Genomic DNA, 112,108 nt, shown 5'->3' on the forward strand with positions numbered 1-112,108 from the left:
GAGCGCCGCCACGATGCCGCCGCCCACGCCGCTCTTGGCCGGGATGCCGACGCGATAGACCCAGCGGCCTGCCGAATCGTACATGCCGGAGCTGGTCATGACCGAGAGCGTGCGCGCGACGGCGTAGGACGAAACGACCTGCTCGCCGGTCAGCGGATTGCGGCCCTTGTGCGAGAGGGTTGCGGCCATGACCGAGAGGTCGCGCGCCGACACGCGCAGAGCGCACTGGCGAAAGTAGACGTCGAGAACCTCGTCGACGTCGCCCAGCAGAACGCCGTGATTGCGCAGGAGATAGGCGATGGCGCGGTTGCGATCGCCCGTCGCCCGCTCCGACTGGAAAGTCGCCTCGTCCACGTCGAGGCGACGTCCGGCGAAGCGGCTGAGCGCGTCGTGCAGCCGCGCGAAGGCGCCATCGCCCTCGTTTTCGCAGATCAGGCTGGTGCAGGCGATCGCGCCGGCATTGACCATCGGGTTAAAGGGCCGGTTGTCGGATCGAAGCCGGATGGAGTTGAACGCGTCGCCGCTCGGCTCGACGCCCACGACGGTTTCGACGCGATCGGGGCCGACCGTCTCGAGGGCGAGGGCAAAGACGAAAGCCTTGGAGATCGACTGGATGGTGAACTCGACGTTGCTGTCGCCGATTTCGTAGACGAAGCCGTCGACCGTGGTGACGGCAATGCCGAAGTCCGAGGGATTCGCGAGGGCCAGTTCGGGAATGTAGGAGGCGACTTCGCCGCTATCGTCTTTCGAGAAGTCGGAATGGCAACGCGCAAGGAAGCGCGCGAGGGGAAGCTCGACGGAGGACATCTGGGCTTAATCCATTCTATTCACGGAGACTGAGGCGGTTCAGTGTCAGTCCTGACGGAGCGGAGCAAGCATCATGCCGTGACGAGGGCAGCGATGCTCGCCTACTTCGCCTCGATGATCTCGCGCACCCGGGTTGCCAGAGCGTCCATGGTGAACGGCTTGGTAATGATGGTCATACGTGCATCGAGCGAGCCGGCCGCGAGCGCCGCGTTTTCGGCGTAGCCTGTCATGAACAGCACCTTGAGGTCGGGACGGAGTGAGCGGGCTGCATCCGCGACCTGCCGACCGTTGAGGCCGGGCAGGCCGACATCCGTGACCAGCAGGTCGATACGCTGCGGCGACTGCACGATCTCCAGCCCCTGAGGGCCGTCGACCGCCTCGATGGCGCGATAGCCGAGATCGGACAGCACCTCGACGACCAGGTTGCGGACCACCGGCTCGTCCTCGATCACCAGGACGGTCTCGCCGGTTTCGGCCGGAGCGGCCCGGCTCACGTCCGCCTCGGACTCGTCGTCAGCTTCGCCGTGGAAGCGCGGCAGGCACAGGTGCACCGTCGTGCCGCGGCCGGGCTCGCTTTCGATTTCGGCATAGCCTTCGGATTGACGCGCAAATCCATAGATCATGGACAGGCCGAGGCCGGTGCCCTGGCCCATCGGCTTGGTCGTGAAGAAGGGCTCGAACGCGCGGGCTTTCGTATCGGGATCCATGCCTGTGCCGCTATCGCTGACCGAGATGCAGACATAGTCACCGATCGACCTGTCGGCATGTGCGGCGGCCGTCGTTTCATCGACCTCCCTGTTGCGGGTCCTGATGGTGAGCTGTCCGCCTTCGGGCATGGCGTCGCGCGCATTGATGGCGAGGTTCAGGATCGCGGATTCGAGCTGATTGGAGTCGCAGCGCGTCAACCACAGTCCGCCGGCCAGCCGCAAATCGAGTTCGATCCTCTCGCCCAGCGTCCGCCGCAGCAGCTCTTCCATCGAGCTGATCAGCGGATTGACATGCACGGGGCGGGGATCGAGCGGCTGTCGGCGCGAGAAGGCCAGCAGTCGATGGGTGAGGGCGGCGGCTCGATTGGCCGAGGTCATGGCGCCGGTGATGAAACGGTCGAGGTCGCCCAGCCGGCCCTGGCCGATACGTCGCTGGACCAGGTCGAGGCTGCCGGTGATGCCCTGCAGCAGATTGTTGAAATCGTGCGCGATACCGCCGGTGAGCTGGCCGATCGCCTCCATCTTCTGGGCCTGCCGCAACGCATCTTCCGTCGCGCGCAGTTCGGCCGTGCGAGCTTCGACCCTCGCCTCGAGCGTGGCGTTGAGGGCGCGCAGGGCCGCCTCGGCCTCGCCGCGTTCGATCACCTGTCGGGTCCGCTCGGCCACTTCTTCCATGAAGGCGACCTCGTCGGCCTGCCAGTGCCGGACCGGCCGGTCGTTCAGGTAGACGATCGTGCGCAGGCGGCCGGCGCGCACGAAAGGCACCACCAGGATGGCGCGCGTGTCCACCGCCCGGGCGGTGGCGCGCGTCTCAGCCTCGTCGCTCAGCGGATCGGTCTGCAGATCGCCCACCACGACGGTCTCGCCGGCACTCAGTTTCTTCACGATCTTGATGCCGAAGGCGCGGGCGGGGACGCGGCCGAGAAGCGGCTGGGCGCGCCCGTCCGTCCAGCATACCGAATAGTCGAACACGTCCTCGACCGGGTCGAGATGGCCGTAGCCAACGCGGCTGACTCCGAAGAACTTGCCCATCAGCGCACAGGCTTCGTTCAACGCCTTGTCCGTATCGTTTCCGCGCAGCGCGTCGCTGAGGCCGAGCATGAAGGCGTGACGCGCTTCGGCGAGCTTGCGCGCGCTGATGTCGATGGCGGTGCCGACGGCGCGGTAGCACTTGCCGTTCACGTCGAACAGGCCCTTGCCCTTGGCGGCGATCCAGCGGACCAGCCCGTCGTCGTGACCGATCGTCCGGTATTGCACGTCGTAGGTCGCCCGGATGGCGGGATCGAGGGCCGCACCGAACGCCCGGGTGGTGGCGTCCCGGTCTTCGGAATGGAGGCCACTGTAGAAGTCGTCGAGCGTGCAGACGGCGTCGGGCGCGAAGCCGAACATGGCCTTGGTGCGGGGCGACCAGGTCAGTGTGTTGGTGACGAAGTCGACGTCCCAGATGCCGATCTCCGCCGCCTCGGTCGTCAGCCGGAGCGATTCCTCGCTCAACAGGGACTGGCGCTCGGCGTCCTTGTGGGCCGTGATGTCGTGACCGCCGACGAAAATGCCGTAGACCTCGCCGGCCTCGTCGCGCATCGGCTCATAGAGGAAGTCGATGAAGCGCGTGCTGTCATCGGCGGCGAGGCGAACGGCCATGGCGCGGGCAATGAAACGCTCGCCCGTTCGGTAAACGCCGTCGAGCAGCTCGTAGAAGCCCTGGCCTTCCAGTTCCGGAAGAGCCTCGCGCACGCTGCGGCCGATGAAGTCGCGCTGGCCGGCGATGGCGACATAGGCTTCGTTCACGTACTCGTAGACGTGGTCGGGGCCGCTCAGGACGGCGATGAAGCCCGGAGCTTTCTGGAACATGCGGCGCTGGCGCTCGATTTCGGCCAGGAGCCGCTGCTCGGTCAGCACCTTCTGCGTGGTTTCGCTGCAGACGACCAGCACGCCGCCGACGCCGCACGGGGCATTGGCGTCGTCGATCGGGCTGTAGCTATAGGTCCAGTAGACGTCCTCGCGACGGCCATCGCGCGTGATCGGGACCAGGTGGTTCTCGTTCCAGGTGGCGCCGCGGCCCGCCATCACCTGCTCGATCTGCGGACCGATGATGGGCCAGATCTCCTGCCATACGGCGCGGCCCGGCTGACCGAGCGAGGACGGATGGCGTTCCGGGCCAATCGAGCGCCGATAGGCGTCGTTGTAGAAGCAGATGAGGTCCTGACCCCACCAGATGTACATCGGGTGGCCGCAGTTCAGCAGCAGCCGGACGGCGGTCCGTAGCGACTGCGGCCATCCGGAGGGGTCTCCGAGCGGTGTGGCCTTCCAGTCATGGGCCCGCATGAGCGCGCCCATCTCGCCGCCCCCGGCAAGAAAGCTCGTGTCGCGCTCGGCTGCAGTCATGGCCGGACAGTATCGATTCGCCCCCGGCCTGCAAGCGCGACGCTGACCGGTCGTCCCGTCAGATCACCCGCTGGGTGCGGGCGAAGGCCATGTAGAGGTCATGGGCCCGCGCGGCGATTGGGCCGGGCTGCAGGTCACGATCCTCGTAACGGCTGACCGGTTGCACCTTGCCGGCATTGCCGGTGGTGAACATCTCGTCCGCTTCTTCCAACTCGGCCGGACGGATCGTGCGCTCCTCGACCGTGATGCCCGCCGAGCGCAGGAGCTTGATCGTGCGGTAGCGCGTGATGCCGGCCAGGAAGCTGCCGTTTGGCACCGGCGTCGCGACCACGCCATTGCGGGCGATGAAGAGGTTGGAGCTACAGGTCTCCGCCACATTTCCAAGCGGATCGAGCACGACGCCGTTGTTGAAGCCGCGCTTTAGCATCTCGGCGACACCGCGAGAGGAATTGGGGTAGAGGCAGCTCGCCTTGGCATCGGTCGGCGCGGTCTCGGGCGCGGGCCTGCGAATGCTGCGGCAAAGGCCGAGCGTCAGCGGCGTGCCCGCACGCATCGGCGCGACGTAGGTGCAGAGCAGGAATTGCGCGGAGTCCGGATCGACCGAGATGGGGCCAGCGCCGCCCTTGCCGGCCCAGAACATGGGGCGGACATAGAGTTCGGCCTTGGGGCCGAAGCGGCGCACGCTTTCGTGCATCAGCTTCAGGATCTCTTCCGGCGTCTGGGTCGGGTTCAGGCCTATCGCGCGGGCCGAGCGCACCACCCGTTCCGCATGGAGGTCGAGGTCGGGGCCGCACCCCTCGAAGGCGCGGCCGCCATCGAATACCATGGAGCCCAGCCAGAAGGCATGGTCGCGCGGCCCCAGGATTGCAGGGTTGCCCTCGTGCCAGGTGCCGTTCCAGTAGGTGAGCGTGTCCATTTTATCCTCGTCGTCCCTCGAAGCGCGCGGACATAGCAGACGATGAGCGGTGCGGCCATCCTCGCCTTGGGCGCGGCGTTCTGCTTCGCACTGGCACTGATTCTGACGCAGTTCGGTTTGCGGACGATGCCCTCCTGGCGGTCGCCGCTCTATTCGATCGGCGGTGCGCTGGTCGTGGCCTGGATGGCCGCGATCGTGTTCGTGGACTGGAGCACCTTCAATCTCGACGCGGCGCTGATCTTCGCCGGTGTCGGCTGCATCTTCCCTGTCGTGGTGTCGATCCTGTCGGTGCGCTCGAACGAACGGCTCGGACCGGCGGTGGCTGGAGCCGTGGGCAATGTGACGCCGATCTTCGCGGTGCTCGGGGCGGTGCTGTTCCTTGGTGAGCATCTTGGCCTCCTGCAACTGGCCGGCCTGGCGATGGTGGTGGGCGGCGTGGCATTGCTGGCGCTGCGCGGTGGTACCGGCGGCCGCCACTGGTCGGTCTGGGTGCTTGGCCTGCCGCTGGCGGCGGCGCTGGTGCGTGGCGCCATTCAGCCTGCGATCAAGACGGGGCTTGCTATGTGGCCCGAGCCTCTGGCGGCTGCAGCCATCGGCTATGCGCTTTCGACGGTCGTGATTTTCTCTTTGGTCGGGCGTCGCGCCTTGAGGGAAGGGCCGGCGATCCGCAGCGGGGTGCTATGGTTCCTGGCCGTCGGCTTCGCCAATGGCAGCGCCACCTTTCTCCTCTATGCCGCGCTCGGGTTGGGGTCGATCACCGTCGTCGCGCCGCTGGTCGCGCTCTTTCCGCTCATGGGCGTCGTGATGAGCTGGATCTTTCTGCGCGGTGAGAGGCTTCATGCCGTGGGACTGCTCGGCATCATTGTGAGCGTGGCGGGCGTGATTATTCTGCTCGTCGGCGCAACCTGAGCGTGGCGGAAAAGCGGCCGAAAGAGCGCGCTAATTCCTCAGGTGAGAGGGCCACGTTGGGCGGTCCCAATGCGTATCTCTGTATGACGCGGCGTTGCTGCCGCGCAGAACGGAGGCAGACAATGATGAAGCGTATCGCTCTCACCGCACTCGCCGCCGCCGCCACTTTCACGACGGCGGCGCTCGCACCCGCGGTCTTCACACCGGCAGCCGCCCAGTCCTTCGGCGTCTGGATCGGGACACCCCAGCCGCAGCGTTACTATGCGCCGCCACCGCCGCGCTATTACGCGCCGCCGGTTCAGCGGGTCTGGGCGCCGGGCTATTGGACCTGGCATCACGGTCGCCAGGTCTGGGTCGATGGCCGCTGGATAAACCAGCGCCCGGCGCCGGGTTGGACTCCGGGTTGGGGCTAAGACCTGGGTCGCTGGGACGAAGCTGAAGAGACGGGGCGCTTGGGCGCCCCGTTTTTTCTTTGCTATCGTGCCCACGGCTGCCGCTCCTGCAAGGCCGACCGTGATCGATCCACGCGGGGCGAGCGATGGTTGTGCAGCGAGCAGGAAGCGGTTGCCGCCGGCTGGCGGCGTACTAAGGTCTGATGAGGAATGTCGCCGGAGCGCGACGACCCCGGAGGAAACACATATGACGGCGCCGCTCACCATTCGACTGCATCCCGCCGACAACGTCGTCGTGGCGCGCATGGACGTCCTGCCCGGCACGGCGATCGAGGGAGACGTCGCGGCGGCCACGAGCGTGCCGCCCGGTCACAAAATTCTCACGAGGGCGGTGAAGGCGGGCGAGCCGCTGCGCAAGTACAATCAGATCATCGGGTTCGCGACCGAGGACCTCCCGCCCGGAACGCACATCCATACGCATAACTGCGTGATGGGCGACTTCGAGCGCGACTACGCGTTTTGCGCCGACTCCCACCCGACGGAGTTCATCGTCCCGCCCGCCACCTTCCAGGGGTATCGTCGCGCCGACGGTCGCGCTGCAACGCGCAACTACATCGGCATCGTGACGACGGTGAATTGCTCGGCCGCGACCAGCCGCATGATCGCGTCGAAGCTCGAGCCGTTGTTGGCGGAGTTCCCGAACATCGACGGTGTCGTGCCCCTGACGCATGGCGGTGGTTGCGGCATGGCCGCGTCGGGTCTCGAGATGGACGTGCTGCGCCGCACACTCGCGGGCTATACGAAGCATCCCAACATGGCAGCGGTCGTGGTGCTCGGGCTGGGCTGCGAGACCAATCAGATTTCCGGTCTGATGAATGCGGAGGGCCTCAAGGAAGGGCCGAAGCTCATTCCCATGGCGATCCAGGACGAAGGCGGCGTCTCCAAGACCGTGATGCGCGCCGTCGGGTTTCTGAAGGAGATCCTGCCCGAAGCCAACGACGTGAAGCGCGAGGCCATTCCAGCCAGCGAGCTGATTCTGGCGCTGCAGTGCGGCGGCTCGGACGGCTATTCCGGCATCTCGGCAAATCCGGCGCTCGGGGCGGCGGTCGATCTGCTGGTGCGCAACGGCGGGACGGCGGTGCTTTCTGAAACTCCGGAAATCTATGGCGCGGAACATCTGCTGACCCGGCGTGCGGTCAGCCAGGAAGTGGGCGAGAAGATCGTCGAGCGTATCCGCTGGTGGGAAGAGCATTGCGCCCGCACGGGCGGCGAGATGAACAACAATCCCTCGCCCGGCAACAAAGCTGGCGGCCTCACGACCATTCTCGAGAAATCCCTGGGCGCCGTGGCGAAGGGCGGCACCACCAATCTGGTCGACGTATATAAGTATGCGGAGCCGATCACCGCGAAGGGGTTCGTCTACATGGACTCGCCCGGCTACGATCCGGTGTCCGCGACGGGCCAGGTCGCAGGTGGCGCCAATGTTCTGTGTTTCACGACCGGGCGCGGCAGCGTGTTCGGCTGCAAGCCGACACCTTCACTCAAGCTTGCAACGAATACCGCCCTCTATCGGCGCATGACTGACGACATGGACATCAATTGCGGAACGATCGTCGACGGTGAGGAGACGATTCAGGAAAACGGACGCCGCATCTTCGACCTTATTCTTGCCACGGCCTCGGGCCAGAAAACCAAGTCTGAAGTGCTGGGTATCGGAGACGACGAGTTCGAGCCGTGGAAAATTGGCGCTACAATGTAAACGATCGCCGGGAGCCATTTTGAGGTGGCGGCGTTACGTTCTTCATATGCGACCCTACGACTCCGAACTTGGCCCTGCTTTGACGGCCCCGCTACCAGCGGCCCCGGATCGTCTCGTGAGCTTCACCCCAAATTCCAGGTTGTCGAAGGCGGTAGCAGCGAGCGCTCCGCCAGCGCGCATTTGTTTGCTCGTTCAACTGCCCAGGAGAGAGACATGGCTACAGGCACCGTCAAGTGGTTCAACGCCACGAAGGGTTTCGGATTCATCCAGCCGAATGACGGCGGCAAGGACGTGTTCGTCCATATCAGCGCGGTCGAGCGCTCAGGATTGAACGGCCTCAACGAAGGCCAGAAGATCGACTACGAGATTGCCACCGAGCGCGGCCGCTCGGCGGCGGTCAACCTCAAGGCGGTCGACTGATCGCATGAGAATCGTTCCCCTCGTCGAACGTCCCGATCTGGCCGAACAGGTTTCGGTCTGGGGCTTCGACGAGTGGGGACATCTCAACCCCCAAGAGACGCTCGACCAGCGCCGGGCTCGGATTCGCGGCAAAATGAACCTGGACCGGGTGCCGATCGCTTTCGTCGCCCTGGATGACGATGATGGTATCGTCGGCACCGCTTCCCTGATCTTCGACGACCTCGAAGGCGATCCGCGCAATCCCTGGCTCGCAAGCGTCTACGTTCCCGTCGAGCGCCGCCGCCGCGGCATCGCGTCAGCATTGGTCGGCGCGGTCGAGGAGGCGGCCCGGCGCATCGGATACGAGCGCCTCTACCTTTTCACGACTTCGGCCGCCTCCCTCTATGAGGCTCTGGGCTGGCGGGCGCTTGAGGAGCGAGACTATCGCGGCGAACATATCCAGGTCATGGAGAAGTCGCTGTGAGGGAGTCCGCATGCCAGCCGATCTGCACTATCTGTCGCTCGACGAGGTCGCGCGGCGCCTGAAGGCCCGCAAACTGTCCTCGGTCGAGTTGACCGGCGCGATGCTCCGGCGGATCGGGGAGGTCGATTCCACGCTCGGAAGCTACGCGACCGTGACCGCCGACCGTGCCTTGGCCGATGCTGCGCGCCTCGATGCGGAGACAGAAGCCGGCACATCGCGTGGGCCACTGCATGGCGTGCCCATCGCGGTGAAGGATCTCTGCAACACCGAGGGCGTACCGACCGCGGCCGGCATGGCGATCCATCGCGGCAACGTGCCGTCGCGCGATGCGACCGTGGTTGCGCGCCTGAAGCAGGCGGGGGCGGTTATCCTTGGCAAGCTGCAGATGACCGAAGGTGCCTATGGCGCGCATCACCCGAGCATCCCCGCGCCGCTCAACCCCTGGAACGCAGCCTATTGGACAGGCTCCTCTTCGTCGGGCTCCGGCGCCGCCACCGCGGCCGGTCTCTGCTTTGCCTCGCTCGGGTCGGACACCGGCGGATCGATCCGCTTTCCCTCGACGATGAACGGGCTGTCGGGGCTGAAGCCAACCTGGGGACGCGTGAGCCGTGCCGGCGTCTTTCCGCTCGCCGAGTCGCTCGACCATGTCGGCCCGATGGCCCGCAGTGCCCTTGATGCCGCGATCGTCCTCGGCGTGATCGCGGGCGCCGATCCCGAGGACCCGACCGCGGTCGGCCTGCCCGTGCCCGACTATGCCGCGTCGATCGATCAGGGCGTGCGTGGCAGACGCATCGGCCTGGCCACCAACATGCCGGGTCTCGACGAAGACGCACGTCGCGCGCTCGACGGCGCCGTCGGGGCGCTGACGAAGGCGGGAGCGGCGATCGTCGAGGTGAAACTGCCCGATGGCTTCGACCAGGGCGCGCGCGACTGGGTCCCGCTGTGCGGCGTCGAGGCGGCCGTGGCGCACGACGCCACCTATCCGTCGCGGGCCTCCGAGTACGGTCCCGTCCTGGCCGGACTGCTCGATCACGGCCGTCGTCTCTCGGCAATGGAACTCGCCAGGATGCAGTTGCGCCGTGCGGCCCTCACCGGGGAGCTGAACGGGCTTCTGGCATCGGTCGACCTGCTTCTGATGCCGGTAATGGGCAGGGCCGTCTGGTCGACCGAGGCGCTGCTGGCGGCGGGTCGCGATCCTGAAGTCGTCGCAGAACGACTGCGTTACACGGCGCCCTTCGATCTCAGCGGTCACCCGACATTGACCCTTCCCGGCGGCATGACCGCTGACGGCGTACCGGTGGGCTTCCAGATCGTGGGAAAGGCCTTCGAAGAAGGCCTCATCCTCGCGGCGGGACACGCCTATCAGCGGGAGACCGATTGGCATTCGAGGCGACCCCCGCGTGAGGGGCGCGGCATGAGGCCATCGCATATGGCCTAGAAGGGCCGAAGTAGTTGGCGCATCCAAGAAGGTGAAAGGTCCCGCACTCCGTTCCAGGGCGGGGGGTACCCCGCCCGCGATGAGACTTTTGTTGGGAATTGCGCCGTGCGCTGATCAAACAACGGTGCCATCCCGAACGGAGTGAGGGACCTCTGCCTCATATGCGATAACCCTGGGCGCGGCGGGAGGGCGCGTGGACGCTGATTCTCCTTTCATTTATAGTGCTTCTTCCGCTCCTCCCAGGATGTCCCACGCCGCGCAATGACAAGCCTCTTCGCGAAAAATCTGCGGCTGCGTCCCAGCATCCTGACTTTGTTCGTCCTGCTGACGGTGCCGGTCTTCTTCGCGATCGTTGCGGTGAACTACGTCTCGAATGAGAAGATCGCGCGCGACAACGCCGGCGAGCTCATCGGGCGCTTCAGTACCGAGGCCATCGAAAACATCCAGCATCTCTTCGACCCGATCAAGTCGCTGGTGCGAAGTGCCGCCGCGCTCGGCTCCGAGCAGCCGGAATTCTTCGAAGAGAATCGCTCGGTGAAATATCTCTTCAGCATCTTGCAGCACAGCGATCGCATCATCAGCATGTATGTCGGCCTGAGCGACGGGGCTTTCCGTCAGGCCCGGCAGATCGATCCGGCCGTCGAGATCCAGGGCAAGCTGCCGCCGGTCGGGACTCGCTGGGCCGACCGATGGATCACGCCGCGAAGTGGGTCTGCACCCCTCGATCACTACCTGTTCCTCGACAAGGACCGCCGGGAACTGGGAAGCTCCGAGCAGACAACCTCGTACGATCCGCGTGCGCGCCTGTGGTATCGCACCGCGCAGCAGACCGGCGAGCTCTCGGTCAGCGATGTCGACGTCTTCGCGACGCTGGGGCTGGTCGGCTTCACGGTTGGCGCGCCTTTCTACGCGGACGGCGTGCTGCGCGGCGTCGCCGCGGCCGACATTACGCTCGATGGGATGTCCAACTATCTCGCCGAGCGCAAGATCAGCCCGGGCACCCAGTCCTACATCCTCGATCATCAGGGCCGGGTCATCGCCAATTCCGAACGGACCAAGACCTATACGAGCCAGAACGGCAAGGTCGAGCTGCAACACATTACGTCGCTCGGAGACGACCTGCCGGCGATCGCGTTCAGCTTCCGGCCGCGCGACAACGAGCATACGTTCTCCTTCGTGCATCACGGAGAGCACTACATCGCGAGCCTCACGACGCTGCCGTCCGATTTCGGCAAGAAGTGGCAGCTCTTCGTCATTACGCCGCTCGCGGACTTCACCAGTGCGTTTGACGAGCAGAACAAGCGGCTGGCCCTGTTCGGGGTGATCGCGATCCTGCTCCAGATCTGCATCATCTATTTCCTCTCCAGCGTCGTCTCGACCCCGCTGGAGCGGCTCGCGCTCAAGGTGACGAAGATCCAGGATCTCGAGGGCGACAATCTCCCGCCGCTGAAGTCGCCGATCCGCGAGGTGGCGGTCCTCGCGCGCGCCATCGACACGCTCGACTCCGCGGTGAAGTCGTTTGCGGCCTTCGTGCCCGTGGGGCTCGTGCGCCAGCTCCTCGACTCGGATCAGAAGCTGGTACTGGGCGGCCACAGCCGATTCCTGACGATCTTCTTCTCCGACCTCGAAGCCTTCTCCACCATGTCGGAGGAAGTGCCCTCGCAGGAGTTGCTGGCGCGCGTGTCGGCCTATCTCGGCGTCGTGACCCACGCGGTCAACATGGAGCACGGCACGATCGACAAGTTCATCGGCGACGGTGTCATGGCCTTCTGGGGTGCCCCGGCGCTACTCGAGGACCATGCGCAGCGGTCCTGCTTCGCGGCACTGCGCATTCGCGAGGGCATGAAGGAGCTGAACGCGGGCTGGGAGGCGGCCGGCAAGAAGCCGCTGAACGTCCGCATCGGCATCCATAGCGACGCCGTGCTGGTGGGTAATATCGGATCCAAGGAGCGCATGAGCTATACCGTCATGGGCGACGGCGTGAACATCGCGGCGCGCCTCGAAGGCATCAACAAGGAGTATGGCACGCGAATCTGCGTCAGCCACGCCGTCTTCAAGGAGGCCGGCGAGCGTCTCTGCGTGCGTCCGGTCGACGATGTCACCGTGAAGGGCCGCCGCTCGAAAGTGCCGATCTACGAACTGGTCGGCGCCTACGGGATCGGTCCGGAGTTCGAGCCGGACGAGGCGACGGTCCGCCTGTGCAAGCTTACGCGCGCCGCCTACACCGCGCTGGTCGCCGAGGACTACGCGCTGGCGCTGGCTCGCTATCAGGAAATCGTGGCGGAGTATCCCGAGGATCCCGTTGCCAGCACGATGGCGAAGCGGTTGGCGACGATCGATCCCTCGCGTCTCGTGCCGCTGCAGATATCGCGCTGACCGATGTTCGACGTCCGTAAGTCCTCTCCGGCGGTCGCAGCGCTGCGGCCGAGCGAGTACACGGCGGCACTGGTGCAGGCGCTTCGCGCGGAACCCAGTCGCGTGCTCGGTGGCCGGGCGCTCGAACTCGGATGCGGCAGCGGCGTCGTCCTCGCCGTGCTGGGCAGCCTCGGCGCCGCTTCACTCTGCGGGATTGATGTCGAGCACGATGCCATTGCCACTGGCCAGGCTCTCCTGCAGGACCTCGGGCATGATGCGGAAATTCACCGCGGCGACATGTGGCAGCCGGTAGCGGGACGGCGTTTCGACCTCATCGTCGCCAACCTGCCCCATTTCCCGATGGATCATTTCGAGGTGTCCGGTCGACTGTCGACCTGGAGTTCGGGAGGGATAGACGGCCGCGAACTGCTCGATCCCTTCCTCGAGGGCCTGTCGGATCATCTCGCGGTCAATGGCCGAGCTCTCATCACCCACAACGCCTTCGTCGACGTCGGGCGCTCGCGCCAGATTCTCGAACGGTACGGTCTCGCGATGCATATCGTGAAGACGGTGCTGGTCCACATCGCCAACGAGAAGATAGACCTGATGACACCTTCGATTCTGCGAGCGGAGGAGGGTCGTTCCATCCATCGCTACGGGCCGCACGCTTTCGCCGATATGCATATCGTGGAAATCGCCACGGCCGGGACGCGAGGCTGACATGGCACTGCGTCGCGTTCTGTTTGTCGTGCTCGTGTGGTTCGTCGCGTGTGCTGGACTGCCGGCGCGCGCCGAGACCCCGGATGCGGCACTGAAAAAGCTGATCGATGGGGCACGAGCCGCCGCCGCGGTACCGGGCGCCTGCGAGCAGCCCGGCCTCGACAGATTGGTGCGCATCTTCTGTGACACCAAGATCCGCGTCGGCGTGCGCGAATACTATCCGCTGTTCGGCACGCGCGAGGGCCAGGTCCGCTCGGGCTACGACGTCGATGTGGCGCGCGAGATTGCCAGGCATCTCGGCGTCGAACCGGCGTTTACGCGCGTCAATGCCGCGAGCCGCATCCCCCTGCTCGCTGACGACAAGATCGATCTCACCATCGCGACCATGGGACACAATACCCAGCGCGACGGCCAGGTACGCTTCATTCGTCCGCACTATTACCAGTCCGAGACGATCATCGTCGGGCCGAAGGGGCTCACGATCAAGGACTGGCCCGATATTGCCAGCCGCACGATCTGCGTCACGATCGGCAACAACTCCAACGCCCAGATCGTTTCGCACAATGCCCGCCTGATGCTGTTCGACGAGGCGGGCGTGCTCCCCGACAGATTGCGCGACGAGACCTGCGTTCTGGCGGCCCAGGACGACAGCTTCTTCGACTACTATTTCACGGAGCCGGCATTTGCGAACGCCTATGACAGGAAGTTCGGCTTCGCCCAGCTTCCCTGGGGCATGGCCGTCGCCCTGACCGGCAGCGACCGGCTCGCCCGCGCGCTCGACCTGATGAGCCAGATTTTCCATCGCGACGGAACTTTCCTCGAGGTGGCGAAGCAGAATCGCATCAGCCTTGGCTTTCTCGAACTCCAGCGCGCGGTCTGGAACCGGCCCGACTGCAACACCGATACCGGAAGCACCAGCCCGGCCTGCATCCTCCCGGCGTTGAGCGCGGCGCTGGAGCCCACGCCTTTCGCCGGCCAGGTGGCCGCCTTCGAAACTTGGCTGGAGGCGCACACCGGCATCAGCGTGCAGTTTCCGATGTTCAAGACCATGCCCGCCTGGCAGCTCTTCAAGGCGGGAATCGTGAATTCCCTGATCCTCGTGGCCGGTGCGCTCGTGGCGACCCTGCTGTTCGCCTTGGCGCTGGGCGCCCTGCAGAGTTCGCAGTGGTTCCTGCTGCGCTGGCCTGCGCGCGCGCTCACCATCGTCCTTCAATCCTCGCCGGTCGTGCTGACGCTCGTCATTTCCGCGGCCGTGGCGCTGGCGCTGTTTCCCTATTCCTCGGCAGTCGCGATCGGTGCGGCCATCGTGGCGCTGGGGCTGATGAACGGGGCCAACGCAGGGCAGGCCATCGGCGAGGCGATGCACTCGCTGCGGACCGAGCGGGGAGGGCCCCCCGCGCCCACCGTCGACCTGTTCGGTCGCGCGGTCAGCCGCTCGGCGACCCAGATCGTGTCCTTTCTCGTCAACGCCGCCAAGGGCACGCCGATTGCGAGCTTCATCGGCGCGCCCGAGCTGCTGAGCGCGCTGACCGACATCACCTCGTTCGCCAGCGGCCGGGCCAGCACCTATTCGCTGCTGCTCGTCTTCTATGTCTGCGTGGTGATGGTGGTGGTCTGGCTGTGTGACAAACTGCGAGTCTGGCTCGAACGCCGGCAGATGGTGACGGCATGAGCAAGATCTCTCCCGACTTCGTCCCGCAACTGCTGGCCGGCATGGTCGTCAACTTCGAGATCGCCGCCATTGCGCTGCTGATCGGTCTCGCCGTCGGCGGCCTGCTGACATTGGCGAAGCTGGCGGGCGGCGCGCGTGGGGCCATCGCCACGACGCTGATCGGCCTGATGCGCGCGGCACCGACCTTCGTGGTCATGTTCTTCCTGCTGAACATCATCCCCTCGGACGCGACCCTGTTCGGCGTCCACGTGGCGCCGTCGGGCATCATGACGGTTGCGCTGTCGCTGGTGCCTTATGCCGCGGCCTATGTGGCCGACAATGGCGGCGAGGCCTTGCGGCAGCTGCGCGACGGCTCGCCGCTCGGCGCGCTGCTGTTCCTGCCCAACGTGACGCGTGCCTTCTTCGTGCTGGTCATGTCCTCGAGCGCCGGTGCCGCGATCGGTGTGCCCGAAGGAATCGCCGTTATCCTGCGCGAGGCCGAGCTGATGCCGACGCTCGGTGACAAGATGGTCCTGTTCGCCATCGGCATCCTCTGTTTCGGCATCACCCTGCAAGCCGGATTTGCGCTGATGCGCCTCCTGCAACGCCATCTCGGCCGCGTCGCGTTGCGCGCCCGGGAGGGATAGTCTCCACATCGAAGCGTGGGGAGGAAGATGACAGCCAGCGTGCGCTACGACTCCGTGTTCCGGCCAGATCTCTTCGCCGGCAGGACGATTATCGTCACCGGTGGCGGCTCCGGCATCGGCCGCTGTACCGCCCACGAGCTGAAATCGCTCGGTGCGCGGGTCGCTCTCATCGGCCGCACGATGGAGAAGCTGGAACGGGTGAAGGAGGAGTTGGGCGATCCCGACACCTACATCCATTCGGCCGACCTCCGCCGGGAAGACGAGGTCAAGGCGGCAATCGACGGCGTGATGTCGTGGAGCGGCCGGATCGACGGGCTGGTGAACAATGCCGGCGGCCAGTTTCCCGCGCCCCTGAAGGACATCTCGCTGAATGGCTGGAACGCGGTGATCGCCAACAACATGACCGCCACCTTCCTCGTTTCAAAGGCGGTCTATCTCGCCTCGATGGAAGCGCAGGGCGGCGTCATCGTGAATGTCGGCGCCGACTTCGAGCTGGGCAATCCCGGCATGGCCCATAATGGCGCGGCGCGCGCTGGCCAGACCAACTTCACCTACAGCGCCTCGATCGAATGGGCGCATTCGGGCGTCCGCGTTAACTCCGTCATCCCGGGATTCATCGCGTCGTCTGGCTTCGATCGCTATCCCGAGCGCGCGCACGAGGCGTTGCGTTCGGTGAAGGACCGTATTCCCGCCAAGCGCCATGGCACGGAGTCGGAGATCGCAGGTGCGATCGTCTATCTGCTGAGCGATGCGGCGGCGTATGTCACCGGCGCCACGCTGCGGGTCGACGGCGGATTGCACAACTATGGCAAGTCGACCTTCTACCAGGTGCCAGATCACGGGAATTCGAAGCCCTTCAACGGTTTTCCGCTCTACCGGCCGCCGAAGGTCCTGGAGTAGGGTAGCTTTCCAAATCAACCGTGGAGGAGAGAACGATGCGTTTCGCCCGAGTGATGTGCGGCCTCGTTGCCGTAGCCGGAGTCGCCGCCTTTTCGCTTTCCGTCCAGGCGCAGAGCCCGACCGCAAAGGCGTCGCTGAAGGACGCGGCGGGTAAGGATGTCGGCATCGTCCAGCTTGTCCAGACTCCCCACGGCGTTCTGCTGAAGATGTCGCTCAAGGGCGTTGCACCGGGCGAGCATGCCTTCCACGTCCACGCGGTCGGCAAGTGCGAGGCCCCCTTCACCAGCGCCGGCGGTCATTTCAATCCGGCCTCCAAGAAGCATGGCATGGAAGCGGCCGAAGGCTCGCATGCCGGCGACATGCCCAACCTGTACATCCCGGCCAATGGCGAACTGAGGATCGACGTCGCCAATTCCATGATCTCGCTGGTCAAGGGACAGCCCAATTCGGTGTTCGATGCCGACGGTTCGGCGATCATCATTCATGCCGGCGTCGACGACTACAAGACCGACCCAACGGGCAATGCCGGCGACCGCATCGTCTGCGGTGTCATCACGGAGTGACCTGAAGGCTTCGTCCGCGGTGGTGGGCGAGGGCGCGTATTTCTAGCTGGAGCTGATTGAATGGACCTGTCCCGTTTTCCGCGTCGCATCTACACCCACGCGCCCACACCCATCGAACACCTGCCGCACTTCACCAAGGCCCTCGCCGCCAGCTGCCCGGGCGGCGTCGGTCCGGATGTCTGGATCAAGCGCGACGACCTGCTGGGCCTCTTCCCCGGCGGCAACAAGACGCGCAAGCTCGAGTTCCTGGCGGGCGAGGCGCTGGCTCAGGGATGCGACACGCTCGTCACCTGCGGCGCGCCGCAATCCAACCATTGCCGCATCACCCTCTCAGCCGCGGTCAAGGAAGGGATGAAGTGCCGCTTCGTGATCGAGGAGCGCGTCCCCGGCAGCTACAAGAAAGAGGCCGGCGGCAACAACTTCATGTTCGAGCTGATGGGCGTCGAGGCGATCACGGTCGTGCCCGGCGGCACCAACATGGGTGAGGCCATGTCGAAGGTGGCGCAGGAAGTGGCCTCGCTCGGGCGCAAGGCCTATGTGATCCCGGGCGGCGGTTCCAACGCCATCGGCGGCCTGGGCTATGTGGCCTGCGTGCAGGAGATGCAGGTCCAGTGGCTCGACATGGGCCTGGCGCTCGATGCCGTGGTGGTGGGCTCGGGCAGCTCGGGCACCCATGGCGGCATGGTCGCGGGTTTTCTCGGCAACAATATCAAGATCCCGCTGATCGGCGTCGGCGTCAGCCGCGATCCCGCCGATCAGGAGCCGCTCGTTCTGAAGGAAGCGCAGGCCGTTTGCGACCTGCTCGGGCTCGGCATCAAGGTGCCGCCCTCGGCGGTGAAGAGCTTCGGCGGCTTCTGGCAGCCGAAGTACTCGGTGCCGAACAAGAAGATGGTCGAGGCGGTGCAGATGCTGGCGCGCACCGAGGGCATTCTGCTCGACCCGGTCTATACCGGAAAGATCATGGCCGGCCTGATCGGGCTCGCCCGCCAGGGTCACTTCAAGCCGGGTGCCAAGGTTCTGTTCATCCATACCGGCGGCCTGCCGTCGCTGCACGTCTACGAGGACGTGGTGCTGGGCCGCACCGAGCTTGCGGACTGATGCCATGACGGCCTGCCTGGCTCTCGCGACCGACCTCGCACGGAGGGCGGTCCGGGCCGGGCGGCAATGGCGCAAGCGCTCGCCTACTCAACTCTTTCTGATGAGCGCGCCGCGCGTGGAACGTTTCGTTCGCGTGTGCGCCGCAAAACGATGAGCCCGTTTCATTGACCATGAAGCGGACGGCGGCCAATTTCAGGGCATGATCGTTCTTCGCTCTCGCCGCCCTTTGTGTCGACGCTGACGCGCGACACCGTCTGATCTCCGCAACGTTCATCGAACCCAACGCCCCGCTTCCGCGGCGGCGCATGGAGAAGTCATGCTCAAGCGACGTCACCTGATGGCAGGCCTTGCCGCCACAACCCTTGCCGCCCCTGTCGTTGCACGCGCGCAGGGGGCCTATCCCAACCGATCCTTGAAGATCGTCGTGCCATGGCCCCCGGGCGGTGGCGTCGACGCCTTCGCCCGCGTGCTCCAGGCGCCGCTCAGCGCCCAGCTCGGGCAGACGGTGATCATCGATAATATCGGCGGGAGCGCCGGGCGCGTCGGCACGCTGAGCGCTTCGCGCGCTCAGCCGGACGGCTACACGATCCTGCTCGTGAACGATACGTTTGCAGCGACCGAGGCGCTGCCCGTCGCGGGAACGCCGGCGCTGTATCCGGCTTTCCAGCCGGTGACGCTGGCGATCTCGGGGCCGCAGGGACTGTTCACCCACCCGCGCTCGGGCTTCGCCACGGCGCAGGCGTTTGCCGCGGCGGCCAAAGCCAATCCTGGCAAGCTCAACGTCGGCGTGCCCGGCCTGGGCAGCAGCCAGCATCTGACGAGCGAACTGCTGCTGCGCGCGGCGGGCGATCTTCGCGTGACGCACGTGCCCTATCGCGGCGGCGGACCCCTGCTGCAGGATCTGATCTCGGGCAACATCGACGCCGGTGTCGTCACCTTCGCGGCGGGTGCCCCGCAGGCGCGCGGCGGGCAGCTCGTGGCGCTGGCCATCACCAGCGAACAGCGCTCGAAGGTGTTCACCGATGTGCCCACGGCCGCCGAGACGATTTCGCCGGGTTTCGTGCAGGCGACCTGGCAGGGGCTGCTGGCGCCCAAGGGAACGCCTGCTGCTGCGACCGAGCGCTTCCATGCCGCCGTGCTGGCCGTTCTCCAGGACAAGGCCGTGATCGCGCGGCTCGCCGATCTCGGCTTCGATCCCGTAGGGGCCGACGGGAAGGCCTTCGGCCAGCTGTTCGACCGTACGGTCGACACCTTCGCGGGCATCGCCAAGGAAAGAAACATCGCGTCCGGCGACTAGGACCGCCTGAACCTTTCCGGTCCGCTGATCGCGCCGTCTGTTTCCTTCGTATAGGAAGCAGCCGGCCCCAAGCCGGGAAAGGACTGGGCTGGATGAATACCGCGTCGCTGATGGAGAAGCGCGCCGCACAGGTAAGCTTTGCCGTAGCAGGGGTCGTGCCGGTCGTTGCGGGCTTGTGGGGCGTGTTTCAGCCGGCTGCGGGAACGGTTGGTTCGCAACTGAACCATGGCCGCTATCTCTCGGGGCTGCTCCTGGCCATCGGGCTCGCCTTCTGGGCAGCGATTCCCGACATCGAGCGCCATGCGGCGCGCATACGTCTCCTGACTGGAGTGGTTGTCATCGGCGGTTGTTGCCGCTTCCTGGGCGTGATGCTGGGCGATCCGCTGTCGCCGTCGGTGGCCGGCGCGCTGGCGATGGAACTGGCTGTCACGCCCTTGCTATGCTTCTGGCAGTCTCGCCTTGTGATACGCAGTTGAAGACGGCGAGGGCAGGCCACACATCCCGGGCTTCCCCGATGCAACCGCAGCGAAGTGGTTCCGTTTCAAAGAGATGAAACGTGCCGCCAAGATCCTGGGCTGGACGGCCGGCATATTCATCGGTCTCGTCCTGGTGGCCGCCGGCACGATCTATTTCGTCGCGACGTCGGATTATCTGCGCGGCCAGCTCGAGGGGTGGGCCAGCGATCTTACCGGACGCAAGACACAAATCGCCAAGATCGCCGTCGAGTGGGGATGGACCTCGAACGTGAAACTCGAAGGCATCGAGGTCGCCAACGCGAAATGGGGCAAGGCGCCCTACATGCTCAAGGTTGACCAGGTCGACTTCGACATCCGGCTGTGGCCGCTGCTCGGCGGCAATCTCGTCATGCCCCGTCTCGTGCTGCGTAAGCCTGAGGTTCAGGTCGAGACGGGCGACAAAGAGCAGCTGAACTGGAGCATGGACGAGACGCCGGTCGTCACGGGGGCGGCCAAAGCGCTCGAACCCGACAGCCGCTTCGACGCGCCGGTGATCGGCAGGCTGGAGATCAGCGAAGGCAAGCTGGGCTACCGCGACCCCAAGCGGAAGCTGGAACTCGATGGCACGGTCTCGACAGCGACCGGCAAGGCGGAGGACGCGGCCGAGCTCTCGCTGAAAGGCAAGCTCGAGGGCCAGCCGTTGGAGATGCGTTTTGTCGGCGGCTCGGTGCTGACGCTGCGCGATACGGATCAGCCCTATCCGCTCGACCTCGATGTGTCCTTCGGAGGGACCAAGCTCAAGATGAAGGGGACTGTGCAGGATCCCTTCAAGTGGACGGGTGCCAATGTCGACCTCACGCTCTCCGGTCCCAACCTCTCCGACATCTATCCGCTTCTCGGCATTCCGGGACCGCCGACGCCGCCTTACACCATCACGGGCAAACTCGAACGGGAGACCGGCCTCTGGAAGTTCGTTCAATCCAAATGGCGAGTGGGAGAAAGCGATCTGACGGGCGAAGTCACGATCGACGAGCGGCGAAAGCCTGCGTTTCTGACGGCCAAGCTCGTGTCTCAGAAGCTCGTCTTCGAGGACCTGGCGCCCCTCGTAGGCGCGACGCCCGCGCGTAAGACCAATGTGTCCGCCAAGCAGGCCCAGACACAGGCTCAGCTCGAAGCGTCTGGTGATCTCTTCCCTAACGTACCGCTGCAGGTCGAGAAGTTGCGCGCGATGAACATGGATGTGGCGCTGGATGCCAAGCGGGTCATCGCGCCGCCCTGGTTGCCGGTCCAGGCGCTGGCCTTCCGCGTCCTGATCCAGGACGGAAACGCTACGGTCAAACCGCTCACGCTGTCGGTGCTGGGCGGCGGGACGATCGCGGGCGAGATGGGCATCGATGCGCGCACGGACGATCCGAAGGTGAAAGCCAGCCTCAGGGCGACCGACATCGAACTCAAGAACTTCTTCCGCCAGTCACGCTACTTCGACGCCACGCAAGGCAAGATCCAGGGAAGGGTGGCGCTTGCCGGCAGCGGCCGTTCGCTCGCGCAGGTCATGGGCACGGCCAACGGGCACATGGCGTTTGCGCTCGGGGGCGGCTCGGTGAGCAGCCTGATGGTGAGTCTGGCGGGTTTGCAGATCTTCGATGCGCTGGTGCTCTATGTCGCCGGCGACAACCGCATTCCCATCAAATGCGCCGTGAGCCGTCTCAACTTCCAGCAGGGTACCGTCACGTTCGACCGGACCCTACTGGATACCCAGAAGTCCGTCCTGCACGTGAAGGGTCAGCTCTCCCTCAAGAGCCAGGCTCTCAAGGCCGAAATCGATTCGGATCCGAAGAGCTTCGATCTGCTCGACCTCCACGGTGCGGTGATGATCGAAGGCAAGCTGCGCACGCCGCAGGTTTCGCTGGGTCGCGTGATCCCGATCCCGACCCCCGTTTTTGGAAATGCCAAGGACGTGCCGTGCGCGGGTCTCACCCAGGAGGTTCTTTCCGCCCCCTGAGCGCCTGCCTCCTGCGCGGGAATGAGCGCTTGCCGCGAGAGCGTCGAGCGCCCATTTAGGGAAGGTATTCGGCGACGTCTGCGTCGGCGCCTCCCTATTCCGAAGCATCGGACGATGCCTCGAAGCGCAAGACGAGGTTGCGACATGACCATTGAACGAAAAGCCGAACCCCCGCGTACGCCCCAGGTCATCCTGACTCCTGACGAAGAGGTCACTCTCCGGCGCGTCGCGTTTGGCCAGTCCGACGTGCGCGCGATGCGCGCCCAGGATCTGACACGCTTGCGCAATCTGCGCCTGATCCAGGACGGCAAGGATGGGCCCTGCCTCACAGTGAGCGGCCGTCAGCGCTTCGATGAATTGCCCAAAGCAATGCTGATGGACAAGGGCCCCAAGGACCTGATGTCGGCGATGGCCAAGGTCTTCAAGACGAACTGAGGCGACCCCCAGAATGCGAAAGGCCCCGTCCCTTTGCAGGAACGGGGCCATATCGCGTTGCCGCTCCAGCCGCACGCCCCAGTACATCCGTGGTGGCGCGCAGGAAGGAGGGCGGTCGCCGTTACCGGCGACCCGTGATCAGGATGCGGCCTTGAGATTCTCCGCTGCCATCTTGCCGCTCTTGCGATCGGCGACCAGTTCGAACTCCAGCTTCTGGCCCTCGCTCAGCATGCTCATACCGGCGCGCTCTACCGCGCTGATATGCACGAAGGCGTCGGTGCCGCCATTGTCCGGCTGAATGAAGCCGAAGCCCTTCTGGATATTGAACCACTTCACGGTTCCCGTAGTCGTTGTCATGGGAGACCCCTTTTCTATTTTGGATATGCGAGTCCGTGCACTCATCCCGCGTTTGAACATGCGGAAGCGCGCTGGAGCCCGTCGAAATTGCACTGGCTTTCGGGATCAAGTGTCGTGGAGCGGGCCGCTGAACAATGCCGGCGGGCGCGGACCAAATCAGATGTCCGTGTATCGACGAGCTTCATATGGTCCCTTGTTCCGACACTATCAAGGCCCAAATACAGCTGGTCCTTGCATCCTGGCGAAGGACGGAGGTGTTCATGGAGCCTCGCTCTATCCTCGATCCCATCGATGCCGAGTTGCGCGCGGCGGCCGGCTCATTCGCGCACCCTTCTGCGGCACAAAGCCTACTGCAGCTCGTAACCTCGTTCGGTCCCTTCATCGCGGGTTGCGCGGCCATGTACGTCGCGTGCGGCATTTCTCCGTGGCTCGTGCTGGCCGTCGCCATACCGACCGGTGCGTTCATGGTGCGCGTGTTCATCGTTCAACACGATTGCGGGCATGGCTCGTTCTTCAGGTCGCGTCGCGCCAACACGATCGTCGGCCGGCTCTGCAGCCTGTGCACCTTCACGCCTTTCGCGAACTGGCGCCGCCAGCATGCACAGCATCATGCCGAATGGAACAATCTCGATCGCGGCGATCGCGGCAGTGATATCTATTCCTCGTGCCTCACCGTGCGCGCCTATCTCGCGTTGTCGCCGCGCCAGAGGTTTGTCCACCGGCTCGTCCGTCATCCGTTGATCGCCAACTTCCTGCTGCCGCCTCTGGTGTTCGTGCTGCTCTACCGCCTGCCGTTCGACACGCCGCGCGCGTGGGTGCGGGAGCGCCGATCGGTCCTTCTCACCAATACGAGCCTCGTGGCCTTGTTCGCGACGCTCGTTCTGCTGCTGGGCTGGCGCGATGTGTTGCTGGTGCATTTGTCGATCATGGTCGTCGCGTCGATCCTCGGCGTCTGGCTGTTCACCTTGCAGCATCGCTTTCCCGGGGCGCAGTGGAGCGGTCGCGGCGCCTGGCGCTATGTCGATGCCGCGATGGACGGTTCGTCGTGGTTCGATCTGCCGCTCGTCCTGCGCTGGTTCACCGGCAATATCGGCTTTCATCACGTTCATCATTTAAACCAGCGCATTCCGAACTACCGGCTGCCGCAGGCTCACGAAGCGGCCCAGACAGTGCGCGCCGTTTCGCCCCTCAGCCTGCGTGCGGGCCTCGCCGCGCCGCGGCTCACGCTGTGGGATGAAACATCCAGCCGCCTCGTCCGCTTCTGCGACGTGGCGCGACTGGAGACGCCCGCCTGAACTTGCTCTAGCGTGGGGTTCTCACAGAGGAGCCCCCGTCGATGTCTGTTCCCCACGGCCCGCTTCAGGGCGTCAAGGTCGTCTCCTGCTCCACCGCGCAGGCAGGCACCGTCCCCTGGATGCTGATGGCCGACCTCGGCGCCGACGTGATCAAGATCGAATCGCCCCAGGGCGGCGACCCGTCGCGCCGCATGACCGTGCTGCCGGACATGGGCAGCACCTTCTTCGAGACCAACAATCGTGGCGTGAAGAGCGTGACGCTGAACCTCAAGAGCGAGGAGGGGCGCGAGATCCTGCGCAAGCTCGTCGCGAAGGCTGACATCTTCGGCCAGAACTTCCGCCCCGGCGCGGCCGAAAAGAACGGCTTCGGCTGGGAGGAGTTGCGCAAGGTCAATCCGAAGCTCGTCTATGTCTCGATTTCGGGCTACGGGCCCGACGGACCGCATGCCGACCTGCCGGGCACGGATTCGATGGCGCAGGCACTGGGCGGCATCGCCGAGGCCTTTTCCATGCCGGGCCAGAAGATGCGGACCGGTGTCGTGTCCGTGGCGGACGAGACCTGCGCCATCCTGGCGTTCGGCGGCGCGCTGGCAGCCCTCACGCATGCGCGCACCACCGGAGTCGGCCAGAAGATCGACCTGTCGCTGCTGGGCGGGCAGATCCGGCTGATGGGCTGGACGCTCCAGACGGCGATGTGGCGCGATCGCAATCCGGTCACCGGGCAGGCCCGCATCACCGGCACGCGCGAGCGGCCGGGCATCAGCGCGAGCTTCGATGATCGCGACGGCAAGCCGCTGGTCTTCCAGCTGGTCGGCCCCGAGAACTGGAAGGACGCGATGTCGTCGCTGGGCTTCTACGACCGTCTGGTGGAGGCGGGCTTCGCCGATCTCGGCATCATCATCGACAACGATGCCAAGCGTGCAGAGCTCCTCGCCACGCTCGACGGCCTGTTCGCGACCGGCACGCGGGACGACTGGGTGGGGCGGCTGCGCGGCGCGGACATGGTCTCGGCACCGATCAACACGTTGCTCGAAGCGTCGACCGATCCCGACGTCGTTGCCAACGGCTACGTGACCGAGGTCGACTATCCCAAGCTCGGCAGGAAACTGAAGGTCCATGGCACGCCCTGGAAGTTCTCCGAGACGCCGGCCAGACCCGGGATCGCACCTGAGCTGGGCGAACATAACGACGCGGTGCTGGGTGAATTGGGCTACGGGCCGGCCGAGCTGGCCGACCTGCGCACGCGCAAGATCATCTGACACGAGAGGAGGCTCGCCATGTCCCGTCCACCCTTGCCGCCCTTCACCGAGCAGGCAGCGACCGAAAAGGTTCGCCTTGCCGAGGATGGCTGGAACGGCCGCGATCCCGGCAAGGTCGCGCTGGCCTGCACGCCGGACAGTCAGTGGCGCAATCGCGCGGAGTTCCTTCAAGGCCGCGAAGCCATAGAAGCCTTCCTCGCGCGCAAGTGGGCGCGCGAACTCGACTATCGCCTCATCAAGGAGCTCTGGACCTTCGCCGGCAATCGTATCGCCGTGCGCTTCGCCTACGAGTTCCACGACGACAGCGGCACCTGGTTCCGGGCCTATGGGAACGAGAACTGGGAGTTCGATGCCGATGGGTTGATGCGGCGCCGCATCGCCAGCATCAACGAGCATCCAATCGCCGACGCGGACCGCAAGTTCCATTGGCCGCTCGGTCGCCGGCCCGACGATCACCCGGGGCTCAGCGCGCTCGGCTTCTGACCGAATCCTGCCGATGCTGCGGCCGCGAAGAGCAGCCCGGCCGCAATCGCACGACTCCTGAAATGTGTCGCAGCAGGTGGCCTCGGCGCTTTTCTCCCGATGACGCCGCGAGCGTGTTCCTCTAGGCTTCACTCAACGCAGGGTAAAAGCCCGCGACTGAAAAGCGTCTGGAGGAAACAGCATGGTTCGTTCGATCACGCGTCGTCGTGCATTGCAGGGCGTTGCCCTGGGTGGCCTTGCCGCCCCGATGCTCAACACCGTCACCGCCTATGCGCAGAGCGGCGCCTTCAACTGGCAGCGCTTCAAGGGCCAGACGGTCGAGGTGCTGATGGAGACCGGCCCGCGTGCCGATCTCATGAAGAAGTATCAGAAGGAATTTCTCGACCAGACGGGCATCAAGCTCGGCATCGAGGTCATTCCCGAGCAGCAGGCCCGCCAGAAAGTGGCGATCGAGCTGAACTCGGGCAAGCCCAGCTTCGACCTCTTCAATTTCGCCTTCCACGTCCAGAAGCGCCAGTTCGAGAAGGCCGGCTGGCTGCTCGAGATCACGGACTGGCTGAAGGATCCGCAGATGATGCCGGCCGAATACGAGCTGGGCGACGTTTCCAAGCTCGGCATGAGCTTCGCGACCACCTCGGACGGCAAGGTCAACGCGCTGCCGATCCTCTGCGACTACTTCATGGTCTATTACAACAAGGAGCTGTTCGCGAAGAAGGGCGTGGCCTTCCCCAAGACGCTCGACGAGATGATGGCCGCCGCCGCCGCGCTCAACGACCCGTCGGCCGGCGTCTCGGGCTTCGTGGGTCGTGGCGTCCGCAACGCCAACGTCGTGCTGTGGACGCAGCTTCTGTCGGGCTGGGGCCAGGAGACGGTGACGGGCAAGCCCCTGCGCCTCATCACCGACACGCCCGACGCCATCGCCTCGGCGGAATACTACAAGAAGCTGCTCTCTTCCTATGGGCCGGCCGGAATCGCGGGCTTCAACTGGAACGAGGCGCAGGGCCTTTTCATGCAGGGCAAGGCTGCGATGTGGATCGACGCCACGGGCTTCGCTGCACCGGTCGAAGACAAGACCAAGAGCCGCGTCGTCGGCAAGGTGGGCTACGGTGTGCCGCCGAGCGGGCCCAAGGGGCATGGTTCAGTGACGTTCGGCACCGGCATGGCGATTCCGAAGAATGCCGCCCACAAGGAAGCGGCCTATTACACGATGCTGTGGATGACGGGCCCGAAGATGGCCGGCCGCATGCTGCAGGTCGGTGGCGGCATCCCGTTCCGGACGGCGCCGTTGAAGGATCCTGCCGTCCTGTCGACGCTCACGGTCCCGCGCGAATGGGCGGACTGCGCGGCCGGCTGTGCACCGATCAGCATGCCGGGCCTGCCGGTGATCGTGCCGGTGACCGAGTTCCGCGACGTCATCGGCACCGCGCTGACCAACCTGCTGGGCGGCGCCGACCCGGCGACCGAGATGAAGCGCGCCACCGCCGAGTTCAAGCCGGTCCTCGACAAGAGCGAGGCGAGCTGACCGGAAGACGCGAGCGGGACGGGCGTAGCGTATGGCGGGCGCAGACGTAACGATAGCGGCAGGCACGCGGGCGGCGGGAGAACGCCGCCTGCGTCCCTACCTGCTGTTCATATGGCCGGCCCTGATCGTCAGTTCCGCGGTGATCATCTTCCCGTGGATCTTCACGATCTGGATGAGCCTCAACGACTGGCACATCGGCAGCAAGCAGGTCTTCGTCGGCCTCGACAATTACGTGGCGCTGGCCACCAACCGGCGCTTCCTCGAATCGATCGGCCACACGATCTACTTCACCATCCTGGCGGTCGCCCTGCCGATGGTGCTGGGCACGATCTCCGCCCTGGTGTTCCACAAGAAGTTCCGCGGGCGCGGCTTCTTCCGCACCCTGTTCATCATGCCGATGATGGCGACCCCGGTGGCGGTGTCGCTGATCTGGACCATGATGTTCCATCCGCAGCTCGGCGTGCTGAACTATTTCCTCAGCCTGGTCGGCCTGCCGCCCTCCGAATGGGTCTACTCGCCGAACACGGTGATCCCGAGCCTGATCCTGGTCGAGATCTGGCTGTGGACGCCGTTCGTCATGATCATCGTGCTGGGCGGCCTCGCCTCGCTGCCGACCGAACCCTACGAGGCGGCGCTGATCGACGGCGCCAGCCAGTGGCAGATGTTCTGGAAGATCACCTATCCCCTGGTGCTGCCGTTCCTGGTCGTCGCGCTGATCATGCGCACCATCGACGCGCTGAAGGTCTTCGAGACGATCTGGGTGATTTCCAACGGCGGGCCGGGCACTTCGTCGGAGGTGCTCAACGTCTACCTCTATGCGCAGGCCTTCGCCTACAACCAGGTCGGCACCGCATCCGCCGTCGTCGTGGTTTTCTTCGCCATCATCGTGGCGCTCTCGCTGGTGCTGCTGTGGGCGCGCCAGAAGGCCAAGTGGAACTGACGATGGCTCTTACTCTCCGCACCCGACGAAAGATCCGCAGGGCCGTCGACAAGGCGGCGCTTGCGGTTTCGGTCGCCGTGCTGCTGGCGCCGTGTCTCTTCGTGTTCTTCTGGATGCTGTCGTTGTCGCTCAAGTACGACATCGACAACACCGCCTGGCCGCCGGTCTTCTGGCCCACCGAACCGACCCTCGAGAACTTCGCCAAGGTGTTCGAGGAAAGCCCGATGTTCCTCTACTTCTGGAACTCGGTACAGGTGACCGGCTCGGCAACCCTGGTCGCGCTGTTGCTGGGCGTGCCGGCGGGGTACGGCATCGCCAAGGCGCGCGCGCACAAGATGGCGGCTGTGCTGCTGCTCAGCCGCATGACGCCGGGCCTGTCCTACCTGATCCCGCTCTTCACCTTGTTCCAGGTGCTGGGCCTGATCGGTACGATCTGGCCGATCGCGCTGACCCACATGGTGATCACCCTGCCGATCGTGGTCTGGATCATGATCGGCTTCTTCGAGACCCAGCCGCACGAGCTCGAGGAGGCGGCCCGCATCGACGGGGCCACGCTGTGGCAGGCCTTCCGATACGTCGCGCTGCCGCTCGCCCGCCCCGGCATCGTGGTCGGCGCGATCCTCGCGTTCATCTCCTCGTGGAACAATTTCATCTTCGGCGCGGTCTTCGCCGGCCGCACGACGCGGACCATGCCAGTCGCTGTCTACAACATGCTGACCTTCGAGAGCTTCGCCTGGGGACCACTCGCGGCCGCCGCCCTCATCGTGATGCTGCCGGTCATCGTGCTCACGATCATCATCCAGAAGGAAATCGTGCAGGGTCTGTCGGCCGGCGGCGTGAAGTAGGGCCGTTCGATCCGTTCTGCAGAAAGAATGCAGGTTCCTGCTTCCAGCCCGCGTCTTTGCCGTCCACAATGCGACCGGGGAAGAGGGACGCTTAGGGGAGTATCGCTGTTGCGGATGCGCCGTCCGGTACTTGCGTCGTTCCTTTGGGTGACTCTGGCCCTTTCGACACCGTCATTTGCGCAAGTTACCGACGCGAAGCGCGCTTCCTATCGCGCGGCCTTCGAGGAGACGCTGCGGCAGCCCGACAATGCTGAAGTCCTGCTGAAATACGCGCAGGCCGCCGCTGCGGCCGAGGATTACGAAGGCGCGATCACCGCCTACGAGCGCTTTCTGGTCCTCGATGCCGACCAGCCGCGGGTGAAGTTCGAGCTGGGCGTCCTCTACTACAAGCTCAAGTCTTACGACGCGGCGCGCACTTATTTCGAGCAGGCCCGCGCTTCGGAGAAGACCAGCAAGGAAGTCGCCGAACGCTCGTCGGAGTTCATCCGCGACATCGACCGGCGCTGGGGCCCGTCGCGCCTCACCGGCGAGTTCGTGGCCGGCATCCGCTATTCCGACAATCCCGCCAGCCTGCCCACCGGCACGCTGCAATCCTTCGGCGCGACCGTCGTGCCCAATCCCACCTTCCAGCGCCAGAGCGACTTCGCTTTCGTCGGCGCGGCCTCGCTCAGCCATCGCTACGATTTCGGGCGGCAGGACAGCGGCACCCTGGAGACGGATTTCTCCTTCTACACGGCCAAGCAGTTCCAGGTGACCAGCGCCGACGTGATGCTGCTCGATCTCGGCGTCGGCCCGCGCATGGAGCTGATCGACGGTCCCCTGAGCGGCGTTCAGCTCAAGCCCTTCGTCAGCGGCCGCTACATCACCGTGGGCAACCTGCCGACCTACTGGGCTTGGGGGGCGGGGCTCGAAGCCTCCGTCCCGGTCGCCGACAAGGTGCGTGCGGGTGTCGTGGTGCTGGGGCAGCGGCGTGACTTCGTCGACAACGCCGCCGTGCCCTTCAACGCCCAGAACTCGGGCAACAACGGGACGGTGGCGGCCAATATCCGCGCCGACCTGACGCCCAGCCTGGAGGCGTCGCTGGGCGGCAACTATACGCGCTACATCGCGATGACCGGTTTCCAGAGCTACGGCGAGGCGGGATTTGGCGGCTCGCTGACATGGCGCTTCGAGGATCCGGCGGGCATCAACGGTCGCAAGTGGACCCTGGCGGGCAACGCCGCGCTGGCCTTCGCGACCTACGACCAGCCCGACCCGTTCGTCCAGCCGGGCACGGTGCGCACCCAGACCGACGTCAATCTGGGGGTGCTGCTGTCGGTGCCGCTGGACGATCGCCTGACCCTCGTGGCCCAGACCACGTATTTCCAACGTGCCGCCTCAATCAACAACTACAGCTTCAATTCGTTCAGCAGCCTCCTGGGCCTCGGCTGGCGATTCTGAGGGAGCGTTACGATGTCCTTGCGGAAATCATGCGCGGTCTTTCTGTCGGTCCTTTTGCCTCTGGCAGTCGGATCGGCGGCCTCGGCCCAGCAGGTGGGCGTCACCTCGGCGGCGAGCGGCGATCCGCGCGGCACGCCGCCCTCGCTGCCCACGCGAACCCTGCGCGTCGGCATCGACGTGTTCGGCAACGAGCGCGTGGTCACGGGAGCGGCCGATCGCGCCCACCTCGTCTTCCTCGATGGTTCGGGCCTGACGGTCGGCGCCAACAGCGAACTCGTGATCGACAAGTTCGTCTTCGATCCCAACCGCAATGTCGGCGAGCTGGCGGTCAACGCAACCAAGGGGGCCTTGCGTTTCGTGGGCGGCGCGATCAGCAAGAAGGGTGAGGTCATCATCCGTACGCCGAGCGCCCACATCGGTGTGCGCGGCGGCATCGTGACCGTCACCGTGGGCGCCGACGGCTCGACCACCGCAACCTTCCTGTTCGGCGACCGGATGACCGTGTCGAACGCCGTGGGCACGCAGCGCGCGGTGCGCTACGGCTCCCAGATTTTCGTGCCGGCCGGGGGCGCCGCGCCGCTCGAACCGGTGATCCTGCCGCCCAATTCGCTGCAGGCCTATCTCGCGCTGTTCGAGCAGACGCAGACGACCGGCAACGTCATCGGCCCGGGCGACAAGGTGCTGATCGAAGCGGCGCTGAAGACGCTCAATGCCCAGACGCTACCCTATGCCGATCCCTCGTCGAAGCTGGCGCCGTGGCTTGCCTACCTGCAACTCGTTGCGACGCAGGCCATCACCATCAACAACGCCTCGCGTCCGGTCGGCGGCACTCCCGGCCAGACCGGCGGTTCTTCGCAGACCGGAGGTGGTGGAACGGGCACCAACCCCGGCTCGGGGAGCGGCGGGTTCAGCATGGGTGGCTCCGGCTCCGGCGGCTCCGGGAACCCTTAGGGACCGCGGCCTCGCACTGCGTCACGTCGATCGCGAACGACGACCCTAGGGCAGGATCGCTTCGCCCTCGATCTCGACCTTGGCGTTGGGATCGATCAAGGCCGATACCTGCACCAGCGTCATCGCCGGGAAGTGGCGGCCGAGCGTGGCGCCCCAGGCGGCGCCGACCGCCGCACCGGCGGCATTGAACTCGGCGATGTCGGTCACGTAGGCGCGCAACGCCACGAGGTGCTCAGGCTGGCCGCCCGCGGCCTTCAGCACGGTGACGAGGTTGGACAGCGCGATGCGCCATTGCGTGCCCGCATCGGCGTCGGCGGGAATGTGGGCCTGCGCCGGCTCACGTCCGATCTGGCCGGCGACGCGTATGCTGCGCGTGCCGGTGGCGACCACGGCATGGGAGAAGCCGCGCGGGCGCGGCCAGCCTTCGGGCAGGATCGGCGTGTAGGCGATGTCGGACATGTCTCGTGTCTCCTCCGGTTTCGGTTGGAGGGCACTGTATCCGCTGCCCTCCTAGCGTCCCACCTTCTTGAACGCGGCGCTCGAAGCGCCGTCGCCGGCGGCCTTGGCGTAACCCTGCCACGTCGTGACGAGTCCGTTCGGCGCCTCGGCGATCGCGAACAGCGGCTGGCCGACGCTGTAGAGCTTCACGCCGTACTTGTTCTCGACCTTGCCGGTGCCGAAGCTCACGAAGGTGACGAGCAGGCGGTCGCCGTCCGGCATCGCCTTGCAGCGCAAGGTCTCGTCGGTCTGGAAGCCTTGCGCCACGAGACGGCAACCTTCGGGGCCGCTGATCGTGAGCGTGTGGGTGACGAAGTTCTGCGTGCCGCCGGCGCCGGGCCCGAGGGCCTGCTCGTAGACATAGGTGCCGTCCCACGGTTGGGCGGCGAGCGCGACCGAGCCTGCGGCAAGACCGAGGCCCACGGCGAGGCCGGCGAATACAGACTTCATTAGCGCACTCCTCCTCTTGAGCCTGAGACAACGAGGCGGTCGCGGAGCGGGTTGCGGCAATCGCCGGGTGACCTCATCGTGACCCGCATGGCAGACCCGAAATTCGATCGTTACCTGCGCGCCGACGCCGCCATCCATGCGCTCGGCCTCGTCCTCGGCGCCGTTGGTGCGGCCGCCATCCTGATCGTGGCCGCGCGCTCGTCGCAGCCGGGACAGGTCGGGCCGATCCTCGTCTATGTCGTGGGGCTGCTGGCGATGCTCGGCTGCTCGGCGGCCTACAATCTCTGCCTCGCCAGTCCGCGGCGCGAATGGCTGCGCAGGCTCGACCATGCCGCGATCTTCGTCATGATCGCCGGCACCTACACGCCGCTCACCCTGCTGAAGCTGCGCGAACCGTGGTCGAGCGGCCTCACCGCGGTGATGTGGACGGCGGCGTCCTTCGGCATCGCCGCGAAGTTCCTGCAGCCGCGGCGCATCGAGCAGATCTCGGTCGTGCTCTATCTCCTGATGGGCTGGATCGGCCTGTTCGCGATCGACGAGCTGCTGGCCTCGGTGGAGCGCGAGAGCCTGATCCTGCTTCTCGCAGGCGGCGTGGTCTATTCGCTGGGCACGATCTTCCATCTGTCGAGCCGCCTGCCGTACCAGCAGGCGCTGTGGCATGCCTCGGTCCTTGTGGCGGCTTCTATCCACTATGCGGCGATCCTGTCGCTGTTGACGCCGTGAAGCGGCACCGGTTTACGTGATCACCATGTCGTCGCGTCTGCTTTTCCGCCTGACCGCCGTCGCCGTCGTCGCCGCGGGCCTCGCCATGGCCGTGGCCGGTGTCTCGATGAGCGTGTGGGCCTGGAACACCGCGGACACCCATATCGCCTTCCGCGTGGGTCTGCCGCTCGCGACGGCGTGGCTCGCCGTCACGCTGGTGCGCCTGGTGCGCGTGCTGCCCGAGGCGTGGAAGGGCGAGGAACAGGTCGCTGCGCGCGATCCGCTGGCGGCGCTCGACGCGGCGCCGAAGAAGGACGCGGACGACAGGCTGAAAAAGGCGTCGCCCGACGCGCTCTCGGTGCGCCAGGTCCGACTGCCGCGCGAACCCGAAATCCGGCGGCGTCCCAGGATCGTGCAGAGGGTCGAGCTGCGCGGGGGCGGAACGCTCCATCGCGTCCAGCCGGTCCGGCCGGCACCGATCGCCCGACGCGCCGCCATCGCCGCGACCGTATTGATCGCCTGCGTCAGCCTGTTCTTCCTGCTGGGTCCGATGGACCTCGAGGATGTGAGCTGGATCGCCTCACTTTTCCGCGCGCTCGAGGAGCTGCCGGGCCTTTTTCAGCCCGTCGAGGCAGTTGGCCTCCTGGCCACGCTCGGCTTCGGCGCGCGCCGCGACCAGCACGGCCTGTAGCGCCGTCCGGTCGGCGGCGGAATCTTTCCTCGCTTCGTTCCGGGCCGCCTGCTGCGAGGGCGGCGCCCCCGGTTTCCCGGTCACGTCGGGCATCGTCGGCATGCGGCTGCCGGTGGTGGCGGGCGGGGCGATGACCGAACGGTCCGAGGTCGCCGGCGGTTCGATCACGCCCCCGGACCGCCCCAGCTCGCGCGAGGTCACGCCCGGCGCCTTGTCGGGCGAGGCGGTCGGCGGGTCGGTCGAGATGTTCTGGCTGCGCGCCAGCTCGCGCACCTGGTCGAGGCAGCCCTCGGCGGCGGCGAGGCCGGGCCAGAGGGCGAGGGCAAAGGCTAGGAGACGGATGTGCATACACCGTCAAACGACGCTTTCGGGGCCCCGGTTGCCCTTGAACTGCAGGGGAAGTGCCCTAACATATAGTGTGCAAAACAGGCCGGGATGAACCCGGTGCTACAGGGATGTCCAAATGACCAAGTTTCGTTGGCTCGCGATCCTCGCGGCTTTGATCATTGCGGTGCCGTCGCTGGCCCCGTCGCCCGCCGATGCGCGGGCGGGCGGTGGTGGTGGCGCGGGCAGCCGCGGCAGCAAGTCCGGCCAGGCGCCGGCCCCGACCCAGACCGCCCCGACCTCCAAGCCGGTCGAGCGCAGCACCACGCCGCAGCAGCAGAGCCCGTCGGCCAATCCGGCCAGCGCGGCCGCTGGCGCCAAGCCGGGTGGCTTCATGTCGCGCAATCCGTTCCTGTCGGGACTGATGGGCGGCATGCTGGGCGCCGGCCTGATCGGCATGATGATGGGCGGCGGTTTCGGCGCCGGCCTCGGCAGCATGGCCGGCATGCTGGGCTTCCTGCTCCAGCTCGGCCTGATCGCCGGCATCGTCTACTTCGGCGTTCGCTGGTGGAAGTCGCGCAACGGCGCCCCGCAGGCGGCCTTTGCCGGAGCAGGCGCCGGCGGCGCCGGTGGCAATCCGCTCTCGCCGCGCCCCGCGCCCGACTCGATGGCCCGGACCGGCCTGATGGGCGGCATGCTGGGCGGCGCGGGCGCTGGCGCCGGTGCGGCGTCGGCATCTGCCGCAACGCAGCAGCTCGCGATCGGTGAAGCCGACTACAACGCCTTCGAGGCGCTGCTGGTGAACGTCCAGGCGGCCTACAGCGCCGGCGACCTCGCCAAGCTGCGCAGCCTCGTGACGCCCGAGATGCTGGGCTACTTCACCGAGGAGCTGGCGGGCAATGCCAGCCGCGGCGTCGAGAACAAGATCGACGCGGTCAAGCTCGAGCAGGGCGACCTGTCCGAAGCCTGGAGCGAAGGCGCGATGGAGTACGCGACGGTGGCCATGCGCTTCAGCATGATCGACGTCACGCGCACCGTCGCCGACGGCCGCATCGTCGAGGGCAACGCCCAGGTGCGCAGCGAAGCGACGGAAGTCTGGACCTTCCTGCGCAGCCGCGGCGGCAACTGGATCCTCTCGGCCATCCAGCAGACCTGATCGGCGCATCGATCTTTTGAAATGCAGAATCGGCCGGCCCCAAAGCCGGCCGATTTTCTTTGTGCGGCCCGCTCTTTGCTCGAATAGCCTGTCGCCAAGCCCGTCGTTGGGGGAAGGGAAGGAAGCACATGACCAGCCTGACACGAAGGGCCGCCCTCGCGGGCGCAGCACTCTTGCCGCTCGCCGCCGCCGCTCCGTCGCGCGCGCAAGGAAAGTTTCCCGACAAGCCGATCCGCCTGATCATTCCGTGGGCCGCCGGCGGTCCGGCCGATGCCGGCTTCCGCATCCTCGCCGAGTCGGCGGCGAAGAAGCTGGGACAGCCCGTCATCGTCGACAACAAGGGCGGCGCGGCCGGCGTGCTGGGCGCGCTGGCGCTGCAGGACGCCAGGCCCGACGGCTACACGATCAGCCAGATGCACATGAGCGTGCTGCGCCAGCCGATGCTGAACGCCTCGCTGAAATACGATCCGATCAGGGACCTGACCTACATTCTGCAGATCACCGGCTTCGTCATGGGCGTGGTCGTGCGCCCCGATGCGCCGTGGAAGACGCTGCCCGAGCTGCTGGCCTATGCGAAAGCCAATCCCGGCAAGCTGAACTGGGGCACGCTGGGCGCCGGCTCCACCCAGCATCTCGCGATGGAGAGCCTCGGCCTGCAGCAGGGCCTCAGCTGGACGCACGCGCCCTATCGCGGCACGTCCGACACGTTGCGCGCGCTGATGGGCGGCGAGATCGACTTCGCCTCGGAGTCCTCGGGCTGGGCGCCGCTGGTGATGTCCGGCAAGCTGCGCCTGCTCGCGGTGTTCACGGCGAACCGCGCCAAGCGCTTCCCCGAGGTGCCGACGGTCAAGGAACTCGGCCTCGAGATCGCCGTCGACAGTCCGGGCGGCCTGATCGGCCCGAAGGGCATGGACCCCGCCGTGGTCAAGATCCTGGCCGACGCCTTCCGCGAAGCCGCGGGCGAGCCCAAGCATCTCGAATTCCTCGACAACATGGACCAGCCGCTTCTGCTGCTCGACGGGCCGGCCTATCAGGCGCAGATGGCGAAGACGATGGAGCAGGAGCGGGAGCTGCTGAGGAAGCTCAATCTGCTGGCGACGTAGCGACGGCCAGCCACACCAATCACCTCACCGTGAGGAGCGGCCGCAAGGCCGCGTCTCGAAGGGTGGGCACGAGCACCGCGCCTGTTGCCGATCCTTCGAGACGCGCGCTTCGCGCGCTCCTCAGGATGAGGTGTGCGGGTAATTCTAAGACCGCAACAGCGCCCCATACCCTTCGACCGGCGTGCGGATGCCCGACAGCCGCAGGCAGTGCCACAGGCTCGCCTGGTTGGCGCTGATCACCGGACGCCCGAGATCTCGTTCGAGCGTTTCGAGAATCCCGACGCAGCGGAAACCCGTGCCGCCGATCAGCACGCCGTCGGCCTCGGGCGGGCAGGCCTTGCGGATCTGCGCGTAGAGCGGCTCGATCTCCTGCTCGAAGCCCATGCCCTGCGGATAGAGATCCTGCGGCGGCACGTCCCGCCACTTGCGGCCGGGATCGAGGCGCAGATGACCCACCGGCGCCAGCCCGTGATCGCCGTAGTAGCGCAGCGCCGCCGCCACCGCGCCGTCGGCGAACCACGGCGGCAGGACGAGGAACGGCCGCTTCACGCCCGAATGACGCAACGCCGCCAGCGTATCGAGCCCGTTGGTCGTGACCCTGGCCTCGTCGCCCGCAATGCCCGATCGCACGACCGAAGACAGCGCCGCGACGGTCGCCTCGTCCCAGCCCTTGCCGCCCATCACGCTGCTCGACGTGTGGGCGAAGACGACGGCCTGCAGCTTCATGGCCGAGAACTGCTTGGCGCCGCGCGCCAGATCGTCGGCGAGATCGACGCCGCTCTTGTCGGCGCGCCACTTCGCCCAGGGTGTCGAGGCCGTCACCCGCGCCGCATGCACCGACACGCCCGGCGGCGCCATCGCCCACCACTCGGCCTCCGGCACCGCTTCGTTGCCGACGATGAACAGCCCGATCCGGGCGCGCCAGCCCCAGTTGTCGCGGTGAGTCATGGATCAGAACCCGTAAAGAACCGTCGGATTGTCGACGAGAATCTTCTGCCGCACGCCTGCGTCCGGCACGCAGCGGAAGAAGGTGCGCAACAGGTCGGCCTCCTGCGGGATCGCCTTCGCATCGTGCCCGACATGCGGCCAGTCGCTGCCCCAGACCAGCCGGTCGGGATTGGCCGCGACCAGCGCCTGCATGAACGGCGCGGTGTCGTCGTAAGCGGCGCCCGGCCCGGCGCCCTGGCGGGTGTTGCGGTCGGCGCCCGAGAGCTTGCACCAGTAGCGGCCGGTCTTCAGCCGCTCGCAGAACCAGCGGAAGCCGGCATAGTCGACGCCCTTGTCGGCCATGGTGCGGCCCATATGGTCGATCACGAAGTCGAACGGCATCTTCTCGAGCGTCGGCGCCAGCTCCATCAGATCGCCGGTCTCGACCCAGAGCTGCACGTGCCAGCCGCGCGCGCCGAGGCGCGGCGCCAGCGCCAGAAGGTCGTCGAGGCTCATGCCGCCCGAGGAGACCGGCTTGCCGTCCTGGCGCAGCAGGTTGATGCGCACGCCCTTGAAGCCCGCCTCGCTCAGCTCGTCGAGCCGGCGCTCGCTCACCTCGGGCTTCAAGAGCGCCACGCCGCGCAGCCGGTCGCGATGGCGCTGCAGCGCGTCGAGCGTCACCTCGTTGTCGCCGCCGGCCGCCAGCGCGTGGACGATCACGCCGCGCGCGATGCCCATCCGGTCCCACAGCGCCAGCAGCGCCTCGACCGGCGTCTCCTGCAGCGGCGCGAACTTGCCGCCATGGACGGCGGGGAAGCGGTCGTAGGGACCGTAGACATGGACGTGGCAGTCGGCGCTGCCGGCGGGGAGGGGAAAGCTTTCCTGGGTCATGCGGCCACTCTAGTGACTTTCCGGACAGGAGAGAATCAAGCGGTCTGGCCGACCGCGACCTCACACTGAGAAGCGGAACGAAAATGAACTCAATCAATTCAAGCACTTACCCGATCCAATCCCCCTTACCCTCATCCTGAGGAGCCGTGCGCAGCACGGCGTCTCGAAGGATGGGAACCCGCACCGCGCCCGTTGCCCATCCTTCGAGACGCGCCGCGGAGTTTACCCCGAGGTACTCGAGGGGCGGCGCTCCTCAGGATGAGGGGGGAGAGGAGAAGCGCGATTCGCTGTTTGAGCCAGGGCCGTCGGGCCAACGGGTAGTGGGAAATCTGATGGCCTACGCTTCATATGGTGTCGCGTCCGGCGCGAAGGGTGCGACATTCATTTCGAATGTTTCGTTTATTTCGATTATTGCGATTATCCCGCCCGCCGAGGCCGCCGCGGCGCCCGCCCGGAGCGACCCCCGCCCGCGAAACCACGAAAGGAACACAGGCCCGCAACCCGCGTTGTCGTCTACGCTTTTCGCCCCTCGATCCGTCCTCATGAACCTGGAGTCAGCCCCTCCCATGAAGCCAACCGCCCTCATCGCCGGCCTCGCCGCCACCCTCGCCGCCGCCGGCTGCTCCCAGTTCGACCAGGCGTTGGCCCCGCCGCCGCCCAGCGCGCTGTCGCAGCCGATCCAGGCCGCCGAGATCGACTGGTCGCGCAAGAGCGGCGCCAACACGGTGAGCGGCATCGCGACCATGACGGCCGGCGGCACCACCCACACCTGCGAGGGCCAGGCCGCCAACCTCGTGCCCGACAGCGCCTATGCCAGCGCGCGCATGAAGGCGATCTTCGGCAACGACATGAGGGGCACGCGCGCCTCGAGCCAGGGCCCGGTGAAGTTCGACCGCGACGACCCGCTCTACGTCTCGACCCTGCGCCGCACCACCTGCGACGCCTCCGGCAGCTTCTCCTTCCCGCGCGTCCCCGACGGCGTCTGGTACGTCACGACCGCCGTGAAGTGGGACGGTCCGGGCGACCGCGCCGAGGGCGGCTCGATGATGAAGCGCGTGGACGTGCGGGGCGGGAAGCTGGTGAAGGTGACGTTGCCTTGAGGTGGGGTAAGGCTGGTACATAGCCAGCTACCGGGTGCGGTATTTACTTTGATGTGCAACCTCTGTTGTCCCTTTATCGAGCATCCCACCGTCGCTTGAGTGAAATCAGACGTTCGTCCAGATTGAGGCGGCTATCAGCATCGCCTATTCGGCTTAGATTTACTTCAATGCCGTACGGCCAGATCGCGGCGTTGTCCGGTAAGACGGCGTCCAATAGAGCGAGCGTTTGTTCGGGGTAGAGATCAACAATGTTGTCCTTAGATTTACGAAGATTGGGCAATATCACGTGACCGCGATCGATCTTCGTGAGAAGCGGCAAAACAATCGCAGCTACCTTGGGAAATCGCGATTCATCTGAGAATGCCAAATCACACAAGCGAGCGGAAATAGCCGGAGATTTCGCTGAAATATGCCGCGGCCATACGTCTTGAAGAAATTCTGGCAGTTGTAGAGCCCAGCGACCTTTGTCATCTTTATCTGTAGACCAACGTTCCAGTTTCCACAGGATGCGCAAGCGAAAGTTGTCGTCGACCTTCAGTAGTAAGCCCCGCATTTCTTGGTTTGAAATCAGCCGCTCGCCGTTAATCTCGCTAGTGCTTCCCCATCCTGCCAAGATGATAGCTGCGAGCACTTCACCGTATCCACGGCGTGATGGAAGAGGCTGTTTTGCGAAAGATAATAAGTCCGGCTTGAGACGCGAATACAGTCGTTGGTTAGGAACTCTTGCACCCCACAGAAATCCAGCCCACGCAGCATCCTGATCGTATTCGTTGTCACCACTGAATACGATGAGAAGCTTCTTCTCCGTCCATGACGGATCAATCGTGTAGAACCAATTCAGATTGTGAAAAAATAAAACAATCGCGTGGCGTCGCATATCGCCGCCAAGGTCTAGCAAGGCCTCTACAACATTCAGCCAAGGCGCGAGGAATCCTCCTGAATGCCTAAGTTCATCCTTTCGGGGGTCGTTGAAGAGAGCCTGAGCCATCTTGCCGACAGGCGCATTGATAGCCTCCATGGTCCAATCTGGTTCGTGGCTTCCTCGTATGATGCCCGATCGACCTTTGATGGGGTGGAGGCGAAGCGAATCGATAAGTGTTCGGAGTACTTCGTCGAAGGCCTTGGGGTATGAAGGTGCGAGAATTTTGCTGGCGCGCACAAGCCAATCGGAGATAGGTGCCGCTAGTAAAGCAACAACTTCTGTTGGATAGCGGACCAGCTGGGAGGCTATTAGGAGGACAAGTCGCGCCTTGTCGTTTTCTCGCGCGGCTGGCCTCAAGAACGTCTGCCATGCCCATTCTGGATAGTCGCCAGCCTTCGCGGCATGTGTAAGTGCAGAGAACGCACGAATCGGACGTTCGGCAGATAGGCCTGCAAAAGGATCTGACTCGATTAAGAAGTCTTTGGTTCTTCCGCTCAACTCCTTGGCTCGCGCTAAAGTTGAGGAAAGCGGCTCCTTTAGCAGGGCGTCATAATCGGTTCTTGTTTCGACGAATCCAGATCTCCCCTCTAAGGATTCGGCAGCCGCATCAGCATACTCTGCATCCCATTTTGGAGCTCTTGAGCGGAGCGCTTCCGTGATGCTGCCTAGGTTAAAGCCAAATTTACACCCGCTCTTCGAGAGCCAGTGAATACGGGTAAGAGTGTCAGATGCTTTTCTTTCCTGAAAGTGATCATTTTCCTCGTCTTCCCAGCGTGCTGGTCCAGACAGCAGTCTTCTTTCAATGGAATCTCGCGCGGCTTCGCTTAGGTCGCTCCATCGACCGGATAAGACAAGTAGGAAGTCGCGTTGATGTCTGGAATCCCAAAATGCGTCGTCACTTATGCTGTCGATGACATCACCAAAATCAGTTGGCGATATCACCTTGGCGTTGCCGGCAGCCCATATTCTCAGTCGCGCAAAGATTGTGTCGTCTGTTGTAGGCCATGAATTAAATTCGTGGCGGGCATTGGCGGCGTCTAAGCTCGCGAGACGAGAGAATAATGAAGTAAACTCTATAACTGCTGCAGACAGACCGTGTGCCTGTCCGTAGCTCTCACCGTGATCGTCAGCCAAAATGGGGCTGATATCTGTTAATCCATATCCGCCGACCTCCGTTTCCAGCGCCAGGGCATGCTCAAGATTCCCGCGTAGGCCAGCGGTCATCGCCGCAACCCAGCCATCTGGGATTGACATCGCTTCGCTTTGATCTGGATACGCGACGTCTTTACTGAAAAGGTCTCGGATGCTCGAACTGGAAGACTCGCTTGGCGGCTTAGGGCCACCCCAATAATTTGGCTCGACTTTAAGGATTGGTCGCCGAAGCTCCACATATTGCCTGAGCATGGCGCCATCCCATCCGTCTTTGGCGATGAGAGCTTTTAGTTCAAACAGTTCTCCTGGAAACGCACCCTTGAAGGAATCCCACGCCTCAAAAAGGAAACGCCATGCGCGCCTAATCTCAGGTGCGGAGACTCGGGTGCTCTTTTCAACTTCCCATCTTATGAGGTCTCGAATATCCGGATGAAGTGGCGCTTGATGAGCAGCCCACCAGATGGCAGCCGGGTTGCTTGAAACCTTCGCGATCCAGATACCAAGTTGATGTAGACGTGGTGCCAACCTTGGGGAATGGGTCGCCCAATGGCCACGTAGCGACGGAAGGTTATTCTCATTTAGCAACGCCCAATCTAGCCTGTTCAGTGCAAAGGCATCCCAAGATCCAGTTGCAATCTCACGTTTGGGGGTATGGTCGTCAGGGTTGATCTTGTTTGGGGGAACATCGGAATCGAGGCCGTACAGATCAAAAGGATCGATATATGGACCACGCTCCAGCATGGAGCCTTGATATCCTGGCTTCGCGAAACGACGAGCGGGGTCAAACACGCATAGCCATTCAGCGCAAGGAGGCTCATCTCCCTCTGAGAATCTTTTTGCTCCCTCATACGTCGAGACTATGTGAGCAACTTGTCCTCGTTCGTGTGGCGCCAGGATGTCTGGCCCGCCCTTCGATAACTCAATAACAGCAGAGTACCAGCGATCTGGGTTTCGGGCTCTCTCAGCCCATGCTGCGAGTGTTTGCCAAAGAGCGCTGTGCCCATCTGCTGAGTCGTAGGCTATTGCTTCGACGCCTTTGTGTCGCCAGCGCGATGCGGCGTCATTCACTCCTCCTGATTGAAAGGCGTATACGTTGTCGAGTTTCCCGGATGCTTTGTTCAAGGCCTCTAAGAGATATTGAACAGGTGGATCGTCCGCCGTATAGCCAACGAATACCACTACGTATCGCTGAATAATCTCTCGAAAGAATGAAGTGGCCCAGCCATCGGAAAGATAGGCGCGTCCAAATTCAGAGCTTGAAAGAACAAATCCATCTTTTTCAGCGCCGTCATAATCCGATTTGGCTCTGCCATGAAGATAAACTATTCCATTGAACTCATTGGGACGTGATGGATCCGGTAATCGAGGCGGCTGCCAAGCCGGAAGGTGGCGGTCGCAGTCGTCAAACAGCCTGTCGAAGTTTGTCGTTACAAGTCGGACTATGCCTTCTTGGGTAGTTGCGAGATCGAGGAGTAGTTTGTGAGCGCTGAGGTCGCGGTCTGCCGATGGCTTGAGTGCGGTGGCTACTGCGGCCTCTATATCCCGAGGTAGAAAATCACGCTCTAGAAGTCCAAAGACGCGATCTGCAGATATTACTCCGGAGAGTCCTATTCGCATGTCGATAGTCTCAGCCTCGCGTATCAACTTGCAAGCGGGGCTGTCTTCTGAAACGCCCAGACTGGCTATCACTTTCTTTGCCAACCCAAAGAAATCGGGCAGGTTTGCGCGTGCTCTTGAGACGCCGGCGCCGCAGAAGAAAATAACGCGTCCCTGATCGCGAGCCAGTAGCAGGTTGTCTGGAATTGATGGACCGTCGGCGATAAATCTCATTAGTGTTCTCCGCCGACTACGATCGCAATAAGCTGTGACGAGGGGTTTATACTGCAAGCACTCAGACTGCTTGGAAGACAGGTTGAGATCGAGTAACAGATACTACTAGGAGAAGTCATTTCTTGGATACTAGGTGTCTAGAGTTGTTCCCAACAAAAGCGTTGCGAGGCCAATGATCTTCCATGAGCGAGGGAGGTGGATGGTGAATCGGGAAATACTCATGACCGGAAACTCGCTCGCGTCTACTTGTCCCCAACTTCACCCACCCGTGATCCCCCACGCCTGATCCATCCGCCCGCGTGCTACAGTACCAACCCCATGCCGCCCCTCTCGCGCCGCACCTGGAGCTGGACCTTCGATCTGCCGCCGTCCGTGCTGTGGCCGGTGCTGGCCGACACCAACCGCTTCAACGAGGCGATGGGCCTGCCGCCCTACCTGCTGGAGGAGACGCCGCAGTCCAACGGCACGGTGCTGCGCCGCGGCCGGGGCAAGGCGGCGGGGTTCACGCTCGAATGGGTGGAGAAGCCCTACGAGTGGGTGCTGGGCCGGCATTTCAACGTCTCGCGGGTCTTCTCCAAGGGGCCGTTCCGCCGCTTCGGGCCGGTGTTCGATCTCGAGCCCGACGGCAAGGGCGGCTCGGTGGTCCGCTACGCGCTCGAATGGGAGCCGCTCACCCTGATGGGCCGCCTGTTCGGCCGGCGGCTGGCCGAGCAGGCCGGCGGCGCCGTGGGCAAGCGCGTCCTGGAGGCCGTGTCCTTCCTCAAGGGCCAACGCGACACGACGTTCGAGCTGCCGCAGCCGGCGCTGCCCGAGGGCGCGTTCGAGCGCGCGGCGGCGATGGCGGCGGAGATCGACCGCAGCCCCTACGGCAACGGGCTCGGCAGCGTGCTGACCGGCACGGTGCTGGGCGGCATGGCGGGCGACCTCGCCCATCTCAAGCCCAAGCGGCTGGCGCGCCAGATCGGCGTGGCGCCGCGCGCCGCCATCGAAGCCTGTCTCGCCTCGGTGCGGGCGGGGCTCTTGACCATGAGCTGGGACCTGCTCTGCACCAACTGCCGCGGGCCCAAGCTCTCGGCCTCGGCCCTGTCGGAACTGCCGCGCGGCGCGCACTGTCCCTCCTGCAACATCGATTACGACCGCGACTTCGAGAAGAACGTCGAACTCACCTTTGCGCCTGCGCCCTCGGTGCGGCCGCTGATGGTGGGCGGCTTCTGCCTCTCGGGCCCCATGGCGACGCCGCATGTCGCGGTCCAGCTGCTGCTGGCGCCGGGCGAGCGGCGGCGCGTTTCGGTCGATCTGCCGCCCGGCCGCTACCGGCTGCGCACGCTGCATCCCGGCGGTACGGTCGACGTCGAGCATGAGGGCGGGGTGTTCCCCGGCCTGCGCGTGACGGCGTCGGGCGTCGAGGCGCTGCCTGCATCAGGCGAGGCGGGAACCATCGCGTTCGTGAACGAGGCGGGCTTCGAGCTGGCGGCGCTGATCGAGGACCGGACCTGGACGCGCGAGGCGCTGACCGTGCCGGAGGTGATCTCGCTGCAGGCCTTCCGCGACCTGTTCGCCGCCGCGACCCTGCGGCCGGGCGACGAGGCGGGGGTGAGCCAGGTGGCGCTGCTCTTCTCCGACCTGCGCGGCTCGACCGCGCTCTACGAGCGGCTGGGCGATGCCGCGGCCTACAACGTCGTGCGCGAGCATTTCGCGCTGCTGGCCGCCATCGTGCGCGACCATGACGGCGCGGTGGTGAAGACCATCGGCGACGCCGTCATGGCCTCGTTCGGCGATCCCGCCCACGCGGTGCGCGCCGCCCTTTCCATGCAGGCCCGCATCGCCGACCAGGATCTGTCGCTGAAGCTCGGCGTCCACATGGGCCCCAGCGTGGTGGTGACCCTGAACGACCGGCTCGACTATTTCGGCTCGACCGTGAACATGGCAGCGCGCCTGCAGGGCCAGAGCGAGGGCGGCGACGTGGTGCTGAGTCGTGCCGTGGCCGACGATCCCGCCGTCCAGACCGTCATCGCCGCCGTCCCGATGCGCGAAGAAGAGGTCGCGCTGAAAGGCTTCGACCGGCCGGTGGGGTTCGTGCGTCTCGGCCCTTCCACCTCCGCGCCCCTACAGACAACCACCTCACCCTTGTAAGTCGGCGTCTGCCGGATCGGCTAGACTAGCCGGCGCGGTGGCGGCGGGTAGACCGACTCACCCCGGGGCGTCGAAGCTCGTTCCTCAGCAAGGTCGCCCGTCCGTCGTTCCAGCGAACCCGAACAGTCGCGTGGGCCGCATCGCGAGCTCGCTTTCGCAAGGAAGGGTTGCCATGGAACACCGTCGCATTGTCGGCATCGACGTGTCGAAGGACCGACTGGATGTGCATGTCCTGCCGTCGCAGGAGGCCTTTGCGGTTTCCCGCGACGCAACAGGCCTCGTCGAGCTGTGCCGCCGCCTGGGCGACACGGTGGACCTCGTGGCGGTCGAAGCCACTGGCGGCTACGAGACCCTCGTCGCCGCGACCCTCTCGGACCACGGCATGCCTGTGGTGATCGTCAATCCGGCACAGGTCCGGGCCTTTGCCCAGGCGCTGGGACAGCGTGCCAAGACCGATCCGATCGACGCGTCGGTCATCGCCCGCTTCGCCGAGGCCACCCGGCCCCAGATCCGGCTGCTGCCCGATGGGGCCGCTCGCCTGCTTTCCGATCTGATGGCGCGCCGGCGCCAGATCGTCGAGATGATTGCGTCCGAACGTCAGCGCCTGTATCGCACCGAGCCGCCGCGCGTGCGCAAGAGCATCGAGCGATTGTTGAAGGCTCTTGAGCGCGAACTCGGCACTATCGACCATGACATCGATGGCGCCGTGCGCGGTTCACCGCTGTGGCGGGAGAAGGAAGACCTGCTGGCATCGGTGCCAGGCATTGGCTCGATCATCGCCAGGACCTTGCTGGCCGAACTGCCCGAGTTGGGGCGGCTCGATCATAAAAAAATTGCAGCGCTTGCCGGCCTGGCTCCCTACACACGCCAGTCCGGTCTCTGGAAGGGCAAGGCCCGCATCGGGGGCGGACGGGCGGTGGTCCGAACGGCCCTCTTCATTGGCGCCCAAGTCGCCAAGCGCTGGAACCCACCCTTGAAAACCTTCTACGAGCGCCTCATCGCCGCCGGTAAGACCAAGATGGTCGCCACCATCGCCGTCGCCCGCAAACTTCTTGTCATCCTCAACGCCATCCTCAGAGACAGGACACCATGGCAAAACGCTTGACCTCAGACACAGTCGCTGAGGAGACCTGCGCAGCAGGGCGTCTCGAAGGGTGGGCACGCGCACCTCGTCCGTTGCCCATCCTTCGAGACGCGGCCTGCGGCCGCTCCTCAGGATGAGGGTGGTGGTGGTGGTGGCTTGAGGCGATGGTGGAGTGAGGCCTCACGTCCCGAAGAACGCCCCCATCACCGCGGCGGCCTCGTCATTCGCCTTCAGCCCCTGCTTCAAAAACCGCGTCAGCGAGAAGAAGCCGTGGATGGTGCCGGGGTAGTTGACGTAGGTCGTCTTCACGCCGGCGTCGATCAGGCGGTTGGCATAGGCGCGGCCCTCGTCGCGCAGCGGGTCGTAACCCGCCGTGAGTACGAAGGCGGGCGGCAGGCCCGTGAAGTCTTTCGCCAGCAGCGGCGACAGGCGCAGGTCGGAGAGGTCGGTGCCGGCGGGCACATAGGCCTTCCAGAACCAGTCCATCAGGCCCTTGCTCAGGAAATAGCCCTCGGCGAAGGATTTGCGCGAGCCGCTCTCCTGGCTGGAATCGGTCGCGGGATAGATCAGCATCTGGAAGGCGGGGCCGGCTTCCCTGGCGTCGCGCATCGCCTGGCACACCACGGCGGCCATCGCGCCGCCCGCCGAATCGCCGCCGACCGCGAGGCGCGCCGGATCGGCGCCCAGCGCCGCGGCATTGTCGCGGACATGGCGGAACGCGGCGATGCCGTCGTCGATCGAGGCGGGGAAGGGATGCTCGGGCGACAGGCGATAGTCGATCGAGATCACCTGGCAGCGGCTCCTGTTGGCCAGCCGGCGGCAGGTCGAATCGTGGGTCTCGATGGTGCCGATCACGAAGCCGCCGCCGTGATAGTAGATCAGCGTCGGCAGGCTGCCGGCCTCGATACCGAGCGGGCGATAGCGGCGGTACTTGATCTCGCCGCCCGGTCCGGCGAAGGCGCCGTCGATGGTTTCCGCGACCTCGGGCGCATCGGCCTCGCTGTCCTCCGACATCTTGTCGACCGCCGGACGGCCGATCGCGTGCGGCAGGGATTCCAGCTTCGGCCGGCCGGCCTTGGTGGCCTCCTCCATCAGGTCGAGCAGGATACGGGCTTCGGCGTCGAGCATTCATGTCCTCCGATTCGTCGGGCGGAGTCTGCGCGGCAGGGCGCGGGGCGACAAGTGGGTGTTGCGGGGGTGATGGGCGGGGGTGATCCGGCGGGGTGCTCCCCGGCGTACAACCGGCATGACATTCACCTTGCCGCATCGCTTCTCCCCGCTCGGCCTGCTCGCGCTGCTGGGCGCCTGCGCCTCGCCACCGGACGCGCCGGTCGCCAGTGCGGCGCCGCCGCTGGTGCTGGAACAGTTCTTCCCCGGCCGCACGGTCGGGCAGGGGGTCTTCACCAACAGCTGGACCGGCTCGCAGCGCCGCTTCGACGTGGTGATCGACGGCGCCTGGGACGGCAAGACGCTGACCCTGGTCGAGGACTTCGCCTATGCCGACGGCGAGAAGGACCGCAAGACCTGGCGGCTGGAGCGCACCGCGCCCGGCACCTACACCGGCATGCGCGAGGACGTGGTCGGCCAGGCGCGGGCCTGGACCGAGGGCAAGGTGGTGCGGCTGGAATATGCGGTGAGCCTCGGCGGCTGGACCGTCGACTTCTCCGACGTGCTGGCCCTCAACCCCGACGGCTCCCTGATCAACAAGGCTACCGTCGGCAAATGGGGCATCCGGGTCGGCCGGGTCGAACTGGAGCTGAGGCGCGCGCCGGGGAGTTGAGTCCGTCTTGAGTTAACCGCACAACCTCATCCTGAGGAGGCCCGAAGGGCCGTCTCGAAGGATGGGCTACATACATTACGCCCGTTGCCCATCCTTCGAGACGGTCGCTGCGCGACCTCCTCAGGATGAGGTCATGGGTGTGGTGCAGTTTAGTGCGCTAAGCCTCTAAAACTCGACGTCCAGCTCCTCGACTTCCTCGGGCTCGGACTTCGCGGCCGCGGTCCATTCCAGCACCGCGGGGAAGCGCAGCATCAGGTCGCGATAGCCGGCCGAGGCCTCGTCGAGCTTCACGTTATAGGTCATGAAGCGGGTGCAGACCGGGGCGTACATGGCGTCGGCCATGGTCGGGGTCTTCCCGAACAGGTAGGGGCCGCCGTATTTCTGCAGGCAGTCGCGCCAGATCGCAGTCACCCGCTCGATGTCGGCCTGGGCGCCGCCCCACACCTTGAAGCTTTCGTGACGGACCTTGAGGTTCATCGGCAGGGCCGAGCGCAGGTTGGTGAAGCCCGAATGCATCTCGCCGCAGACCGCCCGGCAATGGGCGCGGGCTGCCGGATCCTTGGGCAGCAGGCCGGCGTCGGGCTTGGTCTCGTGCAGATATTCGGCAATGGCCAGCGTGTCCCAGACCTTGACCGGACCGTCCTCCAGGGAGGGCACCAGGAAGGAGGGGGATAGCAGCAGAAGCTCGGCGCGCGTGGAGGGATCGTCCCACGGCGCAACCCGCTCCTCGAAATCGAGGCCGGCGATCCGGCAGAGAAGAAAACCTCTCAGTGACCAAGAGGAATAGTTTTTGCTACTGATGGTGAGCGAGGCCTTGGCCATGGACTCCACCCCTCCCGGTTGGTGGGACTGTCTGTATCTTAGGTGCCCGCAAACATGCAAATACCGAGCCGGTCGCCCCTTATGCTTTATGCGATGTATCAGACCGCCGCCGACATGATGCTCCCGGTCCGCCTTTGGGCGACAGCGGCAGGGCAGACCCTTTCCACGGGGGGGAGTCCGACGCCCGACAGTTGGCGGGCGGCCAGCGCGCTGTGCGAGATGACGACGCGGGCCACGCTCAGCCATCGCCGTCCCGCCTTCGGCATCACCGAGGTGCCTTACGGCAACCAGACGGTGGCGGTGCGCGAGGAAGAGGTCTTCGCCACGCCGTTCGGGACCCTGCTGCGCTTCGCCAAGGTGGGCGTCCCGCCGCAGCCCAAGGTCCTGCTGGTCGCGCCTCTTTCAGGGCATTTTGCGACGCTTCTGCGCGATACCGTGCGCGTTCTGTTGCCGGACCATGACGTCCACATCACCGACTGGGCCAATGCCCGCGATGTCGGCATCTGGAACGGCCGCTTCGGCTTCGACGAATATGTCGAGCACCTGATCAAGTTCCTCGAGGTGATGGGCGAAGGCGTCCATGTCATCGCGGTCTGCCAGCCCTGCGTGCAGGCGCTGGCGGCGGTGGCGATCATGGCCGAGGACGACAATCCGGCGCAGCCGCGCAGCATGACCCTGATGGCCGGCCCGATCGACACTCGCATCAGCCCGACCAAGGTCAACGAGCTGGCGATGGGCAAGCCGATCAGCTGGTTCGAGCAGAACCTGATCCATCGCGTGCCGATGCGCTATCCCGGCGCCACAAGGCGGGTCTATCCCGGCTTCATCCAGCTCACCGCCTTCATGAGCATGAACGCCGAGCGCCACATCAAGGCGCAGGTCGAGCTCTACCAGCACCTGTCCAAGGGCGAGACCGAGCAGGCCAACACCATCAAGGCCTTCTACGACGAGTATTTCGCCGTCCTCGACATGGCCGCCGAGTTCTATCTCGAGACCGTCCAGTGGGTGTTCCAGGAGCACCGGCTGCCCAAGGGCGAGCTCGACTGGAAGGGCCGCCGGGTCGATCCCAAGGCGATCCGCCGCACCGCCCTGTTCACCATCGAGGGCGAGCGCGACGATATCTGCGCGCTCGGCCAGACCGTGGCCGCCCACGACCTCTGTTCCAGCCTGCGGCCCTATCGCAAGAAGCACTACATGCAGGCCGGCGTCGGCCATTACGGCGTGTTCAGCGGCCGCCGCTGGGCCACCCAGATCTATCCCCTGGTGCGAAACACGATTTTGGCCAACGAATAAGCGGGTCTTTTGGGGGCCGGAAATCCGCAGTACATTGCGGACATGGCCGATTTTCCGAAGAAGACCCTCGCCGACTGGGAAAAGCTCGCAGCGAAGGAGCTGCGCGACCGCCCGCTCGATGACCTCACCTGGATGACCCCCGAGGGGATTCCGGTGAAGCCGCTCTACACGGCGGCCGATCTCGAGCAGATCGAGACGGTGGGCACGATGCCCGGCTTCCCGCCCTTCACGCGCGGGCCCAAGGCCACGATGTACGCCGGCCGTCCCTGGACGGTCCGCCAGTATGCCGGCTTCTCGACCGCGGAAGAGAGCAACAAGTTCTATCGCGCCAATCTCGCGGCCGGCCAGATGGGCCTGTCGGTGGCCTTCGATCTCGCCACCCATCGCGGCTACGACTCCGATCATCCGAGGGTCGTCGGCGACGTCGGCAAGGCGGGCGTGGCGATCGATTCCGTCGAGGACATGAAGATCCTGTTCGACGGCATCCCGCTCGACAAGATGAGCGTGTCGATGACGATGAACGGGGCCGTGCTGCCGGTGCTGGCCGGCTACATCGTCGCCGCCGAGGAGCAGGGCGTGCCGCAGGACAAGCTCGCGGGCACGATCCAGAACGACATCCTCAAGGAGTTCATGGTCCGGAACACCTATATCTATCCGCCCGGACCCTCGATGCGCATCGTGGCCGACATCATCGAGCACACCGCGCTCTACATGCCCAAGTTCAACTCGATCTCGATCTCCGGCTATCACATGCAGGAGGCGGGCTCGACGCTGGTTCAGGAGCTGGCCTTCACGCTGGCCGACGGCCTCGAATACGTGCGCGCCGCCAAGGCCAAGGGCCTCGACATCGACGCCTTCGCGCCGCGCCTCTCGTTCTTCTTCTGCATCGGCATGAACTTCTTCATGGAAGCCGCCAAGCTGCGCGCCGCGCGCTTCCTGTGGGCCGAGCTGATCAAGCCGTTCGAGCCCAAGAAGGCCGATTCGCTGTCGCTGCGCACGCACTGCCAGACCTCGGGCGTCTCGCTCACCGAGAAGGACCCGTACAACAACGTGATCCGCACCGCCTACGAGGCGATGGCGGCGGTGCTGGGCGGCACGCAGTCGCTGCACACCAACTCGTTCGACGAGGCGATCGCCCTGCCGACGCCGACCTCGGCGCGCATCGCGCGCAACACCCAGCTCATCCTCCAGCACGAGACCGGCGTCACCAAGGTCGTCGATCCGCTGGCCGGCAGCTACTACGTCGAATCGCTGACCGCGAGCCTGGTCGCCGAGGCGCGCAAGCTGATCGAGGAAGTCGAGGCGCTGGGCGGCATGACCAAGGCCGTCGAGGCCGGCATGCCGAAGCTGCGCATCGAGGAGGCCTCGGCGCGGCGCCAGGCCCGCATCGACCGCGGCGAGGAGATCGTGGTCGGCGTGAACAAGTTTCAGCTCAAGGAAGAGTCGGCGATCGACATCCTCGACATCGACAACGACGTCGTGCGCGAGGCCCAGCTGAAGCGCCTGCACACGATCCGCACCACCCGCGACGAGGCCAAGTGCGTCGCCGCGTTGAAGGCGCTGGGCGAGGCCGCCCGCACCGGCACCGGCAACCTGCTCGGCCTCGCGATCGAGGCGACGCGCGCCCGCGCCACGGTGGGCGAGATCTCGTCGGCGCTGGAAGGCGTCTACGGCCGCTACCAGGCGACCATCCGCTCGATCTCCGGCGTCTATGCCGGCGAATGGGAGGGCGATGCCGGTCTCGACCGCATCCGCACCGACATCGCCGCCTTCGCTGAGGAGGAGGGCCGCCGGCCGCGTCTCATGGTCGTGAAGATGGGCCAGGACGGCCACGATCGCGGCGCCAAGGTGATCGCCACGGCCTTCGCCGATCTTGGCTTCGACGTCGATGTCGGCCCGCTGTTCCAGACGCCCGAGGAAGCCGCGCGCGCCGCCATCGAGAACGACGTGCACGTGATCGGCATCTCGAGCCAGGCCGCCGGCCACAAGACGCTGGTGCCGCAGCTCATCGAGGAGCTGGCCAAGCAGAACGCCTCGGAGATCATGGTCGTGGTGGGCGGCGTCATTCCCGCCCAGGACTACGACTTCCTGAAGAAGGCGGGGGTCGCGGCGATCTACGGACCGGGCACCAACATCCCGGCCGCCGCCGCCGAAATCCTCTCGATCCTGCGCCAGCGCGACCAGAAGCGCGCGGCCTGACGTGCACTGCGGCCTGGACGCTGGGTAGCGCGGCAACGATGGCGTCTTGTGCGCTCTTTCGAGGTTTCCGATGAAGGAGCCGAGGAAGGATAAGGACGGCAAACCCGCCGGCGGGATCAATGTTCGCGCCGCCTCGCGGACCATCGACCTGTTCGAGGCCTTCGCGACGATCCGCCGTCCGATGACCGTCTCGGAAATGGCACGGGCCCTCAAGGTGCCCGTGTCGAGCTGCTTTTCGATCATCCGCACGCTCGAGGCGCGGGGCTACCTCTTCAACCTGCCGCCCGGCAACAGTTTCTATCCCACCGCCCGCCTGCGCGACGTCGCGGAGGACATCACCAAGTCCGACCCGGTCCTGTCGGTGGTGGGCGGCGCCGTGCGCCAGCTGTGCGACGAATCGCGAGAGACCGCGATGTTCGGCAAGCTCTGTCGCAACAGGGTCATCCTGCTCGCCGTCGAGGTCACCTCGGCGCCGGCGCGGTACATGCCCCAGGTCGGCGACCTGCGGCCCGTGCATGCGACGGCCATCGGCAAGGCCCTGCTGGGATCGCTGCGCGAAGAGGAGCTGGAGAAGATCCTCTCCCACGTGACCCTGGAAAAGGTCACGAAGCACACGATCACCAATGACAGCCAGCTCAGGAAGGAGCTGGCCGCGAGCCGCCGCCGCGGCTGGTACACGAATGCGGAGGAGACGATCGCCGACATGACGTCCCTGTGCGTGCCGCTGACGATGCGCGGCGAGCACTATGCGCTGGCGATTTCCGGCCCTACCGTGCGCATCAAGACGAACTTCAAGGAAAACCTGGAACGGCTGCAGGCCACCGCCGAGGCGATCAGCAGCAACTAGCGCGTCGGCTTTCGCGAGATGCGCTCATAGGCTTCCACCAGGGCCGTGCGATGTTCCGGCGTATTGTGCCCCAGCGCCTGCATCGCCGCCGAGACTTCGAGCAGATGGTTGATCTGCATGTTGCGTCCCATCCTGAGCAGGCGCTTGGTCATGCGCACGCCGTCGGCCGGATGACGCGCGATGCGCCGGGCCAGCGACATCGTCTCCTCCATCAGGCTCTCCGGCGTGACGACCCGGCTGACCAGCCCGATCTCGAGCGCCCGCGCCGCGTCGATCGTGTCTCCGGTGAAAGCCAGCTCGCAGGCATCGGCGAAGCTCAACGTGCGCGGCAGCAGCCAGGCGCCGCCGTCGCCCGACACCAGGCCCAGGGTGACGAATGTCTGGGCGAACCGCGCGGTCTCGGAGGCGATGCGGATGTCGCACATCATCGCGAGGTCGCAGCCCGCCCCCATGGCCGGACCGTTGACGGCCGCGATCACCGGCACTTCGAGTGCCTCGAACAGCTCGGGCAGTTGCTGGATGCCGCGGCGATAGGCCATGCGCGTGGCCTCGGGGCGCTCGCGGTCGACGAGCGACGTGCCGTCCAGCATCGCCTTGAGATCGCCGCCGGCGGAGAAGGCGGAGCCGTTGCCCGTCAGCACGAGGCACTTCACTTCCCGGTCGCGATCGAGCGCGCGGATCGTGTCGGCCACCTCGTCGATCATTGCGACGTCGGTGAAGGCGTTGCGGCGCTGAGGCCGGTTCAGGCGAACGACGGCGATGCCGCCATCCCGTTCGACCAGGACTGCCGGCTCCATTTCAGATCCTTTCATGACGTGATGAACTGCCAGAGATCCGCAGACGGGCCGGCGGATGCCCGCGCGCCCAGCCGCTCTGCCCAGTAGGCGAGCGGACCGAACTCGGCGCGCCAGGCCTGGATGGCCGACGTGTGGCGGTGGAGGTCGTACTCCCAGGCATAGCCCATGGCACCGTGCACCTGATGAGCGACCGCCGCGCATTCGCCGCCCGCGAGGCAGGCATTGATCCGGGCCGCTGCGATCTCACGCTCCGCTGCGCCGCCGCGCGCGAGGGACTCGTAGGCGGCGTCGAGCAGGATCCGTGCTGCGGCGAGCTTGCTGGCGGCCCCCGCGATCTGGTGCTGGACGGCCTGGAAGGAGGCCAGCGGCTTGCCGAACTGCTTGCGGTTCGTCGTGTAGCCGATGGCCAGTTGGAGCGCCTGCTCGGCTGCTGCGCAGATCTGTACCGACCGCATCAGCGCGCCGCGCAGCAGCAGCGCGTCCGCCGGCACATCCGCCAATAGGGCCACGGGACGGTGACGGTGAAAACGCACCGAGTCGCGCGGCTCGCCCGCGAGATTGCGGCCGGCCTCGATGACGCATCCCTCCAGGCTCACAAGCGCGAGCCCCTGGGACAGAGGCAGTACTGCGTGGCCGACCTGGCCGGCCCAGGGGACACCCGTCGCCACGCCGTCGAGCCGTCCCTCGGCCAGCGCGAGACCGGCGCACCCGGCAGGCGCGACGAGGACCAGCGGACCGGGCGGCACGGCATGCCCGGCTGCAGCCAGCAAAGCACCGGCCACGGCCGTCTCCGGCAGCGGACAGCGCGCCGCCACGGCGGCGCAAGCATGGATCACGGCAAGCTCGTCCGGCAACTCGCCTCCGGTACCCCCGAGCTCGGCAGTCACGGCGGGCAAGGTGAAGCCGTCTCGCTCGAGCGTCGGCCAGAGGCTTGTCCAGGCTTCCGGCGCCGGGACGTCGTTGCCTCTGCCGATCGTCGAAATCGGCGCCAGCGCGCGCAGGGCCGAGGCATGGACGGGACTGTCTTCGATCATCAGCGTAATCCCAGGCCGCGCGCGATGATGCCGCGCAGGATTTCGCGGGCGCCGCCGCGAATGGAATAGGACGGTGCGTGAAGCAGCGTCTGGGCGATCAGCCGGTTCATCGTATCGGCGCTCCCCGGATCGGGCGCACTCTCGAGTCCGTCGAGAAGCACCTCCCCGACATCCTGTTCGAGCCGCGACCCCAGTTCCTTCACCAGCGCCGCTTCGAGGTTGGGCAGCTTGCCGTCGTTCAGCATCGCGGCGACGGAAACCGAGAGGGCGCGCAGACCGAGCAGTCGCGCCGTCAGCAGGCCGAGCTTCTCGGCCGGCAAGGTGTGCGCCGTCTTCGTGAGATGTCGCAGCAGGATGAAGGACGACATGAAACGCTCGGGTCCGCTGCGCTCGAAGGCGAGCTCGCTCGTCACCTGTTCCCATCCGTTGCCGACCGTACCGACCACCCGGTCGTGCGGCACGAGCACGTCGTCGAACGTCACCTCGTTGAATTCATGCTCGCCCGACATGTTGGGGATCGGCCGCAGCGTCAGGCCGGGCGATTCCATGTCGACGATGAGTTGCGAGAGGCCCGCATGCCGCTGCGACTGCGGGTCGGTGCGGCACAGCAGGACCATGTAATGATTGCGATGGGCGTTAGAGGTCCAGACCTTGCGGCCGCGAACCCGCCAGCCTTCCGGCGTGGCTACCGCCGCCGTTCGCAAGCTCGCGAGATCGGAGCCGCTGTCGGGCTCGCTGAGGCCAATGCAGAAGAAGAGTTCGGCGCGGGCGATGCGTGGCAGAAATTCCGCGCGCTGCGCCTCGGTCCCGTAGCGCAACAGCAAGGGACCGACCTGCCGTTCGGAAATCCAGTGGGCGCCGACGGGCGCACCCGCGGCCAGCAATTCCTCCAGCAGGATGAAGCGCTCAAGCGACGATCGCTCGCCGCCGCCATACTTCTTCGGCCAGGTCAGGCCGAGGAATCCCGCCTCCGCGAGGCGGCGGCTGAACGCGGCATCGAACTGCGACCAGCAATCGGCGCGCGGTTCGCGGGCGGCGGGATCGGCATTGAGGAAGTTTCGCACACGCTCGCGAAACGCGCCGAAGGCATCGAGGTCGGCGTTCCGGTGCGGAAAGGCAATCTGCAGCATGGGACTCCCTAGGCCAGCAGGCCGGCGGTCTTCAGTGCCTCGGCCCGGGCAGCATCGATTCCCCAGTCGGCCAGCGCGCCTGCCGGGTCGTCCCGCCGCGCCAGCTCCGCCGGCCTGTCGTTGCCCGGCATGCGCGGCGCGGGCACCGGCTGGACGATGCCGTCGAGGGTCGTGAAGGAGCGGCGCGCCGCGAGATGCGGATGCGACGGCGCTTCTTCGACCGAGAGAACGGGGGCCACGCAGGCGTCGCTGGCGGCGAACAGCGCCGCCCATTCGTCGCGCGTCCTGGTGAGGAGCTTCGCCGCGATCAGCTGCCGCACGCGCTCCTTGGCTTCGGCCGTCGTGGGCGTGAGATCCGGATGCCCGCGCAAATCCAGTCCCGCGATGTCCGAGAAGACTTCGCGAAAGCGGGTCTCGATCGGCGCCACGGAGAGGTACTTTCCGTCGGCACAAGGATAGACGGCGTAGTAGGGATCGCTGCCGTCGAGCGCGTTGGTGCCGCGCTCGGTCGAGAAGAGGCCGGCGGCGTTGACGCCGTAGAAGACCGTCATCAGCGACAAGGCGCCGTCGACCATCGCGGCATCCACGACCTGGCCCTTGCCGGTCGCACGGGCCTGAACCAGCGCTGCCAGCACGCCCATCGCGATGTAGAGCGCACCGCCGCCGAAATCCCCGACCAGATTGAGCGGCGGGATCGGCGGACCGTCTTTCGCGCCGATGGCATGCAGGGCGCCCGAGAGTGCGACGTAGTTCAGATCATGACCGGCATAGGCACTGAGCGGACCCTCCTGGCCCCAGCCGGTGACGCGGCCATAGACGAGGGCGGGGCGACGCGCGAAGCAATCGTTCGGGCCCAGGCCAAGTCTTTCCATGACGCCCGGGCGGAACCCTTCCAGGACGATATCGGCCTTGGCCACGAGATCGAGCGCAAGGGCCTTGCCCTGCGCCGCCTTCAGGTCGACGTCAATCGTGCGCCGGCTGCGATAGAGGAGATTGAAGCGCTCCGGCTTGTGCGTACCGAGCTGGACCTTGGCCGTGCGGTCGACGCGCAGCACCTCGGCGCCGAGTTCGGCCAGCAGCATGGCCGCCATTGGCGACGGCCCGATGCCTGCGAACTCGACGATCCGGACTCCGGATAGAACGCCCTTGCCGCTCATTTGCCCGCCTTCACGACGCCCGCCGCGGTGAGTTCCTCGATTCGCTCCGGCGAAAGGCCGAGCTCGGTCAGGATGTCCTGGAAGTCGGCGCCCATGCGCGGCGCCGGTCGGTCGTGCTGCGGCGGCGTTCGCGACCATTCCGACGGCACGCGCATCGACAGCACGCGGCCCTCGGTCGGATGTTCCTGCTCGCGGAAGAAGCCGACTTCCTGGAGGTGCGGATCCTCGAACACGTCGCTCAGCCCGTAGAGGGGAGTCGCCGGGATGTCCGCCTCGGCCATCACGTCCAGCCATTCGTCGGTGGTGCGGGTGGTCAGGATGTCGGCGACGATGTCGTAGAGCGCGTCGGTGTTGCGCGTGCGTGCGCCGATGTCGGCGAAGCGCGGATCGTTCTCGAAGAGTTCGAGCTTGTCGACCGACCGGAAGAAGCGGCGCCACTGCTCGTCGTTGTAGGGAAGGATCGCGAGGTAGCCATCGCGGGTCGGATAGGGGCGGCGGCTGCGCGAGAGCTGGCGCGCATAGCCCGGGGGACCGATCGGCGGGACGAAGGCATGGCCGCCGATATGGTCTCCGAGCACGACGCTGGCCATAGTCTCGAACATCGGCACGTCGATCCGCTGGCCACGTCCCGAACGCGTGCGCTCGTAGAGCGCGCTCGCGATCGTCATCGCCGCATAGAGGCCGACGAAGCGGTCGACGACGGGAAACGGCACATAGCGCGGATCCGAACCGGCCGACTGCCCGTAGAGCGAGGGGATGGCCGTCATGGCCTGGATCAGGTCGTCGTACGCCGGGCGCTTCGCGTAGCGGCCATGACGGCCGTAGCCGTAGACGCCGACATAGAGCAGCTTCGGGTTGATCGCCTCGAAGACCTCGTAGGTGAGGCCGAGCTTTTCCATGACGTGCGGTCGCAGATTGTAGACCAGCACGTCCGCGCGGCGCGCCAGGTCGAGCAGCAGTTGCCGGCCGCTCTCGCTCTTGAGGTCGATCGAGATGCTGCGCTTGTTGCGATTGACCGCCAGGAAGGCCGCGCCCATGCCGTCACTGCGGCCGGGACCGATACCCCGCACCGAATCGCCGCCCGCCGCCTCGACCTTGGTCACGTCGGCGCCGAAATCGCCCAGGAGCTGCGTCGCGTACGGGCCCATCAGCACCGTCGTCAGATCGAGAACCTTCACGCCGGAAAGCGGCATCATCAAACCCCACGAAACGCGATACGTCCTCCCGGCCCCGCGGCAGGACCGGGAGACCCAAGCGACCTCAGTTCTTCTTGGCGAGCTGGTCGCGGTATTCCTTCAGGACCACGCTGCCGGCCTTGCCGCGCTTGTCGAGGTCGGCCGCCCACTGGTCTGCGACGTCGCGCGTCTTGGCATCGAAGTCGGCCTTCTCGGCATCGGTGAGGCGCAGCAGCGACATGCCGCCCTGCACGAGGCGATCGCGGTCACGCACGTCGTCGACCATCACCTTCTCGCAGTTCTGGCGGGAGTATTTTTCCGCCAGCGTCGACATCACCTGCTGGACGTCGGCCGGCAGGGATTTCCACTTGCGGTCGCTGATGATGTAGCTCGAGATCCAGCCGCCGAAGTTCACGTCTGCCGTGCCGGTCTTCACCAGTGGATTGAGATCGTACGGGAACAGGCTGGTGTAGACGAAGTTGATGCCGTCGACCGTTCCGCGCGACAGCGCTTCGCGCACTTCCGGCGTCGGGATCTGCACCGGCACCGCGCCTATGCGCTGCATCACGGCGGCCTTGGCCGAGCCCGTGACGCGGATCTTCATGCCCTGCAGATCCTTCAACGAATTGATCTTCTTCGCCGTGAAGACCTGATAGGGCGGCAGGTTCTGCACCAGCAGCGGGCGGACGCGGTTGGCATCGAAGTCGAGCTTGCGAAGCTGGCTGTCCGCGTTGACCAGGTTGTAGTAGGCCATGGCGCCGTTGCAGCCGACCGCCTCCGCGAGCGGCAGTTCGGCGACCGGCGACAGCGCCATCTTGTCGGGCACGAAGGACGGCACGACATAGGCCATGTCGGCCACGCCGCTCTGCGTCAGCGACAGCATGTCCTTGGCCTTGCCGAGCTGCTCCGCCGGATAATACTCGAACTTCACCTTGCCGCCGGTCTGCTTGGTGACCTCTTCCATCCACGGCTTGGTCATGTTCTCGACGACGTAGTGGCCGGCGGGAAACGAATCGGCGATCTTGATCACGATCTGCGCCGAGGCAGTCGCGGCCGAGCCGGCGACAGCGGCGAACGCCAGCAGCGGTATGCGGAAATGGGCGATCATGTGAATCCTCCTGTTTTCTTCACTGCATGTTGGACGGAAGCCACATCACCAGTCCCGGAACGACCGTCAGCAGGACCAGAATGAGGATGTGCGCGACGACGTGCGGCCAGACGCCGTGGAACACGGTGCCGAGTGGCATGCCCGTCGTTTTGGAGACGACGAAGACGTTGAGCCCAACCGGCGGCGTGACCATTCCCAGTTCCGCCGTGACGACCACGATGACCCCGAACCACACCGGGTCGAAGCCCAGCGCCTTGATGACCGGCAGCACCACCGGCACCGTCAGGATGAGGATGGCCGCCTGGTCCATCACGCAGCCCAGCACGATGTAGCCGAACAGGATGATCGCCAGGATGACGAAAGGATCGAGCGGCAGCGCCGAGACCCAGCTGACGATCGAGTAGGTCGTGCGGGTCAGCGTGAAGAAGTAGCCGAAGATATGCGCGCCGACGATGATCAGCAGGATCATGCAGGTCGTCCGTGCCGACCGGGAGCAGGCCGACATGAAGGCGGTGAGGCTGAAGTTTCCGCTGCGCACCGCGAGGCCCAAAGCCCCGAGGGCGCCGATCGCCGAGGCCTCGGTCGGGGTCGAAAGGCCGGTGTAGATGCACACCGTGATCAGCCCGAAGAGCAGCAGCATCGGTCCCAGTTCCTTCAACGCGCCGAACTTCACGCGCCAGGGAACGGAGACCGCCGTCGGGGCCGCCTTGGGATCGAACAGCACGATCACATAGACGGTGAGCATGATGGCCAGGGTCACGATGAGGCCGGGGATGACGCCCGCGATCAGCAGCTTGCCGACGCTGATGTCGGCGATGACGCCATAGAGGACCAGCGCGACGCTGGGTGGAATCAGCATCGCCAGCGTGCCGGAGATCGCGACCACGCCGCTGGCCAGCTTGGGATCATAGCCCTGGCGCAGCATCGCGGGCAGGCTGGTCGAGGCCAGCGTGGCGGCGGAAGCGGTGCTCGAGCCCGAGATCGCGCCGAACCCGGCACCGGCCAGGGCGGTCGCCATCGCCAGGCCACCGCGGACGCGGCCGACCCACAGCGAGGCCGCCTCGAAGAGACCATTGGCGATGCCGCTCAGGATCACGAATTCGGCCATCAGGATGAACATCGGGATCGAGACCAGCTCGTAGGCGCTGACGCTGGAGAGCGTTGTCGTCTCGAGGATCCCGACCAGGCTGTCCCAGCCGCCGATCATGAACAGGCCCACTGCGCCCGCGACGGCGAGCGAGAAGGCGACGGGCACGCCGAACAGCAGCAGCCCGCCCAGCAGGAGACAGGCGATCAGAACAGGGCTCATACGCCGTGGTCTCCTTCAGCCGCATCGCGTTCCAGCGTCGCGTCGGATTGAACGACCTGGACCAGCAGGCGCAGCACGAACAGGCCGAGCCCCACCGCGACGATCGTGTAGATCGGCCAGGTGACCCAGATGTAAGGGCCAATGATCTCGTCTCCGCTCACGAAGGCATCGAGGGCCTTCACGGCGAAGGCCCCGCAGGCGATCGAGAAGACGGCGGCTGCGAGGACATTGCCCAGACGGTTGAACGCCGACCGCACCGCCGGAGGCAGCAGCTTGACGAACAGGTCGACGGCAATGTTGCCGTGACAGCGCTGGACGTAACCCAGCGGCAGGAAGAACAGCGCCGCCATCACGTAGAGGCCGATGAATTCATAAGCCCAGGCGAGCGGCGCGTTGAAGGCATAACGAAGGATCACGTCACACGCGATGATCGCCATGATCAACACGGTCGCGGCAATTCCCAGGTATCGGGCGCCGTTCTCGCAGGCGCGGATGACTTTGATCAAAGTTCCTCCTCGACGTCCGTTCCGCGGCCGTTTTTTACTTATTGGATACTCTTTCCGTATTTTGAAAGAATATTCAAACTGGAATCGGCGACGATGCCGCTACGCGGACCCAAATGGTCCGGCACGGCCGCACGATGGACGGAGAGGAAGATCGAGGAACGGCGTCACGACGCCACCCGCATCCCGCGGGTTTGCAGACCGTGGCCCGTCGGGCGTCGGTTCCGTCGATGGCGATAGGGCGAATTTTGAGCCGTCGAAAGGCCCGGGCGTCGCAGCCGCGCGAGGCCTGAGTCTGCCCTTTCAGACTCCGCTCCCCGGTAGGGGAAAGGTTGGGTGAGGGGGCGACGCACCTCCTGTAACCCCCTCACCTAGCCACTCCCCCTATCGGGGGAGAGGAACATGAGGGCTACTTCCGCATCGCTTGGCTTTCGTCCGGCGTCATCGGGCGTTCGCGGAAGGAGAGGATGCGGCCGCGGATCGTGCCGAAGCCGGTCTGGGCTTCGAGCTTGGCAGGGTAGCGGATCTGGCTCTGGTCCATATGGGCCAGCCAGACGCGCATCGGCCGTTCGCGCTCGGTTTCGGCCTCCTTCGGTGCGCTGTCGAACTCGCCGGCCACGCGCTTGGTGAAGATCTCGCAGACGAGGACGTCGCCCTGCGCGCCGGGGATCCCGGCGGAGGCGGCGGGCTCGGTGCCGACCTTCTTGATGATGACGTCGATGCGGCGCTTGCCGTCGTTGGTCTGCACCGTGCGGTCGCAGGCCGCGTCGCCGGCCATGCCGACGCTGAGCGCGGCCGAGAGCGGGTCGAGCGAGCCGCGCCGCTGCTCCTCGGAAATGGTGTTCTGCGGCGACGGCGTGTAGGCGGGGTTGTGGCTCTCCTGCACGGTGCTTCCGGCATATTGCGCGATCCAGGTGCGCGGCTTGTCGCCGACGACGATGGACAGCGAGCCGGCGGCCGGCCGCGCGCCTTGCGGGGAGAAGCCGCCCCAGGCGCGATTGCGGCCGTCATAGTGCATGGTGACCGCGCGCAGCACGCCTTCCTTGAAGGTGCGGCTTTCGATATCGTAGTTCGGACCGTTGAACTTGGCGGTAAGGTCGATTCGGAAGCCGGACAGGCCCGCGAAGGTGATCTCGTAGGCAATGTCGACCTGGCGCGCGTCGGAGGCGCCCTGGGCCGATGCGGCCGCAGGCGCGGCCACGCTCAAGACGATCGCTGCCAAGGCCCTACGAAAACTCATGAGACTCCCTTTCCCGGAAGGGCTTACGTCGGCTCCATGGGCACGATAGAAGCCCGACGCTCCCTTCGCCACCCAACATGGTGGCCCAATAAGGCATTTTTCGTTCATGTCGAAACCCGGCCCTGACGGCATCCCCAAGGTCGACGGCCCCCGCGCCTGGGGCGTCATCACGATTCTCGGACGCCATTTGTGGCCGAAGAATGAATTCGCCCTGCGGGTCCGGGTCGTGATCGCCCTGGTGCTGCTGGTGATCGCCAAGGTGACCAACGTCTACGTCCCGCTCCTCTACAAGGACGCCGTCGATGCGCTGGGAACGCCCGCGGCGCAGGCGGTCGCGGTGCCGATCGCCCTGATCGTCGCCTACGGGGCCGCCCGCGTGGCCGCGCAGGCCTTCGGCGAAATTCGCGACGCCATTTTCGCCCCGGTGGCCCAGCGGGCGATCCGCAACCTGGCGCTCGTCGTGTTCGGGCATCTCCATGCACTGTCGCTGCGGTTCCATCTCGAGCGGCAGACGGGCGGCATCAGTCGCGTCATCGAGCGCGGCACGCAGGGCATGGATTTCCTGATCCGCTTCACGACCTTCAACATCCTGCCGACGCTGTTCGAGATCATGCTGGTCGGCGGCATCCTGTGGAGCCTCTACGACTGGCGCTTCTCGGTCGTGACGCTGGTCGTGGTCGGCGTCTACATCGTCTTCTCGATCGTCTTCTCGGAATGGCGCATCAAGTTCGTGCGCTCGATGAACGAGGCCGACACCGAGGCGAACGCCAAGGCAATCGACAGCCTGCTGAATTTCGAGACCGTGAAGTACTTCGGCAACGAGCCGCACGAGGCCAGGCGCTACGATGTCGGCCGCCGGCGCTACGAGGATGCCGCCATCCGCTCGAGCCGCACGCTCTCGCTGCTCAACATCGGGCAGGGAGCCATCATCTCCGTGGGCCTCGTCGCCGTGATGGCGATGGCGGGCCAGGGCGTGATCGCCGGCACGATGACGATCGGCGACTTCGTGGCGGTCAACGCCTTCCTGATCCAGCTCTACATGCCACTCAACATGCTGGGCTTCGCCTATCGCGAGATCCGCAACGCGCTGGTCAACATGGAGAAGATGTTCGGCCTCCTCGACGTGCCGGCCGAAATCGCCGACAGGCCGGGTGCGCCGCCGCTCGCCGTGGCCGGGGCTGAGATCGTGTTCGATCATGTCGACTTCTGCTACGAGCCGTCGCGGCCGATCCTGCACGATGTCAGCTTCCGCGTGGCGCCCGGACATACGGTGGCCATCGTCGGCTCGAGCGGCGCCGGCAAGTCGACCATCTCGCGCATCCTGTTCCGCTTCTATGACGTCTCGTCGGGCCATGTCCGCATCGACGGGCAGGACATCCGCGAGGTCCAGCAGGGGAGCCTGCGCGCCGCCATCGGTGTCGTGCCGCAGGACACCGTGCTGTTCAACGACACGATCTACTACAACATCGCCTACGGAAGGCCCGGCGCCAGCCGCGAAGAGGTCGAGGAGGCCGCCCGCCTGGCCCGCATCCACGATTTCATCGTGGCCCTGCCGCAGGGCTACGAGGCCACGGTGGGCGAGCGCGGGCTGAAACTCTCCGGCGGCGAGAAGCAGCGCGTGGCGATCGCGCGGACCATCCTCAAGAATCCGCGCATCCTGCTGTTCGACGAGGCGACCAGCGCGCTCGACACGCGCACCGAGCAGGAGATCCAGCGCTCGCTGGAAGAGGTCAGCCGCGGCCGCACCACGGTGATCATCGCCCATCGCCTGTCGACCATCATCAACGCCGACGAGATCATCGTGCTCGACCGCGGCCGGGTCGCCGAGCGCGGCCGTCACGGCGAGCTGCTGGCCCGCAATGGCCTGTATGCCGACATGTGGCGGCGCCAGCAGGAGGCCGCCGCCGCGGCCGAGCGCCGCGTCGAGGAGGCGGCCTCCTTCCGCGCCGAAGGGCATTTGCGTGTCGGCGACTAGCACGCCCGCCACCGGCCCCTGGCGTTCCCTCGTTCCCGTCTTCGCCGCCTGCGCCGCCATCGGCCTGCAGTCGGGCGCGGTGATGCCGCTGGTGCCGCTCGCGCTGGAGCGGCAGGGCGAGGACAAGCTCACCATCGGCATCGTCGCCGCCGCCTGGGCGCTCGGCATGCTCACGACCGGGCCGTACATTCCCCGGCTGGCCGCCCGCTTCGGCGCCGTGCCGCTCATCCTGGCCGCCGTCCTGGCAGGTTCCCTGTGCACGGTCGGCTATACGCTGACCACGGATCCGGTCGCCTGGTTCGTGCTCTCCTTCCTGCACGGCGCGGTCGGCGGCGTGCCGTGGGTGGTGAGCGAGATCTGGATGAACCTCGTCGTCGAGGAGAAGCGGCGTGGCCGGGTCATGGCGATCTATGCCGCGATGTTCGCGGGCGGCATGGCGCTTGGACCCTTCGTGCTGCAGCTCGTCGGCGTCTACGGGCCGGTGCCGTTCCTGACCTGCGCCGGGCTCGCCCTTCTGGTCGCCCTGCCGCTGCTGCCCTACAGGTACCGGGCGCCGGCAATCCGGCATCACGCCGACAGTGGATACGGCGCCATCTTCGTGGCGGCGCCGCTGGCCATGCTCGCGGCCTTTGCGGGAGGCCTCGGCGAGCAGGTCGCCTTCAGTTTCCTGCCGGTCTATGCGGTCAGCGCCGGCGTCGCGCCGGAGACCGGCGCGCTGTGGCTCTCGGCCTTCGTGGTCGGCAACGTGGCCCTGCAATGGCCGATCGGCTGGCTGGGCGACCATGTCGACCGGCGCGGCGTGCTGGCGGGTTGCACGCTGGTCAGCGCCGCGCTGGTGATCGGTCTCACCTTCGTGCCGGCCCAGTCGTTTGGCATCGTGGGTGTCATCATGCTGTGGGGCGGCATCTCGTTCGCGATCTATCCGGTGGGCCTGGCACTGCTCGGCCAGCGCTTCCAGGGCGGCGACATCGCGCGCGCGAATACCGCCTTCAGCCTGATCTACGTCGTGGGCGGGCTGGTCGGCCGGCCGCTCACGGGGGCGGCCATGGATGCGGTCGGCGAACCCGGTCTTGGTTGGACGCTGGGCTTTTTCTACGCGATCGCCACGGTGGGCGCCTTGCTGGCAATGCGCCGCCGCGGCTGATAAGGCTGGTTGCCGATGAATGCGTCCGCAGCGATTTCCGGCGAGTCGGCCGACCCCCTTCTTGCGCCCCTGCTGGCGGGCGACCGGCGTGCGCTCGCACAGGCCATCACCCTGATCGAATCGACCCGCAGCGACCACCGTGCGCGTGCCGATGCACTGCTGGCCGAGGTGCTGCCGCACACCGGCAAGTCGGTGCGGCTGGGCATCACCGGCGTGCCCGGCGTCGGCAAGTCGACCCTGATCGAACGCTTTGGCCTGTCGCTGCTGGAGCGAGGCCGTTCGCTGGCCGTGCTGGCGATCGATCCCTCGTCCAAGCGCGGCGGCGGCTCGATCCTGGGCGACAAGACGCGCATGGAAGAGCTGTCGCGGCGCCGGGAGGCCTTCATCCGGCCGTCGCCGGCCGGCATCACCCTGGGCGGTGTCGCCCGGCGCACGCGCGAGACGATGTTGCTGGTGGAAGCCGCCGGGTTCGACACGGTGATCGTCGAGACGGTGGGAGTCGGGCAGTCCGAGACGGCCGTCTCCGACATGGTCGACATGTTCATCGTGCTGCTGCTGCCGGCCGGGGGCGACGATCTGCAGGGCATCAAGCGTGGCGTGATCGAACTGGCCGACCTGATCGTGGTCAACAAGGCCGACGGCGACCTGAAGGCGACGGCCAGGCGCTCGGCCGCCGACTACCAGCATGCGCTGCGCATGCTGCGCTCGCCGACCCCCGGCTGGACGCCCGAGGTCACCACCAGTTCGGCCCAGACGGGCGACGGCGTCCTCGAGATCTGGGATGTCGTCGAGCGCTTCAACAAGGCGGTGGGCGAGGCGGGGATCCAGAAGCGCCGTGCCGAGCAGGCCCGCGCCTGGATGTGGAACGAGGTTGGCGAAACCCTGCTGGCGCAACTGAAGGCGCACCCCGACGTGCGTCGGCTGGTCGGCGGTCTGGAGCGCGAAGTCGAAGCCGGCCGGCTCACGCCCGCCGCGGCGGCCCGGTCCATGCTACAAGCCTTCCATGGTCGCTAAATCCTTCCTGAAGCGCGCCCGACGCGCGGCCGACGCCCAGAAGGAACCCTTCTGGAAGCGCAAGACCCTCGCCGAGATGACCCAGCAGGAGTGGGAATCGCTGTGCGACGGCTGCGGCATGTGCTGCGTCAACAAGCTGGAATACGAGGGCACGGGCGAACTTGCCCAGACCGACACCTGCTGCCGGCTGCTGGATCCCAAGACGGCGCTCTGCAAGGACTACAAGAACCGCAAGAAGATCGTGCCGGAGTGTATCCAGCTCACCCCAAAGGTGGTGGCCAAGATGGATTGGCTCCCCAGGACTTGTGGGTACCGGCTGGTCCACCTGAAGCAGGACCTCTACTGGTGGCATCCGCTGGTCTCGGGCGACCCGAACAGCGTGCACGAGGCGGGAATTTCGGCCCGGGGACGTGTCATCCCCGAGGACCAGGTTGAGGATATCAGCGAAAGAGTGGTGGACTGGTTCGCTTGACGGGCACCCTTTCGGCCCGTAAAAAGCCGGCCTTCCCGCCCCCCGGCGGGATCGTTTTTTTTTAGCGGATATCGCCATGCCTCGTCGTTGCGCCCTCTCGGGCAAGTCCGTCCAGTACGGCAACAATGTGAGCCACGCTAACAACAAGTCGAAGCGCCGGTTCATGTCGAACCTTCAGGTCGCTTCGGTCCTGTCGGATGCGCTGGGACATGCGGTGCGCCTGCGCCTGACGCCGCGCGGCATCAAGACCATCGAGCACAATGGCGGCATCGACGCCTACCTGCTCGACACGAACGACAGCAAGCTCACGCCCGAGATGAAGGTGCTGAAGCGTCGCGTCGTCTCGGCCAAGGGCAAGAAGGAAGCGAAGAAGGCTGCTTAGAGCCTTCTAGGGCTCAGTAGAACTGTATCCTCCCCATTCAGATGGGGAGGTGTCGTCGTCCTAAGACGACGGAGGGGTCATGACCTTCTCAACACTCATGACCCCATCGCCCTGTATGACGGGGCACTTCCCCATTTGAATGGGGAAGCAACGAGCACCAATCTGCCTCTGCTAAGGCGCCAGCTCGAACAGCATCAGAATGTTGCGCTGAAGCGGATTGAAATTGTCATCCGAGATCAGCCAGAGCAGCGTCTCGCCGTTGGCGCCGCGTGTGGCCGCCAGCCCTTCGAGATTGTCGACCGCATAGGGTGAGGCGAGGCGCGCCAGCTCCTCGGGCTGCACCGTCGCGCCGGGCTTGAGCTGGCTGGCCTCGAACCGCATCACCCGGACCCGGACCCCGCGCACCAGGTCGAAGGCCCTCTCCAGGGTGGCGAAAGAGCCATCCGGGAGGAGCGCCAGCGCGGTCGGCTTGTAGTCGGGGATCGTGGCATAGGCGAAAGGGTTCCAGACGTAGCGGCCACTGCCGTCGGGCTTGCCGATCCAGCCGGTCACCGTCGCGGGATGCAGGCTGTATTCCTCGCTGATGGCGATCAGCGTGCCGTCGGCCAGCGCCGTCATCGCCTCGATGCCGCCATTGGCGGGCTGGCGGCCGATATCGGCCGGCCCATCGACGGGCAGCGGCGTCGCCGTGAGCGACGTGTAGCGCCAGAGCCGGTGGCGGCGCTCGAAGGCCACCATCCATGATCCATCCGGCAGGCGTGCCATCGCCTCGGCATCGGCCTCGGGCTTGCTGTCGATCGGCTTGCCGTCCAGTCCGCGCAACTGCCCCATGGTGGCGTCAGCCAACCCCACCAGCATGCCCTTGGCATCGAAGCGGGGCGTCGCGACCAGCCAGGCGCCTTCGTCGGAAATCGAGGTCAGCGTGCGCCCGTCCGGCGTGATGTGCAGATCCGACAGGCCCCCGAAATTGCGCGAACTCGCACGCATCTCGAGGCCGCCCCGCCAGATCAGGCGGCCGACCCGCGTCGCCTTGGGCTCGTCGATCTTGAGGGTGAGCGGCGAGCTCTCGATGGTGACGGGCTGTTCCTGCGCGCCGGCCGGCGGCGGCGAGACGCCGGCGCAGGCCGCGACGAGCAGGCAGGCGGTGAGGAGGAAGCGGTTCGTCACCGGAAGCAGACGCGAGGCTTAGGCCGCGCGCTTGCCGGACTTGCCGCCCTTGCCGGGCTGCTTGCCCGAGCCGCGGGCGGCGCGCGTGTCCTTCTTCTCGTCGTCGTCGAACAGCGAGGCGAGCTGCTCCATCATCGTGCCGCCCAGCTGGTCGGCGTCGACGATGGTGACGGCGCGACGATAGTAGCGCGTGACGTCGTGACCGATGCCGATAGCGACCAGTTCGACCGGCGAGCGCGTCTCGATCCAGTCGATCACGTCACGCAGGTGCCGCTCGAGATAGTTGCCGGGATTGACCGACAGGGTGGAATCATCGACCGGCGCGCCGTCGGAGATCACCATCATGATCTTGCGCTCTTCGGGGCGCGGCAGCAGGCGGCTGTGCGCCCACAGCAGCGCCTCGCCGTCGATGTTCTCCTTGAGGATGCCCTCGCGCAGCATCAGGCCCAGGTTCTTGCGGGCCCGGCGCCACGGCGCATCGGCCGGCTTGTAGACGATGTGGCGCAGGTCGTTGAGGCGGCCCGGGTTGGCCGGCTTGCCGGCGGCGAGCCACTGCTCGCGGCTCTGGCCGCCCTTCCAGGCGCGCGTCGTGAAGCCCAGGATCTCGACCTTCACGCCACAGCGCTCGAGTGTGCGCGCGAGGATGTCGGCGCTCATCGCCGCAACCGTGATCGGCCGGCCGCGCATCGAGCCGGAATTGTCGATCAGCAGCGAGACCACGGTGTCGCGGAAGTTGGTGTCGCGCTCGGTCTTGAACGACAGAGCGTGCATCGGGTTGGTGACGACGCGGGTGAGGCGCGCGGCGTCGAGGATGCCCTCGTCGAGATCGAACTCCCAGGCGCGGTTCTGCTGCGCCATCAGGCGGCGCTGCAGGCGATTGGCGAGCTTGCCGATCACGCCTTGGAGATGCGCGAGCTGCTGGTCGAGATGGTTGCGCAGGCGGCCGAGTTCCTCGGCGTCACACAGCGCGTCGGCCTCGACGATCTCGTCGAACTTGTTGGAATAGGCGTGATACTGCTGGCCGGCGGGCTCGTTGCTGAGCGCACCCGGCGGCAGCCACGGACGCTCGGCGCGGCCCGGCTCCTCCTCGTCGCCCGAGCCCATCTGCATCTCGGTCTGGGCCTGGTCGGCGACGGTCTCGGAAGCATCGTCCTGCTCGGACGCATCCTCGGATTCCTCGCCCTGGGCACCGTAACCCTGGGTCTCGCTGGAATCGCTCTGGTCGTCGCCGGTCTCGTTCGACTGACCGTCGGCGTTCTCCTGGTCCTGCGAGTCCTCGTTGTCGTCGTCCTGCAGTTCGGCCGTCTCGTCGCCGAGCTTGAGGTCGCGGATGAGCTGGCGGGCGGCGCGGGCGAACGCTTCCTGGTTGGTGAGCGAATCGCGCAGCTTCTGGAAGTCGCGGCCGGCGGCGCTTTCGATGTCGGAGCGCCACATGTCGACCATTGCCTTGGCCGATTCGGGCGGCTCGGCACCGAGGAGCTGCTCGCGGGCGATCAGGCCGATCACGTCGGCGATCGGCGCATCTTCCTTGGTCTTGATGCGGGCATGGCCGCGCTGGTCGGAGCGCTGGCGCCACAGGGCGGAGAGATTGTCGGCGACGCCGACCATCTTGCGGGCCCCCAGCGCCTCGACGCGGACCTGCTCGACCGCCTCGAAGATCGCGCGCGCCGCCTCGCCGCGCGGCACGCGACGCAGATGGGTCTTGCGGTCATGATGGCGCAGCTTCAGCGCCATCGAGTCGGCCTCGCCGCGGACGCGGCTGACATCCTCGACTGGCAGATCGCGCGCCGGCACGGTGATGCGGGCTTCCTGGCCCAGCAGTGAACCGCCATCGGGAACGAAGGCTACGTTCACTTCCTTGCGCGACACCGCCCGCATTGTGGTGGCGGTGACGCGACGAAACTCCTCGAGGGGAGTGGAGTCCTTGGCCATGCGGCCCTCTCCGGTTAGTGCAGCTTGCCGCCCTTGGCGCTCGACGACGGCAATTCCTTGCCGAAGCAGCGTTGATAGTACTCGGCGAGCGTGCTGCGTTCGACCTCGTCGCACTTGTTCAGGAAGGTGAGACGGAAGGCAAAGCCCACGTCGCCCCCGAAGATGCGCGCATTCTCGGCCCAGGTGATCACCGTACGCGGCGACATGACGGTCGAGATGTCGCCGGCGATGAAGCCCGCGCGCGTCAGCTCGGCCAGTGCCACCATGGCGGCGATGGTCTTGCGGCCTTCGTCGCTGTTGTAGTGCGGCGTCTTGGCGGCGACGATGTTCACTTCCTGCTCGTGCGGCAGGTAGTTCAGCGTCGTCACGATCGACCAGCGGTCCATCTGGCCCTGGTTGATCTGCTGCGTGCCGTGATAGAGGCCCGTCGTGTCGCCGAGGCCGACCGTGTTGGCGGTCGAGAACAGGCGGAACGCCGGATGCGGATGGATGACCTTGTTCTGGTCGAGCAGGGTGAGCTTGCCGTCGACCTCGAGCACGCGCTGGATGACGAACATCACGTCGGCGCGGCCGGCGTCGTATTCGTCGAACACCAGGGCCGTCGGGTTCTGCAGCGCCCAGGGCAGGATGCCTTCACGGAACTCGGTCACCTGCTTGCCGTCGCGCAGGACGATCGCATCCTTGCCGATCAGGTCGATGCGCGAGATGTGGCTGTCGAGGTTGACGCGGAGGCAGGGCCAGTTGAGGCGGGACGCGACCTGCTCGATATGGGTCGACTTGCCGGTGCCGTGATAGCCCTGGACCATGACACGGCGGTTGTGGGCGAAGCCCGCGAGGATCGCCATCGTCGTGTCGTGATCGAACAGGTAGGCATCGTCGACCTGGGGAACATGCTCGGTCGGCGTGCTGAATGCCGGCACTTCCATGTCGGTATCGATGCCGAAAACCTGACGCGCAGAAACCTTGATATCCGGCATGCCCGAAACATTCTGACCCGCCGCGGTCGTCGTAGAGGCCATCAAACGAATTCCTACAAAACAATGCCCGCCAATTGCGGGCGAATTGATAGTCGCAGGCAGGATTGTGCACTGCAAGCAGCCAAATGCAGGAGCTGCCCCAAGCGGGGCTAAATCATTCGACGGGAAGGTTCTCTGAGGCTCGCAGAGTGGAATAGGCGGCGTTGATTTCCTTGAGCTTCTCCTCCGCCTCCCGGGCGCCGCCGTTGGCGTCCGGGTGGTGGAGCTTCACCAGCTCCTTGTAGCGGGATTTCACGTCTTTCCGCGTAAGGGGCCATGAAAGTTCAAGGACATCGAGGGCGTTGCGCTCCGCCGGGGTGAGTTGCTCGCTGCCATCGTACTTGGGCGGCGGCTTTTCCCCGAGACCGGCATCGTCGGCCAGGCCGAACGGGTCCTTGATGTGGGCATACGGATTGCCGTTGCGGCGGGCGCCCAACGGCCAGACCGGCCGCCGCCAGGTCGTGTCGGCGCGGATGTGAGCCTCGATCTCGTCGGAGTCCAGGCCGGCGAAATAGTCCCACTTCTTGTTGTAGTCGCGGACGTGCTCGAGGCAGAACCAGCGATACTCGTCGAGCTTGTCGCGCGCGCGCGGCGCACGATATTCACCCTGGAGCCGGCAGCCCGCTGCCTCGCAGACGCGCTGGTGCGGCTTCGCACCATCCAGTGCTGCCAGTGGGTTCGCTCTCCGTCGGGCCATCGGGCTAATATGTGTTCAACCAGTAGAACCGGCAAGATGAGGCAAGATGGTCATGGGCAAGGTGGCGACAGCGATTGACAGCAAGCTTCGGGCGGCCTTCGAACCGGTGCGTCTGGCCATCGAAGACGAGTCCTCGAAGCATCACGGCCATGCCGGTTGGCGCGAAGGGGGCGAGACGCATTTCCGCGTGGAGATCGTGTCGCCGGCCTTCGAAGGAAAGACCCGCGTCGCCCGCCAGCGTCTCGTCTATGCCGCCCTCAAGGAAGAACTCGACGCCGGCCTGCACGCGCTGGCGATGGAAACCTTGACGCCGGCCGAAGACGGAAAGCGCTAGCCTTCCATCTCCACGTCCTTGCCTTCGACGGCCGCACGCACGGCTTCGGCGTCGGGGCCGGTATAGAAGTGCGGCACCCAGCGCTTGGTGACCTCGCTGTCGGACGCCCAGGTGTGGCAGGTGTCGAGCATGTAGGGCTTGCGCGGGGGCTTGCGCGGCGCATCGGGATCCTTCGGCGGCAGGGTGCCGGTCTTTTCACGATGCGCCCGGTTGAGATCCTGCGCCTTCTTCGACGAAACGGTCTGGAAGACCGTCGTGGCCACCGGCCCCAGCAGCTCGACGATGTGGGTGCAGCCATGGATGCCGCCCAGCCGCTCGCGCACCGCGCGATGGAAGCCGCCGCCGATGCGCAGGCCGATCAGCTTCTTGAAGGCCGGCGCGATGTCGCCGCACATGCTGTATGGCGACTTGTCGGTCACCGCCTCGGCATCGACGATCGTGAACTTGTGGTCGATCGTCAGCCGGATCGACATGTCGTGCACGAAGTCGCCCGGCTGCAGCGGGCCGCGCCATTCGTTGGCGTGTTCGTAGGTCTTCTCGTCGGTGATGCGGCCTTCGATGTCCCACAGCCCGTCGTCGCGGAAAAAGCCCTGGCAGACGACGCGGCGCGTATGAAGGTGCTGTCGCCCGACCGGCGGCGAAAGCGGCATGGTCGTTCCTCGTTGTGTCAGGTGGAAGTCAGTTGCCTGCCTGTATGGCGGCGGGCGGCACGATCCGCAACTCGGCGACGCGGGTGCCCTCGCGCTTCAGAATCTCGAAGCGGAAACCGTAAAATGCATAAACCTGGCCGACTTCGGGGATGCGTCGCGCCTCGTGCAGCACCAGTCCTGCGATGGTCGTGGCGACACTCTCCGGCAGGCCCCAGCCGAACTCGCGGTTGAGGTCGCGGATCGGCACGTCGCCCCGGCAGACCACGCTGCCGTCGTCGCGCCGGGCGACGCCGCGGCGGATCGCGTCATGCTCGTCCTCGATGTCGCCGACGATCTCCTCGATGATGTCCTCGAGCGTCACGATGCCGCGCAGCGCGCCGTATTCGTCGACCACGATGGCGAAATGCTCGTGCCGGGCGCGGAACGCCTCGAGCTGGTCGAACAGCACCGTGGATTCCGGAATGAACCAGGGCGGGGTCAGGATCGGATCGATCTGCACCGATTTCGGACCGCCCGCCGCCTCGACGGCCCGGAAGAGATCCTTGGCGTGCATGATGCCCACCACATTGTCGGCCTCACCGCGATAGAGCGGGATGCGCGTGAAGGGCGCCGCCAGCATCTGCGTGACGATGGCGTCGGTCGGCTGGTCGGCGTCGATCAGCACGACGTTGCCGCGATGGGTCATGACGTCGCCCACCGTGCGGTCGCCGAGATCGAGAACGGAGCGCAGCATCGCCTTCTCGGCCGGCGCGCTGTCGCCGATCTGGCCCTCGCCGTGCAGTTCGATGGCGCCGCGCAGCGCTTCGCTCTGCTCGTCGGCGTCGGGCGTGCGGTCGGTGCGCACATTCAGAAGCCTGAGGAAGAAGCGCGAGACGGCGGCGACGCCGCGCGCCATCGGGCCCAGGATGGTCAGCGTGACCATGATCGAGGGCGCCAGCGCCAGGGCCACCCGGTCGGCCCGCAGCAGCGCCCAGGTCTTGGGCATGACCTCGGCGAAGATCACGATCAGGATGCCGATGACCAGCGTGGCGTAGACCACGCCGGCCGCGCCGAACAGGGCCGTCAGCACCGCCGTCGACAGCGACGCGGAGAAGATGTTGACCACGTTGTTGCCCAGCAGCACGGCGCTCACCGTCTCGTCCTTGCGGTCGAGCAGCGCATTCACGATGACCGCGTTCGGATGGCCCTGCAGGGCAAGGCGATGCATGCGCGGCCGCGAGGCGCCGGTGATCGCCGTCTCCGCGGCCGAGAGGTAGGCCGCCAGGAACAGGCAGACCACCACGAGGGGAATCGCGAGGGAAAGCGGGATGTCGAAATGCAGCTCGGCGTCCATGCCGCTCCTAGGCCGCGATGGCGTCGTCGAGCAGGCCGCGCAGGCCGGCCTCGTCGACGTCGCGGGTGACGAAGGAGCGGCCGATGCCGCGCGCGAGCACGAAGGTGAGCTTGCCGCCCTCGGCCTTCTTGTCGCCGCGCATGTGCTCGACCAGCTTCGCCGCGTTCCAGGTGCGGCTGTTGTCGCCGCCGATCGTGCGCAGCCGGACCGGCAGGCCGATGGCGCCGAGATGGCGGCGCACGCGCTCGGCATCCTCGGGCGGGCAGAGGCCCAGCCGGGCCGACAGGTCGAAGGCCATCGCCATGCCCGCGCCGACCGCTTCGCCGTGCAACAGCGCCCCGCCGAAGCCGGTTTCGGCCTCCAGCGCATGGCCGAACGTGTGGCCGAGATTGAGCAGGGCGCGGAGGTCCGTGGTCTCGCGCTCGTCGGCCGCCACGATGCGCGCCTTGGAAAGGCAGCTCTGCTCGATCGCGTAGGTGCGTGCCGCGGCATCGCCGGCCAGCACGGCCTCGCCGTTCTTCTCGCACCAGGTAAAGAAGTCCGGATCGTCGATCAGCCCGTACTTCGCGACCTCGGCATAGCCCGCCAGCAGCTCGCGGCGCGGCAGCGTGTCGAGCACCGCGGTATCGGCGAGGACGAGGCGCGGCTGGTAGAAGGCGCCGACCAGGTTCTTGCCGTGGCGGGTGTTGATGCCGGTCTTGCCGCCGACCGAGGAATCGACCTGTGCGAGGAGAGTCGTCGGCACCTGGATGAAATCGACGCCGCGCAACAGCACGGCCGCGGCGAAGCCCGTGAGGTCGCCCACCACGCCGCCGCCCAGCGCCACCAGCGTGGTCTTGCGGTCGGGTCGCAGGTCGAGCAGCTCGTTCATCAGACGGCTGAAGCTCGCGAAGTCCTTGCTGCTCTCGCCGGCCGGCACGGTCACCAGGCGGGTCTCGACGCCCGCTTTGTCGAACGAAGCGGCGAGGCGCGCGCCGTAGAGCGGCGCCACCGTGTCGTCGCTCACGATCGTGACCCGCGGCGCGGCCAGCAGCGGGCGCGCGAGTTCGCCGGCGCGGTCGATCAGGCCGGGACCGATGGCAATGTCGTAGGCGCGACCGGCCAGGTCGACGCGAATGGTGCGAGGTGAACTCATGCCGTTTGTCCTGTCGTCTGGGCCTGCAGATGCGCGCGGATCGCGTCGATCACCTGCTCGGTGGTGCGTTCGGCCGGTTGGGCGGTCGAATCGACCACGATGTCGGCCTCTGAATAGATCGGGTAACGCTGCTGCATGAGGCGCGCGAGAATTTCCTTGGGGTCGCCCTGGCGGAGCAGCGGACGGTGCGTGCGCTTCTTCACCCGGTCGAACAGCACGTCGAGTTCGGCGCGCAGCCACACCGTCAGGGCGCGGGTCTTCATCAGCGCCCGTGTCTCGGGGTCCATGTAGGCGCCGCCGCCGGTCGACAGGACGTGTGGGGTTTCCTCCAGCAGGCGGCCGATCACGCGGCGCTCGCCCGCACGGAATTCCTGCTCGCCATATCTTTCGAAGAATTCAGCGATCGTGCAGCCGGCCGCGCGCTCGATCTCGTCGTCTGCATCGACGAACGGGAGGCCGAGTCTTGCCGCCAGCCGTTTGCCGATGGCGCTCTTGCCCGCGCCCATCAACCCGACGAGGGCCACGGTGCGCGGCAAGGACAGGGGGGAAGTGGCGTCCATGTCGAGCTGCAGCTCATGGATGTCGCCCATAATGCCTCGGGTTTCAAGCGACCGGTCCCGAAGTCGTTCGTCTTCGCTCTCGGCAATTGCCGCCCGGACGGCGGCCGAGTAGGTTGCCGGCGTCGTGGCAATGTTCCGCTCCAGAAACCGATTCAGCATGCCCACCCTGCGTCTCGGGCCTGTGATAATCGTTGCCGTCCTGACCCTGGTGTTTGCCGGGTTGGTGGCCCTTGCGGTCGTCGAACCGCGCCCCCCACTCAAGCACTTCGAGATCACGGTGCCCAATGAACGTTTTGCGCGCTAGCTGCAGCGCGCTGGCGGTCCTTGTCGCTTCCCTGACGTTCGGATGGCCTTCGGCCCAGGCGCAAGTCCCGGCCCAAATCCAGGCCCAGACCATCGATTTCGATAGCCGCCCGAGCGGTTTTCTCACCCAGAAGACCGGCGGCATGCCGGCCGACGCCTGGAACGGCACGTCGCTCGCCACGGCCAAGCGACTGGTTTCGTCCCTGCAGCCGGCGCCGCGCAGCCGCGCCTTGCGCGACCTTCAGTTCAAGCTGCTGGTGAGCGAAGTCCGGCCCCCGGCCTCCGACGGCAGCCCGCCGCCCAGCCTGTTCGCCCGCAAGGTCGATCGGCTGGCCGCCATGGGCGAGGCCGAGACCCTGAACGAGATCGTGCGCAGCATCGGCGGTTATGCCGATCCGCCGCTGGCGGCGGCGACGGTCAACGCGCTGATGATGGCCGGCGAGAAGGACTCGGCCTGCCAGATCGTGCGCACCAATGCCCTGGCCGAGCCTTTCGGGCGCCGCGCCAGCACCGTCTGCAAGCTGGTGGCCGGCGACAATGGCGGGGCGCGGGAAACTGCGGCCGCCCTGCGCAGCAGCGATCCTGCATTTTACAAGCTGGTCGAGATCGCGGCGGAAGGCCTGTCGCCCACCGCGCCGCCGCCCGCCCAGCTCGACGGACCCGCGATGGTGATGCTCGACCTGGCCTATATCCAGCCGTCGGCCGCGACCCTGCGATCGACGCAGCCCTCGCTGATGCGCTCGCTCGTGGCTCACCGGACCCTGCCGGTGCCGACACGGCTCGACATTGCCGAGCGGGGCGAGGCGCTGGCCATCGTCGAGGCCTCGAAGCTCGGTGACCTCTATCTCGAAGCGGTGCGCGACAAGGTCGTGCTGCCGGCGCCGATGGCCAAGCGGGCGCGCATGGTCGCGGCGGCGCGCGGGGCGCAGAACGCGCAGCAGCTCATGAGTGCGATCGCCGCGGTCTATGGCGACGAGCGTGGCGGCCCGCTCTTTCCGACGGTCGCGCGGGCCAGCGCGGGCGCGCTGATGAACGTGGCCCCCAAGCCGGAATATGCGGCCGTGGCGCAGGAGGTCATCCGCGGCTTCCTGCTGCTGGGCGACAAGCAGCAGGGCAAGGCATGGACGCGCCTCGCCGTGTCGACGGCCTTCAACGACAGCCGCGCGATGGGCTCGCTCGAACGGCTGATGCCGTTGATGGCGGTGGCCGGCGTCGATGACGCCAAGCGGCTGCCGCCCGAGGAGGTCAATCGCTGGTATGAGGTGCTGGCTAGGGAGAACCCCGCGCAGGCGCCGCTTCGCGGCTACCTCCTGCTCGAACTGTTCCGCGCCATCGGCTTCGATATCCCCGCCAAGGCGACGAACTTGCCCGAGACGCCGGGCCCGGCCCGGCTCGTGTCGCCGCCCGCGGCCACGATGCAGATGCTGCAGACGGCGGCGACGGGACGGCGGCGTGCCGAGACCGCGTTGCTGGCCTGCATCGCCAGTGGCGAAACGCCGCTCGGCGAGCTGCATCCGGCCGCGGTCGGCGCGATCGTGCGGGCGTTGCGCCAGGTCGGCGAGGAGTATGCGGGGAGGCTGTTCGCGGTCGAAGTCGCGATCGCCTACGGCCTGTGAAGCGCAAGCCTCCCTTCAGGCACGTGCGCGAGGCCGAGATGTTCCTCGAGATGCTGCAGGCCGAGCGCGGCGCCTCCAAGAATACGCTGCTCGCCTATGGCGCCGACCTGGCCGATCTCCAGAGTTTCCTGACGCGGCGCAAGCAAAGCCCGGCGACGGCCGACGCGGCGGCGTTGCGCGCCTATCTGAAGTCGCTCGACTATGTCGGCATGACGCCGCGCACGGTGGCGCGGCGCCTCTCGGTGATGCGCCAGTTCTTCCGGTTCCTGCTGGCCGAGCGGCTGCGCGACGACGATCCGTCGAGCACGCTGGATTCGCCGCGGCTCGGCCGGCCGCTGCCCAAGGTGCTGTCGCGCGAGGAGGTCGACCGGCTGATCGAGGCGGCGCGCACCAAGGATGCGGTCGATGGCGGGCGCATGGCGACGCTGCTCGAAATTCTCTACGCGGCCGGCCTGCGCGTGTCGGAGCTGGTGAGCCTTCCTCTGTCCGCCGTCGAACGCGACCCCTCGATGCTGCTGGTCCGGGGCAAGGGCGACAAGGAGCGGCTGGTACCGTTGTCTGACCCGGCGCGCACGGCCATCGTTGCTTGGCTGCACATGCGCCGCGGTCAGCTCGCCGACGGCGAGACCTCGAAGTTCCTGTTCCCGTCGCGCGGCCGGACCGGGCACCTGACACGACAGCGTTTCGCACAACTCCTGAAGGAAGCCGCGCTGGCCGCGGACATCGATCCCGCGCGGGTGTCGCCCCACGTGTTGCGCCACGCCTTCGCCAGCCATCTGCTGGCGGGCGGCGCCGATCTGCGCTCCGTTCAATTGATGCTGGGCCATGCAGATATCGCCACCACCCAGATCTATACGCACGTGCTCGACGAGAAGCTGCGCTCGCTGGTCCAGGAGCATCATCCGCTGGCCCGGCGAAAGCGCCGGCCGGCCGGTTGACAGGATTCCGCGACCGGGCGACACCTGCCCTCAATGACGATTTACCTCGACTTCGAGAAGCCGGTTGCGGAGCTGGAAGGCAAGATCGCCGAGCTTCGGCATCTTCCCAATTCCGGCGATGTCGACATCGCCGAGGAAGTCATGCGCCTGCAGGAGAAGGCGCATAAGCAGATTCGCGCGACCTACTCCAAGCTGACGCCGTGGCAGCGGGTGCAGGTCGCCCGCCATGCCGAGCGGCCGCACGCGCAGGCCTATATCGACCGGCTGATCACCGATTACACGCCGCTGGCCGGCGACCGCGCCTTCGGCGAGGACGCCGCCATCGTAGGCGGCATGGGCCGTCTGCAGGGTCGCAGCATCGTCGTGCTGGGCCAGCAGAAGGGCGACGACACCGATTCGCGCATCAAGCACAATTTCGGCATGGCGCGGCCCGAGGGCTATCGCAAGGCGCAGCGCCTGATGCGGCTCGCCGACCGGTTCAAGCTGCCGGTGCTGACCCTGGTCGACACGCCCGGCGCCTATCCCGGCATCGAGGCCGAGGCGCGCGGCCAGGCGGAAGCGATCGCCAGCTCGATCGAGACCTGCCTCGGGCTCGGCGTGCCGCTGGTCAGCGTGGTGATCGGCGAGGGCGGTTCGGGCGGCGCGCTCGCCATCGCCTCGGCCGACCGCGTCTACATGCTGGAGAACTCGGTCTACTCGGTGATCACGCCCGAAGGCTGCGCCTCGATCCTGTGGCGCAACAACGCCAACGCGCAGGACGCCGCCGAGGCGATGAAGGTGACCGCCGCCGATCTCAAGAAACTCGAAGTGATCGACGACGTGATCCCCGAGCCGATGGGCGGCGCCCATCGCGCACCCGGCGAGACCATCGACGTCGTGGGTCGTGTCGTTGCCGAAGCGATCGCCGACCTCTCCAAGCTCGACGCCGACACGTTGCGCGAGCGCCGCCAGGACAAGTTCCTGGCGATGGGCAAGAAGGGCCTCTGACTTCCTTGTCGCTGCGTCTCAGCGTTCTCGACCAGTCGCCGATCCGCAAGGGTGGCACGCCGGCCGAAGCCGTGCGCGATACGCTGGAGCTGGCGCAGCTCTGCGACCGGCTGGGCTACACGCGCTACTGGCTGGCCGAGCACCATAGCAGCGAGGCGCTGGCCGGCTCGACGCCCGAGGTATTGATCACGCGGGTGGCGGGCCTCACCGAGCGCATCCGTGTCGGATCGGGTGGCGTGATGCTGCCGCACTACAGCGCCTACAAGGTGGCGGAAAACTTCCGCATGCTGGAGACGCTGTTCCCCGGCCGCATCGACGTCGGCATCGGGCGCGCCCCGGGCAGCGACCAGCACACGATGCGCATCCTGGCCGACGGCAAGCCCAACTGGAGCGATGCGGAGAAATATCCCTACCAGGTGCGCGATCTGGTCGCCTGGCTGCACGACGCGCTGCCGCTGAACCACGAAGGCACCGGCGTCGTGGCGCAGCCCAGCGGCGAGACGGCCCCCGACGTCTGGCTGCTGGGATCGAGCGACGACAGCGCCGCACTGGCTGCGCATTTCGGGCTGCCGTTCTGCTTCGCACACTTCATCAATCCCGACGGCGGCGATGGCGTCACCCGCGCCTATCGTGCCCACTTCAAGCCGTCGTCGCTCCATCCCAAGCCGATGCCGCTGATGGCGATCTCGGTCCTCTGCGCGGAGACCGACGAGGAGGCCGACCTGCTGTCGCGCAGCCGCGAGGTCTGGGCGATGCGGCTGCGGACGCTGGGCAATCCCGGTCCCGTCCCGTCGGTCGCGGAAGCGACGGAAGCCGCCAAGGCGCCCGGCGCGGAGCGCTGGCTGCCGGCGCTTCGCCGCCGCTCGGTGGTCGGCTCGCCCAAGACGGTGAGGGCAGGGCTTGAACGCCACGCCGCGGCCTACGAGGTCGACGAGATCATGGCCGTGACGATCTGCTACGACTTCGAGAAGCGGAAGCGGTCGTACGAGTTGTTGGCCGAAGAGTTCGGGTTAAGCACGTAGCGTCTCATTGGAGCGCGCCACTCCAGTGGCGCTCATGATCATGATTGCGCCACAGGAGTGGCGCGCTCCAATGATTAAAGCCCCGCCAGCGGGAATCCCTTGCCCTTGCCGTTCTGCGGCCGGCGCTTCTCGATCATCGCGCGGGCCTCGCTCACGCGGCCGGCTTTCACCATCGCGGACGTCACCAGATATTCGAGCAGGTCGCGTTGCGCGCGGCTGCCGCCCAGGCGCTCGTGCGTGGCGAGCAGCGGTTCGATCTCGCCGAGGGCACGGTTCCAGTCGCCCTGCGCATAGGCCTCGAAGCCGCGCGCCATCGGCGCCAGCAGGTCGGCCGTCGGGCCGGCCGGGTTCTCGGCGAACTTCGCCAGGGCCGCGCCGTCGCCGGCCATCGCATAGGCCAGCACCGTGTGCATGTCGACGAAGCCCAGGCCCGGCCGTCCGAACCACTTGGTGGCGTAGTCCGCCAGCTCGCGCCAACGCTCCGGCTGGCGCGCTTCGCCCGCCATCTCGGCGCGGGCCAGGAAGGCGGCGCAGTCGGTCGCGACGTTGATCTGGGGGCCCCAGGCAACGGCGGGACTGAGCGCCTCGTCGTAGAGGCGCCAGGCCTCCTCCATGCGACCGGTTTCCATCGACCACAGCGCGAGATGCCAGTTGTTGTGGACGTGCATCAGGCCCTCGCGGGGATAGTTCTTCATCCACTCCTGCAGGAAGGCGAGCCCGGCTTCGCGTTCGCCCAGCTCGTAGAAGAGATGGCCGCGGATGTGCGCGGCATGGGCGCTCTTCGGGAAGGCGGCCAGCGCGGCGTCGATGTTGCGCTGGCCCTCGTCGAGCTTCTGCAACTCGATCTGCGCGAAGGCGAGCTGCGTGCGATACCACCAGTCGTCGCCGTAATGCTTCTCGAACGGTTCGAGAAGGGCGAGCTGGTCGACCTCGCGGCCGGGCTTGCCGGAGAAACCGATCAGGCCGAACACGCTGGTCGCCGGCGCGAGCGCCATGGCGTCGCGCGGCCAGTCCTTCATGTGTTCGCGGATCGCCTCGAGCGCGGCGGCGCCCTGGCCGGTCAGGATCTTCTCGAAGATCGCGATCTGGCTCTGCTCGCGCGGGCTGGCGTCGCCGGCCAGCTCCTTTGCGCGGGCGAGCGGCGCCTTGGCCTCGTGTCCGCGGCCGAGCAACTGCTTGGCGCGCGCGAGCGAGATATGGCCCAGCGCGAAAGTCTCGTCGGCATCGACGGCCCGCTGGAAGGCGGCGTCCATGCCGGGCGTTGCGGCCATCAGGCTGTCGACGCCCGTCAGATAGGCGTCGCGCGCCGCGGCCGATTGCGTGCCGAGTTCGTTGCCGTAGCGATCCTGCAGGCTCATCACTTCTCCTTGCCCGCCGTGGGATCCCACATCGGCGACGCCATGGTCTCGCTGAAATTCTTGAACATCAGGTTGAACGAGATGCTGATGCGGTCGCTCTCGCCGTCATTGGCCGGCACCGTGTGCTTCAGCCAGGACGGGAAGATCACCATGCGGCCCTCCTTGCTCGGCGCATTGGCGCCGTTGGCGGTGAGGCGCGTGTACTGGCGCGGCTTGGGCATGATCATCGAGGCCTGGCCGCGCGGATCCTGGAACAGGATCTGCGAACCGCCGGCCGGGATCGACACGTAGTAGACGCCGCTCAGGTAATTGTTCGGATGGTGATGCATCGGATGGTAGGCGCCGGGCGGATTGACGTTCGCCCAGCAGCCGGTGATCGCCATCGGATACTGATCGACCTGCAGGAAGCGGGCGACACCGCGGCCCGCCGTCTCGACCAGCTTGGCGAACTCCGCAAACGCCGGGCGCGTGTGCAGATCCTGCGGCGTCTGCCAGTTGCTGCCGGCCGGCACCTTGGATCGCGGCGCGATCAACCGCTCGATCTCGGCCTTGAGTTTCGCATTGAGGCTGGCTGCGGCGGCCGGCTGGAGGTCCACGATCCACAACGGGGTCGGGAAGATCTCCTGCACTTCCTGCTTCTCGATCATGGCTGAAAGTATATCCCGCGATTGCCGGATTGTCCGTTAGGTGATCCAATCCGTCGCATAAGCAAGAGCAAGGAGGAAGCCCGGTGGCTGTGTCGATCCATGCCGTGACGCCCGACTTCGTGGCCGAAGTCGGCGATGTCGCCCTGAACAAGGTCTCGCCCGAAGACCTCGCCGCGATCCGCGAGGCTTTCACAAAGTATGCGGTTCTGGTCTTCCCCGACCAGGAGTTCGACGACGACGGCCAGCTCGCCTTCGCGCGCCATTTCGGCCCGCTTGAGACGACCGTATTCATGGCACGCAAGGGGCATAACCTGCGCTTGCACCAGAACATGGCCGATGTCGGCAATCTCGACGCCGAGAACCGCATCCTCGAGACGAACAACCGCCAGCGCCTCTACAATCTCGGCAATCGCCTCTGGCACACGGACTCTTCGTTCAAGCGCCTTCCGGCCTACTGCTCGATGCTGCATGCCCGCTCGATCCCGCCGATCGGCGGCCATACCGAGTTCGCCGACATGCGCGCGGCCTACGACGCGCTGCCGGACTCGACGAAGGAACGGATCGCGGGGCTCGTCGCCGAGCACTCGATCATGACGTCGCGCGGCAGGCTCGGCTTCAAGGATTTCGACGAGAGCGAACGCGCCGCCTTCGCGCCGGTGCCGCAGGTGCTGGTCCGCCGCCTTCCGGACTCGGGACGCATGAGCCTCTACATCGCCAGCCACGCCGGCGCGATCCGCGGCATGCCCGACGACGAGGCGCGCCAGCTCATCGACGAGCTGACCGCGCATGCCACGCAGCGCCAGTTCGTCCACGCCCATCGCTGGCGCGAGAACGACCTGGTGATCTGGGACAATCGCTGCACCATGCATCGCGGCATGGAGTTCGACGACCAGCGCTACAAGCGCGACATGCGCCGCGCCACCGTCTCCGACGTCGCCCCGACCTGCGAGCAGATGGGCCTGTCCGTCGCCGCGGAGTAGCTGCGTCACCCCCTCACCTGACCTCTCCCCCGATCGGGGAGAGGAACATGAATCTCAGACTCCTCTCCACCGCTAGGGGGAGAGGCTGGGTGAGGGGGCTGCGCACGCTCGGTCAATCGAGCAAGCGCCGCATGATCGTCCGCCGCCACGGCGGGTGGCCATGGCGGTTCTCCTCCATCGACTGCATGCGGAAGATGTGCGGCCAGTCTCCGCGCGGCACTTCCTCGAAGCCGCGGCGCTCGTAGTAGGGCGCGTTCCACGGGACATCGCGATAGGTCGACAGATGGAGTGTGCGATGGCCCAGGCTGCGGGCGGCTGTCGCGGTTTGTTCGATTAATGCTCTGCCGAAGCCGTACCCCTGCCAGCGTTGCAGCACCGAGAGTTGGTCGAGCCACGCCGTGCCACCCGGGAGTTTCATCAGCGCGAAGCCCACAGGTCGATTGAGCGGTGAGACCGCGACCCAGAGCCTCCCCTCGCGCCGGCCGGCCTCGAGCGAAGCGAGGCTGGCCGGCGGCATGTCGACGACGAGGCCGAGGCCCACGCGCCGATAGCGCAGGTCGGCCTCGTTTTCGATCTGCGGCAGCAGCTTGATTTCGTGCGGGTGCGGGCGGCGAATCATGGCAGGGGATTGGTTAGGCTGGCTGAAAGTCCGGAGGAAGTACCCATGACCATCGACATCGAACCGCTCAAGAAGGAACTCGGCCGCAAGATCGAGGACGAGGACGTCGTCACGCAGGCGCCGCTCAAGGCGATGATCGCGACCTTCGACCGCGACGACAAGGTGCCGGAAGAGGGCGAGGCGATCGCGCCGGGCTGGCACCTCTGCTTCCTGCATTCGTATGCCCGCCGCAACGTGCTGGCCGAAGACGGGCTGCCGACCGAAGGCGGCGTGCTGCCCAAGATCCCGCTGCCGCGCCGCATGTATGCCGGCTCGACCTTCACGTTCGAGGGCGATATCCGCGTCGGCGACAAGCTCCGCCGCGAGACCGAGTTCTCCGATGTGCAGCTGCGGGGCGGCGGCACCGGCAGCCTGATCGTCACCAGCCAGACGCGCCGCATCTATACGCCGCGCGGGCTCGCCGTCACCGAGGTCGCGAACACCGTGTTCCGCGAGGAGGTGAAGGCGGGCGAGAAGAGCGGCGTGCCAGTGCGCGAGGCGGCCCCCACCGACGTCCCGTGGCGGCGCACGATCAAGGCCGATCCGGTGATGCTGTTCCGTTACTCGGCCATCACTTTCAACCCGCATCGCATCCATTACGACCGGACCTACTGCATCGAGACCGAGGGCTATCCCGGCCTCGTCGTGCACGGACCCTTCGCCCAGCAATGCCTGTTCGACCTGCTGCGCGATTCCAATCCCGGCCGGCCGATCAGGAGCTTCGCCATCCGCGCCCGCGCGCCGCTGTTCGACACCGCGCCGTTCGACGCGATCGGACGGCCGACCACCGATGGCAAGGGGGCCGAGCTCTGGACGGTGACGCCGCAGGGCACGATCGCAGCGCAGGCCACGGCGACCTTCGCCTAGAGTCTGTTTGAATGTAATTGTGATCCAACTACCTCCTCATGCTGAGGAGGCTGCGGAGCAGCCGTCTCGAAGCATGGGCTACAGACACCACGCTCGTTGCCCATCCTTCGAGACGCGCGCTGCGCGCGCTCCTCAGGATGAGGTATTTGGGGGCTGACTTTGAGTCAGAAAGACTCCGGCTTGCGGATGCAAGCACCGCCCCTGCCGCGCTTCCTGATTCCGCGGCTGCCCTTCTTCTATGGCTGGGTGGTGCTGGGCTGCATCTGCCTCGCGGGCTTCGCGCGGCAGGGGCCGGCGGTGGCCGTGCTCTCGATCTTCGTCGTGCCGATGACCGAGGCGTTCGGCTGGTCGCGCACGGAGATGTCGGGTGCGGTGTCGCTGGGCGGCGTGCTGGCGGCCATCCTCTCGCCGCTGATCGGACCGTTCGTCGATCGCCGCGGCGCGCGTCTCGTGCTCTGCCTCGCGGTGGCGGGCACGGGCATCGCCTGCATGGCGCTGTCGCTCATACAATCGTTGCTGTTGTTCTACGTGCTGTTCTGCTTCGCCCGCATGATCTGGGCCGGACCGTTCGACCTCGGCCTCTACGGCGCGCTCAACAACTGGTTCGTGGCGCGCCGCGGCATCGCCGCCTCGTTTGCCACCCTGGCGCAGATGTCGGGGCTGGTGGGGCTGCCGCTGATCGCGCAGTTCGCCATAAGCGGTGCGGACTGGCGGGCCGGCTGGATCGCGGTCGGCGCGACGGTGCTGCTGGTCGGCTTCGTGCCGTGCTGGCTCTTGCTGGTGCGGCGGCCGGAGGATGTCGGCCTGCAGCCCGACCGCTTGGCCAACGGCAAGGCACCGCCCCTGGTCGAGCCGCGCTGGAGCCGGGCACAGGCGATGCGGACGCCGGCCTTCTGGCTGCTCTCGCTCTACACGGTTCTGCTGTTCCCCGTGCAGGCCGGGGTCAGCCTGCACAATGCGCCGCACCTGATCGAGCGCGGCCTGTCGCCGGTCGCGGCGGCTTCGGTGATCGCCTTCGTCGCCATGCTCTCGGGGGCGGCGAGCTTCGGCATCGGCTTCCTGCCGCGCCGATGGCCGGTGCGCTACCAGATGGCGCTGTGTGCCGCGTGCATGGCGCTCGGCAGCTACGGGCTGATCTTCGTCTCCGGGGTGGAGAGCGCGATGGCGGCAGCCGGCCTGTTCGGCATCGGCATCGGGGGCATCCTGCTGCTGCTGCCCGTGGCCTGGGCGGACTATTTCGGACGCGAGAGCTATGGCGCCATCCGCGGCGTGGCGCTGTCCTTGCAGGTCACGGCGCAGGCCGCCGGGCCGCTGGCCTCGGGCATGCTGCGCGACTGGAGCGGCACCTACACCGACTCGCTGCTGCTGTTCGGCACGCTGGCGACGCTGGGCGTGATCGCGGCGCTGGCGGCGCAGCGGCCGCGAGTTCTGGCGATTTAGTCGTTCGCCGCGCCGTAGCGCAGGGGGCGGAAGAAGGCCCTGATGTCCTCGACCAGCAGCTCCGGTTCTTCGAGCGCCGCGAAGTGGCCGCCGCTCGGCATGATCGTGTGGCGGCGGAGATTGAAAGCGCGCTCGATCCATTCCCTGGGCGGGGCCGGCGCGATGTCGGCGGGGAAGGCTGCGAAGCCGGTCGGCGTTTCCACCTTCGCACCCTCGGGCAGCGTGCGGGGCTTCTGCTCGGCGGCGCCACGATAGAGCCACGTCGAGGTGCCGGCCGTGCCGGTCAGCCAGTAGACCATGATGTTGTCGAGCAGCGTGTCCATCGAGAAGCGCTTGAGCGGATCGCCGCCGCAATCGCTCCACGCCTGGAACTTCTCGACGATCCAGGCGGCCAGCCCGACCGGCGAATCGGCGAGCGCCACGCCCAGGGTCTGCGGCCGTGTCGCGTGGATGCGCTGGTAGGCGGTCTTGTCGTCCAGCGCGCTGCCCATCTTCGCAAGCCAGGCCTGTTCGTCGGCGCTCAAGGTGGCCGTCTTGAGATCGAGGCCCGGCCGCAGCCCCATCATGTTGAGATGGACGCCGAGGACGCCAGAGTCGTCCTGCTGCGGATGGTCGAAAGCCAGCCATGACGAGACGACGCTGCCCCAGTCGCCGCCCTGGATGCCGTAAGGGCGGTCGTAGTTGAGCTTTTCGGTGACGAGCTTGTGCCACAGGCCGGCGATGGCACGCGGCCCGATCGGGCCCGTCGTGCCGTCCTCGCGGATCGGCGGACCGGAGAAGCCATACCCCGGCAGCGACGGCACGATCACGTCGAAGGCGTCGAGCGGATCGCCGCCATGGTCTTCGGGATGGGCGAGGACATCGATGAGGTGCAGGAACTCGACGATCGATCCCGGCCAGCCATGGGTCACGACCAGCGGCAGCGGCCGCGGCGCGTCCTCGACCTCGGTGCCGGGTTCGCGGATGAAATGGAGGCGCTGTGGGCCGATATCGACCAGGTAGTTCGGCCACTGGTTGATGGCCTCCTGGCAGCGCTGCCAGTCGTAGCCATGCCGCCAATAGTCGACCAGCTCGGCCAGGAAGGCGGGATCGGTGCCGGAGGCCCAGGAGCCGCCATCGGCAATCGCCACCGGCGGACGCCAGCGGCGCAGGCGCTCGTCGAGATCGATCAGCGCCCGTTCGGGAATGTCGACCTTGAAGGGTTCGGGAGTGTCGTAGCGCGTGTCGGCCATGCCGACAGGCGTAGCGCGGAACTCACCCTTCCAGCAAATCCGCCTTCAGCCGTTCGCGGGCCGCGGCGTCGAGGCCGAGCGCCTTTTCGGCGAAGGCTTCGGGTGAGCCGAAATCGCCGCGGACGACCTCGAAGGCGGCTTCGAGGTAGGGCGTGCGGGCTTCGATGATGGCCGCGCGAGTGTCGATGTCGAGCTCGGGATAGCGGCCGAGATGGCCGGTCCAGAGTTCGTTGGTGCGGAGGTAATCCTCCAGAACCGTTTCCCAGGGCACGCCGAGCAGGGAGAGCAGCAGGGCCGAAGCGAAGCCGGTTCGGTCCTTGCCGGCGGTGCAGTGGAACACCAGCGGCCGATGTGTGCCGTCGCTCAGGGTCGCGAACAGGGTCTGGAAACCCGGCGCGCAGCGGCGCGGATAGTCACGGTAATGATCCGTGAGGAACCCCATCATGATGTGCGGGTTGGCCGTCCCGTCGGCCACGGCGCCGCGGATCTTGTCGCCGACGCCGGGTTCGATGTGCGCGCCGACGATGCGGCACGCGAGACCCTCGATCAGGTGCGGCGTCTCGGCCGCCTCGCTCACGCCGCGCAGGTCGACGATGGTGCGGACGCCGAGGCGTCCGAGAGCGCTGCGGTCCTCGGCAGTCAGGCCGCCGAGATGGGCCGAGCGGAACACCGTGTTGCGTCGCACGGTGCGTCCGTCCTCGGTCTTGTAGCCGCCGAGGTCGCGGAAGTTGGAGCCGCCCTGAAGGGTCAGGACGAAGGGAAGGCTGGTGTCAGGCATGGTGCTTTTCTACCACGCCCGGCCTTTCCGTATCATGTTTGCGCGTCAGAATTTTTGCGCCAGCGTCACGAAGAAGGCGCGGCGCATTCCGTATTGCGGTGCCCCGACGCCCACGCCTTCGCCGGTGCGCAGCTGGTAGACGCCATCGGTCACGTTGATCGCGTCGAGGCGGATCTGGGTGCCCTTGCTGCCGCCGAGCGGCACCTTCTGCGTCACAGAGAGATTGAGCGTGGCATAGGCCGGCAGCGACGTATCGTTGGGGGTCACGACGCTGGTGCGCAGGCCGCTGCCGAACAGCATGTCGGCCGACACCCGGGTGGCCCGGTCGGTGCCCGAGTTGAAGATGTAGGCGGCGCCGGCGGAACCGGTCCAGCCCTGGTCGTGGTCGGCGGCGATCCAGTGGTTGGCGATGTAGTTGAGATCCTCGGTGGAGAAATTGTACTGGGCGGACTTGATGCCGGTGGCGCTGACCTTGGACCAGGCGAGGTTGCCGTAGAGCGACCACGGACCCTGGTCGTAGTTGGCGTAGAGTTCGAAGCCCTTCACCTGCGCGTTCGCGTAGTTGAAGGAGGCCAGCTGGATCGGCGCGCCGAACTGGCCCTTGTCGAGATAGTTCTCCGCGAACTTGTAATAGCCGGAGAAGCCGAGGGTCAGGCCCTCCACCGGCTTCACCGTCAGGCCGACGTCGAAATAATCCGATCGTTCAGCCCTGACCGGATCGTTCGTGTAGTTCTCGGGCTCGGCCGTCGTGCCGGCCCGGGCGGCGAGCGACCCGTAGCCGACCTGGTTGAGCGGAGCCGGCACGAAGTAGCGCGAGTAGCCGGCGCGCAGGCTGATCTGGGATGTGGGTTCCCAGACGACGTTGATGCGCGGGCTGACCTGGTTCTCCGAGATCTGTCCGGAGATGGCGTCGAAGCGTGCGCCGAAGTTCACCGTTACGGTCGGGATGACCTTCCATTCGTCCTGCAGGTAGACGCTGTAGGTCCAGCCGACGAGGGTGGAACCGTCGCTGAAGCCGACCGGACTGTCGCCGGGGATCAGCGCCGTCGGATCGGTGGGGTCGGGAACGAGCCCGAGCGCATTGTTCTGACTGAAGCTCGAGACCTGTTCGCGCTGGACCAGGAAGCCGCCACGCAGCGTGTGATTGGAGGCCACCTTCAAGCTTGCGTCGCCCTGGGCGCCGAACGCGAGGCTGGAGCGCTGCGACCATGGCGCGATGCCGTTGTAGAGCAGGTCGCCCAGCGCGTCGGGCTGGTAGGATAGCTTGGAGTAGCGGCCGAAGCCGGAGAGCTGCATGTTGAAGTTCTGGTAGCTCTTCTGCATCGACGCGATGCCGAAGTACGTATCCTCCCACTGGCGCTGGTCGAGCGCCGCACTGTTCCAGTCGGAGATTCCGTTGACCGTGAAGGAAGGCGTCTGACCGGGCACGTTGGGGATCTGGTAGCGCGCGCTGGCGCCGCCGGCGATGAAGCTCAGGCGGGTATTCTCGTCGGCCACGGCGCTGAGCTTGGTCAGCGCGTACCATTGCGCGGTGGCGTCGTGGAGCGGGGCCGTGCTGGACGTCGGATTCTCGATGCCGATGTTGTTGCTGACATATTGGCCGACAGCGAAATAGTCGAAGTTGCCGGAGCGGCCGCCATATTCCAGCGCCGGCTGCACCCAGTTGTTGGATCCGACCATTGCCGAAACCTCGCCGCCGGGGTTGGTCGTGCCGGACTTCACCGTGATGTCGACCACGCCGGCGGTGCGCAGGCCGTACTGGGCGGGCAGGGCGCCGGTGATCAGCGAGAGCTGGTCGGCAAAGCGTGGCGACATGATGTTGCTGAACAGCGCCAGACCTTCGGGAAGCTGCACGCCGTCGAGCCGGTACTGCAGGCTGCCATGGTCTCCGCGCACGTGGATCTGACCGAACCCGTCCTGCACGACGCCGGGCGCCCGCAGCAGCACCTGGTTGAGCGGGGCATTCTCGCCGAGCGGCGTGTTGCTGATCGCCGTCTTGCTGAAGTCGTAGCGCGTCGCGCCGAGGCTCGGCTGGATCTCGCTGCGCTCGCGGTCGAGCCGCTTGCCAACCACCTCGATCGAGAGCCCGTCCGAGGGGACCTGCGGCGGGGCCGGCTCGGCCGGGGGCGTCTGCGCCAGTGACGGTTGCGCCGCGGAGAGACCTGCCGCGAGGGCCAGTGCCGATACTCCAATGCGCTGCATCCAGGGTCTCCGCTCAAAACGTTATATTATAACTAGTTACAGTATAACGTTAATGAGCGTCAATCGCCATCGTTCCACCGCGACCGCGCCACGGATCCGCCAACAAACGGGCTTGGGCTCGCCGCAATCTCGTCCGCTATAGGCTCGCTCGCTATCTCACTTATGAAGGATCGCTGGAGACGCATACGATGCCGCTGCGCTGGGAAATCCTTCATTCGGAGAAGCTCATTCACGTCATTGCCGAGGGCGAGGTGACGCTGAAGGAGATGGAGGCGCATTTCGACGCCCTCGTCGTGGCCAATGCACTTGGCTACTCGAAGCTGTTCGATGCGACCCGCCTCAAGCCGGTCTACGAAGACGCCGACGTGATGGCGATGGGCGCGCGGCTGAGCGCCTATACCGAGCACTTCCCGAGCGGGCCGCTGGCCGTTGTCGGCCGCGACGAGTCGGCCGTCCTGGCCTTCAAGCGCTTCGTCAACATCTCGCCGTCGAAGCGGCCGGCAGCCTTGTTCTCGACCGAGAAGAAGGCGCGTGCCTGGCTGGCGAAGCAGGCCGCTTTGGAACTTTAGCGGTTGATGCCCAGCCGTTGTCTTGCCCGGTCGAGAAGCCGGCCGAAGCGGCGCAGGGCGGTGGGATGCGTCAGATGGCGGTACAACGGAAGTCTCTGCCGCCATCGCAAGTGGGCGAGCCTGGTTCCGTCATTTCCGGTGGGAATGGGATCGCGGCACAGCCTCTCGAGAATCGCCACGGCCTGATCCAGATCGCCGGCGACCTCGTGGATTTCGCTCTGGGCGCGGCGAACGGCCGGATGATGCGGCTCGGTCGAGGCCGCCCGATCCAAGGCCTCGAAGGCATCGCTCATGCGGCCGGCATGGGCGGCCAGCACGGCAAAATGGGTGAGGCATCGGAGGCCGGCCTGTGGCTTCGTAATGGCACGTTCGGCGAGCGCCAGGCCGAGAGTGTCCGAATGCCCGCGATGGGATGCCCGGTGCGATAGCGTGACGTAGAACTCGGGTGCTTCCTTTCGGCGCCGCCTGGCACGGTGGCGAAACGCGACCGGATCGAACGTGCCCTTGGCAAGGTCGACCACCGCTGCCTGCAGCATGCCGAGTTCCGCGAGATAGAGCGTGCACGGGTGGCCGCTGTTCGGGAGCGGGATATCGGTGACGTTCGTATGCGGTCGGAACAAGTCTGCATGACGGAGATCCGGTCCGTGCGGATCGTAGGCAATGAAGGCCGAGGGGACGAAACGCGAAGAGACGGATTCGTTGACGAAGGTGAGTTTCCTGGCCTGCTCGATCCATCGGCGGTCGAAGGGCACCTGCCGCGGGTCGATGGAGAATTGCGGCGAGAGCGCGAAGGCGGAGCCTGCGCCGACAAGGCCGCCAAACCTGATGGCTGCGTAGCCTCCCATGCTCGAGCCGTAGGCGACGATTCGCTCATATCCCCGGGTGACCTCGGCAACCCGGCGGCACGCCTCGAGAAAATCGGCGTGCTGATACCAATCGTTCTGCGCCGGCAGAATGTGGACCGCGTCGATGCGGCTGGCAGAGAGGAAATTTTCGCCGAACGCCGTTCGATCGAGGTCTGCCGAGTGGCCGAACGGTTCGAAGGTGACGAAACAGCAGTCCTTCGAGAAGCCCGTCACGGCCCGTGCCGCGATGGCTTTCGTTCTAAGGATTTCCGAAGCAACCAAGATGCGAGCGCTCACGATCGGGGCGTGGCGGCCGTCCCGGGAAAACGGTTCTCATCAGACTCGCCCGTTGCAGTGCTTGAACTGCCAAGTGCAGACAAAGAACCACATTTCGTCGAACTTGTTCCGTTGCAAAAGTCCCTGCCTAACAACTGACTGACACTCCAATGACGACACTACCGATTTGTCGTGGGCAGCCTGGGCTGGGGGGGCTGTGATGCCCGGCCCTTCGGTATCATACATACGGCTGTTCGTCCGCTGGACGTGGGCGTTGGACTTCGCAAGACCTTTGAGATCGCCTGTTGCCTCTACCTTCGGGAGCTATATCGGGCGGAGCGTTGCGTGGGAAGGGTCCAATGGTTTATGGCATCTGCTCCTCCCGGAGGATCAAGAATGAAAAGACGTACGTTTGTCATCGCGGGGGCGGCAACACTTTCGATCCCCCTGATCGCCCGAGCGCAGGCTAGAGTGAGTGGCGTGGTCAAATGGTGGGACGAATCCAGAGGTCTTGGTTTCATTACGCCGGTGCGGGGTGGCGACGACGTACTCGTCCGTATCGATGCTGTCCAACGCGCTGGCCTCTTCGGCCTGTCCCCGGGCCAGCCGATCACCTACGTGCTCCACGCTATTGGCGATAAGGCGGTTGCCGTGGATCTCAAGACGGAATGATCGCAGTCTGAGGCCGCGAGCGCCTGCTGCGCCATCCGACACACGATGTTTCCAACAGCGCGTCGCCGGCCCATCAAGCGTGAAGTCGCTTGCTTGCTTGGCTTTCACCAATCCGGCTTGCACATCATGACCTCGTTCCCCGATCTCAGAAAGATATTCGCGTTGCGGTCCACTTGACCGGTCACGCCGTGGGGAAAGGACAAAAGTTCGGGTGAATACCAGGTCACGGAGCCGCAATTGTCGGGGAAGAAGTTGCTGTTGGGTGTGATCCGAAATTCTTGGCCGCTCAGCTCCGAGATCATCACCGTATCCGACATGAGCTTCGTGCAACGGTAGAGGGTGAAATCCTTCGCGAAGGCCGGAAATGCGATAGCCGGAAGTGCTGTCGCAATGATCCATATCTTCAAGGGTTCTCCTTCAAAGATGAATGGCTTCGCCCAGAACAGAGACAAACTGCCCGCACGGACCTCTCTGCAATGTCGCATTGGGAGTCCGGTGTCCATGATGCCCTCGGCACAACCGAAAGTGCCATACCTACGATCAACGCCCTCATGGGCCTGTCCTTCGAAGGCCTAGGTCCAGCAATATGGGCATTGGCGGCTGACGCGAACCGGACGATGCCACCGTCCGTGCTTCTCGAAGCTGATCTTTCTGAGGCCTGCCTGCACGCGGTGTGAAGCGCAGGCATCACACTCGCAACCGATCCGACCGATCAAAGTGCGCTTTTCATGGGTTCATTTCGGCATGGCGGCCCCTGCGGACCGCACTTCATTCCTGGGTTGCCGAGCTCACCGCGTTAATGACTTAAAACTTCCAAGTCGACGGGAGTATGCGCTCCATCTGCTGCTGGCAGTGACTATGCGACCCAAAGAGCGGCTCTGCAGAAAGCGAGGCTTATACGCAGCTAACCTGGATCGCTGGACTCTCTTGAGCGCTGTCGTTGCGCCTTGCTCCGCGATGGATGCATGATGGCTTTGGCTGTCAGCATCGGGGGGGTGAGATGAAGTTCGGTCGGGGTAGGCTTGTCGCGGCGATGTCCGCAGTAGTGGTGTCAGCGGGATTGGCGATCGGGTCGGCATCTGCCAATGAAATTTTCCAGCAGCAGACCGGCAAGAGCTGCGCGGACTGCCATCGCCCGAACCAGGAAAAGCTTGGCGTGCAGGGGCTCAACCCCATGGGGCTCGCTTTCAAGAATTGCGGCTACAAATTCGGATGCAGTGCTGCGGCGCCGCCTTCACCCTCCGCTCCGCCAGCGGCCACGCCGCCTGCCGCGAGCGTCCAGACTCAGAACACGACTGAGACCCACCAGGGTGTCGCCACGTTCAGCAACACGAGATGCGGAGCGCAGACACGTACGGTGGTTGTTCGCGCCGGCGGAAATACCCGCGAGCGGTCCTTGATTCTGTTCGTGGAGCCCAATCAGAAAATAAAGGTGGGCGTTTCGCGCGGGACGACGTGGGCGGCGAGCTGCGAATCGATCAAAGAGGACGCGCAGTTCCGCTTCGTTGCTATCGACCTGATTCTTGATTGACCGCCTACAGCCGCCGGTTCTCGTGGCCGCGATTGCCGTCGGGGCGAGGCCGGTGGTGCAGGAGGAGACGCCCGATCCGGCGGCGGGTGTCCTGCCTCCACAAGCTGGAGGCATGGAAAAGCTGGTCCGCGACTGCGCCACCATGCTCGCTGTCGGACGCGCCGTGCCCAATGCGGATACGCTTCGCGGCAGAGATGGCTAGAGCGCGGTGCGCACTGCGCCCATCACCACGGCGGATTCGCGTAATACTTGCAAATCAGTGAAATTTTGTGCTCGCGTGCCTCTGCCGCTCTGACGTTGAAGAAAGGGTCGTTCCTGCACGCCTCTTCGCTGCTGTACGGGCCCTTTCCCTCTCCGAAGACGCTACCGTCTTGCCTCTGAAATACCATGAACCAGCCGGGCTGGATGTCCTGCGCGAGTTGGAGAGGCGAGGGGCCGCCGGTCTCCGCCGACGCGGGCAGAGTAGCAAGCAACATCATGGCGAACACAATATGTCGAACCGGCATCAGATTTTCCCCGTAGCTGTCACTTTAAGCAGCCGCCGCCCATTCTGTAACCCACATTTGAATTTGGCGCACATTGCTCTCGTACCCGGCGGTCGTCGCGCGGCAAGGCCTGGGTCGCTCGAGAACGCTAAGCGTTCGGCGTCAGGATTGCAGCGCTATAATCATCAGAAGGTGCTCTTTCTAAGTCATAAGCTATGAATCAGCAGCGGCTCTGGTGCGTATGCGAAGTGTCCGGAGCCAGTTATCCTGAATGACGACGGCAAACTTGAATGCATCTCCAAGCCTGCGAGGATGCGATTTCAGGAGTGCTTGAACGACAAATGTACGCAAGAACGGATCGCTTGAAGCCTCATCAGTTTTGCAAAGAATCGGCGAGGCGCATGAGCGCTATGATGAGATGGGAGCCAAAGTAATGTTTGGAGGGCAGAGCCTGCTGGGGCGACATTCAAGCCGAATATTAACAAAGCAACGTGGCGGTTGCGCGAACGGAACCGACATGGTCCTTGGACCATCGGTGCGAAGGTCCGCAAACGACGAACAAAGTAAGCCACCGCCAATGCGCTTTTTGCCCGTTCTGTTGCTTGTCGCGGCGGGCGCCGTCCCGGCATTCGCCCAACCTGTCGACAAGCCGTGGAATGGTTGCCTCGTGAATGCGCTGGGCAACGCCGATGTCATTAGCGACTGCACCGCCGTCCTTACCTCGGGCCAGGGCACGTCCGAGCAGCGCGCCATAGCCTTCAACAACCGCGGTGTCGGCCGAACCAATACTGGGGACGAAAATACCCAGAAGGCCGCGATCCGGGATTTCGACGAGGCGATCAAGCTTAACCCCAAGGTCGCCAAGTTTTTCTACAATCGCGGCTACGCCAGGACAGGCACTGACAATGTTAGCGCCATCGCCGACTTTGGCACTGCGATCGGCATGGACCCGCTGTTTGCGGTGGCCTGGGGCCAGCGCGCCGAGTCCTATCTGCAGTTGAAGAAATGGGACGAGGCGATCCGCAACGCTTCCGAGGCCATCAGACTCGCGCCGCATTACTTGCACTCACTCTACAATCCCTACGAAACGCGCGCTCTCGCCAAGGAAGGCAAGGGCGACACTAAGGGCGCCGAGGCCGAGCGCGCGGGCTACATGAAGATTAACAAGCCAGTCATTGGCCCGAACGCATCAGGCAACCGCTCATGGGAAGGGTACATGAGAATTTGATGAGAGCTTCGAATGACTAGCTGCGTTGCCCAGATCGTGGTCACTCTTATGGAATGTGTCGTCCTCGTTCAACACGATGACTGAACGGGAAGTCCTTCATCAATCCTGTTGATGGTGATGTGGAAAAGTTTACCGCCGCGCGTTCGGCGTCAGTCTCGTTGCTGGTCTTGAGGCTTTTCCATAGATACCGCCGCTCGCCGATGGCGATGCCAGCCCGCGCAAATGCCATTGCGTCTGAACGACAGGAGATTTTCGCCCTCTAGGCGGCGCTCATTGCCCATTTGGGGCAGTGCCGAACATTCGCCTGGCAAACAAACGCTTCTGCGAATGCACAACAAATGCCTACAAAAAATGTCGGGCGTCAGATCGCTAAATCATTGAAAAATAACGATCTTAGACTCGCCCGTGGCAGTGCTTGAACTTCTTGCCCGAGCCGCAGGGGCACAGGGAGTTGCGGGAGACCTTGCCCCAGGTCGCGGGATCGTTCGGATCGACCGGGCCCTTGGCCACGGGACGCGGGCGGTGCAGCGTCGCCACGCCGCCGCCATCCGGGTCCGCCGGATCGTAGGCGGGGTCGTCGCTCATCGACGCGGCCAGGGCGGGGTCTTCGTGCACCTCGTGCATGTTGGACGGCATTTCTGGCATGGGCGGCGGTTCCATGCGGATCTGCAGGGTCGCCAGCAGCGTGACCACCTGCTCGCGCAGGTTGGTCAGCAGGTCGCTGAAGAGGTTGAAGGCCTCGCGCTTGTACTCGTTCAGTGGATCCTTCTGGCCGTAGGCGCGTAGCCCGATGCCCTGACGCAGATGGTCGAGGTGAAGGAGATGGTCCTTCCAGCTCTGGTCGAAGATCTGCATGAGCACGCTCTTCTCGACCTGGCGCCAGACGTCGGGCCCGTACTGCGCGGCCTTCTGCGCGAACACGCGCTCGACCGCGTCGTTGAGGCGAACCTTGATCTCCTCGTCGGCAATGCCCTCTTCCTTGGCCCACTCTTCGACCGGCAGGTCGAGGCCGAAGATGCGCTGCACATCGTCCTTGAGCTCGCCGATCTTCCACTGCTCGGCGTAGACGCCTTCGGGGATGGTCCGGCGGATGAGCGTGTCGACCACGTCGCGCCGCATGCCGGCGACCGTGTCGGACACGTCCTCGGTGCCCATCAGCTCGATGCGCTCCTTGTAGATCTCCTGGCGCTGGGCGTTCATCACGTCGTCGAAGCGCAGCAGGTTCTTTCGGATCTCGAAGTTGCGCGCCTCGACCTTGCCCTGCGCCGTCTCCAGCGCCTTGTTGAGCCAGCGATGGGTCAGCGCCTCGTCGTCGGCCATGCCCTTCTTCTGGACCCAGTCGAGGACCTTGTTGTTGCCGAAGATGCGCATCAGGTCGTCTTCCAGCGACAGGAAGAACCTCGACGCGCCGGGATCGCCCTGGCGGCCCGAGCGGCCACGCAGCTGGTTGTCGATGCGGCGCGACTCGTGGCGTTCGGTGCCGACCACGAACAGGCCGCCCGCTTCGCGCACGATCGGTCGGTCGCGCTCGACGCCGGCACGGATTTCGGCCTCGACGCGGGCAATCTCGGCATTGCGCGCGGCTTCGTCGGGGAACTTCGCGATGATCTCGGGCACGCTCTGCTGCACCAGCATCTCGACGTTGCCGCCGAGCTGGATGTCGGTGCCGCGGCCGGCCATGTTGGTGGCGATGGTCACGGCGCCCGGCCGTCCGGCCTGGGCCACGATCTGGGCCTCCTGGTCGTGGAAGCGGGCGTTCAGCACGTTGTGCGGGATGCCGGCCTTCTTCAGCGCCTCCGAGAGTTCCTCGGACTTCTCGATCGACACGGTGCCGACCAGCATCGGCTGCTGGCGCTTGCGGCATTCCTCGACAAGCTTGACGATGGCGCGCGTCTTGTCGCCCAGCGTCCGGTAGATCTCGTCGTCGGCGTCCTTGCGGGCCACCGGCACGTTGGTCGGAATCTCGACCACTTCAAGCTTGTAGATCTCGGAGAACTCGGCGGCTTCGGTCAGCGCCGTGCCGGTCATGCCCGAGAGCTTCGGGTACATGCGAAACAGGTTCTGGAAGGTGATCGAGGCCAGCGTCTGGTTCTCGCGCTGGATCTCGACCTGCTCCTTGGCCTCGAGCGCCTGGTGGAGACCTTCGGAGTAGCGGCGGCCCTGCATCATGCGGCCGGTGAATTCGTCGATGATGACGACCTGGCCGTCCTTCACGATGTAGTCGACGTCGCGGCTGAACAGCTTGTGGGCGCGCAGGGCCTGGGTGATGTGGTGCAGCACTGAGACCATGGTCGGCGCGTACAGGCTGATGCCCTCGGCCAGCAGACCGTCGGTCCGCAGGATCTCCTCGATCTCCTCGATGCCGGCGTCGGTCAGCACGACTGTGCGGTTCTTCTCGTCCTTCTCGAAGTGCTCGGGCTTCAGCTTCGGGATGACCGTGTCGGCGCGGCGGTAGAGCTCGGAGGAATCCTCGGCCGGGCCGGAGATGATCAGCGGGGTGCGCGCTTCGTCGATCAGGATCGAATCGACTTCGTCGACGATTGCATGGTTGAAGGGCCGCTGGACCATCGCGTCCAGGCGATACTTCATGTTGTCGCGCAGGTAGTCGAAGCCGATCTCGTTGTTGGTGCCGTAGGTGACGTCGCAGGCATAGGCCGCCTTGCGCTGTTCGTCGTCGAGGTCGTGGACGATGATGCCGACGGTGAGGCCCAGAAAGGTGTAGACCCGCCCCATCCACTCGGCGTCGCGGCGTGCGAGATAGTCGTTCACGGTGACGACGTGCACGCCCTTGCCGGTGAGCGCATTGAGATAGACGGCGAGCGTGGCGACGAGAGTCTTGCCTTCGCCGGTCTTCATTTCGGCGATCTTGCCCTGGTGCAGGACCATGCCGCCCTTGAGCTGGACGTCGAAGTGCCGCTGGCCCAGCGCCCGCTTGGCGCCCTCGCGCACCGTGGCGAAAGCTTCGGGCAGCAGGTCGTCGAGCGTTTCGCCCTTGGCCAGACGCTCGCGGAACTCGACGGTCTTGCCTTTCAGCTGCTCGTCGGAAAGAGCGACGAACTCCGGCTCGAGGGCGTTGATCTTCGCCACCGTCTTGTCGAAGCCTTTGACGATCCGGTCGTTGGCCGTCCCGAAGAGCGTCCGGGCAAGCGCGCCAAGCATGAAAACCTCGATATTCTAATGACTTAGGCGGGCACAGCGGCCCGCCCTCCTTGTGAGAGATAGAGAGCGCCCGGTAGAGTGTCAACGCAGCGGACCACCGCAGGCATGCCGACGGGCCGACCATAAAGTGTCATCGCCCTGACATGGACGCCGTACTCACGAAAAAGTGCCGCAATTCAACGCCATCACCCACCTTGCCGGGGAGGCGGCGCTTGCTTGGCCCAACGGGGCCTGTGTAAACGGTCTGCGCCTTTCGAAACGAATGAATCTGCTGGAGTCCGCCATGAGTCATGACCTGCGTTCCTTGCGCCTCGCCCTCCTGAGTGGCGCGGTCGCGCTCATCGCGGGTCCGGTCCTGGCCCAGACCCCGCCGGCCGGCCAGCCCGCCAAGCCCCCGGCGGCGCCCGCAGCCCCTGCCGCCAAGCCGCCGGCCGCCGCCGCCCCGGCCACCATCAAGGACCCGGTCGTCGCCATCGTGAATGGCCAGCAGATCCGCCTGTCCGAGCTCGAGATCGCCCAGCAGTCGCTGCCGCAGCAGTATCGTTCGATGCCGTTGCAGGCGGTGTTCCCGGCGCTGCTCGAGCGCATCATCGACAGCAAGCTGGTCGTTCAGGAAGGCAAGAAGACCAAGACCAACGAGGACCCCGCCTTCAAGAAGCGCATGGCCTTCGTCGAGGAGCAGGTCATGCAGGATTTCTGGATCCAGCGTGAAATCTCCCGCCTCGTCACCCTGGAGAAGATCCAGGCGCGCTACCAGGAGCGCCTGAAGTCGATGCCGCCGGAAGAAGAGGTGCATGCCCGCCACATCCTGGTCGCCACCGAGGACGAGGCCAAGGCGATCATCGCCGAGCTGAAGAAGGGCACGCCCTTCGACAAGATCGCCAAGGAGAAGTCGACCGACAAGGCCTCGGGCGCCGAGGGCGGCGATCTCGGCTGGTTCAAGAAGTCCGACATGGTGAAGGAATTCGCCGATGCGGCCTTCGACCTGAAGAAGGGCCAGACCTCTGAGGCGCCGACCAAGACCCAGTTCGGCTACCACGTCATCAAGATCGACGATCGCCGCACGGCGCCGCCGCCGGCGCTGGAGGAGCTTTCCGACCAGATCCGCGAGGAACTGGCCCGCGAGGCGGTAACCGCCCAGCTCGACAAGATCCGCGCCGGATCGAAGATCGAGAAGTTCAACATCGACGGGACCAAGGTGGAGGCGGCGCCTGCAGCGCCGGCCGCGCCGGCGGCTCCCGCCGCGACGCCCGCCAAGCCCGCGACTCCGGCCCAGCCGCCGAAGTAGAGGCCGCACGCAACTAGAACTCACGTTTTGGGGCATTTCTGGTGTAGGCTCCGCCGCTGGCCGGCCGCGTACCTGTGGCCGTGCCTGAGGGGAGAACCATGTCCGCCACGCACGCCGTATCGCCGCTCGCACCCAAGTCGATTCCGACGCTGCCCCGCATTGCGGGGGTAAAGCTCGGCGTTGCGCGTTCGGGCGTGCGATACATCGACCGCGACGACGTCCTGCTGGCGGTCGTGCCGGCGGGGGCGACCATCGCGGGAGTCCTGACCAAATCCAAGACCTGCTCGGCGCCGGTCGACTGGTGCCGCAAGAACCTGGCCCGCGGCAAGGTCCGCGCGATCGTGGTCAATGCCGGCAACGCCAACGCCTTCACCGGCAAGCTGGGCGACAAGGCCGTCGAGGAGACCACCCGGGCCATCGCCCAGGCGCTGGGCTGCCCGCGCAACGAGGTCTTCATGGCCTCGACCGGCGTGATCGGCCAGCCGCTCGAGTGGGAAAAGATCGCCGCCGTCGTGCCGGCCCTCATCAAGTCGGGCAAGGAAGACGCCTGGTCGGCTGCTGCGGGCGCCATCATGACCACCGACACCTTTCCCAAGCTCGCCACGCGCCAAGCCAAGATCGGCGAGCGCACGGTGACGGTGAATGCCTTCCTCAAGGGCTCGGGCATGATCGCGCCGGACATGGCGACGATGCTCGGATTTGCCTTCACCGATGCCAAGATCCCGGGTGCCGTCCTGCAGAAACTGCTCTCCGACGCCGCCGACAAGTCCCTCAACTGCGTCACCGTCGACGGCGACACCTCGACCAGCGACACCTTCCTGATGGTCGCCACGGGCGCGGCGCGCCACGCGCCGATCGAAGAGGCCGACGACCCCGTGCTGGTCGATTTCAAGCGCGCCCTCGACGAGGTGATGATCGAGCTGGCGCAGCTTCTCGCGCGTGACGGCGAGGGCGCCACCAAGTTCGTGACCATCAACGTGGGCGGCGCCTCGTCGAACGGCGCGGCGCGCAAGATCGGCCTGGCGGTCGCCAATTCGCCGCTGGTCAAGACCGCGATCGCCGGCGAGGACGCCAACTGGGGCCGTATCGTCATGGCGGTCGGCAAGTCGGGCGAGCGCGCGGACCGCGACAAGCTGCGGATCTCGATCGGCGGCGTGCGCATCACCGACCAGGGCCAGGTCGTGCCGAACTACGACGAGGCGCCAGTTGCCCAGCACATCAAGGGCTCCGACGTGGTGATCGACATCGACCTCGGCATCGGGCGCGGTCGTGCCACCGTCTGGACCTGCGATCTCACGCACGGCTACATCGACATCAACGGCAGCTACCGCTCCTGATGGACGGCTTCGACGACGCGTGTCCGGGCGGCCCGCCGCCGCTCGGCGAGCGGCCGCTCGTGCTGGTGGCGGCGGTCGCCCTGGTCGATACCGACAGCCGCGTCCTCATCGCCCAACGCCCGGCCGGCAAGTCGATGGCCGGCCTCTGGGAATTTCCCGGCGGCAAGGTCGATCCCGGAGAGACCCCGGAGCAGGCGCTGGTGCGCGAGCTGCACGAGGAACTTGGCATCGAGACGGCGACGAGCTGTCTGGCGCCGATCGCCTTCACCAGCCACGGCTACGAGAAGTTCCATCTCCTGATGCCGGTCTTCGCCTGTCGCAAGTGGAACGGCACGCCGCAGCCGCGCGAAGGGCAGGTCCTGAAATGGGTCGCCCCCATGGAGCTCAACAAGTATCCGATGCCGCCCGCGGACCTGCCGCTGGTCGGCCTGCTGCGCGACCTGCTTTAGGTCGACGTCCGCAGGGCGGCGCCTTCGCGCCAGCCGAGGAGGTCGCGGAAGATCAGCGCCTGCGCCGTCGCCGCCACCGCGGTGCCGCCGTAGGACACCAGCAGGGCCGCCGTCCAGGTGATCACGGCCGCCGATTCGTCGGCGCCCAGCACGCCGCGCGTCAGGCCGAGCACGACCAGGGTCGCCATGGTGGTGGCGAGCGCACTCGTGAGGAAGATCAGGAACAGCACGCCGATGATCGTCCAGGCGTTGCCGCGGCTGTGGGCCCACGACAGGCGCGGCGAGAACGGCTCGTCGACCGAGGTCGCGGCGAGGCCGTAGCTGACGCGCAGCGCCAGCACGATCGACACGGTGAAGCCCGCCCCGATGGGCGCGGCCAGCGCCTGCTTGCGCGCCACCTCGGGATCGATCGCGGCGCCTGCCGCCAGCATCTCCGGATCGATCGTGCCCAAGGTCAGCACGAAGGCCGCGAGCAGCACGAAGGTGAAGCCGCCGACCTTGATCAGGTGGATGAGGAACGCCGTCTCGCGCGCCGACCAGCCGAGACCGGGCAAGCGGCCGACACGTTGGGGACCGAGCAGGACGACGCGCTGCCACGCCACCATGAACATCACCGTCGGCACGATATCGACGGCCTTCTCGATCAGCATCGGCATCAGCGAGTCGCGGCTCATCGCCGATCCCAGCAGCCGGATCACGAGCGAGGCAATCCACGGAATGGTCACGAGATGGAAGAACAGGCCGAGGTTGGCGAAGACGAAGCCGAAGCTTTGGGCGACCAGGCCGCCGAACGAGAGTTTCACCGCAGGCACTGTCTAGCTCCGTTCCACTTTTTCGCCGGCACTGAATTCCGAGGTTCCGAGCACGTCGGCCAGTCGCTGCGCGGCGCTGCCGGGCTTCAGCGCCTTGGGCTGGGAGGCGTGCGGCGACCAGCCGTGGAGGAACAGGACCTCGAAGCTCGCAGAGACCCGGCCGCCGGGGCGCGTGAAGCGTTCGCCGTAGAGTTCTGCCGCGCGCAGCAGGACGGCGCGTCGCGTCACGGTGCGGCGCCGGCCGACCACGAGGTTGCCTTCGCCCATCCGGCTCAAATCGCGCATCAGGGCGAGCGCACTCTCGTATTCGACCTCGATCGTCTCGCTGTCGGCCACCGGCAGGGCGAAGCCCGCCCGTTGCAGCAGGCCGGCGGCGTCGCGCAGGTCGGCGAAGGGCGACACGCGCGGGCTCAAGCCGCCGTCGATCTCGCTCTCGGCGGCCGCCAGCGCCTGGCGCAACTGCCACAAGGTGGCGCCGCCCAGCATCGCGCCGAGGAACAGGCCGTCGGGCTTCAGGATGCGCGCGATCTGGATCAGCGTGCCCGGCAGGTCGTTCACCCAGTGCAGGTTCATGGCACTCAGCACGAGGTCGAAGCGGCCGGCGGCGAAAGGCAGGAACTCCTCGTCGGCAACGACCGCCGGTCCGCGCGCCCGTCGTGCGAAGCCGTGGCCGAGATCGGCGCGCACCAGTTGCCCGACGGTCGGGCGCCCGCCCAAGGCGGTCGCCACCTCGTCACCGTGGCTGCCGAGATCGAGGGCGAGGGGAAAGGTGCGGCGCACGTCCGTCAGGCGGTCGACCAGCCGGTCGGCGATCTCGCGTTTCAGGAAGTCATGACGCTCCCAGTCGCGGGCGGCGCGTTCGCGACGCTGGCGCAGGAGGGCACGGTCGAACACCAGCAGGGGGTCGAGGCCCGTCACGGGGAGTGTCTCGTCACAGTGGGTATGTAAGACCAAAGAGCGGCTGCGGGTAGGGGAACGCCATCCTGTGGGCGCATTTGCCCGCCCCAATCCGACGCATGTTGCCGAGGGGAATGAGAGGGGCGGTCGCGGGAGCGGGCCGGGCCATGCTGGACGCCGTGTTGCCGCCGCTCTGCCTTGGCTGCAACGAGATCGTCGAAGCGCCCGGAGCCTTGTGCGCGCCCTGCTGGCAGGGATTTTCCTTCATTTCCGCCCCGCACTGCGCCTGCTGCGGCACGCCTTTCGCGGAAGATCTGGGCGACGAAGCCCTCTGCGCCGGCTGCCTGCTGCGCCGCCCGCGCTACCGCCGCGCGCGCGCCGCGCTGGTCTATGACGATCAGAGTCGCCGGCTCGTCCTGCCGTTCAAGCACGGTGACCGCACCGACATCGCGCGGGCCTGTGGCGGCTGGATGGCGCGGGCCGGGGCCGATCTTGTCGCATCGGCCGACCTGGTGGCGCCGGTGCCGCTTCATTGGCGGCGGCTTCTCGTGCGGCGCTACAATCAGGCGGCGCTGCTGGCCCGCATCGTCGTTCGCACGGCCGCACCTCGACACGAATTGCATCTGGCGCCCGACCTGTTGCGGCGGCGGCGCTGGACGGGTTCGCAGGCCGGTCTCAAGGCGACGGAGCGGCGGCGCAACGTCCGCGAGGCCTTCGACATCCACCCGAAATGGCAGCCGCAGGTGGCCGGCAAGACCGTTCTGCTGGTCGACGATGTGCTGACGACCGGCGCCACGGTCGAGGCGTGCACCCGCGCGCTGGAACGCGCCGGGGCCAAAGGGGTTGATGTCCTGACACTGGCGCGGGTTGTCCGGCCAGCGTTATAGTTCGAGAAAGAGGTTCACCATGGCCAAGATCGAGATCTACACGACACCGTTCTGCGGATACTGCGCGCGGGCCAAGAGCCTGCTCGACCAGAAGGGCGCTGACTACGAAGAGACCGACGTGATGATGGACGACAAGAAGCGCAGCGAGATGCGCACGCGCGCCAACCGCACCACCGTGCCGCAGATCTTCATCAACGGGCAGCATATCGGCGGCTCCGACGATCTCGCCGCCCTCGAACAGGCAGGCAAGCTCGACGCGCTGCTCGCACAGCCGGGCTGAGGGGCTTTCATCATGACCGCGTTCAAGGCCGGCCTGATCCAGACCAACGTCAGCAACGACATCGCCGAGAACGTGGCCTCCCTGCGCGAGCAGGCGAAGCTCGCGCGCGACGCCGGCGCCGACTTCATCATGACGCCGGAGAATACCGGCCTGATCGGCGCCAACCGCACCGAGACGCTGGCCAAGGCGCAGACCGAGGAAGAGCACGCGATGCTGGCGGCCTGCCGCGCGGCGGCGCGCGATACCGGCGCCTGGGTCCTGCTGGGCTCGATCCATGTGCGGGTGCCGGGTGAGGAGCAGATCCGCAACCGCTCCTACCTGATCGATTCGTCGGGCGGCATCGTGGCGAGCTACGACAAGATCCACATGTTCGACGTCCAGCTCGCGGGCGGCGAGAGCTACCGTGAGTCCTCGACGTTCAAGCCGGGCGAGAGAGCGGTCCTGGCCGAGACGCCGTGGGGCGTGCTCGGCATGACGATTTGCTACGACCTGCGCTTCCCCTATCTCTATCGCGAGCTGGCGCATGCCGGCGCCACGATGCTGGCGATTCCCTCCTCGTTCACCGTGCCGACGGGGCAGGCGCACTGGCACACGCTGATGCGTGCCCGTGCCATCGAGACGGGCTGTTTCGTCTTCGCGCCGGCTCAGGTCGGCACGCACAAGGGCTCCAACCGCAAGACCTACGGTCACTCGATCGCCGTCGCCCCGTGGGGCGAGGTGCTGGCCGATGCCGGCGGCGAGAAGGCGGGCTTCGTCATCGCCGATGTCGACATGGCGAAGATCGAGGAGGCGCGGAAGATGGTCCCCTCGCTGACGCACGACCGCAAATACGCCCCGGCGACCCTGCACAAGGCCACGATCGCAAAGGCGGCGGAGTAGCCGACATCCGGAGGCGACCTGCGAGGCCATCTCATGGCCAAACAGGTGCGCCCTCCAGGCCTGCCGTTTCCGGCAGGCCGCAGATCAGGTTCGCATTCTGCACCGCCTGGCCGGCTGCTCCCTTGCCGAGATTGTCGACCACGCCCATCGCGATCACCAGGTTGCGCTCCGGATCGGCCGCGTAGCTGACGAACGCGAGGTTCGAGCCGGTCGCCCATTTGGTCTGCGGCGGCTTGTCGGTCACGCGGACGAACGCGCGTCCGGCGTAGAAGTCCCGCGCCGCCTCCAGGCACTGGTCCGTGGTGGCGCGGCCGCGACAGTAGAGGGTGGCAAGGACGCCGCGGGTCATCGGCACCAGGTGGGGCGTGAACACCAGCCCGGCCGCGCTGCCGCCGCTCAGCCGCTCGATCGTCGTGGCCATCTCGGGCATGTGGGTGTGCTTGAGCAGACCGTAAGGCACCAGGTTTTCGTTGCTTTCGGCGTAGCCGAACCTGTTGTCGGCACCGCCCCGGCCGGCGCCGGAGATTCCGGTTTTGGCGTCGATCACGATGTTGCCGGGCTCGATCAGTTTGCCGGCCAGCAGCGGCGCCAGCGCGGTCAGCGTCGCCGCCGGGAAGCAGCCGGGGTTGGCAACGCGGGCCCTGCCTTCGATCTGTGACGGCCAGACATCGGCCAGGCCGTACGCCCAACCCTCGACGTAGCGATGGTCGCCGCCGATATCGACGATCTTCACGTCCTGGGGCACGCGCGCCAGCGCCTCGGCCGAAGTGCCCGTGGGCAGCGACGCGAACAACAGGTCGAGCTTCGGCAGGCTCGCCGGGTCCCACTTCTCGATCACCAGCGCGGCCAGCCTGGCCGGCACGCCGGGGAAGCGGTCTGCCAAACGGCTGCCGGCGCTGCCGTCGCCCGCGGCGTAGACGAGTTCGAAGGACGGGTGGCTCGCGACCAGGCGCATCGCCTCGCCGCCACCAAAACCGCTGATTCCTACAATGCCGACGCGAATGCTCATGGGGGTGTCCTGCTGCTGGAGTAAGGGCAAAGAAAAACCCCCGAAAGCCAAGGGCTGCGGGGGTTCGAAGATGCGGGCTGATGCCGCCTCGGGGGTAGACCGCTAGGGCGCGGACCTCACCGGGAGAGGGGCCTGTCTGCACGCAGCAACGGAAGCCGCCGCTGGAAGCAGCGACGGCGTCGGTTTGCGGTGCAAAGGTGAGCGCCACTCATAAAGGTCACGGTAGTGGTCCGCCCGAACTCTTGTCAACTTAGGAGCTTGCGAGGTCGCCCTAGAACGCTTCGAACAGGTGCTCGTACTTCGTGACGAGGCCTTCCTCGTCGAGATCGAGCCTTGCCGTGAAGCCATCGGACACGCCCTTGTCGACGTAGCGCCAGGCGCGCGGGCCGAGAGGGTCATAGCGCTGGCGTGACGGCTCGCAGCTCAGAGCAGGCGCATCGACGAACAGCGCCAGCAGATCGCCGCCGGCGTCGCCCAGGCGCCGGATCGCGAGGCTGTTGCAGAAGGGCGTCGCCGAGACGTCGACCTCGTGACAGCCTGCGAGGTCGGGCCGGTCCGCGCCATCGACCCGCCAACCCGTATCGCCGGTTCGCTCGATCACGAGTGATTTTTCCTGCGCGTCGGTGCGCTCGATGAGGAGCGTGCGCGTCCGCCAGGACGTGTCGAGGTCCCAGCGGTAGCGCAGGCCGAAGCCTTCCTCACCGGCATGGACCAGTGTCGAACGGACGGTCAGCCCGGAGGCCGTGCTCGACAAGGTCATGAGCTCGAGGCCGGGCTCGTCGAGGCGCCGCCATCTGCGGATTATCTGCCTGGATCGCATGCGTAATCCTCGCGTCGAAACTGGCGAAAATTGCGGCGGCTTCGGCCTCGACCGAAACCTCGAATCGCGCCAGTCTCGGCCACCCATCCGTGGAGCATCCGATGTCCTCTGCCAGACTCGTGATTCGCAATGGCACCGTCGTCGATGGCTTGGGCGGCGATCCCTATGAAGCCGACCTCGCCATCGAAGGGCACAGAATCTCGGCCATCGGGAAGAACCTCCCCAAGGGCGAAGAGGAGATCGACGCGCGTGGCAGGCTGGTGACGCCGGGCTTCGTCGACGTTCACACCCACTACGACGCGCAGGTGACCTGGAGCGAGCGGCTGTCGCCGTCGTCGTGGAACGGCGCCACCACGGTCGTGCTCGGCAATTGCGGCGTCGGCTTCGCGCCCTGCCACGAGGATCAGCACGCGATGCTGATCAACCTGATGGAGGGCGTGGAGGATATTCCCGAGGTTGTGCTGGCGGAGGGACTGCCGTGGAACTGGCACAGCTTTCCGGATTTCATGGATGCCATCGCCGCGCGTTCCTACGATGCCGATGTGGCGACGCAGGTGCCGCACGCGGCGTTGCGCGTCTATGTGATGGGCCAGCGCGGCGCCGACCGGGAGCCGGCGACCGAGCAGGATCGCGATCGCATGGCCGAGCTCACTATCGAAGGCCTGCGCGCCGGCGCACTGGGCTTTTCGACCTCGCGCACGCTCAATCACAAGTCGGCCGACGGCAAGCACATCCCGACCCTGCGCACCGAGGAGGCAGAGCTCACCGCCATTGCCCGCGCGATGCGCCGGGCCGACGCCGGCTGGCTGCAGATCGTGTCGGATTTCCAGGAAGGCGAGATCGGCCTGTTCCGCCGATTGGCGAAGGAATCCGGGCGGCCGGTCACCATCACCTTGCTGCAGTCCAACGCCCGCCCCGACGGCTGGCGCGAGACCATGGCGGAGATCGACGAGGCCAATGCGGAGGGGCTGCGCATCACCGCGCAGGTCCGTTCGCGGCCGACCAGCGTGCTGCTCGGCCTCGAACTGTCGCAGAACCCTTTCTCGGGCCGGCCGAGCGCCGACCGGCTTGAGCGCCTGCCCTTCGCCGAACGTCTGGCGCAGTGGCGCGATCCGTCGTTCCGCGCCCGCTTGCTGGCCGAGAGCTTCGAAGGCGACCGGCGAAACCGGCTGGTTGACCGCTGGGACCGGATGTTCCCGCTCGGAGATCCGCCGGACTACGAGCCAACGGCTGACCAGAGCGTCGCCGCCATCGCGGCGCGGCAGGGACGGCCTGCTGCCGAGGTCGCCTACGACCTGATGCTCGAGCACGGCGGCAAGCAGATTTTCTATCTGCCGGTCACCAACTTCGTCGCCGGCAATCTCGACGTGGTCCGTGAGATGATCGACCGGCCCAACACGCTGCTCGGGCTGGGCGACGGTGGCGCCCATGTCGGCCTCATGTGCGACGCCACGGCCACCAGCTATACGCTGACGCACTGGACGCGCGACCGTCGGCGCGGCTCGTTGCTTCCGGTGTCGTGGGCCATCAAGAGGCTGACCGCCGACAATGCGGCCGAGATCGGCCTGCGCGACCGTGGGCTGCTGAAGGTAGGCCTGAAGGCCGACATCAACGTCATCGATTACGACAATATGCGGCTTCGACGGCCCGAGGTTGTGTACGACCTGCCGGCCGGCGGAAAGCGACTGATCCAGCGAACTGACGGCTTCGACGCGACCATCGTGTCGGGCGCGATCGTCTATCGGCAGGGCGAGGCGACCGGCGCGCTGCCGGGCCGGCTGGTGCGCGGCGCGCGCGGCGCCTGAGCACGACCTAGAGACGGCGGGCGGCGATCCTCTGCACCATCGCCATCTTCGGCTGGCTGATCATGCGCGCTTCGTAGGCGGTGACTGAGAAGCGCCCGCGCACGAGGTCGAGCAGTTCGCCGTCCTTCAGCAGGAACTCCGGTCGGCTCGGCTTTCCGAAACGCTCGTTGCCTTCCATGAAGGTCTCGTAGAGCAGGATGCCGCCCGGCAGCAGCGTCTCGAACAGGGTCGGGAACAGCGGTCGGTGCAGGTAGTTGGTGACGACGATCGCGCCGAAGCGGCGGCCGGCCAGCGGCCAGGGCGAACCATCCTCGAGATCGGCTGCGATCGCCTCGACCGCGTCGGACGCGACAAGGTTGCTCACGTCGCGATCCACCGCGGTCACCCGGTGGCCGCGGCCGGCGAAGAACGCGGTGTGGCGACCCTTGCCGGCGGCGAGATCGAGGACGGCGACGCCGGGTGGGACGAGCCCGGCCCAGGCGGCGACCCAGGAGGAGGGAGTCATGTCTTGCGCGCTCCCGCACCCTTCAGGTTCAGCAGGTTCCCCGAGAGGATCAGCGCCGCGCCGAGGATCGTCAACGTGTCCACGCCCTCGCCGTAGAGCAGCCAGCCCGCAAGGGCGGCCAGCGGCACGCGCAGGAAATCCATCGGCACGACGACGGTCGCATCGGCGTGCTGCATCGCGCGTGTCAGGCAGTAATGGGAGAAGGTGCCGCAGAAGGCGATGACGATGATCCACGCCCAGACATAGGCCGAGGGCCAGCGCCACACGTCGAGCGCCGGCACCAGGCCGATGATCGACTGGATGAGCAGCATCCAGAACACGATGGTGAGCACGCTGTCGGTGCGGGTGAGCGACTTCACCATGGTCACCGAGATGGCGAAGCCGACGGCGGCCGCCAGCGCGATGATCTGGCCGGGCACGATCTCGGTGGTTCCCGGCCGCACGATGATGACGACACCGACGATCCCCAACGCCACCGCGAGGTTCTTCCACAGACCCATCCGCTCGCCGAGGAAGGCGACCGCCAGGATCGCGGTCCAGATCGGCATGGTGAATTCGATGGAGATGACCTGGGCGAGCGGGATCAGGGTCAGCGCCTTGAACCAGGCGAATTGCGCGCCGTAGTGGGCGATGTTGCGGCCGACCTGCTGCCAGGGCCGCGCCGTCTTAAGCTTGGCGAAGCCGCCTGCGACATGGATCAGCGGATAGAGCATGGCCAGGCCGATCACCGAGCGCATCTCCAGGATCTGGAAGACGTCGAGCTCGCGC

Annotated in this window: 105 protein-coding genes (2 of these 105 running past the window's edge); 61 read left to right on the top strand and 44 right to left on the bottom strand. The window is 66.1% G+C overall.

Annotation, left to right across the window (positions count from 1 at the left end):
* The 3 genes from glsA to ACQY78_RS21840 all read right to left on the bottom strand — a co-directional run.
* Positions 1-807: the 5' end (the start) of a glutaminase A gene (glsA, locus tag ACQY78_RS21830; protein WP_428678633.1), read on the bottom strand. The gene continues 1,014 nt to the left of window position 1, outside the view; only the first 807 of its 1,821 coding nucleotides appear in the window; its start codon is at positions 805-807; its stop codon lies off the left edge, out of view.
* A 101-nt stretch (positions 808-908) separates the two neighbouring features.
* Positions 909-3,899, bottom strand: coding sequence for an ATP-binding protein (locus ACQY78_RS21835; RefSeq protein ID WP_428678636.1), 2,991 nt, complete (start codon positions 3,897-3,899; stop codon positions 909-911).
* A gap of 58 nt (positions 3,900-3,957) precedes the next feature.
* The gene (locus ACQY78_RS21840; RefSeq protein WP_428678638.1) at positions 3,958-4,815 is read right to left on the bottom strand and encodes a branched-chain amino acid aminotransferase; all 858 of its coding nucleotides are present in this window, start codon (positions 4,813-4,815) and stop codon (positions 3,958-3,960) included.
* Between the two features lie 42 nt (positions 4,816-4,857).
* On the opposite strand from ACQY78_RS21840, the gene ACQY78_RS21845 reads away from it, so the two are divergent.
* The 17 genes from ACQY78_RS21845 (at position 4,858) to ACQY78_RS21925 (ending at position 22,319) form a co-directional block, all read left to right on the top strand.
* The gene (locus ACQY78_RS21845; protein ID WP_428678640.1) at positions 4,858-5,724 is read left to right on the top strand and encodes an EamA family transporter; all 867 of its coding nucleotides are present in this window, start codon (positions 4,858-4,860) and stop codon (positions 5,722-5,724) included.
* Positions 5,725-5,846: 122 nt separating this feature from the next.
* Positions 5,847-6,137 carry a hypothetical protein gene (locus ACQY78_RS21850; RefSeq protein WP_428678642.1) on the top strand — a complete coding sequence of 97 codons (291 nt, stop codon included), beginning with the start codon at positions 5,847-5,849 and terminating at the stop codon, positions 6,135-6,137.
* A gap of 226 nt (positions 6,138-6,363) precedes the next feature.
* Complete coding sequence (locus ACQY78_RS21855) at positions 6,364-7,875, top strand: UxaA family hydrolase (protein WP_428678644.1); 1,512 nt, start codon at positions 6,364-6,366, stop codon at positions 7,873-7,875.
* 213 nt (positions 7,876-8,088) lie between these two features.
* Positions 8,089-8,295 carry a cold-shock protein gene (locus tag ACQY78_RS21860; protein WP_428678646.1) on the top strand — a complete coding sequence of 69 codons (207 nt, stop codon included), beginning with the start codon at positions 8,089-8,091 and terminating at the stop codon, positions 8,293-8,295.
* Between the two features lie 4 nt (positions 8,296-8,299).
* Entirely contained in the window at positions 8,300-8,758 is a 459-nt protein-coding gene (locus tag ACQY78_RS21865; RefSeq protein WP_428678648.1) for a GNAT family N-acetyltransferase, read from the top strand.
* A 10-nt stretch (positions 8,759-8,768) separates the two neighbouring features.
* Positions 8,769-10,196: an amidase gene (locus ACQY78_RS21870; protein ID WP_428678650.1), complete on the top strand. Its 1,428-nt coding sequence runs from the start codon at positions 8,769-8,771 to the stop codon at positions 10,194-10,196.
* Between the two features lie 261 nt (positions 10,197-10,457).
* Complete coding sequence (locus ACQY78_RS21875; RefSeq protein ID WP_428678653.1) at positions 10,458-12,572, top strand: adenylate/guanylate cyclase domain-containing protein; 2,115 nt, start codon at positions 10,458-10,460, stop codon at positions 12,570-12,572.
* 72 nt (positions 12,573-12,644) lie between these two features.
* Complete coding sequence (locus ACQY78_RS21880; protein ID WP_428678655.1) at positions 12,645-13,271, top strand: methyltransferase domain-containing protein; 627 nt, start codon at positions 12,645-12,647, stop codon at positions 13,269-13,271.
* A gap of 1 nt (position 13,272) precedes the next feature.
* A complete protein-coding gene (locus tag ACQY78_RS21885; RefSeq protein ID WP_428678657.1) occupies positions 13,273-14,943 on the top strand; it encodes a transporter substrate-binding domain-containing protein in 1,671 nt (556 codons plus the stop codon).
* Complete coding sequence (locus ACQY78_RS21890; RefSeq protein ID WP_428678660.1) at positions 14,940-15,569, top strand: hypothetical protein; 630 nt, start codon at positions 14,940-14,942, stop codon at positions 15,567-15,569. Before ACQY78_RS21885 ends, ACQY78_RS21890 begins: the two co-directional genes overlap by 4 nt.
* A gap of 27 nt (positions 15,570-15,596) precedes the next feature.
* Positions 15,597-16,469, top strand: a complete 873-nt coding sequence (locus ACQY78_RS21895; RefSeq protein WP_428678663.1) for an SDR family oxidoreductase — start codon at positions 15,597-15,599, stop codon at positions 16,467-16,469.
* A 35-nt stretch (positions 16,470-16,504) separates the two neighbouring features.
* Entirely contained in the window at positions 16,505-17,032 is a 528-nt protein-coding gene (locus ACQY78_RS21900; RefSeq protein ID WP_428678665.1) for a superoxide dismutase family protein, read from the top strand.
* A gap of 60 nt (positions 17,033-17,092) precedes the next feature.
* Positions 17,093-18,130, top strand: coding sequence for a D-cysteine desulfhydrase (locus tag ACQY78_RS21905; RefSeq protein ID WP_428678668.1), 1,038 nt, complete (start codon positions 17,093-17,095; stop codon positions 18,128-18,130).
* 316 nt (positions 18,131-18,446) lie between these two features.
* Positions 18,447-19,427: a Bug family tripartite tricarboxylate transporter substrate binding protein gene (locus ACQY78_RS21910; protein ID WP_428678671.1), complete on the top strand. Its 981-nt coding sequence runs from the start codon at positions 18,447-18,449 to the stop codon at positions 19,425-19,427.
* A 92-nt stretch (positions 19,428-19,519) separates the two neighbouring features.
* The gene (locus tag ACQY78_RS21915) at positions 19,520-19,903 is read left to right on the top strand and encodes a DUF4345 domain-containing protein (RefSeq protein ID WP_428678674.1); all 384 of its coding nucleotides are present in this window, start codon (positions 19,520-19,522) and stop codon (positions 19,901-19,903) included.
* 73 nt (positions 19,904-19,976) lie between these two features.
* Positions 19,977-21,884, top strand: coding sequence for an AsmA family protein (locus ACQY78_RS21920; RefSeq protein WP_428678676.1), 1,908 nt, complete (start codon positions 19,977-19,979; stop codon positions 21,882-21,884).
* 144 nt (positions 21,885-22,028) lie between these two features.
* Complete coding sequence (locus tag ACQY78_RS21925) at positions 22,029-22,319, top strand: hypothetical protein (RefSeq protein WP_428678678.1); 291 nt, start codon at positions 22,029-22,031, stop codon at positions 22,317-22,319.
* A 138-nt stretch (positions 22,320-22,457) separates the two neighbouring features.
* Here ACQY78_RS21925 and ACQY78_RS21930 read toward each other — a convergent pair whose 3' ends face one another.
* Positions 22,458-22,676, bottom strand: coding sequence for a cold-shock protein (locus tag ACQY78_RS21930; RefSeq protein ID WP_230553079.1), 219 nt, complete (start codon positions 22,674-22,676; stop codon positions 22,458-22,460).
* 299 nt (positions 22,677-22,975) lie between these two features.
* Here ACQY78_RS21930 and ACQY78_RS21935 point away from each other — a divergent pair, with 299 nt between their 5' ends.
* The 8 genes from ACQY78_RS21935 (at position 22,976) to ACQY78_RS21970 (ending at position 31,411) form a co-directional block, all read left to right on the top strand.
* Positions 22,976-23,971, top strand: coding sequence for a fatty acid desaturase family protein (locus ACQY78_RS21935; protein ID WP_428678681.1), 996 nt, complete (start codon positions 22,976-22,978; stop codon positions 23,969-23,971).
* Between the two features lie 41 nt (positions 23,972-24,012).
* Entirely contained in the window at positions 24,013-25,230 is a 1,218-nt protein-coding gene (locus tag ACQY78_RS21940) for a CaiB/BaiF CoA transferase family protein (protein WP_428678683.1), read from the top strand.
* Between the two features lie 18 nt (positions 25,231-25,248).
* On the top strand, positions 25,249-25,713 hold the full coding sequence (locus tag ACQY78_RS21945; protein WP_428678685.1) for a DUF1348 family protein: 465 nt from the start codon (positions 25,249-25,251) through the stop codon (positions 25,711-25,713).
* A gap of 181 nt (positions 25,714-25,894) precedes the next feature.
* Positions 25,895-27,235 (top strand): ABC transporter substrate-binding protein, encoded by a 1,341-nt coding sequence (locus ACQY78_RS21950; RefSeq protein WP_428678687.1) that lies wholly within the window; start codon positions 25,895-25,897, stop codon positions 27,233-27,235.
* Positions 27,236-27,266: 31 nt separating this feature from the next.
* Entirely contained in the window at positions 27,267-28,175 is a 909-nt protein-coding gene (locus ACQY78_RS21955) for a carbohydrate ABC transporter permease (RefSeq protein WP_428678690.1), read from the top strand.
* A 2-nt stretch (positions 28,176-28,177) separates the two neighbouring features.
* Positions 28,178-29,020, top strand: coding sequence for a carbohydrate ABC transporter permease (locus ACQY78_RS21960; RefSeq protein WP_428678692.1), 843 nt, complete (start codon positions 28,178-28,180; stop codon positions 29,018-29,020).
* A gap of 114 nt (positions 29,021-29,134) precedes the next feature.
* Positions 29,135-30,460: a tetratricopeptide repeat protein gene (locus tag ACQY78_RS21965; RefSeq protein ID WP_428678695.1), complete on the top strand. Its 1,326-nt coding sequence runs from the start codon at positions 29,135-29,137 to the stop codon at positions 30,458-30,460.
* A gap of 12 nt (positions 30,461-30,472) precedes the next feature.
* On the top strand, positions 30,473-31,411 hold the full coding sequence (locus ACQY78_RS21970; RefSeq protein ID WP_428678697.1) for a FecR family protein: 939 nt from the start codon (positions 30,473-30,475) through the stop codon (positions 31,409-31,411).
* 45 nt (positions 31,412-31,456) lie between these two features.
* Here the strand turns inward: ACQY78_RS21970 and ACQY78_RS21975 are convergent, their stop codons facing one another.
* Complete coding sequence (locus tag ACQY78_RS21975) at positions 31,457-31,870, bottom strand: RidA family protein (protein ID WP_428678699.1); 414 nt, start codon at positions 31,868-31,870, stop codon at positions 31,457-31,459.
* Positions 31,871-31,921: 51 nt separating this feature from the next.
* Positions 31,922-32,359, bottom strand: coding sequence for a DUF5991 domain-containing protein (locus ACQY78_RS21980; protein ID WP_428678702.1), 438 nt, complete (start codon positions 32,357-32,359; stop codon positions 31,922-31,924).
* Between the two features lie 87 nt (positions 32,360-32,446).
* On the opposite strand from ACQY78_RS21980, the gene trhA reads away from it, so the two are divergent.
* Both trhA and ACQY78_RS21990 read left to right on the top strand, forming a co-directional pair.
* Entirely contained in the window at positions 32,447-33,082 is a 636-nt protein-coding gene (trhA, locus tag ACQY78_RS21985; protein WP_428678705.1) for a PAQR family membrane homeostasis protein TrhA, read from the top strand.
* 25 nt (positions 33,083-33,107) lie between these two features.
* Positions 33,108-33,752, top strand: a complete 645-nt coding sequence (locus tag ACQY78_RS21990) for a hypothetical protein (RefSeq protein ID WP_428678708.1) — start codon at positions 33,108-33,110, stop codon at positions 33,750-33,752.
* Here the strand turns inward: ACQY78_RS21990 and ACQY78_RS21995 are convergent.
* Positions 33,642-34,100 carry a hypothetical protein gene (locus tag ACQY78_RS21995; protein ID WP_428678711.1) on the bottom strand — a complete coding sequence of 153 codons (459 nt, stop codon included), beginning with the start codon at positions 34,098-34,100 and terminating at the stop codon, positions 33,642-33,644. The two genes, ACQY78_RS21990 and ACQY78_RS21995, sit on opposite strands and share 111 nt — an antisense overlap.
* Before the next feature lie 115 nt (positions 34,101-34,215).
* Between ACQY78_RS21995 and ACQY78_RS22000 the strand changes: the two genes are divergently transcribed.
* Together ACQY78_RS22000 and ACQY78_RS22005 are read left to right on the top strand one after the other, a co-directional pair.
* Positions 34,216-35,232, top strand: coding sequence for a Tim44 domain-containing protein (locus tag ACQY78_RS22000; protein WP_428678714.1), 1,017 nt, complete (start codon positions 34,216-34,218; stop codon positions 35,230-35,232).
* A 128-nt stretch (positions 35,233-35,360) separates the two neighbouring features.
* Positions 35,361-36,335, top strand: a complete 975-nt coding sequence (locus tag ACQY78_RS22005) for a tripartite tricarboxylate transporter substrate binding protein (RefSeq protein WP_428678717.1) — start codon at positions 35,361-35,363, stop codon at positions 36,333-36,335.
* Positions 36,336-36,479: 144 nt separating this feature from the next.
* Here the strand turns inward: ACQY78_RS22005 and ACQY78_RS22010 are convergent, their stop codons facing one another.
* Positions 36,480-37,283: a maleate cis-trans isomerase family protein gene (locus ACQY78_RS22010; RefSeq protein WP_428678719.1), complete on the bottom strand. Its 804-nt coding sequence runs from the start codon at positions 37,281-37,283 to the stop codon at positions 36,480-36,482.
* 3 nt (positions 37,284-37,286) lie between these two features.
* Complete coding sequence (locus ACQY78_RS22015; RefSeq protein WP_428678722.1) at positions 37,287-38,153, bottom strand: amidohydrolase family protein; 867 nt, start codon at positions 38,151-38,153, stop codon at positions 37,287-37,289.
* A gap of 566 nt (positions 38,154-38,719) precedes the next feature.
* Between ACQY78_RS22015 and ACQY78_RS22020 the strand changes: the two genes are divergently transcribed.
* Entirely contained in the window at positions 38,720-39,253 is a 534-nt protein-coding gene (locus ACQY78_RS22020) for a hypothetical protein (protein WP_428678725.1), read from the top strand.
* A 73-nt stretch (positions 39,254-39,326) separates the two neighbouring features.
* Here the strand turns inward: ACQY78_RS22020 and ACQY78_RS22025 are convergent, their stop codons facing one another.
* Positions 39,327-43,157: an SIR2 family protein gene (locus ACQY78_RS22025; RefSeq protein WP_428678727.1), complete on the bottom strand. Its 3,831-nt coding sequence runs from the start codon at positions 43,155-43,157 to the stop codon at positions 39,327-39,329.
* A 318-nt stretch (positions 43,158-43,475) separates the two neighbouring features.
* Between ACQY78_RS22025 and ACQY78_RS22030 the strand changes: the two genes are divergently transcribed.
* Both ACQY78_RS22030 and ACQY78_RS22035 read left to right on the top strand, forming a co-directional pair.
* Entirely contained in the window at positions 43,476-45,290 is a 1,815-nt protein-coding gene (locus tag ACQY78_RS22030; protein ID WP_428678730.1) for an adenylate/guanylate cyclase domain-containing protein, read from the top strand.
* Positions 45,291-45,462: 172 nt separating this feature from the next.
* The gene (locus tag ACQY78_RS22035; RefSeq protein WP_428676352.1) at positions 45,463-46,395 is read left to right on the top strand and encodes an IS110 family transposase; all 933 of its coding nucleotides are present in this window, start codon (positions 45,463-45,465) and stop codon (positions 46,393-46,395) included.
* A gap of 159 nt (positions 46,396-46,554) precedes the next feature.
* On the opposite strand, the gene ACQY78_RS22040 is transcribed toward ACQY78_RS22035, so the two are convergent.
* Positions 46,555-47,502 carry an alpha/beta hydrolase gene (locus ACQY78_RS22040; RefSeq protein WP_428678732.1) on the bottom strand — a complete coding sequence of 316 codons (948 nt, stop codon included), beginning with the start codon at positions 47,500-47,502 and terminating at the stop codon, positions 46,555-46,557.
* 118 nt (positions 47,503-47,620) lie between these two features.
* On the opposite strand from ACQY78_RS22040, the gene ACQY78_RS22045 reads away from it, so the two are divergent.
* Complete coding sequence (locus tag ACQY78_RS22045; RefSeq protein WP_428678735.1) at positions 47,621-48,154, top strand: DUF3833 family protein; 534 nt, start codon at positions 47,621-47,623, stop codon at positions 48,152-48,154.
* 165 nt (positions 48,155-48,319) lie between these two features.
* Here the strand turns inward: ACQY78_RS22045 and ACQY78_RS22050 are convergent, their stop codons facing one another.
* Entirely contained in the window at positions 48,320-48,976 is a 657-nt protein-coding gene (locus tag ACQY78_RS22050; protein ID WP_428678738.1) for a glutathione S-transferase family protein, read from the bottom strand.
* Between the two features lie 81 nt (positions 48,977-49,057).
* Between ACQY78_RS22050 and ACQY78_RS22055 the strand changes: the two genes are divergently transcribed.
* The 3 genes from ACQY78_RS22055 to ACQY78_RS22065 all read left to right on the top strand — a co-directional run bounded on the left by ACQY78_RS22055 (position 49,058) and on the right by ACQY78_RS22065 (position 53,315).
* The gene (locus tag ACQY78_RS22055) at positions 49,058-50,269 is read left to right on the top strand and encodes a polyhydroxyalkanoate depolymerase (RefSeq protein ID WP_428678740.1); all 1,212 of its coding nucleotides are present in this window, start codon (positions 49,058-49,060) and stop codon (positions 50,267-50,269) included.
* Between the two features lie 42 nt (positions 50,270-50,311).
* A complete protein-coding gene (gene scpA, locus ACQY78_RS22060; RefSeq protein ID WP_428678743.1) occupies positions 50,312-52,468 on the top strand; it encodes a methylmalonyl-CoA mutase in 2,157 nt (718 codons plus the stop codon).
* Between the two features lie 70 nt (positions 52,469-52,538).
* Positions 52,539-53,315, top strand: coding sequence for an IclR family transcriptional regulator (locus tag ACQY78_RS22065; RefSeq protein WP_428678746.1), 777 nt, complete (start codon positions 52,539-52,541; stop codon positions 53,313-53,315).
* Here ACQY78_RS22065 and ACQY78_RS22070 read toward each other — a convergent pair.
* From ACQY78_RS22070 to ACQY78_RS22110, 9 genes are all read right to left on the bottom strand, one after another.
* The gene (locus tag ACQY78_RS22070) at positions 53,312-54,112 is read right to left on the bottom strand and encodes an enoyl-CoA hydratase-related protein (RefSeq protein WP_428678749.1); all 801 of its coding nucleotides are present in this window, start codon (positions 54,110-54,112) and stop codon (positions 53,312-53,314) included. The two genes, ACQY78_RS22065 and ACQY78_RS22070, sit on opposite strands and share 4 nt — an antisense overlap.
* An 11-nt stretch (positions 54,113-54,123) precedes the next feature.
* Positions 54,124-55,146 (bottom strand): acyl-CoA dehydrogenase family protein, encoded by a 1,023-nt coding sequence (locus tag ACQY78_RS22075; RefSeq protein WP_428678751.1) that lies wholly within the window; start codon positions 55,144-55,146, stop codon positions 54,124-54,126.
* Positions 55,146-56,276, bottom strand: coding sequence for an acyl-CoA dehydrogenase family protein (locus tag ACQY78_RS22080; protein WP_428678753.1), 1,131 nt, complete (start codon positions 56,274-56,276; stop codon positions 55,146-55,148). The genes ACQY78_RS22075 and ACQY78_RS22080 overlap by 1 nt, the downstream gene beginning before the upstream one ends.
* Before the next feature lie 8 nt (positions 56,277-56,284).
* Positions 56,285-57,433 carry a CaiB/BaiF CoA transferase family protein gene (locus ACQY78_RS22085; protein ID WP_428678756.1) on the bottom strand — a complete coding sequence of 383 codons (1,149 nt, stop codon included), beginning with the start codon at positions 57,431-57,433 and terminating at the stop codon, positions 56,285-56,287.
* Positions 57,430-58,629: a CaiB/BaiF CoA transferase family protein gene (locus ACQY78_RS22090; RefSeq protein ID WP_428678758.1), complete on the bottom strand. Its 1,200-nt coding sequence runs from the start codon at positions 58,627-58,629 to the stop codon at positions 57,430-57,432. The genes ACQY78_RS22085 and ACQY78_RS22090 overlap by 4 nt, the downstream gene beginning before the upstream one ends.
* Before the next feature lie 64 nt (positions 58,630-58,693).
* The gene (gene dctP, locus ACQY78_RS22095) at positions 58,694-59,716 is read right to left on the bottom strand and encodes a TRAP transporter substrate-binding protein DctP (RefSeq protein ID WP_428678761.1); all 1,023 of its coding nucleotides are present in this window, start codon (positions 59,714-59,716) and stop codon (positions 58,694-58,696) included.
* Positions 59,717-59,735: 19 nt separating this feature from the next.
* Complete coding sequence (locus tag ACQY78_RS22100) at positions 59,736-61,025, bottom strand: TRAP transporter large permease (protein ID WP_428678763.1); 1,290 nt, start codon at positions 61,023-61,025, stop codon at positions 59,736-59,738.
* The gene (locus tag ACQY78_RS22105; protein ID WP_428678766.1) at positions 61,022-61,531 is read right to left on the bottom strand and encodes a TRAP transporter small permease subunit; all 510 of its coding nucleotides are present in this window, start codon (positions 61,529-61,531) and stop codon (positions 61,022-61,024) included. Before ACQY78_RS22105 ends, ACQY78_RS22100 begins: the two co-directional genes overlap by 4 nt.
* Positions 61,532-61,937: 406 nt before the next feature.
* On the bottom strand, positions 61,938-62,768 hold the full coding sequence (locus ACQY78_RS22110) for a hypothetical protein (protein WP_428678768.1): 831 nt from the start codon (positions 62,766-62,768) through the stop codon (positions 61,938-61,940).
* Between the two features lie 106 nt (positions 62,769-62,874).
* On the opposite strand from ACQY78_RS22110, the gene ACQY78_RS22115 reads away from it, so the two are divergent.
* From ACQY78_RS22115 to rpmB, 5 genes are all read left to right on the top strand, one after another.
* The gene (locus tag ACQY78_RS22115) at positions 62,875-64,743 is read left to right on the top strand and encodes an ABCB family ABC transporter ATP-binding protein/permease (RefSeq protein WP_428678771.1); all 1,869 of its coding nucleotides are present in this window, start codon (positions 62,875-62,877) and stop codon (positions 64,741-64,743) included.
* On the top strand, positions 64,730-65,887 hold the full coding sequence (locus tag ACQY78_RS22120; protein WP_428678774.1) for an MFS transporter: 1,158 nt from the start codon (positions 64,730-64,732) through the stop codon (positions 65,885-65,887). The genes ACQY78_RS22115 and ACQY78_RS22120 overlap by 14 nt, the downstream gene beginning before the upstream one ends.
* Before the next feature lie 15 nt (positions 65,888-65,902).
* Complete coding sequence (gene meaB, locus ACQY78_RS22125; protein ID WP_428678777.1) at positions 65,903-66,901, top strand: methylmalonyl Co-A mutase-associated GTPase MeaB; 999 nt, start codon at positions 65,903-65,905, stop codon at positions 66,899-66,901.
* Entirely contained in the window at positions 66,891-67,373 is a 483-nt protein-coding gene (locus ACQY78_RS22130; RefSeq protein ID WP_425069838.1) for a YcgN family cysteine cluster protein, read from the top strand. The genes meaB and ACQY78_RS22130 overlap by 11 nt, the downstream gene beginning before the upstream one ends.
* Positions 67,374-67,449: 76 nt before the next feature.
* Positions 67,450-67,755 carry a 50S ribosomal protein L28 gene (rpmB, locus tag ACQY78_RS22135; RefSeq protein WP_428678781.1) on the top strand — a complete coding sequence of 102 codons (306 nt, stop codon included), beginning with the start codon at positions 67,450-67,452 and terminating at the stop codon, positions 67,753-67,755.
* A gap of 171 nt (positions 67,756-67,926) precedes the next feature.
* On the opposite strand, the gene ACQY78_RS22140 is transcribed toward rpmB, so the two are convergent.
* The 4 genes from ACQY78_RS22140 to ACQY78_RS22155 form a co-directional block, all read right to left on the bottom strand.
* Positions 67,927-68,922: an esterase-like activity of phytase family protein gene (locus ACQY78_RS22140; RefSeq protein WP_428678784.1), complete on the bottom strand. Its 996-nt coding sequence runs from the start codon at positions 68,920-68,922 to the stop codon at positions 67,927-67,929.
* A gap of 18 nt (positions 68,923-68,940) precedes the next feature.
* Positions 68,941-70,854, bottom strand: a complete 1,914-nt coding sequence (gene cobT / locus ACQY78_RS22145; RefSeq protein ID WP_428678786.1) for a cobaltochelatase subunit CobT — start codon at positions 70,852-70,854, stop codon at positions 68,941-68,943.
* A gap of 14 nt (positions 70,855-70,868) precedes the next feature.
* Complete coding sequence (gene cobS / locus ACQY78_RS22150; RefSeq protein WP_428678789.1) at positions 70,869-71,873, bottom strand: cobaltochelatase subunit CobS; 1,005 nt, start codon at positions 71,871-71,873, stop codon at positions 70,869-70,871.
* 112 nt (positions 71,874-71,985) lie between these two features.
* Positions 71,986-72,567 (bottom strand): J domain-containing protein, encoded by a 582-nt coding sequence (locus ACQY78_RS22155; protein ID WP_428678792.1) that lies wholly within the window; start codon positions 72,565-72,567, stop codon positions 71,986-71,988.
* Between the two features lie 46 nt (positions 72,568-72,613).
* Here ACQY78_RS22155 and ACQY78_RS22160 point away from each other — a divergent pair, with 46 nt between their 5' ends.
* Positions 72,614-72,901: a BolA family protein gene (locus ACQY78_RS22160; protein WP_428678794.1), complete on the top strand. Its 288-nt coding sequence runs from the start codon at positions 72,614-72,616 to the stop codon at positions 72,899-72,901.
* Here ACQY78_RS22160 and ACQY78_RS22165 read toward each other — a convergent pair.
* Genes ACQY78_RS22165 through ACQY78_RS22180 form a run of 4 tightly spaced genes read right to left on the bottom strand, consistent with a single transcriptional unit; the run spans position 72,898 to position 76,738 of the window.
* Entirely contained in the window at positions 72,898-73,551 is a 654-nt protein-coding gene (locus tag ACQY78_RS22165; protein ID WP_428678796.1) for a DUF2889 domain-containing protein, read from the bottom strand. The two genes, ACQY78_RS22160 and ACQY78_RS22165, sit on opposite strands and share 4 nt — an antisense overlap.
* 28 nt (positions 73,552-73,579) lie before the next feature.
* Positions 73,580-74,884: an HlyC/CorC family transporter gene (locus ACQY78_RS22170; protein WP_428678799.1), complete on the bottom strand. Its 1,305-nt coding sequence runs from the start codon at positions 74,882-74,884 to the stop codon at positions 73,580-73,582.
* Positions 74,885-74,891: 7 nt separating this feature from the next.
* Positions 74,892-76,019 carry a 3-dehydroquinate synthase gene (aroB, locus tag ACQY78_RS22175; protein ID WP_428678802.1) on the bottom strand — a complete coding sequence of 376 codons (1,128 nt, stop codon included), beginning with the start codon at positions 76,017-76,019 and terminating at the stop codon, positions 74,892-74,894.
* Positions 76,016-76,738 (bottom strand): shikimate kinase, encoded by a 723-nt coding sequence (locus ACQY78_RS22180; RefSeq protein ID WP_428678804.1) that lies wholly within the window; start codon positions 76,736-76,738, stop codon positions 76,016-76,018. Before ACQY78_RS22180 ends, aroB begins: the two co-directional genes overlap by 4 nt.
* A gap of 287 nt (positions 76,739-77,025) precedes the next feature.
* Here ACQY78_RS22180 and ACQY78_RS22185 point away from each other — a divergent pair, with 287 nt between their 5' ends.
* From ACQY78_RS22185 to ACQY78_RS22200, 4 genes are read left to right on the top strand one after another with little or no spacing between them, the layout of a single operon-like run.
* Positions 77,026-78,498, top strand: a complete 1,473-nt coding sequence (locus ACQY78_RS22185) for a hypothetical protein (protein WP_428678806.1) — start codon at positions 77,026-77,028, stop codon at positions 78,496-78,498.
* Positions 78,495-79,436 (top strand): site-specific tyrosine recombinase XerD, encoded by a 942-nt coding sequence (gene xerD / locus ACQY78_RS22190; protein WP_428678809.1) that lies wholly within the window; start codon positions 78,495-78,497, stop codon positions 79,434-79,436. The genes ACQY78_RS22185 and xerD overlap by 4 nt, the downstream gene beginning before the upstream one ends.
* A gap of 33 nt (positions 79,437-79,469) precedes the next feature.
* Positions 79,470-80,423: an acetyl-CoA carboxylase carboxyltransferase subunit alpha gene (locus tag ACQY78_RS22195; protein WP_428678811.1), complete on the top strand. Its 954-nt coding sequence runs from the start codon at positions 79,470-79,472 to the stop codon at positions 80,421-80,423.
* 5 nt (positions 80,424-80,428) lie between these two features.
* Positions 80,429-81,445 carry an LLM class flavin-dependent oxidoreductase gene (locus tag ACQY78_RS22200; protein WP_428678813.1) on the top strand — a complete coding sequence of 339 codons (1,017 nt, stop codon included), beginning with the start codon at positions 80,429-80,431 and terminating at the stop codon, positions 81,443-81,445.
* A gap of 74 nt (positions 81,446-81,519) precedes the next feature.
* Here ACQY78_RS22200 and ACQY78_RS22205 read toward each other — a convergent pair whose 3' ends face one another.
* Together ACQY78_RS22205 and ACQY78_RS22210 are read right to left on the bottom strand one after the other, a co-directional pair.
* Positions 81,520-82,803, bottom strand: a complete 1,284-nt coding sequence (locus ACQY78_RS22205; RefSeq protein ID WP_428678815.1) for a tetratricopeptide repeat protein — start codon at positions 82,801-82,803, stop codon at positions 81,520-81,522.
* On the bottom strand, positions 82,803-83,450 hold the full coding sequence (locus ACQY78_RS22210; RefSeq protein WP_428678818.1) for a TIGR02466 family protein: 648 nt from the start codon (positions 83,448-83,450) through the stop codon (positions 82,803-82,805). The genes ACQY78_RS22205 and ACQY78_RS22210 overlap by 1 nt, the downstream gene beginning before the upstream one ends.
* Before the next feature lie 83 nt (positions 83,451-83,533).
* On the opposite strand from ACQY78_RS22210, the gene ACQY78_RS22215 reads away from it, so the two are divergent.
* Positions 83,534-84,430 (top strand): TauD/TfdA dioxygenase family protein, encoded by an 897-nt coding sequence (locus ACQY78_RS22215; RefSeq protein WP_428678820.1) that lies wholly within the window; start codon positions 83,534-83,536, stop codon positions 84,428-84,430.
* Positions 84,431-84,542: 112 nt separating this feature from the next.
* Here the strand turns inward: ACQY78_RS22215 and ACQY78_RS22220 are convergent, their stop codons facing one another.
* Entirely contained in the window at positions 84,543-85,049 is a 507-nt protein-coding gene (locus ACQY78_RS22220; protein ID WP_428678823.1) for a GNAT family N-acetyltransferase, read from the bottom strand.
* Between the two features lie 45 nt (positions 85,050-85,094).
* Here ACQY78_RS22220 and ACQY78_RS22225 point away from each other — a divergent pair, with 45 nt between their 5' ends.
* Positions 85,095-85,955, top strand: a complete 861-nt coding sequence (locus tag ACQY78_RS22225) for an FAS1-like dehydratase domain-containing protein (RefSeq protein ID WP_428678826.1) — start codon at positions 85,095-85,097, stop codon at positions 85,953-85,955.
* A 186-nt stretch (positions 85,956-86,141) separates the two neighbouring features.
* The gene (locus tag ACQY78_RS22230; protein ID WP_428678828.1) at positions 86,142-87,395 is read left to right on the top strand and encodes an MFS transporter; all 1,254 of its coding nucleotides are present in this window, start codon (positions 86,142-86,144) and stop codon (positions 87,393-87,395) included.
* On the opposite strand, the gene ACQY78_RS22235 is transcribed toward ACQY78_RS22230, so the two are convergent.
* Genes ACQY78_RS22235 through ACQY78_RS22245 form a run of 3 tightly spaced genes read right to left on the bottom strand, consistent with a single transcriptional unit; the run spans position 87,392 to position 91,607 of the window.
* On the bottom strand, positions 87,392-88,627 hold the full coding sequence (locus ACQY78_RS22235; protein ID WP_428678831.1) for an epoxide hydrolase family protein: 1,236 nt from the start codon (positions 88,625-88,627) through the stop codon (positions 87,392-87,394). The genes ACQY78_RS22230 and ACQY78_RS22235 overlap by 4 nt on opposite strands.
* A gap of 22 nt (positions 88,628-88,649) precedes the next feature.
* A complete protein-coding gene (locus tag ACQY78_RS22240; RefSeq protein ID WP_428678834.1) occupies positions 88,650-89,405 on the bottom strand; it encodes a tyrosine-protein phosphatase in 756 nt (251 codons plus the stop codon).
* Between the two features lie 45 nt (positions 89,406-89,450).
* Complete coding sequence (locus tag ACQY78_RS22245; protein ID WP_428678836.1) at positions 89,451-91,607, bottom strand: TonB-dependent receptor; 2,157 nt, start codon at positions 91,605-91,607, stop codon at positions 89,451-89,453.
* A 188-nt stretch (positions 91,608-91,795) separates the two neighbouring features.
* Between ACQY78_RS22245 and ACQY78_RS22250 the strand changes: the two genes are divergently transcribed.
* Positions 91,796-92,176: a hypothetical protein gene (locus tag ACQY78_RS22250; RefSeq protein WP_428678839.1), complete on the top strand. Its 381-nt coding sequence runs from the start codon at positions 91,796-91,798 to the stop codon at positions 92,174-92,176.
* Here the strand turns inward: ACQY78_RS22250 and ACQY78_RS22255 are convergent.
* Positions 92,173-93,318, bottom strand: coding sequence for a tetratricopeptide repeat protein (locus tag ACQY78_RS22255; RefSeq protein WP_428678841.1), 1,146 nt, complete (start codon positions 93,316-93,318; stop codon positions 92,173-92,175). The two genes, ACQY78_RS22250 and ACQY78_RS22255, sit on opposite strands and share 4 nt — an antisense overlap.
* A gap of 375 nt (positions 93,319-93,693) precedes the next feature.
* Here ACQY78_RS22255 and ACQY78_RS22260 point away from each other — a divergent pair, with 375 nt between their 5' ends.
* Positions 93,694-93,969: a cold-shock protein gene (locus ACQY78_RS22260; RefSeq protein ID WP_428678844.1), complete on the top strand. Its 276-nt coding sequence runs from the start codon at positions 93,694-93,696 to the stop codon at positions 93,967-93,969.
* Between the two features lie 104 nt (positions 93,970-94,073).
* Here the strand turns inward: ACQY78_RS22260 and ACQY78_RS22265 are convergent, their stop codons facing one another.
* On the bottom strand, positions 94,074-94,472 hold the full coding sequence (locus tag ACQY78_RS22265; RefSeq protein WP_428678846.1) for a hypothetical protein: 399 nt from the start codon (positions 94,470-94,472) through the stop codon (positions 94,074-94,076).
* 497 nt (positions 94,473-94,969) lie between these two features.
* On the opposite strand from ACQY78_RS22265, the gene ACQY78_RS22270 reads away from it, so the two are divergent.
* From ACQY78_RS22270 to ACQY78_RS22280, 3 genes are all read left to right on the top strand, one after another.
* Positions 94,970-95,500, top strand: coding sequence for a hypothetical protein (locus ACQY78_RS22270; protein ID WP_428678849.1), 531 nt, complete (start codon positions 94,970-94,972; stop codon positions 95,498-95,500).
* Positions 95,493-95,702 (top strand): hypothetical protein, encoded by a 210-nt coding sequence (locus ACQY78_RS22275; RefSeq protein WP_428678851.1) that lies wholly within the window; start codon positions 95,493-95,495, stop codon positions 95,700-95,702. Before ACQY78_RS22270 ends, ACQY78_RS22275 begins: the two co-directional genes overlap by 8 nt.
* A gap of 860 nt (positions 95,703-96,562) precedes the next feature.
* A complete protein-coding gene (locus ACQY78_RS22280) occupies positions 96,563-97,213 on the top strand; it encodes a tetratricopeptide repeat protein (protein ID WP_428678853.1) in 651 nt (216 codons plus the stop codon).
* A 393-nt stretch (positions 97,214-97,606) separates the two neighbouring features.
* On the opposite strand, the gene secA is transcribed toward ACQY78_RS22280, so the two are convergent.
* Positions 97,607-100,372 (bottom strand): preprotein translocase subunit SecA, encoded by a 2,766-nt coding sequence (gene secA / locus ACQY78_RS22285; protein WP_428678855.1) that lies wholly within the window; start codon positions 100,370-100,372, stop codon positions 97,607-97,609.
* A gap of 283 nt (positions 100,373-100,655) precedes the next feature.
* Between secA and ACQY78_RS22290 the strand changes: the two genes are divergently transcribed.
* The 3 genes from ACQY78_RS22290 to mutT all read left to right on the top strand — a co-directional run bounded on the left by ACQY78_RS22290 (position 100,656) and on the right by mutT (position 103,446).
* Positions 100,656-101,660: a peptidylprolyl isomerase gene (locus ACQY78_RS22290; RefSeq protein WP_428678858.1), complete on the top strand. Its 1,005-nt coding sequence runs from the start codon at positions 100,656-100,658 to the stop codon at positions 101,658-101,660.
* Positions 101,661-101,758: 98 nt separating this feature from the next.
* Positions 101,759-102,997, top strand: a complete 1,239-nt coding sequence (gene argJ, locus ACQY78_RS22295; protein ID WP_428678861.1) for a bifunctional glutamate N-acetyltransferase/amino-acid acetyltransferase ArgJ — start codon at positions 101,759-101,761, stop codon at positions 102,995-102,997.
* On the top strand, positions 102,997-103,446 hold the full coding sequence (gene mutT / locus ACQY78_RS22300) for an 8-oxo-dGTP diphosphatase MutT (protein WP_428678864.1): 450 nt from the start codon (positions 102,997-102,999) through the stop codon (positions 103,444-103,446). Before argJ ends, mutT begins: the two co-directional genes overlap by 1 nt.
* Here the strand turns inward: mutT and ACQY78_RS22305 are convergent.
* Entirely contained in the window at positions 103,443-104,258 is an 816-nt protein-coding gene (locus tag ACQY78_RS22305; protein ID WP_428678866.1) for a hypothetical protein, read from the bottom strand. The two genes, mutT and ACQY78_RS22305, sit on opposite strands and share 4 nt — an antisense overlap.
* A gap of 3 nt (positions 104,259-104,261) precedes the next feature.
* On the bottom strand, positions 104,262-105,176 hold the full coding sequence (locus tag ACQY78_RS22310; RefSeq protein ID WP_428678868.1) for a methyltransferase domain-containing protein: 915 nt from the start codon (positions 105,174-105,176) through the stop codon (positions 104,262-104,264).
* A gap of 146 nt (positions 105,177-105,322) precedes the next feature.
* Here ACQY78_RS22310 and ACQY78_RS22315 point away from each other — a divergent pair, with 146 nt between their 5' ends.
* From ACQY78_RS22315 to ACQY78_RS22325, 3 genes are read left to right on the top strand one after another with little or no spacing between them, the layout of a single operon-like run.
* A complete protein-coding gene (locus ACQY78_RS22315; RefSeq protein ID WP_428678871.1) occupies positions 105,323-106,042 on the top strand; it encodes a ComF family protein in 720 nt (239 codons plus the stop codon).
* A 19-nt stretch (positions 106,043-106,061) separates the two neighbouring features.
* Positions 106,062-106,322 carry a glutaredoxin 3 gene (grxC, locus tag ACQY78_RS22320; RefSeq protein ID WP_428678874.1) on the top strand — a complete coding sequence of 87 codons (261 nt, stop codon included), beginning with the start codon at positions 106,062-106,064 and terminating at the stop codon, positions 106,320-106,322.
* A 12-nt stretch (positions 106,323-106,334) separates the two neighbouring features.
* Positions 106,335-107,201, top strand: coding sequence for a carbon-nitrogen hydrolase family protein (locus ACQY78_RS22325; RefSeq protein WP_428678877.1), 867 nt, complete (start codon positions 106,335-106,337; stop codon positions 107,199-107,201).
* A gap of 31 nt (positions 107,202-107,232) precedes the next feature.
* On the opposite strand, the gene argC is transcribed toward ACQY78_RS22325, so the two are convergent.
* Positions 107,233-108,210, bottom strand: a complete 978-nt coding sequence (argC, locus tag ACQY78_RS22330; RefSeq protein ID WP_428678879.1) for an N-acetyl-gamma-glutamyl-phosphate reductase — start codon at positions 108,208-108,210, stop codon at positions 107,233-107,235.
* Between the two features lie 271 nt (positions 108,211-108,481).
* Positions 108,482-109,030, bottom strand: a complete 549-nt coding sequence (locus ACQY78_RS22335; RefSeq protein ID WP_428678882.1) for a putative glycolipid-binding domain-containing protein — start codon at positions 109,028-109,030, stop codon at positions 108,482-108,484.
* A gap of 101 nt (positions 109,031-109,131) precedes the next feature.
* Here ACQY78_RS22335 and ACQY78_RS22340 point away from each other — a divergent pair, with 101 nt between their 5' ends.
* Positions 109,132-110,835 carry an N-acyl-D-amino-acid deacylase family protein gene (locus ACQY78_RS22340; RefSeq protein ID WP_428678884.1) on the top strand — a complete coding sequence of 568 codons (1,704 nt, stop codon included), beginning with the start codon at positions 109,132-109,134 and terminating at the stop codon, positions 110,833-110,835.
* Between the two features lie 7 nt (positions 110,836-110,842).
* On the opposite strand, the gene ACQY78_RS22345 is transcribed toward ACQY78_RS22340, so the two are convergent.
* Positions 110,843-111,340, bottom strand: a complete 498-nt coding sequence (locus tag ACQY78_RS22345; RefSeq protein WP_428678886.1) for a class I SAM-dependent methyltransferase — start codon at positions 111,338-111,340, stop codon at positions 110,843-110,845.
* Positions 111,337-112,108, bottom strand: the 3' portion of a protein-coding gene (locus ACQY78_RS22350; protein WP_428678889.1) for a DMT family transporter. It continues 95 nt past the right edge of the window; only the last 772 of its 867 coding nucleotides appear in the window; the start codon falls outside the window, past its right edge; it ends in the stop codon at positions 111,337-111,339. Before ACQY78_RS22350 ends, ACQY78_RS22345 begins: the two co-directional genes overlap by 4 nt.

It is taken from the genome of Reyranella sp. (assembly GCF_965279625.1).
Taxonomy (GTDB): domain Bacteria; phylum Pseudomonadota; class Alphaproteobacteria; order Reyranellales; family Reyranellaceae; genus Reyranella.

Coding starts and splice junctions, on each gene's coding strand:
- secA (WP_428678855.1), bottom strand. CDS start 100,372: ATGCTTGGCGCGCTTGCCCGGACGCTCTTCGGGACGGCCAACGACCGG.
- ACQY78_RS22335 (WP_428678882.1), bottom strand. CDS start 109,030: ATGCGATCCAGGCAGATAATCCGCAGATGGCGGCGCCTCGACGAGCCC.
- ACQY78_RS22345 (WP_428678886.1), bottom strand. CDS start 111,340: ATGACTCCCTCCTCCTGGGTCGCCGCCTGGGCCGGGCTCGTCCCACCC.
- ACQY78_RS22210 (WP_428678818.1), bottom strand. CDS start 83,450: ATGATCGAGAAGCAGGAAGTGCAGGAGATCTTCCCGACCCCGTTGTGG.
- ACQY78_RS22000 (WP_428678714.1), top strand. CDS start 34,216: ATGACCAAGTTTCGTTGGCTCGCGATCCTCGCGGCTTTGATCATTGCG.
- ACQY78_RS22025 (WP_428678727.1), bottom strand. CDS start 43,157: ATGAGATTTATCGCCGACGGTCCATCAATTCCAGACAACCTGCTACTG.
- ACQY78_RS22325 (WP_428678877.1), top strand. CDS start 106,335: ATGACCGCGTTCAAGGCCGGCCTGATCCAGACCAACGTCAGCAACGAC.
- ACQY78_RS21905 (WP_428678668.1), top strand. CDS start 17,093: ATGGACCTGTCCCGTTTTCCGCGTCGCATCTACACCCACGCGCCCACA.
- ACQY78_RS21885 (WP_428678657.1), top strand. CDS start 13,273: ATGGCACTGCGTCGCGTTCTGTTTGTCGTGCTCGTGTGGTTCGTCGCG.
- ACQY78_RS21920 (WP_428678676.1), top strand. CDS start 19,977: ATGAAACGTGCCGCCAAGATCCTGGGCTGGACGGCCGGCATATTCATC.
- ACQY78_RS22155 (WP_428678792.1), bottom strand. CDS start 72,567: ATGGCCCGACGGAGAGCGAACCCACTGGCAGCACTGGATGGTGCGAAG.
- ACQY78_RS21995 (WP_428678711.1), bottom strand. CDS start 34,100: ATGCACATCCGTCTCCTAGCCTTTGCCCTCGCCCTCTGGCCCGGCCTC.
- ACQY78_RS22065 (WP_428678746.1), top strand. CDS start 52,539: ATGAAGGAGCCGAGGAAGGATAAGGACGGCAAACCCGCCGGCGGGATC.
- ACQY78_RS21950 (WP_428678687.1), top strand. CDS start 25,895: ATGGTTCGTTCGATCACGCGTCGTCGTGCATTGCAGGGCGTTGCCCTG.
- ACQY78_RS22230 (WP_428678828.1), top strand. CDS start 86,142: ATGCAAGCACCGCCCCTGCCGCGCTTCCTGATTCCGCGGCTGCCCTTC.
- ACQY78_RS22070 (WP_428678749.1), bottom strand. CDS start 54,112: ATGGAGCCGGCAGTCCTGGTCGAACGGGATGGCGGCATCGCCGTCGTT.
- ACQY78_RS21910 (WP_428678671.1), top strand. CDS start 18,447: ATGCTCAAGCGACGTCACCTGATGGCAGGCCTTGCCGCCACAACCCTT.
- ACQY78_RS22235 (WP_428678831.1), bottom strand. CDS start 88,627: ATGGCCGACACGCGCTACGACACTCCCGAACCCTTCAAGGTCGACATT.
- ACQY78_RS21845 (WP_428678640.1), top strand. CDS start 4,858: ATGAGCGGTGCGGCCATCCTCGCCTTGGGCGCGGCGTTCTGCTTCGCA.
- ACQY78_RS21860 (WP_428678646.1), top strand. CDS start 8,089: ATGGCTACAGGCACCGTCAAGTGGTTCAACGCCACGAAGGGTTTCGGA.
- ACQY78_RS22195 (WP_428678811.1), top strand. CDS start 79,470: ATGACGATTTACCTCGACTTCGAGAAGCCGGTTGCGGAGCTGGAAGGC.
- trhA (WP_428678705.1), top strand. CDS start 32,447: ATGGCAGACCCGAAATTCGATCGTTACCTGCGCGCCGACGCCGCCATC.
- ACQY78_RS22260 (WP_428678844.1), top strand. CDS start 93,694: ATGAAAAGACGTACGTTTGTCATCGCGGGGGCGGCAACACTTTCGATC.
- ACQY78_RS21980 (WP_428678702.1), bottom strand. CDS start 32,359: ATGAAGTCTGTATTCGCCGGCCTCGCCGTGGGCCTCGGTCTTGCCGCA.
- ACQY78_RS22080 (WP_428678753.1), bottom strand. CDS start 56,276: ATGCTGCAGATTGCCTTTCCGCACCGGAACGCCGACCTCGATGCCTTC.
- ACQY78_RS21865 (WP_428678648.1), top strand. CDS start 8,300: ATGAGAATCGTTCCCCTCGTCGAACGTCCCGATCTGGCCGAACAGGTT.
- ACQY78_RS22130 (WP_425069838.1), top strand. CDS start 66,891: ATGGTCGCTAAATCCTTCCTGAAGCGCGCCCGACGCGCGGCCGACGCC.
- ACQY78_RS22015 (WP_428678722.1), bottom strand. CDS start 38,153: ATGACCCAGGAAAGCTTTCCCCTCCCCGCCGGCAGCGCCGACTGCCAC.
- ACQY78_RS21975 (WP_428678699.1), bottom strand. CDS start 31,870: ATGTCCGACATCGCCTACACGCCGATCCTGCCCGAAGGCTGGCCGCGC.
- ACQY78_RS22040 (WP_428678732.1), bottom strand. CDS start 47,502: ATGCTCGACGCCGAAGCCCGTATCCTGCTCGACCTGATGGAGGAGGCC.
- ACQY78_RS21850 (WP_428678642.1), top strand. CDS start 5,847: ATGATGAAGCGTATCGCTCTCACCGCACTCGCCGCCGCCGCCACTTTC.
- meaB (WP_428678777.1), top strand. CDS start 65,903: ATGAATGCGTCCGCAGCGATTTCCGGCGAGTCGGCCGACCCCCTTCTT.
- ACQY78_RS21915 (WP_428678674.1), top strand. CDS start 19,520: ATGAATACCGCGTCGCTGATGGAGAAGCGCGCCGCACAGGTAAGCTTT.
- ACQY78_RS22045 (WP_428678735.1), top strand. CDS start 47,621: ATGACATTCACCTTGCCGCATCGCTTCTCCCCGCTCGGCCTGCTCGCG.
- argC (WP_428678879.1), bottom strand. CDS start 108,210: ATGAGCATTCGCGTCGGCATTGTAGGAATCAGCGGTTTTGGTGGCGGC.
- ACQY78_RS21835 (WP_428678636.1), bottom strand. CDS start 3,899: ATGACTGCAGCCGAGCGCGACACGAGCTTTCTTGCCGGGGGCGGCGAG.
- argJ (WP_428678861.1), top strand. CDS start 101,759: ATGTCCGCCACGCACGCCGTATCGCCGCTCGCACCCAAGTCGATTCCG.
- ACQY78_RS22010 (WP_428678719.1), bottom strand. CDS start 37,283: ATGACTCACCGCGACAACTGGGGCTGGCGCGCCCGGATCGGGCTGTTC.
- ACQY78_RS22265 (WP_428678846.1), bottom strand. CDS start 94,472: ATGGACACCGGACTCCCAATGCGACATTGCAGAGAGGTCCGTGCGGGC.
- ACQY78_RS21900 (WP_428678665.1), top strand. CDS start 16,505: ATGCGTTTCGCCCGAGTGATGTGCGGCCTCGTTGCCGTAGCCGGAGTC.
- ACQY78_RS22290 (WP_428678858.1), top strand. CDS start 100,656: ATGAGTCATGACCTGCGTTCCTTGCGCCTCGCCCTCCTGAGTGGCGCG.
- ACQY78_RS22115 (WP_428678771.1), top strand. CDS start 62,875: ATGTCGAAACCCGGCCCTGACGGCATCCCCAAGGTCGACGGCCCCCGC.
- ACQY78_RS22050 (WP_428678738.1), bottom strand. CDS start 48,976: ATGGCCAAGGCCTCGCTCACCATCAGTAGCAAAAACTATTCCTCTTGG.
- ACQY78_RS22055 (WP_428678740.1), top strand. CDS start 49,058: ATGCTTTATGCGATGTATCAGACCGCCGCCGACATGATGCTCCCGGTC.
- cobS (WP_428678789.1), bottom strand. CDS start 71,873: ATGGCCTCTACGACGACCGCGGCGGGTCAGAATGTTTCGGGCATGCCG.
- ACQY78_RS22250 (WP_428678839.1), top strand. CDS start 91,796: ATGCCGCTGCGCTGGGAAATCCTTCATTCGGAGAAGCTCATTCACGTC.
- ACQY78_RS22180 (WP_428678804.1), bottom strand. CDS start 76,738: ATGCTGAATCGGTTTCTGGAGCGGAACATTGCCACGACGCCGGCAACC.
- ACQY78_RS22185 (WP_428678806.1), top strand. CDS start 77,026: ATGCCGGCCGACGCCTGGAACGGCACGTCGCTCGCCACGGCCAAGCGA.
- ACQY78_RS21965 (WP_428678695.1), top strand. CDS start 29,135: ATGCGCCGTCCGGTACTTGCGTCGTTCCTTTGGGTGACTCTGGCCCTT.
- ACQY78_RS22110 (WP_428678768.1), bottom strand. CDS start 62,768: ATGAGTTTTCGTAGGGCCTTGGCAGCGATCGTCTTGAGCGTGGCCGCG.
- ACQY78_RS22005 (WP_428678717.1), top strand. CDS start 35,361: ATGACCAGCCTGACACGAAGGGCCGCCCTCGCGGGCGCAGCACTCTTG.
- ACQY78_RS21955 (WP_428678690.1), top strand. CDS start 27,267: ATGGCGGGCGCAGACGTAACGATAGCGGCAGGCACGCGGGCGGCGGGA.
- mutT (WP_428678864.1), top strand. CDS start 102,997: ATGGACGGCTTCGACGACGCGTGTCCGGGCGGCCCGCCGCCGCTCGGC.
- ACQY78_RS21870 (WP_428678650.1), top strand. CDS start 8,769: ATGCCAGCCGATCTGCACTATCTGTCGCTCGACGAGGTCGCGCGGCGC.
- ACQY78_RS22160 (WP_428678794.1), top strand. CDS start 72,614: ATGGTCATGGGCAAGGTGGCGACAGCGATTGACAGCAAGCTTCGGGCG.
- ACQY78_RS21990 (WP_428678708.1), top strand. CDS start 33,108: ATGTCGTCGCGTCTGCTTTTCCGCCTGACCGCCGTCGCCGTCGTCGCC.
- ACQY78_RS22225 (WP_428678826.1), top strand. CDS start 85,095: ATGACCATCGACATCGAACCGCTCAAGAAGGAACTCGGCCGCAAGATC.
- ACQY78_RS21970 (WP_428678697.1), top strand. CDS start 30,473: ATGTCCTTGCGGAAATCATGCGCGGTCTTTCTGTCGGTCCTTTTGCCT.
- dctP (WP_428678761.1), bottom strand. CDS start 59,716: ATGATCGCCCATTTCCGCATACCGCTGCTGGCGTTCGCCGCTGTCGCC.
- aroB (WP_428678802.1), bottom strand. CDS start 76,019: ATGAGTTCACCTCGCACCATTCGCGTCGACCTGGCCGGTCGCGCCTAC.
- ACQY78_RS22075 (WP_428678751.1), bottom strand. CDS start 55,146: ATGATCGAAGACAGTCCCGTCCATGCCTCGGCCCTGCGCGCGCTGGCG.
- ACQY78_RS22030 (WP_428678730.1), top strand. CDS start 43,476: ATGCCGCCCCTCTCGCGCCGCACCTGGAGCTGGACCTTCGATCTGCCG.
- ACQY78_RS22035 (WP_428676352.1), top strand. CDS start 45,463: ATGGAACACCGTCGCATTGTCGGCATCGACGTGTCGAAGGACCGACTG.
- cobT (WP_428678786.1), bottom strand. CDS start 70,854: ATGGCCAAGGACTCCACTCCCCTCGAGGAGTTTCGTCGCGTCACCGCC.
- ACQY78_RS21855 (WP_428678644.1), top strand. CDS start 6,364: ATGACGGCGCCGCTCACCATTCGACTGCATCCCGCCGACAACGTCGTC.
- ACQY78_RS22090 (WP_428678758.1), bottom strand. CDS start 58,629: ATGATGCCGCTTTCCGGCGTGAAGGTTCTCGATCTGACGACGGTGCTG.
- ACQY78_RS22240 (WP_428678834.1), bottom strand. CDS start 89,405: ATGCCTGACACCAGCCTTCCCTTCGTCCTGACCCTTCAGGGCGGCTCC.
- ACQY78_RS21945 (WP_428678685.1), top strand. CDS start 25,249: ATGTCCCGTCCACCCTTGCCGCCCTTCACCGAGCAGGCAGCGACCGAA.
- ACQY78_RS21930 (WP_230553079.1), bottom strand. CDS start 22,676: ATGACAACGACTACGGGAACCGTGAAGTGGTTCAATATCCAGAAGGGC.
- ACQY78_RS22165 (WP_428678796.1), bottom strand. CDS start 73,551: ATGCCGCTTTCGCCGCCGGTCGGGCGACAGCACCTTCATACGCGCCGC.
- ACQY78_RS21875 (WP_428678653.1), top strand. CDS start 10,458: ATGACAAGCCTCTTCGCGAAAAATCTGCGGCTGCGTCCCAGCATCCTG.
- ACQY78_RS22020 (WP_428678725.1), top strand. CDS start 38,720: ATGAAGCCAACCGCCCTCATCGCCGGCCTCGCCGCCACCCTCGCCGCC.
- rpmB (WP_428678781.1), top strand. CDS start 67,450: ATGCCTCGTCGTTGCGCCCTCTCGGGCAAGTCCGTCCAGTACGGCAAC.
- ACQY78_RS22220 (WP_428678823.1), bottom strand. CDS start 85,049: ATGATTCGCCGCCCGCACCCGCACGAAATCAAGCTGCTGCCGCAGATC.
- ACQY78_RS22085 (WP_428678756.1), bottom strand. CDS start 57,433: ATGAGCGGCAAGGGCGTTCTATCCGGAGTCCGGATCGTCGAGTTCGCA.
- ACQY78_RS21940 (WP_428678683.1), top strand. CDS start 24,013: ATGTCTGTTCCCCACGGCCCGCTTCAGGGCGTCAAGGTCGTCTCCTGC.
- grxC (WP_428678874.1), top strand. CDS start 106,062: ATGGCCAAGATCGAGATCTACACGACACCGTTCTGCGGATACTGCGCG.
- ACQY78_RS22280 (WP_428678853.1), top strand. CDS start 96,563: ATGCGCTTTTTGCCCGTTCTGTTGCTTGTCGCGGCGGGCGCCGTCCCG.
- ACQY78_RS22100 (WP_428678763.1), bottom strand. CDS start 61,025: ATGAGCCCTGTTCTGATCGCCTGTCTCCTGCTGGGCGGGCTGCTGCTG.
- ACQY78_RS21925 (WP_428678678.1), top strand. CDS start 22,029: ATGACCATTGAACGAAAAGCCGAACCCCCGCGTACGCCCCAGGTCATC.
- ACQY78_RS21895 (WP_428678663.1), top strand. CDS start 15,597: ATGACAGCCAGCGTGCGCTACGACTCCGTGTTCCGGCCAGATCTCTTC.
- ACQY78_RS21960 (WP_428678692.1), top strand. CDS start 28,178: ATGGCTCTTACTCTCCGCACCCGACGAAAGATCCGCAGGGCCGTCGAC.
- ACQY78_RS21840 (WP_428678638.1), bottom strand. CDS start 4,815: ATGGACACGCTCACCTACTGGAACGGCACCTGGCACGAGGGCAACCCT.
- scpA (WP_428678743.1), top strand. CDS start 50,312: ATGGCCGATTTTCCGAAGAAGACCCTCGCCGACTGGGAAAAGCTCGCA.
- ACQY78_RS22315 (WP_428678871.1), top strand. CDS start 105,323: ATGCTGGACGCCGTGTTGCCGCCGCTCTGCCTTGGCTGCAACGAGATC.
- ACQY78_RS21890 (WP_428678660.1), top strand. CDS start 14,940: ATGAGCAAGATCTCTCCCGACTTCGTCCCGCAACTGCTGGCCGGCATG.
- ACQY78_RS22205 (WP_428678815.1), bottom strand. CDS start 82,803: ATGAGCCTGCAGGATCGCTACGGCAACGAACTCGGCACGCAATCGGCC.
- ACQY78_RS22170 (WP_428678799.1), bottom strand. CDS start 74,884: ATGGACGCCGAGCTGCATTTCGACATCCCGCTTTCCCTCGCGATTCCC.
- ACQY78_RS22270 (WP_428678849.1), top strand. CDS start 94,970: ATGAAGTTCGGTCGGGGTAGGCTTGTCGCGGCGATGTCCGCAGTAGTG.
- ACQY78_RS22245 (WP_428678836.1), bottom strand. CDS start 91,607: ATGCAGCGCATTGGAGTATCGGCACTGGCCCTCGCGGCAGGTCTCTCC.
- ACQY78_RS22340 (WP_428678884.1), top strand. CDS start 109,132: ATGTCCTCTGCCAGACTCGTGATTCGCAATGGCACCGTCGTCGATGGC.